We start from the raw sequence: 113,530 nt of genomic DNA, 5'->3' as shown, positions 1-113,530 counted from the left end.
ACGCGTACTCGATGCCCACGATGCGCACACCGGCACCGAACGCCGCCGCGACGAGATCCTGCAGGAACAGCCCGGCGCGGCGGGTGGGCGTATGGTGGCCGACGAACACGATCTGGTGGCGTTCGAAGAGCCGGCTCACGTAGCTGTGCGGGTCGGTGCCGTGCGTGCGCAGCCATGCGGCGAGCTCGTCGATGAGCGCGCGTTGGATCGGCGGCAGTTCACGCCGATTGCGGTACAGGGCAATCCGCTCGAGCAGTGCGCGATCGCTTCCACGCTTGTCCACCTGCTCCGACAGTACCGTGTCCGGCTGTGGCATTGCGCCTCTATGACACCGCGCACAAGACCGTCATGGACCTGGAACTCGGCGAGCATGTCGGCATGTACGTCTGCGGCATCACCCCCTATGACGCCACCCACCTCGGCCACGCTGCGACCTACCTCGCCTACGATCTGATCATTCGCCGTCTCGAGGACGCCGGGCACACCGTGACGCTCGTGCGCAACTACACCGACGTGGACGACAGCATCCTGCCCAAGGCGGCCGAACTCGGTGAGCATTACCTGTCTTTGGCCGAGAAGGAGATCGCGCGCTTCGAGGCAGACATGGCGGCCCTGGGGGCGCGGCCGCCGGCACACGAGCCGCGGGCGACCCGCTCCATCGATGCCATGGTCACGATGATCGCCACCCTGCTCGACGCCGGCCATGCGTACATCTGCGCTGACCGGGTCTTGTTCGACGTGTCGACCTTTCCCGAGTTCGGGAAGTTGTCCGGCTACGGCGCCGACCGCATGGTCGAGCTGGCCGCCGAGCGCGGCGGAACTCCCGATGATCGCAGCCAGCGCAATCCGCTCGACTTCGTGTTGTGGCAGGCCAGCGCGCCCGGCGAACCCTCATGGCCGTCCCCGTTCGGCCCCGGTCGTCCTGGCTGGCATATCGAATGCTCTGCAATGAGCCATGCAGCGCTGGGCGAGACCATCGACATTCACGGCGGCGGCAGCGATCTGGTGTTTCCCCATCACGAATGCGAGATCGCCCAGAGCGAGACGATTCACCGAGCGCCGCTGGCCCGCTACTGGGTCCACGCGGGTCTCGTCTCCTATCGGGGGCACAAGATGTCCAAGTCGCTCGGCAACTTGGTCTTCATCTCGGATCTGCGCGCTCGTATCGATCCCAGAGCGATCCGGCTGGCGCTGATGGCGCATCACTACCGCACCGAATGGGAGTGGTTCGATTCGGAGGGGCTTGCAGCCCAGCGCGACCTGGCCACGCTGGTGGGAGCAGCCGCCGGTGCTTCGCCTGCTGCTGGATCCAACGTCGGCACCGGCGGCTTGCTCGCAGCGATGCGGGCAGTGCTCGACGACGACCTCGACGCGCCGGCGGCCCGCAGCGCACTGCTCGAAGCCGCAGCAGCGGCCGAACGCGGTGCCGCGGGCGCCACCCTGCGAGGCGAGTTGGCGGCCGCAGCGCAACTCTGCGGCATCGACCTGTCCCGGCCTGCAGGACGTGTGAGTTGACGACGCTGGCAGTGGTCAACCAGAAGGGCGGTGTGGGCAAGACCACGGTGGTGCTCGGCCTCGCGGAGGCTGCCTGCGCCGCGGGACGCAGCGTCTTGGTGGTGGACTTGGATCCGCAGGCCAACGCCTCTGCAGGACTCGGCTTGTGGAACGCTTCGCCCAACGTGGACGACGCACTGCGCGAGGCAGCACCGGGCGCGCTGCTCGCCACGGTTCGTGATGCTCGCTGGCCCGACGACGGGCCGTGCCCGCAGCTGGCGCCAGGCAACTACGCGCTGGCAAGCCGGGAGCCGCAGATGGCCGCTGACGTGGTGGGTGCGCAGGATCGGCTGCGCATCGCCCTCGCCGGCGCGAGCCACGATCTCATCCTGATCGACTGCCCCCCATCGCTCGGGCTGCTGTGCGTCAACGCGCTGTTCGCAGCCGACCGGGCCGTCGTGGTGACCGAGCCGGCGGCTTGGTCCGCCGACGGCGTGGACCTCATGCGGTCGGCCATTGCGCGCGTCGCGCAGCGCCAGGGCACGCCCACCGTGGCGGGCATCGTGGTGAATCGGGTCGGGCGCACCCGAGACCACGCGTATTGGTCCGAGCAGCTCGCTGAGCGCTTCGGCGCCGAGCAGCTGCCGCCCATCCCGCAGCGAGCAGCCATCGCCGAAGCCGGCGGGCAGTCGCTGCCGTTGCGGGCGCTGGGCCGACGGCCGGGCGCGCCTGAAGCAGCCAGAGCATTCGACGACCTGTGGGCCGAACTGTCAAGCAGAGTGATCTGAGGCCGCGAGCTGCGTCACGGGGCCGGGCGACCGAATGCGGAACGAGAACCACGAGACCAAGTGCCAACAACGCGCAGCCAGGCACGCGCTTGACGCAGACAGAGAACCGAGGCGGGCGCAGTACGCTCGCTGGTTCGCCTATGGCCAACTACGACGCAAACCGACCGCGGCCGAGCATCGACGAGGCCGCAGCGCTGCCCGGCGACCTGCCGTCGGCTGATATCGCGCCGAATATTCCTGAGCGCGCCGAACACCCTGAACACACGGAAGCCCCTGAACAAGGTGCCGACTCCGAGGCAGACCCGCCGCCTGCGCCCGCCTCGCGCCTGTTGCCGCGGCGGACCGAACCCGTCGACCGCCGCCTGCTCGCCGCCCTCGGCGGAGCTGTCGCCGTCGGCTGGCTGATCGCGGCCGCTGTGGGCTGGTGGCTGTGGCGTCGCTGGCGCGGCTGCCACGGCTGAACACCATCCGCGCCCGCACCGGCCTCATGGGCCACCCTGTGGCAGTGGAACGCGACGATGTCGGCATGGATTCGAGCTTCGAATCGGGCGCGGCATCGGCCAGCTCGAAATTGCCGGAAGCCAGCCCAGCAAGCACTCAAACTCCTTTGCCGCGGAGCCTGAGCCCGTCCAGTGCATCGACATTCCGGCAGTGCGCCCGGCGCTGGAAGTTCCGCTACATCGACAAGCTGCCGGACCCGCCGGGGGAACCGGCACTGCGGGGCACCTTCGTGCATCAGGTGCTGGAAGAGCTGCTGGCGCTGGTGCCCCCGCAGCGCACGCTCGAACGCGCCCGCGCCATCTGCCGTGAGCTGTGGCCTCAGACGGCGGCGAACACCCACTTTGCGGCACTCGCGTTGGACGAGACACGCCAGCGCGCGTTTCGCTGGAATGCCTGGGCCGACGTCGAGGGCTACTTCACGCTCGAGAATCCAGCAGCAGTCGACGTGGTGGGTTGCGAACGGCGTGTCCAAGCGTCGCTGGACGGTGTGCCGTTCCGAGGCGTCGTGGATCTGGTCGACCACACACCGGAGGGCCTGCGCGTCACCGACTACAAGACCGGCCGCGCCCCGCCACGGCGCTTCGTCGACAACCGCCTCTCCCAAGTGTGGCTGTATGCGGCCGCGCTCGACTCATCGGGTGAAGACGTGAGCAGTGTGCGGCTGTTGTACCTGGGGGAGACTGGCGCCGGCCGCGACCGCCGCAGGCCGACCGCAGTCTCCCGTGCAGTCGACGCTGACGCTGTGTGCTCCGCAGTCGAGGAGCATCGCGTCACCTGGGACCGGATCACGCAGGCTCTCACAGACAGCCAGTTCGAGCCGAGTCCAGGGCCGCTGTGCAGCTGGTGCCCCTACCGCGACGACTGCCCTGAAGGCCAAGCTGAGCATCAGCGCAGGACTGCCGTCGCTGCGTGATCTCGCCGCCGAGCACGCCGGAGACGCTGCGGCCATGCTGTAGCCAGGTCCAGCGAACCGGGGAGCAACGACATGAGCAGCCACATGAGCGGGTCCGACTACGAGCAGATCACGGTGGCCGACCACGAAGAGGTTCGCGCGTTGACGCTGAACCGGCCCGAGAAGCTGAATGCGTGGACGCCGCGCATGCACGCAGAGCTGACACACGCGCTGAAGGCCGGCAATGACGATCCGTCGATCGGGGCGTTCGTGGTCACCGGCGCGGGACGCGGATTCTGCGCCGGCGCCGACATCAGCGAGGTCTTCGCAGCTCGCATCGACGCCGCCGACGCATCCGCCGACAGCGTGGGGCGGACAGCAGCGAGCGACGATGCCGCCGCGGACGACTGGGTCAGCCTCTTGCGCCGTTCCAAGCCCATCGTGGCCGCCATCAACGGCGCCTCCATCGGCGTCGGCCTCACACTCGTGCTCTCGATGGACTTCCTGGTCGCCCACAGCGAGGCGAAGCTGTCGTGCCGCTTCGTGAAGATGGGCGTGACGCCGGAGCTGGCGTCGTCGCACCTGCTGGTCCAGCGCTGCGGCTGGGGCGCCGCGTCGGACCTTGCATTGTCGGGCCGGATCGTCACCGGCGCCGAGGCAGGCGCCATCGGCCTCGTCGACGAGGTGACCGACGGCGATGTGCTGGAAGCGGCGCTGGAGCGGGCGCGCAGCTATGCGGAGAACCCGCCCACGATGCTGCAGCTGACCAAGCAGCTCTTGACCGAGAACGGCTCCGACACCGACCTGCGCGCCGTCCAGCGGCGCGAGCTGGAGGCGCTGAACCTTGCCCGCGCCTCCAGCGATCACCGCGAAGCCGTAGCGGCGTTCCTGGAGAAGCGCCCGCCCGTGTTCCGTTAGGCCAGATGCGGCGCCGCCCCGTTGCCTGAGCTGCCCGAAGTCGAAGTTGTCCGCCGTCAGCTGACCGAGCCGCTCGTCGGGCATCGGATCACCGAGGCATGGGCACACCCTTCGCACAAGTTCGCCGCCGCAGCCGATGCGATCGGCAGCGAGATCACGGCGTTGCGGCGACGTGGCAAGTACCTGATAGCCGAGCTGAACTGCGGACGAGACTTGATCGTGCATCTCGGCATGACCGGGCGGCTGTGCTTCGCGCAGGCGGACGAGGTGCCCTGCAACGAAGCGCCGCCTCCTGGCCCGCGGACGTCGCACTCGCAGGTGTCGCGCCCGATGGACGCATCAGCTGCTGAGGTCATGGCAGCGGCCGCGGTCCACGCTGCCGGCCCGTACGTGCGCGCGTGGTGGCGCCTCGACGACCACGAGGTGCTCTGCTTCAGTGACGTGCGTCGGTTCGGGCGCATCGCCGTGTGCGATCGAGGCGACTACCGGGAGCTGCCCACGCTGGCTGCGATGGGTCCTGAGCCGCTGGACTCGCGCTTGGACGCGGACACGTTCTGGCAGGCGAGCAGACGATCTAGCCAGCGCATCAAGACGCAGCTGCTGAACCAGCGACTGGTCGCCGGCATCGGCAACATCTATGCCGATGAGGCGCTGTTCCTGGCGCGCATCAACCCGTCGGCCCGGGCAGTCTCGAAGCCGCGGGCCGCACGCTTGCTCTGTGCGCTGCGCGAGGTGCTCGTCGCCAGTATCGAGCGGGGCGGCAGCACGCTGCGCGACTACTACAGCCTCGAAGGCGCAGGGGCCAATCAGCACTACTTCGTCTGCTACGGCCGCGCCGGCGAACCGTGCGCGCGATGCGGTGCCGAGCTGCGTCGCCGAGTGCTGGACCAGCGTTCCAGCACGTGGTGCCCGCGCTGTCAACGCCGATGAGGGCTGCCAGCGCCGCTGAGGCAGCAGCCGGCTCGTCGGGGCAGGCATACTTGTGCTGGTGCTGACTTGCACTAGTACCGACTAGCACCGCTACCGACCCGGACCGGGTCTGAGCATGCACGCGGAGGTTCGTGTGGAGAACGAACTGTGGCGTTGGGTCTGGGTCGCGGCGGCGATGCTGATGGGTCTCGGGGAGATCTTCACCGCTGGGTTCTTTCTGCTGCCGTTCGGGATCGGTGCGGCGTTGGCCGCGGCTGCGGCGTGGCTGGACCTCCACGGCGCTGTCCAGTGGCTGCTCTTCTTCGGCGGCACCGCTGTTTCCATGCTGGTGCTGCGACGGTTCATGGGGAACCAGGACCGTCCAGACGACCTTCCCGTCGGCGCGAATCGCTACATCGGCATGCATGCGCGGGCCGTTGAGGTCATCGACACCGTGAACAACACCGGCCGAGTGCGGGTGGAGTCCGACGAATGGCGTGCCGTGTGCGACACGGAACGGATTGACGAGGGCTCGCTGGTGCGCGTCGTCGCTCTGGCCGGCACGAAGCTGCGGGTCGAATTCGTCGAGCCGCCCCCCGACGACTACCAGCGTCGTGACGCCACGGCCGCGGACCCGCCGGCGGCAGCGCCGCAAGTTCCCGGCCCCCGTGCCCACGACCAGGATGGCGAGAGCACCGCGAGCAGCAGCGAAACCGGCGCTGGTCGATCAGCAGCCGGCAGCGACCAGACCGGCGAGACCACGCCGCCAAGGAGCCAGTGATGGACAACGTCAGCCCCGGAGTGATTCTCCTGGCAATCATCGCGCTGGCGATCTTCGTGATCGCTGCCAAGGGTCTGCGCATCGTGCGTCCCTACGAACAGGGTCTCGTGGAGTCGCTGGGCAAGTACCGCAACACGGTCGAACCGGGCCTGCGCTTCGTGATCCCGTTCGTACAACGCATTCTGAAGGTGGACATGCGCGAGCAGGTGGTGGACGTGCCGCCGCAGGAGGTCATCACCAAGGACAACGTGGCGGTCACGGTGGACGCCGTCATCTACTACGAGCCCACCGACCCGGTGAAGCTGAAGTACGCCGTCGGGAACTTCATCATTGCGGTGACCAAGCTGGCTCAGACCAACCTGCGCAACGTGATCGGCGACCTCCAGCTCGACGATGCGCTGGTGTCGCGCGAGGTGATCAACTCCAAGCTGCGGCAGATTCTCGACGACGCGACCGACAAGTGGGGCACTCGCGTCGTCCGTGTGGAGATTCAGCGGATCGAGCCGCCGCCCGACGTGACCCAGGCGATGCACCGCCAGATGAAGGCCGAGCGGGACCGGCGCGCTGTGGTGACCGAGGCCGAGGGTGAGAAGCGCGCCGCGATCTTGCAGGCAGAGGGTGTGAAGCAGTCGCAAATCCTGCGAGCCGAGGGCGAGGCCGAAGCCATCAAGCGCGTGGCCGATGCCGACAAGTACCAGAAGCTCACGGTCGCCGAGGGCGAAGGTCAGGCGATCGAGCGGGTGTTTGCGGCGATCCACAACGGCGACCCCACCGACGACCTCATCGCCATCAAGTACCTCGAAGCGCTGCAAGGCGTCGCGAACGGCCAGGCCACCAAGATCTTCCTGCCGCTGGACACCAGCGGCGTGCTGGGCGCCGTGGCAGCCATGGGCGAGATGTTCCGCGACCGCGCCGGGACCGCCTCAGGCGGAGGCGCCCAGCCCGAGGGGTAGCCGCCGGGTCGTCACGCGCCGGACCGGACTGAGCCATGGCGTTGGGGTTGCCGTCGGTGTTGGCCGGCTCGTGGACCGACGACGAAGCCGGCACCGGCGTGACCGTGGTGCTGCCGCCGCCGGGCACGCTGGGCGCCGTTGCCGTGCGGGGCGGTGCGCCGGGCACGCGGGAAGCCGCCGCGCTGAGCTCGACCGGTGCAGGTGTCGAATGCCACGGCGTGGTGCTGTGCGGCAACAGCGTCTTCGGCTTGGCCGCGGCTGACGGCGTGGTGCGGTGGTGCGCACAGGCCGGTCGCGGGCTAGACATCCGCGGCAGCATCGTTCCCGTGGTGGGCGCTGCGGTGGTCTACGACATCGCTTCGCCGCACAGCCGCCGGCCGACCGCCGAGGCCGGCTGGGCGGCGTGCGAAGCTGCGAGCGCTGACGAGCTGCCTACCGGCAGGGTCGGCGTCGGGCGGGGCTGCACGATCGGCAAGGTCGCCGGCCCCGACTTTGCCGTTCCCGGCGGAATGGGCACTGCGGTCGAACGCTCCGGCGATGTCGTCGTCGGCGCCGTGGTAGCGGTGAACGCGCTGGGTGACGTCATCGCTGCGGACGGAACGGTGCTCGCCGGCTGCAGCGCGCCGCGCAGCGCCCAGCGCTATCCCTACGCGGCGATCGACGCGATACCGGGCTTCGGCGGGCGCAGCAACGACGAGCAGCAGCGCCGCGGCAATACGCAGCAGTGCAGCGAGCGAACCAACACGACCATCGGCTGTCTGGTCACCAACGCGACGCTGACCAAGCCAGAGGCGTGCCGTGCGGCCGACTTGTCCCACACCGGCATCGCCCGTGCCGTCGAGCCTCCCCACACGAACTTCGACGGCGACGCACTTTTCCTGCTGGCCACCGGCGAGGTGACGACTCAGCTGGACTTGGTAGCGACGCTCGGGGCGCGGGCTGTGGCGTCGGCCATCCGGTCTGCTGTCGCTGCCTGAGCCGTCCGCGACGCCTCTGCACACTGAGGCGCCTCACTAGGGTCGGCGCATGGACTTCGACTGGCCCGACGCCTCAGACCCGCGCCGAGTTGCCGTGCGCGACTGGCTGGACGAACACGACGGCAAGCCCAGCCAGGAGGCCCTCGCACATGCCGGCTACGTGGCACCTCACTGGCCGAAGCCCTACGGTCTCGACGCCGATCCGATCACGCAGTTGCTCATCGACGAGGAGCTGGCCGCAGCGGGTGTGAAGCGGCTCGCGGGCGGCATCGGCTTGGGCTGGGCGGGTCCCACCATCCTCTACGCCGGAACCGATGCGCAAAAGGAGCGCTACCTGTGGCCGATTCTCACCGGCCAGGAAGTGTGGTGCCAGCTGTTCTCTGAGCCCGACAGCGGCTCAGACCTCGCGAATCTGGCCACCCGGGCCGTGCGCGACGGCGACCGCTACATCGTGAACGGTTCGAAGATCTGGTCCTCCGGCGCACACCGCAGCGCGTTCGGCATCCTCATTGCACGCACCGATCCCGACGTGCCCAAGCATCGTGGCGTCTCCTACTTCATCTGTCCGATGGACTCGCCCGGCCTCGAGCTGCGTCCGATTATCGACATGACCACCGCGTACTCGTTCAACCAGACGTTCTTCACCGACGTGGAGCTGCCGGTTGCCAATCGCATCGGCGAGGAGAACGACGGCTGGCGGCTGGCCAAGATCACGCTCGGCAACGAGCGGGTGTCGCTGTCAGGCGAGGGCGCGTTGTGGGGCAGCGGACCCAGTGCCGTCGATCTGCTCGACGTGGTTCGCGGCGCGGGCGGCGTGGCCGATCCGGTGCTGCGCGACCGTGCTGCGCGGCTGCACATCGAGGGAGAAGTGCTGCGCCTCATCCGGTTGAGGACGCTGAGCGCCAGGCTGCACGGTCGCCAGCCGGGTCCCGAGGCCAGCGTGCGCAAGGCGTTGGCCGACGATCACGGCCAGCACGTGATGAGCTTGGCGAAAGACCTCGCCGGTGCCCATGGCCTGCTGGCAGACTCCGGTCCGCTCGGCACCTCGCCGCAGTTCCCGAAGACGCAAGCCGTGGTGGAGGGCTGGAACGGTTGGCACGGCGGTTACCTGTTCAGCCCGGCGCTCACCATCGGCGGCGGCACCGCAGAAGTGCAGCGAAACATCATCGCCGAACGCGTGCTAGGCCTGCCGCACGACGTCGACGTCATGTCCGGCAAAACCTGGGCCGAATCCCGCACCGCCCCCGCCTGAGCGAGGCGGGCCGAGTCCGCAGAAGGCCGTTCAGCCGATGGGTTGATGCGGGCCGAGGTGTCGTCCCCAGCATGTGACGCTGCCGTTGGTGCGTAATCCGCAGGTGTGATGAGTTCCGGCGGACACGGCAGTGAACGTACCCGCTGGCGGGATTGTCTGGCTGGGGCTACCGAAGCCCATGCAGATGACCCTGCCGCCGTCGCCTCTTACTGCGCACCAATGCCCACTGCCGACGGAAAGGTTGGTGAAGCCGACCCCCCACACTCGCCACGGACGGTTCCGTGTGTAACCCGAGCCCCAGCAGATCATGGAGCCGCTGTTGTCGTACAATGCACAGGTGAAATAAGCACCAGCAGACACGGTGCTGAACTTGCCCGCCGGTGGGGTTGCTTGGCCGTAGCTGTTGCTTCCCCAGCAGGTGATGGTGGCATCGGTGCGCACGCCGCAGGTGTGATGCCAACCCGCGGACACGGTGCGGAACTTGCCCGCCGGTGGGGTTGCTTGGCCGTAGCTGTTGCTTCCCCAGCAGGTGATGGTGGCATCGGTGCGCACGCCGCAGGTGTGATGCCAACCCGCGGACACGGTGCGGAACTTGCCCGCCGGTGGGGTTGCTTGGCCGTAGCTGTTGCTTCCCCAGCAGGTGATGGTGCCGTCGATGCGTACTCCACAAGTGAAATCATTGCCGGCAGACACGGTGCTGAACTGGCCCGAAGGTGCTGCTGCTGTCGGGCTGCCGCTCTTGTCGCGGCCCCAGCAGGTGACCGTGCTGTCGGAGCGCAGCACGCAGGCGTGGTTCCGGCCGGCGGATACTGCGGCGAACTCACTGGACGGCACATCTGACCGACCGTAGCCTTTCTCACCCCAGCAGATGGCTATGCCGTCGGTGCGCACGCCGCAGGTGTGATAGGTCCCCGCCGACACCGCGCTGAATGTGCCTGCGGCTGCACCTTGATCGTTGCCCCAGCAAGTGATGGTGCCGTCGGTGCGCACACCGCATGTGTGGTCATACCCACCGGACAAGGCAGTGAAGTGGCCCGGGGGTGCATCGGCTCGCTTGTCAATGTAGTAGCCCCAGCATACGACAGTTTTGTCGGTGCGCAGCCCACAGGTGTGGTGGTAGCCGGCGGACACTGCAGTGAACTTGCCATCTGGCACATCTTGCGCGGCCGCGAACCTGCGGCCTGGCGCATCTTGAGGTCTCGCGTGATGACGGAAGCGGCGACCGTCGGAGGATTCGCTGCTCAACGTTCCCGAAGGGGCTCTTGCGGAGCCGGAGCCATGGTGCTTGTAACCCCAGCAGGTTATGGTCTTGTCGGTGCGCAAACCACAAGTGTGAACGGCTCCGGCGGACACGGTAATGAACTTGCCAGCCGGGTGCGATAACTCGCGGTGATCGTCGCGGCCCCAGCAGGCGACGGTGCCGTCGGTGCGCACGCCGCACGTGTGATACCAACCGGCGGACACGGTGGTGAACTTGCCAGAGGGCGCTTTTGCTGCGCTCGTGTCGTAGGAGTTGCCGCCCCAGCAAGCCAGAGTTGCATCAATGCGCACGCCACAGGTGTGCCAGTTACCGGTGGACACCGTAACGAACTTGCCGGATGGCGGCGACGCCTCGCCGAATTCGTCGCGTCCCCAGCAGGCGATGGTGCCGTCGGTGCGTACCCCGCAGGTGTGATCCCAAGCGGCGGATACGGTGCGGAAGCTGTTGCTCGGGTTGGTGGTGAACTTGGTCGATGCGTTGGTGGTCGAATAGCTGCCGCAAGCCGATGAGTAGGGATAGATCTCCAGCTCGTACTCCCCGCCTGGGTTCAGATCCGCAACTTCAGCGCTGTTCCCAGGCACGTCGATGTTCCTGAAAGCGACCCTCCGGCCTGCGTCGTCGTAGACGAACACCCAGTAGTTGGAGGTAACGCACTCAGAAGCGTCTTCGCGGGCGACTCCGCGGGTCCACGTGAGCGACACGCCTTCGGCAGCGGGCACGACGCTGTCGAGCGATATGGGAGCATCGACGGAAGGTGGATCGTCGGCCAACGCCACAGGCTGGGTCGTTGTTGTCGTTGTGGGAGCGTTCGGCTCGGTCGTGGTCGTAGTGGTCGTCGTCGTAGGTGTCGTGGTGGTCGTGGAAGGAGGTGGCTCGGTCGTGGTCGTAGGTGTCGTGCTGGTCGTGGGGATGGTCGGCAGAATTGTCGTTGTGGTGGCGGGCGTTGGGGGTGTGGGTGTGAGCTGGCCGTGCTCGTTGTCGCCCCAGCAGATGACTGTGCCGTCGGTACGCAGCCCGCAGGAGTGTGCGTAGCCGACCGAGACGGTACTGAAGCGGCCGGCGGACGCGTCAGAGACGCCGGAGACGTAGTCGCGGTCGCCCCAGCAGACCACGCTGCCGTCGGTGTGCACGCCGCACGAGTGCCAGTAGCCGACCGAGACGGCAGTGAGCTCGCCCGCCGGCGGTGTTGACTCGCTGGACCCGTGCTCGCGGTCGCCCCAGCAGACCACGCTGCCGCTGGTGCGCAAGGCGCAGGTGTGACGGTAGTCGGCGGACACTGCGGTGAACTCGCCCACTGGTGGGGTGGCTTGGCCACGGTCGTTGTCGCCCCAGCAGGCGATGGTGTTGTCGGTGCGCAGCCCGCACGAGTGAGAGCGGGAAACCGACACTGCAGAGTATTCACCCTCCGGGACCGCCAGCCGGTTCTTGCCCTTGTTGCCCCAGCAGGTCACCGTGCCGTCAGTGCGCACCCCGCACGAGTGGACCCGCCCGGTCGACACCGCGCTGAAGGTCCCCAGCGGCGCTTCGGCGCGGCCCCACCGGTCGTCGCCCCAGCAGACGACGACGCCGCTCGTGCGCACCCCGCACGAGTGGGCGTACCCGGCCGAGACCGTGCGGAAGGTGCCCTCCGGGATCGCCAGCCGGTTCTTGCTGTTGTTGCCCCAGCAGGTCACCGTGCCGTCAGTGCGCAGGCCGCACGAGTGGGCCCGTCCGGCCGACACCGCGATGAAAAGGTCGCCAGTTTCCTCGGTCTCTTCCGCGGGCGGCTCGCTAGTCGTGGTGGTGGTGCCGGTCGGCGGCGGCTCGACGGGGCTTCCCTCAGTCGGGCGCTCAGGCGCTTCGCCGTCGAGGCCGGTCTCTTGGCCGGACGCGGCAGCGGGCGCCGTCACCAAGCTGGCCGCCACTGCGAGCGCGACGCTGCCGATCAGCATCCGCCGCCGTCCGCACCGCCTCGCCGTGTTCCTTATGGGTGCGAAGTTCGGGGGGGGGGGGGTAAGCGCATGACGAAAACGCTACCGGCACAGCGTCCGAGGTGACCGCCGGGGCGGCCGTGGACCGTGCGGGGATGAAGACGCATGTGGCGGTGGTGGCTGTCGGGGCGACGGCTGCGGTGCGGCAGGGGGTGGTGGATGCTGCGGGGACGAAGCTGTCCTCAGCTGCGGTTCAATCTGGCGGTCGTCTGAGCCGCCGGATCACGCGTCGATAACCTCACGCGACTGTACATCACGCTTGCTCAGGTGGTCACGTGCCATGTACTTCCAAGCCCCAGGTGGCCCAGCCTCGTTCCGTACAGGAGCGAGCGAACAGTTCAATCTTAGACTGTTCGGGAAACATGGCGTCAATTCGCCGCCGTACTTCGTCTGGTTTTGCGGAGTGCGCCTGCCGTTCCTCTTGCACCAACTGTCTCACGTTGCGCGCTCCGCGCGGCCGTGGAATGCGTCCACGCTTGAAGACTAAGCACAGCTCACATTGGCTCATGGTGTAGAAGCCGGGACTTATGCGCTGCTTGTCCCACACGAACGCAACTGTCGCCCATGCGAAACCCCACGCTTTGCCAAGTTCAATAGCTTGGTCAAGATGCGGGTTGGTCGCCCACATGAACAGCAGGCTGTTATTCGCTGCGATATCGCGCACCTGTAGTCGCTTGAGGTCGCCCAGCCTGACGGTCGGATAGTGACGTACTGCACCCCCGCTGTCTTGCCCGCCTGGACCATTGTGTTGCAGTTGGCCCTTGTAGTCCCAAGGTGGATCGGCATAGAGAATGTCAAACGTTGCGGAAGGCAGCGGCGGGAACAAGCTGGCTTCACGGGGTGCGTACATGCCCATCGCAACATGCTCAGCAGGCGTGTTGAGCACGGGCAGCGCGGTCCTTCATGCTTGGCGCCGGTGCTGCCAGGCGGTGAGGCGCTCGACGGTACGTTCCATGTCGTCGTTGCTGCCTGCGAAGGAGAAGCGGATGTAGCGATGGCCGTCGGTCGGGTCGAAGTCGATGCCGGGCGTGGTGGCGATGCCTAGGTCTGCCAGCCACGCGGCAGCCAGCTCGGCGCTGTCGTCGGTGAGGTGGTCCACATTGGCGTAGATGTAGAACGCGCCGTCGGGAGGGGCGAAGCGGTCGATGCCCGCGGCCGCCAAGCCCTTGAGCAGGATGCGGCGGTTCTCCACATAGCGCGCCACGTTCGCGTCGAGCTCGTCGAGGCTGTCGAAGGCGCCGAGCGCTGCGTGCTGGCTGACCGTTGCAGGCGCGATGGTGGCGTTCTGCGCGAGCCGCTCGACCGGCGCCACCAGCTCGGGCGGCAGCAGCAGCCAGCCCAACCGCCATCCGGTCATCGAGAAGTACTTCGAGAAGCTGTTCACCACCACGGCGCTCGGACTGGACGCAGCAGCGGTGGCAGCCGGCGTTCCGTAGGAGATGCCGTGGTAGATCTCATCGGAAATCAAGCGCACACTGGCGCTGTGGCACCACTGCGCAATGTCGCTCAGCTGCTGTGGCCTCAGCATGGTGCCGGTCGGATTGGCGGGGCTGGCCACGACAAGCCCGTCCAGTTCGCCGGCCGCAGCGAGCATCTCGGCAGTGAGGCGATAGCCGGTGTCGGCAGTCACGGAAATTTCGGTGACCTCGACGTCCAGCGCTTCCAGCGTGTTGCGGTAGCACGGGTAGCCCGGCGCGGTCACCGCGACCCGGTCGCCAGCGTCGAAGCAGGCCAAGAACGCTAGCGTGAAGCCCCCGCTGGCCCCTTGGGTGACCACGATGTTGGCTGACTCGACATGGTGGCCGTACCAGTCGGCGTAGTGCTGTGCCAGCCGACCGCGCAACGGCTCGATGCCTACCGCGGACGTGTAGCCCAGCACATCGTGGTCGATCGCCGCCTTGGCCGCGGCACGCGCGCCCACAGGCGCAGGCGTGGACGGCTGGCCGACCTCCATGTGGACAACTTCGCCGCCCGTCGCCTCCCGCCCAGCGGCAGCTCGCATCATTTCCATGACGAAGAACGGCGAGATACGCGCTCGCGACGAGACCTTCAAGCCGCTCACGGGGCTGCGCCCGGCAATCCGTCGGCGGCTGCGGTTCCGGTGGCACCGCAGACCTCCATGACACCGGAGACTAGGTGTGCTGAACTGGCACGCCGTCGACACGGCGCCGGCGTCACGGTCGACATCAGCGTGTCAGCAGGAGTGACGGCCCGGATGACCCGCACGTCGCACGCAAGGCTTGCAGCTTCGTGGCCCGACATGGCCGCAACGCGCACTCGCCTTGTTCGCCATCGACGCCCCGGGAGCATGAACAACGAAACTGGCGAATGAGGCGGTCTCCGGCGACGTCGACGGGAAAGAACTGGGAGGCGATGTGACATCATCGGGTACAGCCTCGGGCTGATGCAACTTCTGCCCTATGTCTGCAACACCGTCCCGATACCTCTGCCATGCTCTGGTCAGCAGTTCTCGGCGATCGTCGGCCAACTCGATCAGATCGCTGGCCTCGAGTATTCGCCACCCCGTCTCAGCCTCGCAGCATTCCGCGAGTACGCCTGTATCGCAGAGCAGTCTGACAGTTCGGCGCGCTGTTCGTTCGTGAAGACCGGTGCGTCTCAGCAGCACGGGCATAGTCACTTCATGGTGCCTCCGGGACGGTGCCGGCGCACCGCAGCTGACCGGCGATCTGTCCGCATTTTTCACTCAGCGGCCAAGTGATAGCACTAAGTGTCCGCCCTTTCATCTGTGCTGAGCGTCGCCAAGCGGTGCGGATGCGGCATCGACGGCCGTATGTCCTTTCGCTGGCGACGCAGCTTCAGTAGTCGATGCCCTTCTTGGCGCGGATGCCGGCGTCGTAGGCGTGCTTGGTCTTGCGCATCTCGGTGACAGTGTCGGCAAGGTCGATCATCCACGCCGGAGCGTCACGCCCGGTGAGGACGAGCGAGACATGCTCGGGACGACCGCGGAATGCGGCCTCGACCTCGGTGGCGTCGATCCAGCCCCAGTTCAGCGGATAGGTGATCTCGTCGAAGATCACGAGCCGATGCTGGCCCGCGGCGACCAGCTCCTGTCCGTGGCGCCACGCTTCTCGAGCCTCGGCTTCGTCACGTGTGAGGTCCTTGCTGTCCCAGGTGAAGCCCTCGCCCAGCGACCAGAAATCGATGCCCAGCGGCTCGGCCATCATCTGCTCGCCGGTCACCCAGTTGTCGGACTTCAGGAACTGCACGACGGCCACTGGCCACTCGCGGGCACGTGCTCGCATCGCCATGCCGAATGCTGCAGACGACTTGCCCTTGCCGTCGCCGGTGTTCACCACCACGAGGCTGCGAGCACTGCGCAAGCCGTCGGGCCGTGGGTCCTGCGTCGGCGGGGAGTCGGCGGATGCTTGTGTGCTGCCGCTTGTCTGGTCTTCGGTCATTGGGCGCCTCCTTGTGCTGGCGTTGAGGGCATTGGCGTCGGGATCGCGGAGTGGCCGGTGCGGTCAGGTCGTTGGTGCTTGCATCGAATCAGCGTGCTGCGAGAAATCGTGGGGTGCGGCGGCCTTCGGCACGATGATCGGGCCGTCAGGGTCGTCGATGATCCGCACCGCTGCGCCGAAGTGCTTGGCGATGTTGGCGGCGGTGAGCACCTCACGAGGTCTGCCTCGCTGCACGATGGCGCCGCCGGCCAGGATCGCAACCTGGTCTCCGTAGCGAGCGGCGAGTGTCAGGTCGTGCAGCGTGGCGATGACGGTGAGTCCGCGCTCGCGCCGCAGTGCCTCGACGAGATCGAGCGCGCCTTGCTGATGCCCGAGGTCCAGCGCTGTGGTCGGCTCGTCCAGCAAGAGGATGTCGGTTCGCTGCACGAGCGCTCGTGCCAGCACCGTTCGCTGTCGTTCGCCGCCGGACAGCGATTGGACTGCACGGCCGCCGAAGCCTGCGAGGTCCAGACGCGCCAACGCCTCCGCAGCGATGCGGCGGTCCGCCGCTGTCTCGCCCGCGAACACGCTCCGGTGCGGGCTGCGGCCCAGCAGCACGTAATCGGCTACCGGCATGCCACGGGGAATGACCGGGGTCTGCGGGACGTAGGCAACCTTGCGGGCCCGCGCCGAGCGGCGCAGCCGCTCAATTCCGTCGATGCTGACCGAGCCGCTGTAGGGAACGAGACCCAGCACAGCTCGCAGCAGTGTGGTCTTGCCGGCCCCGTTCGGTCCGACGACGTTGACCCACTCGCCGGCGGACACGTCGAGATCTAGGCCGCGCAGGACGTGCGCGCTGTCGAGCCGGACTCCGAGGGCCCGCACGTTCACGGCCTCGCGGTGGCCGTTTTGGCTGCTGGCGGGGTGCGGCGCGCCACGCGACAGAAACGAGGACTGCGCCTCCACGTTCACCAGATCTCCTTGCGGCTGGTTCGCAGCACGAACACGAAGAACGGCGCTCCGAGGAATGCGGTGACCACGCCGATGGGCAGTTCGGCGGGGGCGAGCGCGGTGCGCGCGACCAGGTCGGCCAGCACCATGAAGGCACCGCCGAACAGCACCGACAGCGGCAGCACGACACGGTTGGACGCGCCGAAGACCAGCCGGACGACATGGGGCACGATGATGCCCACGAAGCCGATGAGACCGCTGACCGACACTGCCGCCGCTGCCCCCAGCGACGCCGCCGTCACCACGATCATGCGCACGCGGCGAGGTTCGAGCCCCAGCGCTGCTGCCTCCTCGTCGCCGACGGCGAGCACGTCGAGGGCTCGCCGGTAGCGGAGCACCACCGCCGCGGTCAACGCGAAATACGGCAGCAGCAGCAGCGGCTCGGACCATCCCGAAGTGGCGATGCGGCCGAGAATCCAAGCAAAGATCTTGCGGAACGCGTCGCTGTTGGCCTGCAGGACGTAGGTCTGACACGCGGTCAGGAAGCTGGCGACGGCAATGCCGGCCAGGATCAGCGAAGCGGTGGAGCGGCCGCTGAGATGGCCGGCCGCGTACGACACCGACACCGCCGCCAGCGCACCGGCGAAGGCCGCCATGGGCACGAGATCGAAGGCGCCCGCTCCGTCGCCGAGATTGTTGGTGATGGCGATGGTGGCGCCGAGGCCTGCGCCGGCGGCGATGCCGAGCAGGTACGGATCGGCCAGCGGGTTGCGGAATGCGGCTTGGTAGGTCGCGCCGGTGACCGAGAGCGTCGCGCCGACCAGCAGTCCGAGGACGACGCGCGGCAGCCGGATCTCGGTGACGATCGCCGCGTGGGCTTCACTGAGGCCCGAGTCCACTGCAAGGCCGGGCAACAAGTCGGCCAGCTCCAGCACCACCCGGTGTGCTGAGATGCCGACCGGTCCGATGGCGAGGCCGCAGGCCACGGCCGCGGCGACGGTCGCGCAGGCGGCGGCGAGCGCTCGAGGGCTCAGGCGCGAGGTCGCCAAGGGACCTGCGGCCCAGTCGCCCGCGGAGGCTTCTGCCGCAGTCGTCGGATGACGCTGCGCGACGTCGGGCGGCACGGCGCGAGCCGCCTACGAGTCGGCGCTCATCGTGACGAGGCTCTCAGCAATCGCCTCGACGAAGTCGACCAGCCGTGGTCCCCACCGCGAGACGACGTCGTCGTTCAGCTCGACGATGCGGCCGGACTGCACTGCGGTGAGCTGATCCCATCCGGGGCGCGCAGCCACGGTGTCGGCGTCTTGAGCGCAGCACAGCGTGTCCGCCAAGAAGATGATGTCGGGGTCCGCGTCCAGCAGGAACTCGTCGCTGAGCTGCGGGTAGCCGGATGCGGTGCCGCCGGAGTCGGCCGGGTCTGCCACGTTGGCGAGCCCGAACAGCGAGTACACGTGACCGATGAAGGTGCCGCTGGTGACGGTGTACAGCGTGTCGTCGAGTTCGTGGTAGTAGCTGAGACCGGTCACGTCGGGCGCGGTGGCAACCAGCTCAGCAATGCGGCTGCGCATCTGCGCGGCGAGCCGGTCGGCCTCGCCGATGAGTCCCAGCGCCTCGCCGAACTGCGCGATCTGCGCGTAGACGTCATCGAACGTGGTAGGTGCTTGGTGCACGAGCACTTCGATGCCGAGCGACTCCAGATTGTCGGCAACGCCGCCGCCCGCCTCCATGACGACCAGGTCGGGGTCGAACGACGCAATGGCCTCGACGTTGGGGTTCCATCCGCTGAGGTCAGTGACCGGAGCGTCGTCGGGGTAGTAGGAGTACTCGTCGACGGCCACCACTCGGTCGCCGGCGCCGATGGCGAAGAGGATCTCGGTGCCGGTGGGCGAGAGGGAGACAATCCGCCGATGCGCATGCGCAGTCTCGTCGCTGGTGCCGCAGGCTGACGCCAGCATCAGCACCACGGCGACCGCCCGCACCAGCTTGCGGACCACGGAATCCCGCTTGGCGGCGGCATGGCACATGGCATCGCTCATGAAGTACCCCCTTGTGCTCGAGATCGGCGTCGAGCAGCGAGAGCACCCGCCGCACGAGCCGTTCCTTCCTCGAGGAATCGGTTCGTGTGCATGGCGGCCGAGAGGCGACCGGACTCGTCCCCTGCTGGGGCATCACCGTTGCGGGACAGCGCCGGGATCTCACCGGCTTCGCTCACGACTGCCGAGCGAGAGTGTACGACGTAGACCGATGACCGGGCGCGCTAGGGAGATTTCGGCGTCTTGTCCGGGGTGCTGCCGGTGTCCCGGGCCGGCTTGGACCGCAACAGGCGCCAGTAGCCGGCGGCGTTGGGCACCGTGAGCGCAACCAGAATCAGCAAGTTGACCCGTCCGTCGATGCCCGGCGGGTAGACGGGCTCCACCAGATAGTGGGAGATGAAGCCCGACTCGTAGGGCTCACGACCGGCCCGGCGCAAGAACCACTTCTCCCAGACGGTGAGCGGGCAGTCGGCGCCGGTGATGTTCACCACGCCGGCTGCGCCCATCGCTGCCAGGTGCCACTTCGTCAGCTTGGGCCAGCGCTTGGCGCACAGCCCGCCAACGAGCAGGAACACGATGAACGACAGATGCGACACGGCCGCAAGACGCGCCAAGCCCACAGCGACCATCGCCAAGAAACTAGTGGCGTGGAAGCACGTGAGGTGCGTCGGCGCCTAGCGCGCCCCGCAGAACTCGCCCTTCAAGCGGCGAAAGGGTGAACATATGCTGTTAGGTTTACCTAACATATGTCGATGCGCTTGCGGTCGTCCAGCCGTTTGTGGCGGGCGGTCCGGTTTCCCGCAGCAGCGGCGCTGTTCGTTGCGACGGTCTTCGCCAGCTTGCGTTACGGCGCCTTGCCCCTCGATGCCGCCACGGTGTGGTCTGCTGTGTGGGACTACGACCACACCGACCACGGTCAGGTCGTCGTTCGAGAACTGCGTGTCCATCGCACGGTCATCGGCACGCTGGCCGGTGCCTGCTTGGCAGTGGCCGGAGCGCTGACGCAGGGTGTGACGCGAAATCCGCTGGGTGCCCCAGGGATCCTCGGCATCAACGCCGGTGCCGCCTTGGCCGTCGTGGGCGCCATCTACGTCGTCGGCATCACCACCCCCGGGGGCTACGTCTGGTTCGCCTTCGTTGGAGCGCTGGCGGCAACGCTGCTGGTGTACGCGATCGCGTCGGCGGGAGCGGGAGGAGCAACGCCGGTCAAGCTCGCGCTGGCGGGGGCGATCATCACCGCGCTGGCCGGCTCGTGGACCGCGGCGTTGCTGCTGCTCGATGTGGCAACCCTGGACCAAGCGCGCTTCTGGCTGGCCGGGTCCATTGCAGGTCGCGGCACGGCAGAGGCGACACTGCTGATGCCGGTCATCGGCGTGTCCCTCGTCGCGGCACTGCTGATCGGCCGTCAAGTGAACGCGCTGAGCATGGGTGCCCAGCTCGCAGCGGGCCTCGGCCAGCGGGTCGCCGCCGTTCGTGCTGTAGCGAGCGTCTTGGTAGTAGCGCTGGCCGGCTCGGCCGTCGCACTCGCCGGCCCCGTCGCCTTCGTGGGTCTGGCTGTGCCGCACATCGTCAGATCGGTGGTCGGCCCGGACTATCGGCTGATCATCGGGTACTCGATGCTGCTGGGTCCGTGCTTGCTGCTCGGCGCCGACGTCGTCGGCCGTGTGATCGTGGCCCCGTCGGAGTTGCAGGTCGGCATTGTCAGCGCCGCACTTGGCGCGCCGTTCCTCGTGTACTTGGTTCGCCGAAGTCGTATGGCGGAGCTGTGAGACGTCGCGCGACAGCCGCCGGCTCGCCTGCTCGTGTGGTGATCCTGTGTGTCGCGGCCGGTTCGGCGGTGGTCGTACTCGCTGTGGTCGGCCTGGTGCTGGGCGACTTCCCGGTGCCGGTGCGGTCCGCCATCGCTGCGGCGTTGTGGGATCGCGGCAGCGAGTTCGACTTCGTGATCCACTCGCTGCGCCTGCCGAGACTCGCGGTCGCGGTGCTCGCCGGCATGTGTCTGGCGGCTTCGGGAGCGCTCTTTCAGGCGCTGATTGACAACCCGTTGGTCTCGCCAGACGTCATCGGCATCGACACGGGCGCGGCCGCCGCAGCCGTGACGATCCTCGCCGCCGGGTTCGCCCCGCGCTGGTTGCCGCTCGCAGCGTTTGGCGGAGCGCTGGCAGCGGCCGGTCTGATCTTGGCGCTGGCATGGCGGCGAGGCACCAGCGGCGCGCGGGTCGTGCTGGTGGGCATCGGCATCAACGCGTTGCTCAGCGCTGTCATCACCTTCATGCTCGTGCGTTTCCCGATCGAACGCGTCAGCGCCGCAGCCCGTTGGCAGGCCGGCACGCTGTCGTCCTCGTCGTGGGGCGATGCGCGCACCTTGGCCGTCGGAGCAGCGGTGCTGGTGCCGCTCGCCTATGTGCTGGTGCGCCGTCTGCGAGCCATGCAGCTGGGAGACGACGCGGCCGTGGGTCTCGGCGTGCCGCTGGAACGAAGCCGTGTCGCCGTGGTCGCAACCGGCTGCGGCTTGGCGGCAGTCGTCGTCGCCGTGGTCGGCCCGCTCGGATTTGTCGCACTGTTGGTGCCCCATATCGCGCGTGCGCTTGCGGGCAGTCTCGGCATCGGCGTGATGACGCTGACCGTGCTGCTGGGCGCGGTCATGCTGCTCAGCGCCGACATCGCTGCACAACGGCTGTTTGCGCCCACCGTGCTGCCGGCAGGCGTCATGACGGCCGCATTGGGCGGCCCGTATCTGCTGTGGGTGCTGCGGCGGTTCCATCGTGCAGGCTGAGGGGGCGTCGCAGCTGCGAGCAGAGGGGTTGCGCGTCTGCTACGGCGGTCCTGACGTGCTGAGCGGCCTCACTGCTGTCATTCCCGCAGGTCAGATCACTGCGGTCGTCGGGCCCAACGCATCGGGCAAGACGACGCTGCTGCGGGCACTCGCGCGCCTGTTGCGACCCAACGAAGGTGCGGTGTACTTGAACGGCGCAGATATCGCCCGTCAGCCCACCCGAGCCGTCGCCGTACAGCTCGGCCTGTTGCCGCAGTCGCCGCGGGCACCTGACGGCCTGAGCGTCGAGCAACTGGTGCGCCGGGGCCGCTACCCCCATCAGCGACTGTTCTCGCCGTGGTCTGCCCGCGACAGCGAGGCCGTCAACGAGGCGCTCGAGCTCACCGGCCTCGGCGACGTGAGGCAGCGCGGCGTGGACGAACTTTCGGGAGGCCAGCGCCAGCGCGCTTGGATCGCCATGGCACTCGCACAGGACACACCGCTGCTGCTGCTCGACGAGCCGACCACCTACCTGGACATCGCGCACCAAGTCGAGATGCTCGACCTGCTTGAGCGCTTGCACCGTGACCAAGGCCGGACCATCGTCATGGTGCTGCACGATCTGAACCACGCATGCCGCTACGCGTCGCATCTGCTGGCGTTGGCGAACGGGGAGATACGGGCCGCAGGGCCGCCGTCGCAGGTGGTGACAGCCGCGCTCATCGAGCAGGTGTTCGAGGTGCGGGTCAGCGTCATCGCCTGTCCGGTCAGCGGAGCGCCCTTGTGCATTCCTCATTCGCACGCGTCGCGGCAGCGCTCGCCGGCGGGATGACGGCAGCGGCTCTCGCAACGAGTGGCAGAATTGTCCGTAGCAAGACATGTTTGCAACAATAGTTAGGTTTGCCTAATATATGGCGTATGGCAACGATTGATGACGTGGCAGATGGCAGTGCAATACGGGGCCTCATGCTGACAGGCGTGTTACTCGGCTGCCGAGGGCATCGACCGTCGGCTGGCAGGCTGCGTTGGGTTCGCCTGCGCCGTTGCGCGATCGCTGCGGTTATGGCTGGTGCCGTCGCCGGTTGCGGCGTCAGTGCAACCGCAGCTGACGTCCCCGATGCTGACGCGGTGACAGCGGTTGGCATCGGCGCATCACTCCCTTCCACGGTCGTCGACGAAACCGGGGCCGAGATCGCCGTGGGTTCCGTCGAGCGCATCATCCCGCTCGACGGAGATCTCGCCGAGGTGGTCTTCGCGTTGGGATTCGGCCAACAGGTCGTCGCCACAGACGTGTCCGCGACCTATCCGCCGGCCGCTGACGCGCTTCCCAAGATCGGCTACCAGCGAGACCTGGCTGCGGAGACCATCGCCGCCCATGCGCCCACGCTGTTGCTGGCAACCGACATCGCCGGTCCGCCCGAAGCACTCGACGACCTGCGACGTCTCGGCTACCCGCTCGTCATCGTCCCCAACGAGGCGACGCCCGACGGCGCCGGCCGCAAGATCCGCGCGGTGGCCGCTGCGCTGGGCATCCCCGACAAAGGCGAAACGTTGGCCGCCGAGGTCGACGCTGCCATCGCCGCTGCAGCTCTTCGGGCCGATGCGGACATCGCTCGGCCGCGGGTGCTGGCGCTGTACGTGCGTGGTGCGATCGCGCAACTGGTGCTCGGGCAGGCGTCCAACACGCACTGGCTGATCGAAGCGGCCGGCGGGGTCGATGTCGGTGCCGCCATGGGCGTTCAGGACAGCGCTCCCATCTCCGCCGAGGCGATCTTGGCTGCTGCCCCCGATGTGTTGCTGGTCCCCGCAGCAGGTCTCGCAACGGTGGGCGGGATCGACGGCTTGCTGGACATCGGCGGCCTCGGGCAGACCCCTGCCGGCCTGCACCGCCGCGTGCTCGTCTACGACGACCAGCTGCTGCTGGGCAACGGCCCGCGAACCGCGCAGTTGCTCGCGCAGTTGCGCGACGACCTCGCGACGACATGGTCGCGGTCACCCTGAGCGATGCGAGCGACATGCCGCACGCGAGGTCGCGACCGGGGCCGTCGTGCTGGAGTATTCCTGCACCTCAGCCATTCCGAAGAGGCCAATCCGGAAAAGGAGAAACAAGCATGAGCATCGTGCGCATCAATGCCATCACCGTGCCCGAGGACGCAGGAGACGAACTCCTGACGCGCTTCAAGCGACGTGTCGGCGAGGTCGAGCACATGGAAGGATTCGAAGGCTTCGAACTGCTCCGACCCGCCGAGGGCAACACGTGGTACGTCTACACGCGCTGGGCCAGCGAGGCAGCGTTCCTGGCATGGATCCAATCGCCGGCGTTCGTCCGGGGTCACGCCGAAGCTGCACAACAGCCGATCGCCCACGGCGCTGAGCTGCTGAGCTTCGACGTGGTGCTGTCCGCTCGGCCATCCGGCGGCGGCTGATCTGGGTCGGCCGAGCGCTGCCGGGCCGGCTCACGGTACGCAGCCGTTCGTGCGGGCAGACTTGCTGTGTGGCTACGGCCATGATGACCGACCTGTACGAGCTGACGATGCTCGACGCGGCGTTGCAGTCCGGCGTGGCCTCGCGGCGCGCCTGCTTCGAGGTGTTCGCCCGTCGACTGCCGCCAGGACGCGGCTACGGCGTGGTGGCGGGTCCCGGCCGGCTGGCAGGGCTGCTCGCGGACTACCGATTCGAAGCCGAGGACTTGGCCTATCTCGCTCGGCTCGGACGCTTCAGCGACGGCCTGCTCGACTACCTGGCGTCATTCCGATTCGACGGCGATGCCTGGAGCTACCGCGAGGGCGACTTCTACGTGCCCGGCAGCCCAGTGCTTCGCGTCGACGCCTCGCTGGGCACTGCGCTGCTGGCGGAGACGCTGGTGCTGTCGGTGCTGAACCACGACTGCGCGGTCGCATCTGCAGCGGCCCGGATGCACGATGTCGCGCAGGGACGTCATCTGATCGAGATGGGCGGCCGCCGCACCCACGAGCTTGCAGCCGTCGCCGCAGCGCGGGCCGCCTGGCTGGTGGGCTTCGATGCGACGTCGAACCTGCTCGCCGGTCAGCAGTTCGCCATACCTACCGCCGGCACGGCCGCCCATGCGTTCACGCTGGCCCACCATGACGAGGAGGCAGCGTTCGAAGCGCAGATGAGAGCGCATGGTCTCGAGACCACGCTGCTCATCGACACGTTCGACGTGCGGACCGGGCTGGAACGAGGATTGGCTGCCGCGAAGCGTCTCGGCGGTGTCCCGGGAGCGGTGCGCATCGACTCGGGCGATCTCACCGTGGAGGTGCCTCGGGTGCGTCAGTGGCTAGACGACGCCGGCGCCGAGTCGACTCGCATCGTGGTGTCGGGAGACCTCGATGAGTACCGCATTGCCGATCTGGCACACCTGCCCGTGGACGGCTATGGGGTGGGCACCCAGCTCGTGGTCGGCTCGGGCCACGCGACGGCCGGCATGGTCTACAAGGCGGTTGCCATTGCCCGTCGATCCGGCACGCACGAGCCGGTGGTGCCCGTCCACAAGGAATCGGCGGGCAAGGCCACCCGGGGCGGGGTGGTGCGGCCCTATCGAGTGGTGCGCAACGACGAAGCCGTGTCGGAGACGCTGGTCGAACAGGATCGCCCCGGCCCTACCAACAGCCGGCCGATGCACGTCCCGCTGCTGCGATCCGGCCAGTCCGCATACCCCTACACGCTCGCTCAAGATCGCGTCTTCCACCAGCGCGTGCGCGCAGAGCTGCCGGCCTCGATGCGCAGTCTCGACGGCAGTCCGGCCTTCGAGGCCGAGGTGGCCTCCGAGCCCAGCGAGCCAAGTGTGAACGGGTTTGGCTAGTCGGCTGACCGTGCTGCGCCCGGCTGGGGCACCAAGCGCAGATACGGCAGGGGCGATTCCCAGCCGTCGGGGTACTTCTCGGCCGCAGCCTCGTTCGAGACAGCGGGCACGATGATGACGTCGTCGCCTTGGCGCCAGTTGGCCGGTGTAGCAACCTGTTCGGCGGCGGTGAGCTGGCAGGAGTCCAGCAGGCGCAGGATCTCCGTGAAGTTGCGACCGGTCGTCATCGGATAGGTCAGCGATGCCTTGATCTTGCGGTCCGGCCCGATGATGAACACCGTGCGAGCCGTGGCGTTGTCGGCGGCGGTGCGTCCCTGCGAGGTGTCGCCGGCGTCGGCGGGCAGCATGTCGTAGAGCTTGACGACGTTGAGCTCAGGGTCGCCGATGAGCGGGTAGTTCACTTCGTGGCCCGTGGCCGAGGCGATGTCTGACTTCCAGCTCGTGTGGTCGCGCACTCCGTCGACGCTGATGCCGATGATCTTGCAGTTGCGGGCAGCGAACTCGTCCTTCAGGCCGGCGACCGCGCCCAGCTCGGTGGTGCAGACCGGGGTGAAGTCCTTCGGGTGAGAGAAGAGCAGTGCCCAGCCGTCTCCGATCCAGTCGTGGAAGCTGATCTCGCCTTCGGTGGTGTCGGCAGTGAAGTCGGGCGCTGTGTCATTGAGGCGGAGTGCCATCGTCGTCCTCCATGGGGGTGGGGCAGTGGCCAGAGCCGAGCGGGACTCGGACCGTGCCGGCAAGGGTAGCAGCCTTTGTCGATAAATCCGACTGGATTAGTCAGGAATGCATCATGCGGCGGGACGAGCCCCACCGTCATGTCCGTCGGCGTCAGGTCCCGACGGCGCCATGCACCTGTTGCCGCCAGGCCCTTCGGGTCTCAGCAGCAGTCGCGGACTTCGGTGCCGTCAGCGCGCCGGTAGCCCATAGGGGGCGCCGCGCTGAGTTCCTGGCTGACGGACAGTGACGCTGCGGCACCACGCAAGGGCATCTCGAAGACGCCGGCAGCGGCGCCTAGCTCTAGGGTTCGCTGCACATCCACCACCCTCGGCCCGTTGCGCTGCACCCTTGCGGTCACCGACTCGTGCGCGCCGATGGCACGCTCCCGGTCGCCGTCGAGCGACAGCACGGCCGGCCCTCGAAGCTGCGCGGCTTCGCCCAGCTCGAGGGTGCGACAGCTGAGCACGGGTACCGTCCCGTACAGCCCGGGTGCCAGTGGCGCTCGCATCGGCCGGCCGCCGGGGCCGCACTCCACCAGCACGCCCGCGTCCTCCGCACGCGAGCACGGTCGCAGCAGCCCTGCCAGCGAACTGAGGCCGATGCTGGCCGGATGGGCCTGCGACACCAGCAGTTGTCGCATCCGCATCCCGTCGGCCGGCATGCGATTGCCGACGAAGTCGTCTGCCAGCGTGACCGCGTCTACCAGCGCGATCTCGCTCCAGCAGCCCGGCAGGACTGCGGTGACCAGCTTCGACCGTGGTGCGCACGCAGCTGGGCTCACTGCGCCGCTTGCCACCAGCCCAGCTGCAGCGCCGGCGACGGTCGGCTCGGTCAGGCTGGGAAACACATTGTTGGTGCCGGTCGACATCGGCACGAGCGTGGCCTCGGGCCAGACCTTCGCGATCGTGCGGTTCGTACCGTCGCCGCCCAATGTCACCAGCACGCTGACGTTGCGAGACCGCATGGCCTCGGCTGCACGGATCGTGTCGGCGGGCGAGACAGTGGCGCCCACGTCGACGATCTCCACCTCGGCATCGATGCGCAGGTCTGTCAGCGCACCGGTGGCGATGCTGAACGGTTCGGCCATGGCCACAATCCGCGTAGCGCCTGCGGTGACGGCGCCGATGACCGCACGAGCGATCCGATTGCGCTTGTCCTCAGTGGTGGACACTGCGCCCCGCGCCGCTACCCGGCGAACGTCGCGCCCGGAGACCGGGTTGGCGATGATCCCGACCGTGCCCCCGGCAGCGTTGATGCCGCCGTGCGAACAGCTGCGCGTCTGCACGGATCCGGCCATTGCCCTGCGACGTTAGCTGTGGTGTCGCGTGAAGGCCGCGTGAACGCCCGGTGGCATCTTCAACTGTTGTACTGGTGCAGATGACCGGCGTGAGCAACGGCGAGAGCTGCCGTCAGGCCCGGCAGCACGCGTCCCGGCAGCACGAGCGCCGGCCCGCCGCGTTGACGATCTCGGGGGCTGATTCCTCTGGCTCGGCGGGACTGGCAGCAGACTTGAGCGCCTTCGCAGCGTGCGGCGTCCATGGTGCATTCGCATTGACGCTGGTGTCGGCGCAGAACACTGTCGAGTTCCGGACGGCGAGCCCGGTCGATGCCGACCTGGTGTCAGCGCAGATTCACGCGGTGCTCGACGACCTGCCCATAGGGGCTGCCAAGACGGGCCTGATGCTCTCAGCGGAGACGGTGGCAGCCGTTGCATCGATCGCCGAGCGCAGGCTTGCTCAGCTGGTCGTGGATCCTGTGCTGGTCGACGGCGCCGGCCGCCCCATGCTCGCCGCATCGGCCGAGCGCGCGATCGTGACCCGGCTGCTGCCGTGCGCTCGAGTGGTGACGCCGAACCACCTCGAAGCAGGTCGACTGCTGGGCCGAGAGCTGCCTGAGCAAGCTGACGCGTGGATCGAGGCAGCCCACGAGATCGCCGCTGCGGGACCGGAGGCTGTCATCGTCACTGGCGGCCGGCTTCGGACTGGAGAGACGATGACCGACGTCGCCGTCGTCAACGGCAGTGTTCGGCTGATGTCGGCGGCGCGCATCCGGACTCGCAATGTGCGCGGTTCGGGCGATGTGCTCTCGGCCGCGATCTGCGCCGAACTGGCCAAGGGCACCGCACTCGAAGCTGCAATCGACCGCGCCCACCATCTCACCGCCCGTGCCGTCGCCGCAGGCGCCAAGCGGCGTCTCGGTGCTGGACCCGGACCGGTGGGCATTGCCGGCATGGTGAGCCCATGAGGGTGGGCGCATGAGCTCGGGCCGAGCAGCGGGAACGAGTTGCGATGAGTTGCCTACACTGCGGGCACTGTCGGGGGCATCGTGGCAGACCCGGGCATGCGTGACAGACGCGGGCACCGTCGGCACGAGCACGCAGACATCAGGAGGAAACCGGTGACACGGGAACGCTGGCAGGCAGAGTTCGACTCCACCCCAGTACGCGATGCCGACTTCGAGACGATGAGCGGTCTCGAGCTGGCGCCGCTCTATGCGCCTGACGACAGCGAACCCGCCGCTGATGTCGGCTGGCCCGGCCAGTATCCCTACACGCGCGGCGTCCACGCCAGCGGCTACCGCGGCCGCCTGTGGACCATGCGCATGTTTGCGGGCTTCGGCACCCCAGAGGACACCAACAAGCGATTCCATGAGATTCTCGCTGCAGGCGGCGGCGGACTCTCTACGGCATTCGACATGCCGACACTCATGGGTCTCGACTCCGATGACGTCATGTCGCTGGGCGAAGTAGGTCGTTGCGGCGTAGCGGTCGATTCGATCGAGGACATGGCGGAGCTGTACGACGGCATCGACCTCGAGGCGACCACCACCTCGATGACGATCAACGCGCCGGCCGCCACGATCTGGGCGATGTTCGTGGCCAACGCCGAGGAGCAGGGCGCGCAGCGCCGAAATCTGGGCGGCACGCTGCAGAACGACATTCTCAAGGAGTACCAGGCTCAGAAGGAATGGGTGTACCCCCCGAGGCCGTCGATGCGGCTTGTCGCCGACACCATCGAGTTCGCCACCTCGGAGATGCCTCGCTGGAACTCGGTGTCGATCAGCGGCTACCACATTCGCGAGGCCGGTTCCACGGCAGCTCAGGAGCTCGCATTCACGCTGGCCAACGGATTCGCCTATGTGGAGGCTGCCGCACAGCGGGGACTGCCGGCCGACGAGTTCGCTCCGCGTCTGAGTTTCTTCTTCAACGCCCACATCGACTTCTTCGAAGAGATCGCCAAGTACCGAGCCGCACGTCGCATCTGGGCCCGGTGGATGCGCGACCGCTACGGCGCCCAGAATGAGCGTTCCATGATGCTGCGCTTCCACACGCAGACAGCGGGCGTCTCGCTCACCGCGCAGCAGCCGGAGATCAACATCGCTCGCACCGCCATCGAGGCGCTGGCCGGGGTGCTCGGCGGCACCCAGAGCCTGCACACGAACTCGATGGACGAAGCGCTGGCGCTGCCGACCGACAAGGCAGCCAGAATCGCCCTGAGAACCCAGCAGATCATCGCTCACGAGACCGGTGCCGCCAACGTCATCGATCCGCTCGGGGGCAGCTGGTTCGTCGAGGAACTGACCGACAGGCTCGAGGCCGAGGCGGAGGAGATGTTCGCGCACATCGACGCAGCCGGCGCCGGTTCGATGCTCGAGGGCGCCTTCCGGCTGATCGACGACGGCTGGTACCAGTCGGGGATCGCCGACGCCGCCTACGAGTTCGAGAAGAAAGTGAACGCGGGCCGCCGGGTGGTGGTGGCCGCCAGCGAGTTCACCGAGGGCAGCGAAGACGACGACATCGATTTGCTGAAGATCACCAACGACGACGAGCAGCGTCAGATCAAGCGGCTGGCGCAGCTGCGGGCTGACCGCAGTCAGTCCGCCGTGGAGGAGGCGCTGACGTCGCTTCGCCGAGCAGCGGAGACTGACGCCAACCTCATGCCGCATCTGATCGACACCGTGCGCACCCGTGCCACCGTGGGCGAGGTGACCAACGCCCTCGCCGACGTCTTCGGTCGACATCAGGAGCGACCGTTCATCTGAGCGAATGCCTGCTGAGCGAGTGTCTGCGCCGGCACCGCGTGGACGCCGCGCACAGCATCACGCGTGACCGCCGCTGGCGGGGCTAATCTCCCGTCAGCCCCACTGGAGGTCGCCTCATTGACTGGACCGTCCACGTCGGTGCTCGCTGCGCTGGCTGTGTCGATGGCGGCCGTCTTCGCCGGCTGCGGCAACGGTTCGGATCAGTCGCAGGTCGAGCGGGAGGTGCAGGCCTACCTGCAAAGCGTGGTGGCACCCGCCGAAATCGTCGACATCGACTGTCCGGCGGATGCACCCATCAGGCCGGGTTCGACGTTCCTGTGCGACGGACTCGTCGAGGGTGCCTTCTACGAGGCGCAGGTGACGATCATCGACGAGCAGGGCCGCCGGCTTATCCGGCCCCGCCAAGCCGTCATGCGAGTCAACGCGACCGAGACAGCACTCGGCGCCGAAGCTGCGACTGCGCTGGGGTTCAGCGTCCAGGCGGACTGCGGTGACAGTCAGTACCTGGTGGTGTCGGTCAGCAGCACCTTCTTGTGTACGCTTGAGCGATCCGACACCCAGGCAACCCAGGACATCGAGGTCGAAGTTCAGAACGCTGACGGCGTCATCACGTGGCGGCTGAAGGGATGAGCGCTCCGCGATGAGCCGTGTGCGCGAGTTCGCAGTGCGTGCAGGGCCGAGTTGTGCTGGGGCTGGCTGTGCTGGGTCGAGCATGGGCAGCGGACACGGCTCGGCATGACGCGGCAGCGGTACGACGCGGCAGGGAATCTGCGCCCGCTGCGGCAGCGCAGCCCTGGACTGTGGTGGACGGCGGTGCTCGTGGTGGCGGCGATGCTGCTGACGGGCTTCACCGCTCTCACTTCGGTGCTCTAGCCGGCCGCAGAGCCGTCCTCGGTAGGCTGGCGACATGGCGCTGAGCGACCAGATGGCACCTGCCGACGCGGTACGCCAGTCGATGATGGAGACCCGCAAGGAGACCTTCTCCGTCACGTCGTCGGCCTTGGACAAGATCCTCGAACTGCGCGCGAACGAGGTGGACGGCGAGCAGCTGGCGCTCCGCATCGAGGTGACCGGCGCGCAAGGCGTGGACTACACCTACGACCTCGCCTTCGAGATGCTGGCCGAAGCCGACGCGTCCGATGTGCCGTTCGCGGTCGGCAGCGGACTGACGGTACTGATTCCCGACCGCGATGTCCCCAAGCTCGACAACGCCTCGCTGGACCTGCCGTCCGACCCGAACCAGCCCGGTCTGGTGCTGCGCAACCCGAACCGGCCCGATCTCGGACCTAACGCCCAGCTCGACCTCGACGGCACGGTTGAGGACAACGTCCGCGAAGTGCTCACCAAGCGCATCAATCCGTCGATCGCCGCGCACGGCGGCTTCGCCGAGCTGGTTTCCGTCGAGGGCGACACCGTTGTGGTCAAGCTGGGCGGAGGCTGTCAGGGCTGTGGCATGGCGAATGCCACCGTCACCGCCGGTATCGAGCGAACGCTGCGCGAGCTGATTCCTGAGGTCGAGCGGGTCGTCGATCTCACCGACCACGCCTCGGGCGAGAATCCGTACTTCGCCTAGCCGACGGAACTGCACCGCACATGGCAGATGTCGAGCTGGCGTTCCGCTGGATGCCGATCAGCGACCTTGCCGAGACGGATCGCGACCTCGACCGAGCGAAGCTGCTGTCGATGTCGGAGCTGTGGCGCGACGTCAAGGGGGACTTGCCGGCCGAACACATCCACGACTTCAACGAGCGGCTGAAGCGCGAGTGGGCCATCGAGACCGGACTCATCGAACGTCTCTACACGTTCGATGCCGGCATCACCCGGCTGCTGATCGAGCAGGGAATCGACGCATCGCTGATCCCTCACGATGCCGCCAACAAGCATCCGCAGATCGTGGCCGGTATCATAGCTGATCAAGCCGAAGCGGTCGACTTCCTGTTCGACTTCGTGGGCCAGCAGCGGCGCCTGACGACGGCGTTCATCAAGGAAGTCCACGCCTTGATGACGCGCAAACAGACGACAGCTTCGGGAATCGACCAGTTCGGCCGGCCCGTCGAGGTACCGCTCGCCCACGGCGAATACAAGCGCCAGCCGAACAATCCGACGCAGTCCGACGGCCGAACCTTCGAGTACTGTCCGCCGGAGCAGGTCAGCTCCGAGATGGACCGACTGGTCGAGATGCACTGCGCACAGGCGGACGACGGTGTCGCGGCGGAGCTGCAGGCGGCTTGGCTGCACCATCGATTCACCCAGATCCACCCCTTCCAGGACGGCAACGGCCGTGTCGCCCGTGCACTCGCGTCGCTCGTGCTGATCCGCGAAGGCTGGTTTCCGCTCGTCGTCGCCAGCTCAAGCCGAGCCAAGTACCTCGACAACCTGAAGCAGGCGGACGCAGGTGATCTTCGACCGTTGACTTCGCAGTTCGCGGCCATCCAGAGCAGGTGGTTCCAGCAAGCGCTCGCCATCGGCGCGCAGGTGCAACAAGCCGCCGAGCGACGAGATCAGCTGCTCGCAAAGATCAGTGACGAATTTCGCGGGCGACGAGTGCGCGCACAGGTCGACATGGAACAGGTCAAGGTCACCTCAGCGACATTGGCCTCACGAGCGCGCACTAAGTTCGATGAGTACTGCGACGATCTCGAAGACGCAATCGGTGCCGACGACGAGACTCGACGTGTCTTCGTGGACTACGGCGAGGACTCGCACGAGGAGCGACGCTCGTGGCATCGCTACCAGATCGTCGAGACAGCCAAGCATCCCAGCCTCGACTACTGGGCGAATCTGCGTGAGCTGCACTGTTGGGTGCGGCTCGGGCTGGTCACCGAGAGCGGCCGTTCGGAGATCCTTCTGTCGTTGCACGGCGTGAATCGCGAATTCCGAGGGCTGGTCGGCGCCTCGATGTGCCTGTATCGCAGACAGCGAGGCGATGACATCGAACACCAGATCATCGAGCTGATGCCGACATGCGAGGAGCTCTTCGAGTTCAACCACAAAGAGGCGTCACCGTCGATCGAACGGCGATTCGACCGTTGGCTCGAAGACTCGCTGCTTCGTGGCCTCGATCAGTGGCGCCGAGGCGAGTAGCAAGGGTTGCAGCAATGGGCATGATCCTCACCGGTGAGGGCTTGATCGACGCTCCGCAGCGGGCGCTCATCGTGGTGGCTCATCCCGACGACATCGACTTCGGCATGGCAGGAACCGTTGCTGCCCTGACATCGGCCGGATGTGAGGTGGCCTACTGTCTGGCGACCAGCGGAGAAGCCGGAGGCGACGACCTGTCCCACTCGCCCGGCGAGCTGGCAGCAATGAGGGAGTCCGAGCAGACCGCTGCAGCAGCGCAGGTGGGCGTTGGCGAGCTGCACTGGCTCGGTCACCGCGACGGCATGGTCGTGGCGGACCTGAGCCTGCGGCGGGACATCGCCCGCGTGATCCGCATCGAGCGACCCGACGTCGTGCTGTGCCAGACATCGATTCCCGACTGGGATCGCATCTACATCTCCCATCCCGATCATCTGGCCACGGCGACGGCTGCTTTGGCGGCGGTGTACCCGGATTCCCGCAATCCGCGCGCGTTCCCGGAGCTCCTGGACGAAGGCCATCAGCCGCACAGCGTCAGTGAGATCTGGCTGATCGGCACGACGCCGAACCGCTACATCGACATCACCGACACGTTCGAGCGCAAGATCGCAGCCCTGCGGGAACACCGCAGCCAGATCGCTCAGTTCGACGATATGAGTCAACGCGTCCGGCAGTGGTGCGCCGAGCTTGCCCAAGCGGGCGGACTGGGGCAAGGCCGCTTAGCAGAGGCCTACCGCGTCGTACCCGCTGGCTAGCTGGTCAGAGTCGAGGAACAGGCGCTTCATCGGTCAGGAGGTCGAATCCCGGACTTACGAAAGAGAATTCCAGCCGGCGAGTGGTCGCATCAGCAAGCAATACGGCCATTACGTCAGGCTCGGCGCCGACACGACCAACGGCTACAGTAGTTCAAGCAAACGACAATTCCGGCTGGTCGTTGGTGCAAAGTAGCGTGGCTTCAAGTCCGCCTACAGGTTGCGTGTATCCTGCTGCGATGTTGAGCAGTGCTCGAAGATCGAGACGCTGCAGTAGCCGCTTCGTGATCGGTCGTTTAGCGTCGGAAAACACTAGAGAAGCCAGCAATTGCTCACATGAAGGTGTTGTGAGCAAGCTATGAATGAGGCGAGCCTGCTGCTCTGACCCGCACGCCAGAAGATAGCAAGCATCGTCCAAGATGACCGGCCGCTGGCCATGAGGACCAATCAATCGGAACCGGGGCACTTTGTGAAGTCCCGACACCGCAATCTTCCAGTCGGTGAAGCTATAGTCGCCTACACCGAACATGGAGAATTCGGGTCGTTTTCTGTAGATGCTGCTGCGTCGAGCTGCGAAGGTGTCGGTATGGCGTTGCAGATAACGCCACAACCGCGGCGCGCTGACCTTCAGCCGCCGAGTGTCATCGATTGGTCGGCGCTGTGTAATGATGACGAAGCGTTGCGGGTCACGACCGCGCGCAAGATCGGTGCATTTCATCATCGGATACACGAATTCTGGTTCGATCTCTACAGTCTCGCCGAAGCCGTTCGTGTGCGAGTTGTCACCATGAGCGGAGAGTTCCATCACTCTCGCAGCATCGTGCTTGACGCCTTGGCGCCATTCAATCTGACACCGGCCGTCTGCCTCAACGACAGGCCGATACTTGTGGACATTTGCAATCAGACCCTTATCGTTGAGGCCTATGACAGAGTCAGGCTCTGTGGCTTCGAGAGATGCATAGACTGGGACCCGGTAAGTGGGCTGCCGGCTTCTATCGATATTCACCATCAGTAGACAAGCATCTACCGAAGCACCGAACACCAATTTGGCATCAAATTTGCGAATAACCGCCTTTGCGACCGGCCAGTCGTGTGAGAATGCAAACTCCAGCACTCTGCGAGCAACAGAGGTCTTGACGAGCATGGCCAGCGTTGGATCCTCAGCGGCGGTTTCGCTGAGGCATTTCAAAACGACATACTCAGCGATATCAAAGTTTGACGCACCACTGATCGCATCAATGCCGGAGAGTCCTTTAAGATTTGATTTTGCCGGTACATTATTGCTTGAAGTGCGTCCGAGTTCAGAGTTTGTCACCCAAGGCGGGTTCCCGAGTATGAGCAGTGGCCCTTGCCGTTGCCACTCGATACGAGACAATAGCAGAGAAAAAGCATTGCACTGCTCAATCTTCACATCACGTTCGGCTCCATATCGCGCTTGAGCGGTCGCAACGTGTCTGTCCTGCAACTCTAGTCCGATGATCTGTGCGTCGAGCGGCAGTGCTGCCTTGATGAACGCACCTTCGCCGCAGGTCGGTTCAAGCACACGACTTGCCTGGATTCCCTCTCGGACGAGGCAGCTGACAACAGCTTGGGCGAATCTTTCAGGTGTTTGCCAGTCTCCGAGTTCACGGTTCATCACCGACGCTCCTCCGCACCGTTTACTGTACCATGCTCTGCGGTATCGATAGCTCGCGCGTACTGTAGTCTCGATTGCAGTGCATTAGATATCGTCAGAACACCGATTTCGGGTGCCTGCTTGAGGACTCTGTTTGCTAGATTGCGCCTGCCGATGTCATCGAGCGGTAGATTTCTCTCTTGAAAGAACGCATCGAGATCTTCCTCGTTGCCGCCTTGGTCGATGATCGATCTGATGCCGGCTGTCGTCTGGTAGTCAGATGTGTATTGCTCGCTCACGAAGATGACGTGGCGGATGACGAGATTGGCCACTCGTCGGCTTATGTCGTCGGACTTCTCGTACACGAAGACCAAGAGACTGTGTCCGAGTCCGTAGATCTTTTGCGCGGCATCCCGAAACGGTGATGATGATTGCGGCTGACGAGATGAGGTGACCTTGAGGTCCACTCTCAGCCTCGGAAAGTCGATGCCCCTCGCGGTGTTTCCGATTTCGACCTCGTAGTTCTCCTGGAGCAATGCTCGGAACCGATGTTCGACGTAGCTACCGACAGCCTTGCCGTCGGTCACACCGAAGAGATCGGCTATCGGATTCGCAGTCAGTTCCGCGGCGAATGCGGCAGCCCGTCTCTTCAGATGCCCAATGGTCAAGCGGGGTTTCGACATCAGCCCTGACCTTAGAACCTGCGAGTGACATGGCATCGGATCTCACGGCCGCGGTCGGTCGTGCCAGCCGGCATCGGGCAACGACGATGTTCGACGCTTAGGCTCTGGGGCGGACGACCGCGCATCGCGCTATGCCAAGCCGAACTGCCGAACATGCATGCGAGGCATGTGGCCGCTACCGAAGCGCAGGCAACGACGGGAGAACCGACGATGGGACGAGGCATCATTGCGTACGGGGCATACGTGCCCTACTGGAGGCTGGACCGATCCAAGATCGCTGCGGCCATGGGTGCCGGCGGCGGGCGCGGGCATCGGGCTGTGGCCGGCTTCGACGAGGACACGACGACGATGGGCGTCGAGGCGGCGCGCAACGCGCTGCGCGGCAGCGCCGTGGTGCCCGACGCCGTGCTGTTCTCCACTGCCAATCCTGCCTACATGGACAAGACCAACGCCACCGCGATCCACGCCGCGTTGGACTTGCCCCAGTCGTCGTGGGCCGTCGATGTCGGCGGTGCGCCGCGCTCGTCTGAGGCCGTGTGGGCGCTCGCTTCGGCAAGCCGCGGCACCAATCTGGCGATCGCTTCGGATCTGCGCACCGGTCGCCCGACGAGCAGCGACGAAGCAGGCGGCGGCGACGGTGCAGCCGCCTTCGTGTTCGCCGGCGACGAGGAGGCCGCAGGCTCGCCGGTGCTGTGCCGGTGGCTCGGCGGGGCAGCGGCAACCGCCGAGTTCACCGATCGCTACCGTCAGCCGGGCGACGCCTTCTCGCGCATTTGGGAGGAGCGCTTCGGCGAGCAGGTCTACCTGCCGCTGGCGAACGACGCCGTCGAACGGGCACTGACCGACGCCGGCGTCGGACTCGACGACATCGACAAGATCGCCATCGTGGGCCTGCACGCGCGGGCAGTGCGCGGCTTGTCGCGGTTCGCCGGCGACAAGCTGGTGCCGGACTTGACCGGCGAGATCGGCAACACGGGCACAGCGCACGCCGGAGTGGTGCTGGCATCGATGCTGGACGAGGCGGGGCCAGGCGAGACGATCCTGCTCGTCCATCTCGCCGACGGTGCGACGGCCGACGTGCTGCGCACCACCGATGCCATCTCCGATCACACGCCGTTCGCGCCGGTGCGCTCGCAGATCGATCGTGGCAACGACGCGTTGGACTACAACAAGTTCTTGACGTGGCGCGGATTTCTCGACCGCGAACCGCCGCGGCGTCCGGACCCGGACCGTCCCGGAGCGCCGCCGGCGTTTCGTGCCGAAGACTGGAAGTACGCGTTCGTCGGCTCGCGTGACCGCGCGTCGGGCGCAATCCACCTGCCGCCGATGCGGGTCTCGATGGAAGGCGGCGCCGTGGACGACATGGAGCGCATCCGCATGGCGGACGTGCTGGCCACGATCGCCACGTTCACGGTGGACCGCCTGGCGTTCTCGCTGTCGCCGCCGGTGGTGGCGGTGGTCATCGACTACGACGGCGGTGGCCGCTTCCAGGCAGAGATGACCGACGTCGATCCGGGTCAGGTGAAGATCGGCGACCGCGTCGAGATGACGTTCCGACGGCTGTACAGCGCGGAAGGCATCCACAACTACTTCTGGAAGGCACGCCCTGCTGCCGGCTGATGCTGCGGCACAACAGCGCACGCGTGGTTGTGTCGCGTCCTCAGCCGCCACGGCCGGCGAGTCCTGCCCGGCGGGTTCTGCGCAGCATTGCGACAGGCGAGTGTGCTAGGCACTAGTGTGGTCGCAGCGCAAGTACCGCAGCGCCAGGCAGTCCGTGCGTGCGCTGCCAGTCCGTGCGTGCGCTGCGCGGGCGGCCGGACAGCTCGCCGCTCGATTCTTCCGGTAGGACATCACCAAACAGGCACACCACCCAATACCAAGGCAGGCAGACATGAGTTCACACGGAATCCGCGACAAGGTCGCGATCGTCGGCATGGGTTGCACCCAGTTCGGCGAGCACTGGGATCGCAGCGTCGATGACATGCTCACCGACGCTGCCCACGAGGCGTACGCATCCGCCGGTGTCGTTCAAGACGACATCGACGCCTTCTGGCTCGGCACCATGGGTTCGGGGGTCTCGGGCCTGACCCTGTCCAAGCCGCTGCAGCTCGACTACAAGCCCGTCACACGGCTCGAGAACATGTGCGCCACCGGTTCTGAAGCCTTCCGCAACGCGGCGTACGCGGTCGCCTCTGGTGCGTACGACATGGTGATGGCTATCGGCGTCGAGAAGCTGAAGGACTCCGGCTACTCCGGTCTGACGGGCGCTCGGCCGCCCAGCGACGGCACCGACTCGGCGCTGACTGCGCCGGCCATGTTCAGCCTGCTGGCGCCGGCATATGCCCACAAGTACGGCTTGGACGCCGAGACCATGAAGGAAGTCCTCACCCGTATCGCTTGGAAGAACCACCGCAACGGAGCGCTCAACCCGCGGGCGCAGTTCCGTAAGGAGGTCGCCAAGGAGACCATCGCAGGTTCGCCGTTGATCGCGGGCCCGCTGGGCATCTTCGACTGCTCGGGCGTCAGCGACGGATCGGCTGCGGCGATCCTGGTGCGGGCATCCGACGCTCACAAGTACTGCGACAATCCGCTGTACATCAAGGCGCTCAGCTTCGCCTCCGGTCCCGCGACCGGTGCGCTGGACAGCACCTACGACTACACCACGTTCCGTGAGGTGGAGGCGTCGGCTGCGGAGGCCTACAAGCAGGCCGGCATCACCGACCCCCGCTCGCAGATTGCGATGGCTGAGGTACACGACTGCTTCACGCCCACCGAGCTGGTGCTGATGGAGGACTTGGGCTTTGCCGAGCGTGGCTTGGGCTGGAAGGAGGCCATGGCCGGCACGTTCGACCTCGACGGCGACCTTCCGGTCAACCCCGACGGCGGTCTCAAGAGCTTCGGCCACCCGATCGGCGCTTCCGGTCTGCGGATGCTCTTCGAGTGCTGGCTGCAGCTACGGGGCCAAGCGCCGCCTGAGCGGCAGATCCCGTCGGTGACCGAGCAGGGCAAGACGCTGGGCTTGACGCACAATCTGGGCGGACAACCCGGGGCCGCGGTGAGCTTTGTCTCCGTTGTCGGCTCAGAACTGGGCTAGCACGAAGCTGGGCTAACGCAGGGCTCGGCTGGCACCGAGCTGGGCTAGCACCGCCGACGGTTCCGCGACCGGCCGCCTCAGGCGGCGATCCGGGCGAGAGTCTTGCGCACCGATGCTGCGATCCCTGCGGCATCGAGTCCGACCTCGGCGCGCAGTTCGTCGGCGGACCCGTGAGGCAAGTACGCATCGGGAGTCCCAAGCTGTGCAACGCGCGGCACGGTCGATGCGTCCAGCTGCTGCAAGGCATCGCTGACCAGGCTGCCGAAACCGCCCACCCGAACGGCGTCCTCCGCGGTCACCACCAGCGGATGCGCGGCTGCGTCCAGCAGCATGGCGCGATCGAGCGGCTTGATCACGCGCGGATCCCACAGCGAGACTTCGATGCCCTCCGCGCTCAGCAGTTCGGCTGCATCAGTGGCTGCGCCGAACGTCTGGCCTGCGGCCAGGATGCAGGCATCTGGGCCCGCACGGTGCTGGAGCGCATGCAAGCGCATGCCGGGGGAAACCGGGGCATCGGGTGACGCAGCCAATGCCGAAACGGGGCCCTTGCCCCGCGGCCAGCGGATCGCCACAGGCCCATCGGTGATCTCCAAAGCGTGCGCAAACGCGAGCGGCAATTCGTCGGGACTCGACGGAGCGAACACGGTCATGCCCGGAATGCGAGTGAAGATCGCGATGTCGTAGAGGCCATGATGGGAAGCGCCGTCGGGGCCGGTGATCCCGGCGCGATCCACGCACAACACGACCGGCAACCGGTGCAGACCGATGTCGTAGAGCGCCTGATCGAAGGCCCGCGCCAAGAACGTCGAGTACACCGCAACGATCGGCCGCAGACCGGCGCGGGCCATGCCCGCAGCAGACGTGAGCGCGTGCTGCTCAGCGATGCCGACGTCGTAGAAACGGTCCGGGAACGCTCGCTGGAACGGCAGCAGTCCGGTAGATCCCGGCATCGCTGCGGTAATCGCCACGATGTCACGGTCGCGTCGTGCTGCTGCCACCAGCGCTTCGGTGAATGCTGCGGTGTAGTCGCGCATGGCCGGCACGCCGTGACGGTCCGACGCCGCAGGCCCCGGCGCAGTTCGAGACGCCGCAGCCGACGCCGCGGCAGAGCTGCCGGTGGCGGGATCGAACAGTCCGATGTCGTGCAGGTGCTTCTCGTTGTCGTGTTCCGCAGGGGCGTAGCCGCGCCCCTTCTGGGTGACGACATGGACGACGATGGGGCCGTCCACGTAGGCGCCGGCGTCGCGGAAGGCCGATTCCATGGCGGCGATGTCATGTCCGTCAACCGGACCGACGTAGCGCACGCCGAGGGTCTCAAAGAACGCCGGCGGTTCCCACATCTCGCGCATCGCGGCGGCCGCGCTGTCCAGGCTGCGGCGCACACCACCGCCCAGCGGCACTCGGTCGAGCATGTGGTCGACGACTCGACGGCCCTGCACGTAGTGGGGAGACTGTCGCAGCCGCGACATCACTGTCGAGAGCCGGCTGATGGTCGGGGCGTAGGAGCGGCCGTTGTCGTTGAGCACGATCAGCGCTCGCTGGGCGTAGTGGCCGAGGTTGTTGAGTGCCTCAAAGGCCATCCCGCCGGTCATGGCGCCGTCGCCGATGACGGCGATGACGCGCCGATGCTCGTGGCCGGTGAGCCGGAATCCGGCGGCGAGGCCCGATGCCCAGCTCAGCGAGGTGGATGCGTGACTGTTCTCGACGACATCGTGAGGCGACTCGGACATGCTGGGGTATCCCGACAGGCCGTGCCGCTGGCGAAGTCGCTCGAAGCCGTCGCGTCGGCCGGTGATGAGCTTGTGAACGTACGCCTGATGGCCGGTATCCCAGATGATGACGTCGCGGGGCGACTCAAAGACCCGGTGCAAGGCCACGCTGAGTTCGACCGCGCCGAGGTTCGAGCCGAGATGTCCGCCGGTTTGTGAGACGGCCTGCACCACGAAATGGCGGATCTCGGCGCAAAGCTCGGCGAGTTGCGAGTTGTCCAGCGCTCGCAGGTCAGCTGGGCTGGTGAGCTTGGCGAGGTGCATTCGCGGCGCGAGGTTACTGAGCGCCGCTGCTCAGCGTCCGGCGGGTGCTCGTGCGAGTCCCGCGATGCGATGCCTGCGACCGCCGAGTGCGAGTGCCGGGGCACCGGACAGGCTGACCAGCAGCGTCAGAGCGTAGAGCAGCAGGCCGAGAAGCACCGCTTGACCTTCATTGACTCCGTGCGCGTCCAGGAACAGCACGAATGCGCCTTCGCGCACTCCGAGCCCACCGATGGTGAACGGCATATTCTGCGCGATCAGCACCATGGGCGTGAACGCCAGCCATGCAATCAAGCCGGGGTTGACGCCGATGGCTGCGCCCGCGAGCGCGGTCGCCGCCACCAGCAGGCCCTGATAGGCAAATCCGATGCCCAGGATGCGCCGAGCGGCGCGTCGGTGGCGTCGCATCACGCTCAGCCCGGTATGCACGGCGCCCAGCCAGTCCCGGACGTGGGTGCCGCCGGACAGCCGGCCCAGACCGCGGGGATGCTCGGCAAACCAGACAATGAACGCCAGGACAACCAGCGTGCCGAGCGCCAGCCCGCCGGCGACTCTTCCCCCGCTGTGGCGCAGCAGGCCCGGCTGAGCGGTCAGCGCTGCGAGCGTGAGCACAGGCAGCACGATCCAGCCGGTGAGTCGCTCGATGATGACGGTAGCGAACGCGTTGGCCCGGCTGCCGCAGATGCGCCCGAGACGGTTGACGCGCAGAACGTCGCCGCCGATGGTGGTGGGCAAGAAGTTCCCGACGTACTGCGCGGCCAAGTAGATCGAGAGCATCGTCCGCCCTGACGCCTCGACGTCGAGCGTGTGCGCGACGTGACGCCACCGCACCGAGGCCATGACGAAGGCACATGCCATGGCGCCTGCTGCTGCGACTAGCCATGCAGCAGCAGCACTCTTGGAGCCCACCTCCAGCGATGAGAGTTCTTCGCGGCTGACCGTGATCAGCCAAGCAAGCAGGCCGGCGCTGACGGCGAGGCTCAGCGCATTGCGTGCGAGATGCGAAGCCGTGTGACGCCTTACGACGGCCGCGCACGCGCGTGACGCTGCAACGAGGCTCTGCGGGCGGGACACTCAGGCAGCGCTTCCGCGTCGCCTGAGCCTTGGGGTGTTGCGAGCAGTCCCGTGGCGTGCGTCAATCCTTGATGCAATCCCTAAGCGGTTCACGTGGCTTCGCACAATAGTGTGACAACAGCGCGCCCATGCACGGTCGTGCCGCGGCCCATGCCGTGACCGCCCGCGCCTTGATCGCCCATGTCCTGACCGGACAGACGCTCGACACCCTTGGCAGCCCATGACACGCAGCGACATACCACGCAGTACCGACTCTCACGCAATGCTGACAAGCTCAGCGTTGACACGACCAGCGCCGAAACGCCCAACCCCGACGAGCCCGGCGCCATGAGCGCGACCTCCGCGCCGCTTCTCGACCTCGACCTCGTCGACACGATGCTCAGGGCGGCACTGGACGCCGGCGGCCAATGGGCAGAGCTGTTCGCCGAGGACCGAGAGTCAGCGGGCATCGTGCTCGACGAGGGCCGAGTGGAAGAGATGAACTCCGGCCGAGACCGTGGCGTCGGCGTTCGGGTCACTGCGGGCGACACCACGGGCTACGCACACACGTCGGACCTGAGTGCCCGAGGACTCACGGACGCCGCTCGCACGGCTGCGGCAGTGGCGTCCACGCAGGCGCTGGGCGGAATCGTCGCCATGAGCCCGCTCCCGAAGGTCGATCTGGCTGCGACCCGAGCGGCTGTGCTGCCCTCGAGCGTCGGTGCCGAACGCAAGGTCGCGTTGTTGCGCGCCGCCGACGAAGCCGCCCGGTCGACCCACGAATCGGTCACGCAGGTGACTGCCCGCTACGGCGAGAGCCGTCGGCGGATCCTGGTTGCCAACACCGACGGCGTGTATGCCGGCGACGACCAGGTGCGGACGCTGTTCTCGGTGGGTTGCGTAGCGAGCGGCGACGGCGGTATGCAGACCGGACGCGAGACGGTCGGTTACACGGTCGGGTGGGAACTGTTCGACGACTGCGACCCCGCCGAACTCGCGCAACGAGCCGCTCGCCGCGCGGTCACCAAGCTCTCGGCCCGTCCGGCGCCGAGCGGCGAAGTTCCTGTGGTCATCGCACGCGGCGGGGGAGGAGTGCTGTTCCACGAGGCGTGCGGCCACGGCCTGGAGGCCGATCTGGTGCGCAAGGGAGCGTCGGTGTTCGCTGGTCGGGTTGGCGCTCAAGTCGCCGCCCACGGCGTGACACTGGTCGATGACGGCACGATGGCGCCCGAGTGGGGCGCATTGGCCATCGACGACGAGGGTCATCCCACCCAGCGCAACGAGCTGATCAGCGACGGCGTCCTGACCGACTACATGTGGGATTGGCTGCGCAGCCGCGACGACGGCCGAGCCCCCTCGGGCAACGGCCGACGCCAGAGCTACATGCATCTGCCGATGGTCCGGATGACCAACACGTTCGTCACCAACGGCTCGGTCGACCCGTCCGACATCGTCGCTGACACGCCGTGGGGCGTCTATGTGGCGCACCTCGGGGGCGGCCAGGTCAACACGGCGACCGGTGACTTCGTGTTCGGCATGACCGAGGCGTACCTCATCGAGGACGGTGTGATCACGGCCCCGCTGAGGGAGGGCAATCTGATCGGCAACGGACCCCAAGTGCTGCTCGACATCGATGCCCTCGGCAACGACTTTGCGATGGGAAGCCCCGGCACCTGCGGCAAGGACGGCCAGGGCGTGCCTGTGGGCGACGGTCAGCCCACGCTGCGCGTGCGCGCGCTCACGGTGGGGGGCACCGCCGGCTAGGCGGTTCGATCACGCGTGAGCGAACGACTGCGGAACGGCCGAGACGACGCCGACGAGCTGGCACGGATCGCTCAGGAGGTGTGCGGACGCGCCCGCCGAAGCGAGCAGGTCGAGGTCTGCGTGTCGACGGGGCGTTCGACCACGGTGCGCGCGTACAACGGCGAGATCGAGTCGCTTCGCTCGGGACACAGCGCAGCGATCGGCGTGCGGATCATCGTCGACGGCCGTCAGGGTTTCGCATCGGCCGGCTCGCTGGACGTCGACGTGGTGGCTGAGACGCTGAGCGCCGCCCGCAGCAATGCAACCTTCGGCGAGCCTGATCCCCATCAAGGGCTTGCCGAGCCCGACGGCGTGGTGCCGCCGAGTCTGGATCTGTGCGATGCCGCCGTGGCGCGGGTGTCCGATGCCGACAAGATCGCCGCGGCGATCGACCTCGAACGGCGCTGCCTGTCTGCAGATACGCGTATCTCCGGCGTGCGAGTTGCTGCATGGAGCGACGGATGGTCGCAATCGGTGCTGGCGTCGAGCGCCGGCATCTGCGTGCAATCCGAGCACGCGAGCTGCTCCATCGGCGCGCAGCCCCTCGCCACCGACGGGCACGAGACGCAGATCGGCTACGCCGGCGATGCTGCGTGGCGGCCCGACGAGCTGGACTTCGACCGAGTCGTCACCGAATCGACGGAGCAGGCACTCGGGCAGCTGGGGGCGACCAAGCCGCACAGCAAGCGCTTGACGGTGGTACTGGCGCCGTCCGTCGCAGCGGCGTTCATTGCCGTGGTCGCCGGAGCGTTGGCTGCGGACAGCGTGCTGAAGGGACGCTCGCCGTTCGCGGACCGCGTCGGCGAGCGCATCGCCGACGAGCGGCTCCACCTCTTCGACGATCCCACGGACCCGACGACGCTGGCAGCAGCGAACTTCGACGGCGAGGGGCTTGCTGCCCGCCGCAACGAGTTGATCTCCGCGGGCGTGCTAGACGGCTTCTTGCACAATGCGTACACGGCGCGCCGATCCGCCACGGTGTCCACGGGTTCGGCGGTACGCGGCACGCGGTCGGTGCCCGGCGTGGGTACCCATGCGCCCGCGGTTGCCGTCGGCGACCTCGCCGACGAAGCGCTGTACGGGTCTCTCGGGGAAGGCGTGCTGGTGCGTGGCGTCAGCGGGTTGCACAGCGGCGTGAATCCCACGAGCGGCGATTTCTCCGTCGGCGCTTGGGGGCACCGGATATCGGGCGGCGAGCTGGCTGAGCCGTTCCGCGAAGCGACCATTGCATCGACGCTGCAGCGGATGCTGCTGGGGATCAGCGGCATCGGCGCGACCGCCGAGCGACTGACCGGCGGTACCTCGATGCCGCCGATCGTCATTGCGGATGTCGCGCTCTCCGGGGTGTGAGCGATGCCGCGTCCTGCTGCGCCGGCAGCCCTCGAACGTCATCCCCATCTCGCGCAGGACTGCCCGGCGGGCTGGGTGCGTGTCGACTTCCACACGCACACGATGTGGTCGGGCGACTCGACGACGACGCCGGACGAGTTCGCGACGTGCCTCGCCGAAAGCGGCATCGACGTGGTGTGCATCACCGACCACAACGCCGTGCGCGGCGCCCAGCGCTTGCAGGACGAGCTGGATGCGCGCGTCGTCGTCGGCGAGGAGATGAAGACCCACGCAGGCGAGATCATCGGGCTGTTCCTGACCGAACGTGTGCCGCAGGGCTTGGCGCCGGCAGCGGCGGCACGGGCCGTGAAGTCCCAAGGCGGGCTGGTCTACATCCCGCACCCGTTCGATCCGCTCCGCAACAATCTGCGCCGCGACGTGCTCGACGAGCTGGTCGGCGAAGGTCTGGTCGACGGCATCGAGGTGCTCAATGCAAAGACGAGCCTGTCCAGCCTCAACTCACAAGCGGCCCGCTACGCGTGCGAACACGGCCTGGCGCCCGGTGCGGGCAGCGACGCACATGTCGCCGAGGCGCTTGGGGGCGCGTACTTGGAGATGCCCGACTTCGGTAACGACGATCCTGCCGGTTTTCTGTGGTCGATGCGCCAGGGCAGAGCGGTCGGTCATCACTACGACCCGCCCCGTCGCTGGAAGCCGCGCATCGTTCCTTCGGTGGGGAACGACGACTAGGCGCCGGTGCGATGCCGGAAGGTGCTACGCCGGATTGGGCCGTCGCGATCCTGCTCGGCCTGCTGCAGGGACTGACGGAGTTCTTTCCCGTCTCGTCGAGCGCACACTTGGAGCTGGTGCCGTGGCTGGCCGGATGGGACCTGTTCGGCGATGACGGCGAGCTGGAGAACGCCTTCGACATAGCTCTGCATGTGGGCACCCTCGCGGGGGCCGCGTCCTACCTGCGGGCAGACATCGCCTGCTACGGCGCGGCGCTCTGGCGCGCCGTGCGCGGCCGCGTCCAGCGCGAAGCGTCGATTGCCGTCAGCTTGGGGGTGTCGGCAGTTCCCGCAGCCGTCGTGGGTGTCGCTGCGCAGGGACATTTGCTCGGCCTCGCGGAGCAGCCACTGCTGATAGCGGGCCTGCTGGCGGGCTTCGGCTGGCTGCTGTGGAGGACCGATGCAGCAGCGCACGAGCGTGGCGCGCAGCGATCGCAGGACTCCTACCGGCTGCGCGACGCTCTCGCCATGGGCCTCGCGCAGGCAGCGGCGCTGCTGCCGGGCGTCAGTCGTTCAGGCGTGACGATCACGGCCGCGCGGCGGCTTGGCTTCGACAGAGCCGCATCGGCGCGGCTGGCATTCCTCATGAGCTTGCCGCTCATCGCCGGAGCGGGCGTATACCGCTTTGCGACGCTCGCGGATGCTGCTCCGACGAGAACGCATCTGCAGATGTTCGTGGTCGGCGGCATCTGTGCAGCGGTGTCTTCGTGGGCAGGAGTTGCCGCCATGGTCCGACTGCTGGCTCGGGTCGGCGCCCGCCGGGGTTCGTCGCCGTTCGCGCCGTTCGCCGGCTACCGCGTCGCGCTCGCAGCAGTAGTTGCCGCAGCGGCGATCAGCGGTCTGCGCTGAGCACGATCGGCACGACCACTCCTGTGGCGCTGGCCCGCGCCACAGCGTCGAGGTGGGTGGGTTCGATCTCGACGAACCATCCCTCGCGGGATGCCTCGAGCACGTGGGCGGGTACGCGCTCCGCGCTCTGGTGGCCTGCGGAGGGTTCGAACGGATCGATGTCCGCGAACAGCATGAGCTCCACCGGAGTGCCCGGCTTCACGTCAGGCGCATGCTGCACGACGCTGATGCCGATGCCCCTGCGCCCCGGTGACACTCCGGATGCGGGGTTGAAGTCCAGCTCGCTGAGCATGGCGCCCGCCGGGACTGCCCTGGTGAGTTCGCCGAGGCCGACAGTGCTGGTCAGCGCACCGGCTGGCACGAGATGAGCGGGAACGTCGATGAGATCGACATGTTCTTGTGCCGAGCTGCCGATTGCCAAGGGCCGCTGCGCCGCCAGCACTCGCACGGACGTGCCCCATGCCTCCGCAGCCGAGCGAGCATTGCCGGTTGCACCGGCGACGAGCACCAGCGCCACGAACGCGACCGCGCCGACTGCGGTCCAGTGCACCGCGTTGGGTCGGCGTCGCCAGAGGTCACTGAGCTGTGACATGAACGGCTGTGAGATGAACGCCATGAGAGCCTCCTCGCGAAGCCATCGCAGCGGCGCGCGCCGCTGCGGGCTGGTTTCGATGCTGGAGGCGTCAGCCTGACGCCGAGGCGGCTTCCACGGTCGAACTCGACGCGCTGGCCGATGAGACGCTGTCGGAGGAAGTCGATGTGCTGCTCGGTGAGTCGCTGACCGAATCGCTTGACGACTCGCCCGCAGTCTTGGATGTGGACGAGCCCGATGACGACTTCGAGGACGCTCGGCTGTCGTTGCGGTAGAAGCCGCTGCCCTTGAAGCTGATGCCGACGTTGGAGAAGATCTTGCGGACCTCGCCGCCGCAAGTCGCTGCGGTCTTGTCGTTGGCTAGAGCCTCGTGAACCGCGTCGCCACGGCGAGGCAGCGAGACTGCGGGCAGCGGGCACACCGTGATGGGATCGTCGGAGAAGCTCTGGTAGCGCTCGAAGGACTGTCCGCAATCCGTGCAGCGGTACTGATACGTCGGCATGGTGCGGCGGTCCTTTCTGTCGAAGAGCATTCGTCGATCGACATGCTGTCAACTCGTGGCGTGGTTTCAGCCCGCGGACTTGGGCAGGTGGCTCTGGTCCAGGTTGTGTCGTGCTGAGCTCAGTTGCGCAACTGGCCAAGTGCCCAGCTACCAAGTGCCCAGCTACCGCGTGCCCAACTACCAAGCTTGGCTATGAGCAGTCGTGCAGTGTAGCCGGCAGCCGGCGAGGGCAACAGCGAATTCTCGGCTGTGCGGATCTGCTTCTGCGGATTCTGGGCCTCTTGGTGTCTCCTTAGACCCTGGGCCTGTGTGCTTCGATGGGTGGCCCGCGTCGGTAGGTTCTGGCCATGGGCCGCGCCTGCGACCTCGCTGAGCGCTACGGCATCGACGAAGCGTCGGCCGGCACCCTCGCAGCCTTCGGCTTCGACGGCAGTGTCTTCGACCGCTTGCGGCAACGTCTGGCTGAGACACAGCGGCCAAGCGGTGTATCCCGCACAGGTGCCGACGCCGACGCGGTCGCCGGCGACGCAGCCGCCACGAACGGCACTGCAGCCAACTGGCTGAGCGGCGGTATCGAGCCGCCACGGCCCGACGACTTGGTGCGGCTGCCTCTGGCGGGTTCGCGCGAACGCGAGCAGCTCGCCCACCTCGGCCGCGAGGCGATCGCCGGCGGGCAAGTAGGAGTGCTGCTGCTGGCAGGCGGGATGGCGACCAGATTCGGGGGCGGCGTGAAGGCGCTGGCCGAGGTGCTGCCCGGACTCACGTTCGTCGATGCCAAGTTGGCCGGTCTTCAGTGTCTGGCGAACGAGCTGGAGTGCCAGCTGCGGCTCTGGCTGATGACCAGCTTTCGATCTGACGGTGGTTTGCGGGAGTGGGCTGCTGCGGTGCCCGCCGACGAGCACGTCAAGGTCGGCTTCGTTCCTCAGGGGGTGTCGATGCGCTTGACTCCGAGCGGCGAGCTGTTCCGAGATCGAACCGGCAATGTGTCGCTGTATGCCCCAGGCCACGGAGATGCTCCGTGGGCGATGCAGCGCAGCGGCGAGCTGAGCCGATTCGCGGACGACGGGGGGCGTTGTCTGTTCGTCACCAACGTGGACAATGCCGCGGCGACGTTGGACCCCGCGGTGATCGGCGCACATCTCGCTGCGAAGCAACCGCTGACCTGCGAAGTGGTCAAGGGCGCTGCCGCGGGAGGCTCGCCGTGGCGTGTGGACGGGCGGCTGCAGATCGTGGAGTCGTTTCGCCTGCCGCCCGGCGCGGATCCGCTGGCGCCGGGCACCGTGAACACGAATTCGCTGGTCGCCGACGTCGAGGTGTTCTCCGCCGGCTGGCCGCTCACGTGGTTTGAAGTGCGCAAGCAGGTGGATGGGCTCGCTGTGGTGCAGTTCGAGCGGCTCATCGGGGAGCTGTCGGCATTCGTGGACACGACGATGCTGCTAGTGGAACGCGACGGGTCCGACGGCCGCTTTCAGCCCGTCAAGGACCCAGCCGAACTCGAGGTGCGCCGCCCCGAGATTGCCCGGATTCTCTCCGCCCGCATTGCCTCGGTCCGAACCCTCTGCGCAGGGGGCACCGCATCCGGCGCCTGAGGCCGCGGTCCCACGCGTGTGCTGCGCTGACCCAGCGTGCAGCCGTTTGCATGCGCGCCACTTGCAGTACACAGCCACGAGCGGCGCGCCCGGTTACATTGCACCGGGTGCTGCCGCTGGAGACCGCACGCCGCTACGTGCTCGATCGCTGCGGCGCGCGCACCCCGGTGCGGGTGCCGATAGCGGATGCGCTGGGCTTGGTGACCGCCGACGACATCGTCTCGCGCGAGGCCATCCCGCCGTTCGCCAACACGGCGATGGACGGATTCGCCGTCCGCTCACAAGACACCGTGAATGCCCCATGCGATCTGCGGGTCGTGGAGACGATTGCGGCGGGACATGAGCCGCAGGTGACCGTCGGGCCAGGCCAGGCCAGCCGCATCATGACGGGCGCGACGATCCCGGCCGGTGCCGATGCGGTGGTCATGGTGGAGCGCACGAGCATCGTGGCGACCCAGCCGATGGCCGATACGTGCGCTGCCGAGCACGACGCCAATCTCGGTGCCGAGCATGACGGTTGCAGCGAGACGGTCCGTGTGGAGGTGAGCGTTCCGCCCGGCAACCACGTGCGACCGGTCGGTGACGACCTGCACGCAGGGGCTCACGTGTTCGCCGCTGGAACCGAGCTCACCGCCGGACGTCTCGGCGTGCTGTGCAGCCTCGGAATGGTCGAGGTCGAGGTGTACCCGCGGCCGCGTGTGGGCGTGCTGTCCACCGGCGACGAACTCGTCGACGATGGCAGCCCGCTGCGCCCGGGTCAGATCCGCGACTCGAACCGTCGCACGTTGCTGGCGCTGGCGCAACGCGCCGATGTCATCCCGATCGATCTCGGGCTCTGCCCCGACAACGTCGATCAGATCGAAGCTGCTGTCATGTCAGGCGTCAGCACGTGCGATGCCATCGTCACCTCGGGCGGCGTCAGCATGGGCGACTTCGATTACGTGAAGGCGGTGCTGGATCGCATCGGCGACATGCGTTGGATGCAGGTGGCGATCAAGCCGGCCAAGCCGCTGGCCTTCGGCACGGTGGGCGAGGTGCCGATATTCGGCCTGCCGGGCAATCCCGTCTCGTCGATGGTGTCCTTTGAGCTGTTCGCCCGTCCGGGCCTGCGCTCGATGATGGGTCATCCAGATCCCGTCCGGCCGACGGTCACTGCCACAGCCGCAGAGGATCTGATGCGCCATGCCGACGGCAAGACGCACTTCATGCGTGTACTGGCGACGCCCGCCGCCGCTGGCGGCGTCGAAGTGCGCTCGGCAGGCGGGCAAGGCTCGCACATGCTGTGGGCTATGGCCAAGGCCAATGCGCTGGCGGTGGTGCCGGACGGCGAGGGCGTTCCCGCCGGCGCCCCAGTGGACGTGTTGTTGCTGGACTGAGCAGTACCGGCCAACAAGTGCACCTCACGCCGGTCGGTACGCTGCGGCCAGTGATGAGCGCAGCAGCAGCCGTTGCACCGGCTCGGGCCGAAGACCTCGTCGACCCGTTCGGCCGTGTCGTGGGCGACTTGCGCATTTCGGTCACCGATCGTTGCAACTTTCGCTGCCAGTACTGCATGCCCGCCGAGGGCATGAGCTGGCTGCCGCGATCGGAGGTTCTGAGCTTCGAGGAGATCGAGCGCTTTGCTCGGGTGTGCGTGGAGCGTTTCGGATTCGAGAGCATCCGCCTGACCGGGGGCGAGCCAATGGTGCGCGCACACCTGCCGCGTTTGGTGGAACGACTCGCCCGCCTCGGCGTCGATGTGGCGTTGACCACCAACGGCGCCACGTTGCGCCTGCACGCCGCTGCGCTGGCGTCTGCCGGCTTGTCGCGCATCAACATCAGCCTCGACTCGCTTCACCGCGACCGCTTCTTGAAGCTGACTCGCCGCGACGAGCTGGACCGGGTGCTTGACGGCATCGATGCGTCCATCGAGGCAGGACTCGCGCCGGTGAAGCTCAACACCGTCATGATGCGCGGCATCAACGACGACGAAGTCGTGGATTTCGCTCGCTTCGGGCGCGAGCGCGGCGTAGAAGTCCGCTTCATCGAGTTCATGCCGCTCGAGGCCGGCGACGTGTGGAACGAACAGGTCGTGGTCTCGGCCGACGAGATCATCGCGGCAGTCTCGGCTGAGTTTCCGATCGAGCCCGTCGTGCGTGCCAGCGAACCGGCCGAGCGCTACCGATACCTCGACGGAGGCGGCCACATCGGTGTCATTGCGAGCGTCACCAAGCCGTTCTGCGGCAACTGCGACCGGGTACGGCTCACCGCTGAGGGCCAGTTCCGCACGTGCTTGTTCGCACTGGACGAGTTCGACATGCGGGCGATCCTGCGCAGTGGCGCCACAGGTGCCGATCTCGACGACCGGTTGGCGGTGGCTGTGCGCGATGCGGTCGGCACCAAATGGGCTGGTCACTCGATCGGCCAAGTCCACTTCATCAAGCCGAAGCGGACGATGAGCCAGATCGGTGGCTAGCGCAAGATGACACAGCGACCATGACAGCGGCCGTAACAGGATGACTGAGTCTCCCTTCACCCACCTGGATCCGCTCGGACGGGCACGGATGGTCGACGTGACCCCGAAGGAAGTATCCCATCGGCGCGCAATTGCCCGCTGCCGTGTGCACATGGCAGCCGAGACTGCGTCGCTGGTTGCCCGCGGCGCAATCGCCAAGGGGGACGTGATCGCGGTGGCACGCGTCGCCGGTATTCAGGCAGCGAAACGCACCTCTGATCTCATCCCGCTCTGCCATCCGCTGCTCGTCGGCGCAGTACAGGTGAACTTCGAGATTGCCGACACGTGGATCGAGATCGAGGCCCAAGTCGAGACCGTAGACCGGACCGGCGTCGAAATGGAGGCGCTGACAGCATGCTCGGTTGCCGCGCTCACGATCTACGACATGTGCAAGTCGGCCGACCGGTCCATGGTCATCGGCGACCTGACCCTGTGGGAGAAGACCGGCGGCCGCTCGGGCATGTATCGCCGCAACGATGCGTGATCGGTGGCTCGCGGCGGATCACCCTTGGCGGGTGCGCCGCGGTGCCGTGCGGTAGTGTGCAGTGCGTTCCGTACTTCGACGATGCGCTGCGCGCGTCTTGGCTTCGCACGCCGTGCAGGACACCGTTATGAGCCACCCCTGCGTGGAGTGTCCCGTCAGCAAGGCAGGTGATGCGTGACGCAACTGGTCTTGGTGCTGCTGGCCGTCGCTTGGATCGTCGTGTTGGCACCCGATGTCAGGCGCTTGTTGCAGCCTCGCGGGCGAGGAATCCGACGAGGACGCAGGAGTTCGTCTGTTGAGCAGTTCCGCCGACAACTCGATTCTCTCGGTCGATCGGTGCCCGCCGCGGCGCAGCTGTCTCGTGGCCACGCACATCAGCGCCGTGCCGATCGGCATCGACGTTGGACGAGCCCATCGTCGATGCCGACCACGCCGAAGCAGGCCGCGACCCGCCGTCGGGATGTCGGCACCTTGTTGGTGCTGTGTACGCTCGTCGCGCTCGCAGGCACACTGGCTACCGGTTCGCTCTTGACGCTCACCGCGTTCGCGCTGCTGTTTGCGGGCTCGAGTGCGTACGTCATGCTGGCACTGCGCCGACGCCGCGCAGCGCCCACTGCCGTGGTGCATTACCTGCCGTTGCGAGACCCTGCCACTGCCTCGACGATCACCATGGTTCGTCGGACGGTGAACGAGTAGCGCCGGGAACGAGTAGCGCCTGCTGCGCAGTACATCCAACAGCACGCGCGCACAGGCGCGGGCATCGAGTCAGCACGGGAACAGAGGCACGGCCGTAGCGCAGCGCGGGCGTTTGCAGAGCGGGTATATTCGGTCCCCGACATTCAGTGCCCGCCCGTGCCCGTCCGCTGTGTGGCCTCGTGGTGCAGTCGGGGGTGTAGCTCAGCTGGTAGAGCGCTTCGGTCGCATCGAAGAGGCCAGGGGTTCGACTCCCCTCACCTCCACGCCCTCCACGTGCCGGTGATCCCCAGCCACCTGCTCACTACAAGCACAGCAGTGCGAGCCAGTGGCTGAGCAGCTGCTTGGGGCGGTTATGGGTCGGGGGGTGGCGGGGCTCGATGCTTGGGTGTTGGTGGATGCGGTCGGGGTCGGTTGGGGTTGGGTGTGGTGAGTGTGTAGTGGTTGTGGTGTTTGGTGATGTGCCAGTGGTGTTGGTGGATGCGGTCGTGGCAGGACCAGCACACGAGGACGAGGTTGTCGAGTCGGGTGGCGCCGCCGTGTGACCAGGGGGTGATGTGGTGGGCTTCGCAGTCGGCGGGGGGTGCGTTGCAGCCGATGCAGGCGCCGTCGCGTGCGATGAGCGCGCGGCGTTGGGCTGCGGTGGGGGTGCGGCTGGGGGTGGTTTGGTGGACGGGTGTGAGCGGGTCGCTGAACAGCACGAGTGAGAGGTCGTTGTTGCAGGCGAGGCGTTGCAGTGCGGTGGGCGTGATGGGGCCGGTGCCGGGGATTTCGGCGGTGCCGCCGGGTTCGCCGAGCAGTGCTGCGAGGTCTGCCCGCACGATGATCTGCGCAGTGCCGTGCGGGCTGCGGGCCGGCTGTGTTGCCGCAGCAGCGCCGCCGGGTGCTTGGGTGCGGCTGCCGGGTTGAGTGCCGGTGAGGAGGTTGGCGAGGGCGTCGGCCATGCGCTGATCAGGGGTGCGCAAAGCGGTGCCGGCCGCTGCGTCGCCGGCTGTGGCGCCGTGGTCGGCCGAGGTGCGGCGTTGGCCGTGCTGCTGCTGCTGCTGGTGTTGGCGGCGGTCGTGTCGGCGGAGTGCTTCGGCGTGGTGCCGCAGGGTGCGCTCGACGCGGGCGCCGGTCTCGGGGTCGAACGCGCCGCGCATCTGCACTGACCCGTCGTCGCCGTTCCAGAACCGCACGCTGCGGCTGCGCCGAAGCCGAGCGTGCCGTTCGGCTGCGGCTTGGGCGGTGAGCTGCCGCGCGGTCCAGCGCTGCGCCGCCTGGGCGAACTCGTCGTCGGGCAAAGTCCTGGCCAACTGCATCAGATCGGCGGAGCCCTGCACCGCCGCAGGCCCCGCGGAGCGCGCTGCCTGGGTGAGCCTGGACGCGTTCGCGAAGCTGATCTCGCCCGCCGACACCGCTCGGCGCGCGGCGGGCAGCTGGGCGAGCTGCGCGTCGGTGCGCACCTTGCGGACAGCCTCTGAGCGTGACAGCCCGCCGAGCCGGCTCAACAAGCCGACCCCGCCGTCGCCGTGACGCTCACGAGACGCCACCACAGACGCTGCTTTGGTCTCGAGCAGCTCCACACGGCTGCGCAGCGACTTCGCCGCCGACAACGCTCTGCGCAGCTCCCCAGTGGACGCGTCCTCCACCGCGTCGAGCGCCGATCCGACCTCATCGAGCGCTTGCTCCACATGCGACAACACACAAACACTCTAGCACGAAACCCAAACAATACAACGTCAATTTGGTAAGGCGCTTGATGGACAGACTGTGAACGGCGATACGAGATCAGCGATTCTCGCATTCACGTGACGATGTCCGTGGAGCGGTCCTGCTTTGGGCCACCGAATCCAAAGATCAGTGCCGTTCCACATTCTTCTGACGGCGGATGTTGTCACAGACAACTTGAGGAAACAGCGTGCTCCACATCTCACCGGTCATCTGGTTCTCTCGGTGTTTCTTGCAACAGCAGATAGGTACTTGAAGTTCATCAAGGTCGCACTGCATCTTTTGGGCATTCTCCACCAGTTTCTGCCGCATCTTGGCCTTTTCGGACTCCTCTATCGATCTGTTCTCGAACCGATATCGACAACATTTCTCATATCGGAGAAGCGCTTGCAAATCGTCGCTAAGCCCAACACCGGCCTGAGATTCACATGAGCTTACGCGATCTTTGATCGAGATCCAATGAAGCTCGCCTCCCTCGGTCAAGCCCAATGACTGCTTCTTTACGCGACTGAGCGAGGAGGGGTGACAGATTACATATGGTGACGCAAATTGGTCCGGGGTTCCCGCTAACTGCCACTTCAGTGTCTCGACACTATCTGCGCTTGCGCGCACTACATTGACATCACCAGCGGCGACTTCGGGTGTGCCGCAGACGACAATCCGCGGCGTCAACGGCATCATGAATAGAGCAGTTCCTGCGCCGTGGCCTCCCCAATCCTGTGCATGAAATACGGGAAAAGCGCCCAATACAATTGGCTCACTCGGAGGAAAGACATTGATTTGAATTCCACACTTGTAGAAATCCCTGACTTCATTTTCGCGCGCTATAATATGTGCCGTTGATTCGACATCATCGAGTATGCCGTTTTCTGAAACGATCCATTGCCGTGCAGCGACGCTCAGAGAACGACTGTAATGCAGTGCGACCAGTCGCTTCAGGGTATTGTGGTGTTCGGGGACAGATATGAACTTCTCCATCGCCTTACGACACTGCCGACGCGACCCCACCAATTCGGATAGTCCCGCTATCACCTTGCTCATGTCGAACTCTTCGCGAGACCAATCATTCTCCATGTCTGCCGTGGACAGATGCCGAATGTGGTGTAATCCCTTACCCCTTTTCGACATGCTCACTTTGACGCCGTCACGATGGTACATGCACACGACGCCGACTTCGTCGTTCTGCGCCCACTGCTTGATCAAGAATTTGCTGATGTAGTGTTGTGCCGGATCGGGGGCCATCGAGACCTAATGTAGCGCACAATTGGTGGATTTGCATGAGTCCGTTTGCGCGTGGTGAGATGGCGGCGAGATGTTCCCGGCATCTGCGCGGATGGGCACTGTGACGGTGGCGCGTTGTTCGGCCTTGAGGGCGCTGCGATGTTGCTGGCTCAAGCGGGGCGGAGCAGTTCCGGGGCGAGGGAGCAGTCCGCACGCTGCCATTCGGCGGCTGGTTCGATGCCGTTCGGACCGACGACCTGGCTGAACAACCCGAACGGCACGATCTCTTCGTCGTGTTCCCACGGCTCATGCGCCACGGCAGCTGTGGCGGCTTCGAACATCTGCGGCGGCAGCGCTCGGCCGTGACCGATCACGCACCACACGTCCGCACCCGTGACGTACCCGACCGCAGCAGCGGCATGAGAGCCACTCGCGGCAATCGCCGCAGCGGGACCAGCGGCCGCTGCTTCCACCAAGATCACCTCGGCACTCGAGCACGCGGCTGCCAAGCCGGTGAGCGGCACCTCTGACACATCGCAGCCTTCGCCGGCCAGCCGTCGGGCCAAGCCCGCGCCCTCGCCGTAGGCGTCGATGATGCGCACGCAGACGTCGGGTCGTCGTGCGAGTCCCTCGGCGGCGAGGTCAGGCCAGCCCATCACGCACACCGCAGCACCCTCGGGCAGCGCATCGGCAGCGTGGTCAGCGGTGGCATCGGCGCGCAGCTCGGACACGAACTCGCGTGCAGCGCGATACGGCTGCGAGGACGTGCAGACACGAGCCGCCATGGCCCACAGCGCCCCGGCAATCGGATGCCTGCTCAGGATGCGGCGGCAGGCAACGACCAGCGACTGGGGATCCGACGACAGCGCGCCGAGCGCTGAGGCGGTCTCGCGCACCAGCACTTCTTGGGACAGGTCGCCCGCACGAGCCACGTAGCGCAAGTGCTCGATCGGATGCACACGCCGACGGTAGCCCGCACGCCTCGGGTGGGATGCGCCGTTACGCGTGCTGCGCTTGGAGCCGCCGTGCGATGACCTTGAGGCACAGCGTCTCGTCCGCTCCTTCGAAGATGGACAGCACCCGCGCGTCCACGAAGAGCCGGCTCACCGTGTACTCCTCGGCATAACCGAAGCCGCCGTGCAGCTGCTGTGCTTCGCGGGTCACCCACTCGGCGGCCTTGCAGACGTAGGCCTTGATCATGGAGGCCTCCAGCGCGCCGTTACCTCGCGCCATCATGCGCGCCACTTCGTAGCTGTACTGGCGGGCGGCAGCGATGATCGCGGCCATGCGTCCCAGCTTCGCCTGCGTGAGCTGGTACTCGGCGATGGGCTGGCCGAACACCCTGCGCTCCTGCGCATAGGAACGGGCCTCGTCGTAGGCCGCCTGCATCACACCCACAGCGCGAGCAGCCGTCTGCAGCCTTCCGTTCTCGAACCCTGCCATCTGCAGATAGAAGCCCTGCCCGATGCCGTCGCTGCCGCCGATGAGGTTCTCCGCCGGCACGAACCAGTTGTCGAAGGCGATCTCGAAGCTGTGCATGCCGCGGTAGCCCAGCGTGGGAATGGCCCGTCCCTCGATCGTGCCGCTGCGTTCGCCGCTGAACTGGAATGAGTGGCCCGCAGCCCGGGGCTTGGGCACGATGAACAGGCTGAGCCCTCGGTGGGCCTTGCGTCGATCGGGATCCGTGCGCGCCAGCAGCATCAGGACGTCGGCGCGGCCGGCGAAGGTACACCACGTCTTGGTGCCCGAGATCAGCCAACCGCCTTCGGTCGGGTTGGCAGTCACCGCCAAGTTGGCCACGTCGCTGCCGTAGTCGGGTTCAGTGACCGCCACGGCCACCATCGTCTCGCCGGTGGCGATCCGCGGGAACCAGTGCCGCTTCTGCTCCTCGGTACCGCCTCGCTCCAGCGCCCGCGTCAAGATCTCGGGTCGAGTGATGAGCGAGCCGCCGGCCCCCAACGACGCCCGGGACAGCTCCTCGGTGGCGATGACCATGCCGAGATAGTCGCTCTCGGTACCGGAGGCGAATCCGCCGTACTCCTCGGGGACCGACAATCCGAAGCAGCCCAATTCGGCCAGTCCGGAGATGATCTCCTCGTCGATGTCCGCATCCGCGCGGTGGATGTGCTCGGCGGCGGACGCGATCTTGTCCTGGCCGAACCGTCGGAAGGTCTGCCCGACGAGCTCGAAGTCCTCGTCGAGGTGGCTGGGCGCCTCCACTCCGGCGAGTGCGGCGACGAACGCCGGGTCGCGATAGGCCGCCACGAAGTCCCGGACGCCGTCCAGTACGCCTGCTTCGAGACCCCACTGCGATTCACGTGCGAACAGGCGAGCCTGGAACTCGCCGAGGACGTCTGCGATGAACCCGCAGGCCAAGCCCGCCTCGGCCTCGCCGCGCGACCCCCAGTCGAGCAGCGGCTCGCAGATCTTCATTGCCGATGCGGTGTGCGCCAGGTCGTACAGGAAGCACTGATGCTCGTCGCCGAGGCCCACTGCGTGTGCGCCGGCTCGGGCAGCCGCTGCGGCGCCGACTGCCAGCGCCTGTGCCGCGGCTTCCATGTCGGGTGCAGGCAGTGTGCCCGTCGTTGGCGTCGTGCTCACGGGGGCTCAGGCTATGGGCACCACGGCTGGCTGTGGGCTTCGTTTGTGGGTGCCCCGACCGTGCGCCATGCCGAGGCGTCAGCGACGATCCGGCTGGCAGGCGCCAGATGGGCGGACGCCCGATGCCCTGCGCCCAAGCTCTACGATGACGCGGCCCGCCCTCTGGGTCCGCCCCGCGCCAGGCCGACCAGCCTGCTCGCTGGGCCCGCCCACCGCTATCACCGCACGGAGCATGACGTGACCGTTCATGACCGCCCCTTCGGCCGCTACTTCGAGGACTTCGAGGTCGGCGACGTGTACCGGCACTGGCCCGGAAAGACCGTCACCGAGGCCGACGATCATCTGTTCTGCATGATCACGATGAACCATCATCCGCTGCACACCAACGAGTGGTTCGCGCAGCACGAGACGGTTCACGGACGCAACGTGGTGGTCGGCAATCTGGTGTATTCGCTGGTGCTGGGCATGAGCGTGCCCGACGTCAGCGGCGCAGCCATCGCCAACTTGGAAGTGGAGTCGCTGACGCATTCGCGCCCGACGTTCCACGGGGACACGATTTACGCGGTCACCGAGGTGCTCGACAAGCGGGAGTCCGGCTCGCGGCCCGACCGAGGGGTGGTGACGGTCAAGACACGCGCGTTCAACCAGCGCTCCGAAGAGGTCTGCTGCTTTCGACGCAAGGTCCTGATCTGGAAGCGCGAGGCCGCACCCGAGCGTCGCTTCCCGTACAGCGACGATGCGGCTGTCGGTCGCAGCTGAACGACAGCGACGGCGCCGCCGATGCGCAGCGCTGATGCAGTGGTGGGAAGCGCAGCGGAGAGATCTGCCGTGGCGGCGCACCCGCGACCCGTGGCTCGTGCTGATGTCCGAGTTCATGCTCCAGCAGACGCAAGCGGATCGAGTCGTGCCGTATTTCGAGCAATTCGCCGCGCACTGGCCGACGGTTGAGCTGCTTGCACGCGCCGAGCTGGCGGAGGTATTGAGCGCTTGGCAGGGACTGGGCTATCCCCGGCGAGCACGCAACCTGTGGCATACGGCGACCTTGGTCACGCAGCGCCACGGCGGCCAGGTGCCAGCCGATCTGGAGGCACTCCTGGCGTTGCCCGGTGTGGGTCCCTACACAGCGCGGGCAGTGCAGGCGTTCGCCTGGGGCCTCGACGCCGGAGTCGTCGATACCAATGTGGGCCGCATCTTGGCGCGCTGGTTCGGCAGCCGCCTCGCGTTGGCGCAGGCACAGCGAGCAGCGGACGTACACGTGCCGCCCGGCGAGAGCTGGTCGTGGAATCAGGCGATGCTGGACCTCGGCGCCAAGGTCTGCACCAAGCGGAACCCGAGGTGCGGGCTGTGCCCCGTGCAGCGCTGGTGCAGTTGGGCCGGCTCAGATGCACCGGACCCGGCCCTACGCAGCGCCGGCGTCAGTGCGAGGCAGGCGCCGTTCGAAGGCAGCGACCGCCAAGCCCGGGGCCGGCTGCTGGCTGCATTGGCAGACCGGGACCTTGACGGCGCTGACGCAGCCATCGCCATGAACTTGGCCCACGATGCGCAACGGGCTGAGCGGATCGTTGCCGCGCTGGTCGCCGAGGGCTTGGCGAGCACCGTCGAACGCCGGCTTCGGCTCGGCTCGCGTGCACCAGACAGCTTCCCATAGCTGAACGCGCAGACGGCGGGCAGCGGACCATCCGGCGAGGTCGCGCAGCAATCTTGGTGTGCCGTGGGCTTGCGTCAGCAGCGATGGTCAGTTCGCCGGTCGGCCCGGGGCTCAGGCAGCTACGAGCTGTTCGATCAGTTCGTCGAAGGCCTTGTCGGCGATGGCGACCATTTCGTCGTCGGTGCGATCCTGGATGGGGTGCTCCACCCAGACAGCTGCGGGGTCGAAGCCGAGCGCCTTGCCCTGCGCCTCGGCACCGTCGACGAACTGCACGGTGGCGACGAACACGGAGGGGATGCCACGGCGCTCCAGATCGGCGATGTCGTGCACACTGCACGACGTGCAACTGCCTCAATCGGCCAGCGCTTCGATCACCACATCGCACTTGGTGGCGATCTCGTGGCGCAGGTCGACCGGTGCCGGCTTGGTGAACGTGGGCTTGGCGTAGCGCTCGACACGCATGCCCCGCTCGGACAGTCGCTCCTCCAACCGGTTCAAAAAGAGGTCGCCACGGGGCTTGCTGATGTCGAGCAGGCCCACCGTGAGGCCGTCCAGCGAGTCCGGGCGGGCGACCCTCGCTCGGTGTGCTGGCGCGGCCTCATTCGTCGGATCCAAGACGACGGTGCTCATGGCATCCCCCCTGTGGTTTGCCGCTCACGGATGTGCCGTGCTCGATGTGGGCTGCTGCGACTGTAGCCGTCCGCCGACGACTGCGCCGCCAGGACGGCCCGCTGATGCGGCAGGGCACCGCTCCCGCCGAGGCGCGCGCGGCGGGAGCCGGCTAGCGCCACGGGTTGATCTCGACGCATACCGGCTGAGCGCCCACCTCGCCGTTGACCCAGCCGCCGATGACGGCGGAGAACAGGCCTGCCCCGCCGCCGCAGTACACGAGGTGCAGGCCGCCTTCGCGGAATTTGGGCAGGTTCGACCCGGCCAAGAACTCGGGCACCCCTTCGGCGATGCCGCCGGCACCTCGTACCAACTCGGCGCCGGGACGGGTCGTCAGTTCGTTGATGCGTTCGGCGATCTGATTGCGTGTCCAGCCGCTGTCGATGAACACACGAGCGTGATCTGGCGCAATCGCCAGGAGTGCATCGAATCCGAGCACCAGCTTCGGATGATGCAGCGCGATCAGCGCTGCCGCCAAGGTGCGTGCCAGCGACTCGGGGTCGCGAGCGAGCTGGTCCACCACCGAGCGGGGCGCCTCGCCCGGGAATGCGGTCACCGTGTTGGTGCCAGCCGGATAGCCGAAGTCGGTACACAACGGCGCCCAGCAGCCGCGCGCAGCTGTGTTCCCAGCGCTGCCGTCAGCCTGCGTGTCATGCTCATCTTCGATCTCAGCGAAGCAGAAGCCCACCTTTCCGGGCTGGCCTAGCGCGGCTCGATCCACCTCGCCCGGTCGACCGCCGCCCACGTTGCGGACGATCAGCTGCACCGCTCGGCCGATCGTGCTGTTGGCACGATTGCCTTGGCCGAAGACGTTCATGCCGCTGTTCATGCCGATGTCACGGGCTATCGGCCCGTTCACCACGAGCACCGGCCCCACCGGCATGGTCGTGGCCAGCAGCCCGTGCATGTTGAAGGTGTCGTTGCATACGGCCGTCAGCGCTGCGAGCACAACCGGGAAGTACTCGGGCCGGCAGCCGGCCATGACGGCGTTGACGGCCGCTTTCTCCACCGTGCAGTCCGTCAAGTCCGGAGCGACATTGGCGACCACCTCGCTCGGCGCCCGCGAGGTTCCCGCCAGCATCGCCGCGACCCGCGCGGCGGTCGGCGGCACCAGCGGCAGGCCGTCGGACCAGCCTCGGTCGAACATCGCCTCGTGGACGTCCTCTTGGCTGCCGAACTCCACCCGACGAGCGGTCATCGTCGACCCGCCGAAGCGCGCCGCCAACACCTCCGCGTGCGCCGGGTCCACCGAGAGCGAGCCGCAGCCCGGACGATGCTCAGGCAGCTGTACGCCCAAAGCCTCGAGACCGGTGAACGACTCCCACTCGGCGCGGGACCAGCCCACGATGCGTCCGCGTTCCTGCCCGCCGACGAAGCGCATCAGCGTCGGCACGGTCTCGATGTCGTGGTGCCAGGAGAAGCTGAGGTCGTCGTCGCGGACTCTGGCGGAGACCGCCTCGGGGAACAGCGGATCGTCCTGGGTGAACACGGTGAGCGAGTCCCGAGCCTCGATGTCCGCCAGCACTGGCGCGACGAGTTCGCAGGTGGGGCAGTCCCGCTTCACGACTGCCACCAGGCCGTCGCGTGGCGTTGGCTTGGCTTCCGTGCTGTCCGTCGAGGTACTGAGTGCCGCGGTGCTGGACGTGTTGCGCGCGTTGCCTGCGTCGCCCGGTGTCATGGCCGGAGGCTACCGCAGGGCCCCGAGGGGATGCCCGAGTTCGCCATGCCGAAGCTCGGCGTGCCTGGGTCGTCGTGTGTGGATTCGCCTTGCCTAAGGTTGGCGTCGTGAGCGACGCGAGCGACCAGGCCGACGACCAGGCCGACATCGGCCAAGACATCGAAGCCAGACACTTCCGAAATGTGCTCGGACACTTCGCGACCGGCGTGACTGCCGTGACCGCCATGAACGAGAGCCGGCCGGTTGGCATGGCCATCGGCTCGTTCACCTCGGTGTCGCTGGATCCGCCGCTGGTGGCGTTCCTGCCCACCAAGGACTCCTCGTCGTGGGGCGACATCCGCGCAGCCGGCTGCTTTTGCGTGAACGTCCTGGCGCAGGATCAGATGGCCACCTGCGGCGTGATGGCTAGCCGCGCCGCCGACAAATTCGCAGACATCGCCTGGCGTCCCGGTTCGACCGGCGCGCCGATTATCGACGGCTCCGTCGCCTACATCGAGTGCACCATCGAGAACGTCTACGACGGCGGCGATCACGACATCGTCGTCGGCCGGGTGGTCGAGATGGACGTCCTCGCTGCCAAGGCTCCCATGCTGTTCTGGAAGGGTGGCTACGGCACGTTCGCGTGACCGCGCAGCAGCGTGGCCCTGTTTGTCCTGCTTGCCGGGTATGCCGGGCCACCCGTTGATCGGGTGTCAGCCTGATCGGGAAGCCCGGTGATCGGTGCCGTCGCTCGCGTGGGGCTCGGAGTGCTGCTGCTGGCATCGGGGGCGCTGAAGCTGCGTGACCGGTCGTGGCCGGCGGCGGCCGCAGCCATGGGTGCCCCCCGGTGGTCGGTGCCGTTCGTCGCCCCCGTCGAAATCGTGCTGGGGGCGGGATTGGCTGCCGGGGTCGGCGATCCGTGGCCTGCGTGGCTGGCACTCGGGCTGCTGGCGGTCTTCAGCGCGGCATTGGCGGCGGTCCTGCGTCGTCCGCCGGCGCAGCGGCCTGCCTGCGCATGCTTCGGCCGCTGGTCGGCACAGCCGGTGGGTCCAGGCGCCCTAGTGCGCAACGGCGTGCTGGTGCTTGTTGCCGTCATGGCCCTGTTCTGAGCAGCCCTGTTCTGTGTGGTTTGTTCTGACTGGTCTGTCGCTTGGGCTGCTGCGGCCCTTGGCTAGGTCACCTGCAAGACGTCGCAGATGAACGCCAAGATGAACGCTTCTTCGCGCCACGCGTCGTAGCGGCCAGAAGGGCCGCCGTGGCCGGCCTCCATCTCGGTGCGCAACAGGATCGGCTGCGACGACGTCGTGGTGGCTCGCAGCTTGGCGACCCACTTGGCGGGCTCCCAGTACTGCACTCGCGGATCGGTCAGGCCCGCGGTGACCAGCAGCGCCGGATGGTCCGCCGGCAGCACGTTCTCGTACGGCGCGTAGGACCTGATGGTCTCGAACACCTGCGGGTCTGCTGGGTCGCCCCATTCGTCGTACTCGGTGACCGTCAGCGGAATCGCCGGGTCCAGCATCGTGTTCAGCACGTCCACGAACGGCACTTCGGCCACGACTGCGCAGAACAGCTCTGGGTGGCGGTTCACCATTGCTCCCATGAGCAGGCCGCCGGCGCTGCCGCCGCGGGCACAAGTTCGATCCGAGTCGGCCCAGCCCTGCTCGATCAGATGCGCTGCGCAGGCGGCGAAGTCATCGAACGTGTGGTGCTTGTTGGCCAGCTTGCCGCTCTCGTACCACGACCGTCCCAGCTCGCCGCCGCCGCGGACGTGGGCGATAGCGAACAGCACGCCACGGTCCAGCAGCGACAGTCGTGCCGTCGAGAACGATGCAGGCATCGCCATCTCGTAGGCCCCGTAGCCGTACAGCACACAGGCGGCCGGCCAGCTCACCGCACTCGGCTTCCACACCAGGCTCATTGGCACCGCCGTGCCGTCGGGGGCATTCGCGGCGATGCGCTCGGTGCGGTAGGCGCTCAGATCGACATCGCCGAGCACGGGCAGCTGATCGAGCAGTTCTTGGCGTCCGGCGTCGAGGTCCAGCTCGAAGACCGACGGCGGCGTCACCATCGACGTGTAGCCGAAGCGGTAACGCCGCGTGTCGAACTCGGCATTGCCTCCGCCGCCCGCCTCGTACACCGCTTCAGGCAGCTCGATCTCGAACGACGGCCCGAGCTCGCCGGGCCGGGCACCGCGCGTGTCGTGAACTCGCATCGTCCTCAACCCGTTCTGCCGTTCGTGAACCACCACGAAATCCGCGAAGCAGTCCACGTCCTCGAGCCGGATGTTCCCTCGGGCGCCGATCAGCTCACGCCATGCGCTGCTGGGAGCTGCATCGCTGACTGATGCATCACCTTCGGGTGCGTCAGCGGCAAGCGGGATCGGCGTTTCGAGCAGCCGGAACTCCGGTGCTGCATCGTTCGTGACCACGAGCAGCCGGCCGTCTTGGTGGTCGACGCCGTACTCGATGCCGTCGCGACGCGGCTGCACCACCAGCGGCTCGGCCTCCGGACAGTCGGCATCCACCAGACGCTGCTCGGAGGTGGTCTTGGACTGCGAGCCGATGACGATGAACCGCTCGCTGCGAGTGCGATCGACTCCCACCCAGAACCGCTCGTCGTCCTCCCGGTACACCTCGACGTCGTCGGCTGGGCTGATGCCTACGACATGGCGGACGACGCGGTCGGGGCGCTGCGCCTCGTCTGTGCGTACGACGAACAGCGTGGAGTTGTCGTTCGCCCACACCAAGCCGTAGCCGAGGTCGGTGAGGCCGCATCCTGGCGCAGGCACATCGGGGCCGTCCAGCATCGCGCCGCTGGCAATATCGACCACGTTCAGCGAGTAGGTCTCGTCGCCCTCGGTGTCGACGGTGAAGGCGAGCACGCGATGGTCGGGGCTGACCGTGAGGTCTCCCACAGCGAAGTACTCGTGGCCCTCGGCCAGTTTGTTCTCGTCGAGCAGGACAGTCTCGTCCTCGTCGGTGCCGCCGCGTGGGCGCCGCACATGGATGACGTACTGCAGACCCTCTACCGTGCGTGCTCGGTACTCCCAGTCGTCCTTGGGCGTCGGCAGCGACTGGTGGGTCTCGGCGGTGCGAGCCTTGATTTCGCGGAAGATCGTCTCCCGCAGCTCGGCCAAGTGAGCGATGGCGGCCTCGGTATAGGCGTTTTCTGCCTCGAGGTAGCGCCGCACGCCGGGGTCGTCCCGATTGCGCAGCCAGTGCCACGGGTCGGCGGTCTCGGTGCCGTGGATGCGCCGCAGGTGAGGCCGTCGGGGCGCCGAGGGAGGCTGGATCACAGGCGGCGCACGGTATCTGCGGCGAGCCGCGAGTAGCGTCGCTGACGTGCCCGTGTACGCGCTCGGCCCACATCTGCCGGACATTCATCCCGACGCGTTCGTGATGCCCGAGGCCGTCATCATCGGGCGGGTGAGGATCGGCCCCGAGGCGTCGATCTGGTCTGGTGCCGTGCTGCGTGGCGACGACAACGACATCGTCGTGGGCGCAGGGACGTCGGTGCAGGACAATGCTGTGCTGCACGTGACCGAGCAATGGTCCACGACTGTCGGAGAGCGCTGCACCATCGGGCACTTGGCGCACATCGAAGGCGGCGTCGTACACGACGAGGCACTGGTCGGCACCGGTGCCATCGTGCTCCACGACGCGGAGATCGGCGAGCGGGCCTTGGTCGGTGCCGGCGCGGTCGTGCCTGGAGGCATGAAGGTGCCGCCCGGCACCATTGCGGTCGGCACGCCCGCCAAGATCCGCGACAACGTCGACACTGCGCCGCTCATCCTGCCGGGCGTGCAGAACTACTTGGACCGTCGGGTCCGCTACATGGGTGAGCTGCGCCGCATCGACTGAGCTGTCTCGACTGGGCCGCCTTGACTGGGCCACATTGGCCAAGCGGTGTCGGCCGTGCCCGGCGGCGGTCAGCCGCGTGCAGCCACAAGGACTGAGGTATCGTCGCCACCCATGAGCATGGGAAACATCGACATCGGCCGCATCGGTATCTGGACGGGGGTGCTCGACTCGCTGCCGTCGGCGCAGGGCGTGGAGTTCGTCGCCGAAGCCGAGGAGCTGGGCTACGGCGCATTCTGGGTCCCAGAGGCCGTCGGGCGGGATCCGTTCGTGGCGGCCACCCGCCTGCTGGCGGGCACCAGCACCATCAAGCTGGCTACCGGGATCGCCAACATCTACGCACGCGACCCCATGACCATGGCGAACACGCTGCGCACCATCGACGAGGCGTTTCCGGGACGCTTCCTGCTGGGCTTGGGCGTCAGCCATCACCACCTAGTGGAGTACATCCGCAAGCACGACTACTCCCGGCCGCTGAGCTACATGCGCGACTACCTCGAGCGCATGGGCAAGGCCCGCTTCATGGCGCACGGCCCTCAGGAGCTGCCCGAGATGGTGCTGGCCGCGCTCGGGCCCAAGATGCTTGAGCTGTCTGCCACCGCCACCGCCGGAGCGCACCCCTACTTCGTGCCGCCCGAGCACACGGCGTTCGCCCGCGAGACCATGGGTCCCCAAGCGGCGTTGTACCCGGAGCAGATGGCGATTCTGGACACCGACGCCGACACCGCTCGCACGCTCGCCCGCAAGAACATGGCGATCTACTTGGGCCTGCCGAACTACGCCAACAACCTCTTGCGGCTGGGCTTCACGCAGGCGGACATCGACGGCGGCCCCGACGGTGGCCCGTCCGACCAGCTGGTGGATGCCATCGTGGCTTGGGGCACCGAAGAGGATGTGACGGCGCGGGTGAACGCTCACTTCGACGCCGGAGCGGACCACGTCTGCGTGCAGGTGCTAGCCGATGACCCGCAGACCGCGTTCGACGGCTGGCGCCGGCTCGCCCCCGCCCTGATCGACTGAGCGTCTCGGCTGAGTATCTCAACTGGGCGTCGGCTCGCGGCCGGCTCACTGGGCACCGCTGCTGCGCGCCGGTTCTCCGTGCGATCGCTCCCGGCTTGGCGCGCTCGGACTTCGCTCCGGGCGGCAGTAGGCTGAGCGTATGACCGACACCTCCACGACCGACACCGCAGGACCTGCCGTCGGAATCGACCTCGGCAAGTACAAGCTGGGCTGGAGCGACGAGGAAGACTACGTGTTCAAGCCGCGCAAGGGCTTGGACGAGGCGATCATCCGTGAGATGTCTGGTCTCAAGAACGAGCCCCAGTGGATGCTGGACTTCCGGCTGCGCGCCTACAAGATCTTCCAGCGCAAGCCCATGCCCGCCTGGGGCGGAGACATGTCGGAGATCTACTTCGACGACATCTACTACTACATCAAGCCCACCGAGGGTCAGGTCGACGCTTGGGAGGAGCTGCCCGACTCGGTCAAGGACACCTACGAGAAGCTGGGCATTCCAGAAGCGGAGCGCAAGTACCTTGCCGGGGTCACCGCCCAGTACGAGTCCGAGGTGGTGTATCACCGCAACCGGGAGGACCTCGAGGCCCAAGGCGTGCTGTTCAGCGACATGGACTCGGCGGTCAAGGAGCACCCCGAGATCGTCCAGCGCTACTTCGGCACGATCATCCCGCCGGGCGACAACAAGTTCGCGGCGCTGAACTCGGCGGTCTGGTCGGGCGGCTCGTTCATCTACGTGCCTCCCGGCGTCGAGGTGGAGATGCCGCTGCAGGCCTACTTCCGCATCAACGCGGAGAACATGGGCCAGTTCGAGCGGACGCTGATCATCGCGGACGAGGGCGCCACGGTGCACTACATCGAGGGCTGCTCGGCGCCGGTGTACACCACCGACTCGTTGCACTCGGCGGTCGTTGAGCTAGTGGCGCTGCCCGGCGGGCGCATCACCTACACGACCATTCAGAACTGGTCCAACAACGTGTTCAATCTGGTCACCAAGCGCGCCGCCGCCTACGACGAGGCCCACGTGGAGTGGATCGACGGCAACATCGGCAGCCGCCTCACTATGAAGTACCCGGCCGTGTACCTCATGGGCCCGAAGGCCTCGGGTGAAGTGCTCTCGGTGGCCTACGCGGGCGAGGGCCAGCACCAAGACGCCGGGGCCAAGATGGTCCATGCCGCTCCCGAGACCACGTCCAAGATCGTGTCGAAGTCGATCAGCAAGGACGGCGGCCGCACGACCTACCGCGGCTTGGTACGGGTCGAAGAGGGCATGAGCGGCTGCCGCAGCCATGTCCAGTGCGATGCGCTGCTGCTCGACCCTCACAGCCGCTCCGACACCTACCCGTACCAGGAGATCGGATCGCGCGACGCCGAGATCGGCCATGAGGCCACGGTGTCGAAGGTGGCCGACGAGCAACTCTTCTACCTCATGAGCCGCGGGCTGTCGTCTGAGCAGGCCATGGGCATGGTGGTCAACGGATTCATCGAGCCTGTGACACGGACGCTGCCGATGGAGTACGCCGTCGAATGGAGCCGGCTGATCGAGTTGCAGATGGAGGGCTCGATCGGCTGATGCGCAGCCCCAAGGACGTCTTCGTTCCGTTGGCGGTCGGGGCGCCTGCCCCGCTGCGCGAGATTCCCTTCCGTCCCTCGCGCATGATCCACTTCTTCGATCCGTCGAATGAGCGCATGCGCGCCAAGGTGCCCGACATCGCTCCGACGGTGGACGTGCTGCTCGGCAATCTGGAAGATGCCGTGGCCGCCGACCGCAAGGACGCCGCACGGGCAGGACTCATCGAGGTCGGCAAGGCCTGGGACCAAGGGCACACGCAGCTGTGGACAAGGGTGAACAGTCTCGATTCGCCGTGGTTCCTCGATGACATCTGGGCGCTGAGTCACGAGATCGGCGACAAGCTGGACGTGATCATGGTGCCCAAGGTGGAAGGCCCCGAGGACATTCACTACGTGGACCGGCTGCTGGCACAGCTGGAGGCCAGGGTTGGGCTGGAGCGTCCGCTGCTGGTGCATGCGATTCTGGAGACGGCCCGCGGTGTCGCCAATGTCGAGGCGATCTGCTTGGCCAGTCCTCGCATGCAGGGGCTCTCGCTCGGGCCGGCGGACCTCGCTGCGGATCGTCGCATGAAGACGACGCGGGTCGGCGGCGGACACCCGGGCTACTTGGTGCGGACCGATCCGACGCCGATGTCCGCCGCTGCGGGCGACAGCGCACGCACTGCGTTCCAGCAGGACTTGTGGCACTACACGCTGGCCCGGATGGTGGATGCCTGCGGCACCGCCGGGATCCTTCCCTACTACGGCCCGTTCGGCGACATTGGCGACCCGCTCGGCTGCGAAGACCAGTTCCGCAACGCCTATCTGCTCGGCTGCGTGGGTGCTTGGAGCCTGCACCCCAGCCAGATCGACATCGCCAAGCAGGTGTTCAGCCCTGATCCCGACGAGGTGGCTTGGGCACAGCGGGTCGTCGCCGAGATGGGCGACGGCACGGGGGCGGTCATGATCGACGGCAAGATGCAAGACGACGCCACGTTCAAGCAGTGTGGCGTCATCTTGCAGCTGGCCCGGGATCTCGCCGCAACCGATTCCGAGCTGGCGGCCGCATACGGGCTTGGAGACACGTGAATCCTCCGCAGCGCATGGCGCCGCCTCGGCAGGCGTGGGGTCTTCAGTGAGCGGTGCCGTGGCCGGCAGCCGCCCGCTCCGCTCGGTGCTCTACATGCCGGCGGCGAATGTCCGGGCGCTGGAGAAGGCCAAGGGCATCGACGCGGACGCACTCATCTTCGATCTCGAGGATGCCGTAGCGCCCGATGCCAAGGAGGCCGCTCGCGAGCGTGCGTGCGCAGCAGCCGTCTCAGGGGAGTACGGCTACCGCGAGCTGACGATTCGCTGCAATGGACTGGACACGCCGTGGGGACACGAGGACATCACCGCAGCCGGTGCTGCGGGGCCGGCGGCTGTGGTCGTGCCGAAGGTGTCCGGTGTCTCCGATCTGGCTGCGGTCGCCGATGTGCTCGACGCCGGCGGTGCTGCGGAGTTGGTGCGCATCTGGGCCATGATCGAGACTCCCGCCGGCATCGCCAACGTTCGCGAGATAGCGGGCTTCGAGCGGACCGCGGCATTGGTGATGGGCACCAACGACTTGGCGAGCGAGCTGAGGGCCACAATCACCCCCGACCGCGCTGCGCTCGTGCCGCACTTGGCAGCGTGCCTCGTTGCCGCTCGCGAGGCGGGCGTGGTTGCGCTCGACGGGGTGTACAACGACATCAGCGACGCTGACGGATTCGCCGCGGTGTGCGTGCAGGGCGCGAACTTCGGCTTCGACGGCAAGACCTTGATTCACCCCAGCCAAGTCGGCCCGTGCAACGACGCATTCTCGCCCAGCTTGGACGAGCTGGGCTTTCATCGCAGCGTCATCGAGGCCTTCGAAGCGGCTGCGGCAGCCGGCCGCGGGGTGGCCACGGTCGACGGCAAGATGGTCGAGCATCTTCACTTGGCCGAGGCTCGGCGGGCGCTGGCATTCGCCGCAGCGATTGCGCAGCGCTGAAGGAGGCAACAGCGGTGCCGATGCGGACGAACTGCCGCCACTATGAGAGCCGGACGTACCCGAACGGCGACACGGTGCGCAAGTGCAACCTGGACTTGGCGCCCGAAGCGCCGTGGCGCTGTCCGGAGGACTGTCCTTCCTATTCGCCTCGTCGACTCGACGCCGGCTGGCAGCACGGGTCGCTGGGCGTCCAGAACTTCGCGAAAGAGCCGGCCAGCATCGGCGAGGACGATTCCATAGCGGCCCTGCTGGACGCAGCCGAGGACGTCGTGAATGCAGCAGGGCCGCGCATCCTCGAAGAGGTCGCCGCCGAGCGGTCCCGACACAAGGGCCTGCGCGCAAAGGCTCGCTCTCGCAAAGCGGCCAAGAAGAAGAGGCGCGCTCGGCGGCGCCAAGACCGCGACGACCGCAAAGACGGCGAGGTCTGAGCAAGGCCCTCACAGCCGCGCCGGTAGCCTCCGCAGCGTGTTCAGCCCGGACTTGGTCAGTGCGCTCGGCGGATCCGACACGTTCGCCAAGCGGCGCCGCCGAGCAGCGGAACGGGCGGTCGCGACGGGCATGCCGTCGTTCACCGACGAGGTGTGGCGCTACACGCCCATCGACGATCTCGACGCCGATCTGTACCGCTTCGGGGCGCCTGGCGGCGCCGCGGGCCCGGCCGGGCTGATGAACTGCGTGGACAGCGATGCCGCCGCAGTGGTACACATCTCCAACGGGGTCGTGGTCGACGTCGCGGTGCGGGCAGCCGGTGTCCGCATCAGCACCCTCGACGACGGTGCGGACGAGCAGATCGGCATGGTGGCACCGGAAGGGCCCGATGTGTTCGGCGACTGGAATCTGGCGCTGACGGCCGCGCCTATTGCGCTGTGCATCGACCCGAAGGCCGTAATCGCCGCGCCCATTGTCGTGCATGTACACACCGATGCCGAAGGGCTGGCATGGTTCCCCCGGCTCGTGGTGACTGCTGGACACACGAGCCAGGCCACCGTCGTCGAGCACCACAGCAGCGGTGCGACTCCAGCGCTGATCTGCCCGCTCACCGAGCTGAGCGTCGCCGACGGAGCACACCTCGCGCACGTGACGGTGCAAGAACTCGGCCCGGCTGCGTGGCAGATCGCGAACCTGTGCTCGGAGGTGGGCCGCGACGCCAACTTGCGGATCGGGCATGTCGCGATGGGCGGTGCGTACGCCAGGGCCCGCATCGGCACGGACATGGCCGGCCGAGGCGGCCACAGCGAAATCGACGCCGTGTACTTCGGACGGGGCACCTCCACGCTCGACTTCCGCACGTTCCAGACACACATCGCACCCCACACCACGTCGGACCTGCTGTTCAAGGGGGCAGTCGACGACCATGCCCGAGCCGTCTACACGGGCTTGATCCGCATCGAGTCGGATGCCTCGCATGTCGTGGCCGAGCAGACGAATCGGAATCTGAAGCTGTCCCCGCATGCCTGGGCCGAATCGGTGCCGAATCTGGAGATCGAGAACAACGACGTGCAGTGCAGCCACGCCTCCTCGATCGGTCCGGTCGATGCTGACCAGCGCTTCTATCTGGAGAGCCGCGGCGTGCCGACCGATGTGGCCGAGGCGCTGGTAGTGCGCGGCTTCTTCGACGAGGTGCTCGATGCGCTGCCGTCGGAGCAGATCTCGGCGTCGGTGCGCCGGCGCATCGACGAGCTGGTGTCGGACTCGGACTTCGCCGTGTCGACGCAGTGACCGCCTCGGGTGAACCCGGTGTGGTCGTGCTGTGCCGGCGCGACGAGGTGCCTGACGGCGAGGCCCGCCGCTTCGACGTCGAGGGTCACCGCATCGCACTCGCACGCATCGGTGACGACTTCTACGCCATCGGCGACCGGTGCAGTCACGGCAACTACTCGCTCTCGCAGGGCTGGGTCTGGCCTGACGAATGCGCGCTCGAATGTCCTCAGCACTCGTCGAGCTTCGACCTGCGAACAGGCAAGCCGAACTGCTTTCCGGCCACGGTGCCTGTCCCGGTCTATGAAGTCCGTGCTCAAGGCGAGGTCGTGGCGGTAGTGCTGTGACACGCTGCTCAGAAACGCACACGCTGCGCATCGACGGGCTCTGCGCCTCAGCAGGCGGCAAGGAAATTCTCCGAGGCGTGGACCTCGAAGTGTCCTCCGGGCGGGTGCATGTGGTGATGGGGCCGAACGGATCAGGCAAGAGCACCTTGGCCCATGTCGTGACCGGAAGGCCCGGCTACCAGGTCACTGCCGGTTCGGTCACCCTCGACGGCGCAGACATGCTGCGCTTGGTGCCTTGGGAGCGGGCCCAGGCCGGTCTGTTCCTCGGCATGCAGCATCCCACCGAAGTGCCTGGCGTCTCGACTGCCCGAGCATTGGCTGAGGCGCTTGCGTTGCGCGCCGGCAGCGACGGCCCAGACGAAGCACTGCTGGCGCGCACGAGCAAGCTGCTCGAGGCCGAAGCCGCCGCGGTCGGGCTGAAGGCCGACTTGGTGGCGCGTCCGCTGAACGTGGACATGTCCGGCGGCGAGAAGAAGCGGAACGAGACGGTGCAGCTAGCGGTGCTGCAGCCCCATATCGCCATCCTCGACGAGATCGACAGCGGGCTCGACATCGACGCCTTGCGCTCTTGCGCCAATCGCATCGAGGCACTCACCGAGACGGGTCTGGGCGTGCTGGCCATCACGCACTTCACCCGAGTGCTGGAGTATCTGCGGCCCGACGAGGTGCATGTGATCGTGGACGGTCGCATCGTGGACTCCGGCGGTCCCGAACTGGCCGAAGCGCTGGAGGAGCGCGGCTACGCGCCGTACCTCCCCGACGAGCGGGCCGCTGGCGTAGCGGTGTCCATCGGCGGACTCGGCCGGCCGCAGGCGTCATCGGCCGGTCCAGCATCAGCGGGCCCTGGCCGCACCGGCGGTCCGCTCGCTGACCCGTGGGCAGACCCGCTGGACCAACTGGGCTGAGTGCCGCACGAAGGAGGTTGATGCGATGACACGAGAGCTGTTGAGCGAGGACGAACTCGCAGCACTGACGAGCGAGTTGGAGTCGTGGCAGGTGTCGGGCAGCGAGCTGCGCCGCACCTTCCGCTTCGCCAGCTTCGTGGAAGCGTTTTCCTTCATGACCGCGGCGGCGTTGGCAGCCGAGAAGATGGACCACCATCCCAACTGGTCGAACGTCTACAGCACGGTCGAAGTAGCGCTGAGCACGCACGACCGCGGCGGCGTCACCGAACTGGACGCTGCACTTGCCCGCGCAATGGACGCGTGGGCAGGGCACTCGTCGGCGGGCAACGCCGGCTGACGTTCGGTCGATGGCTTGGCTGCGCCTGAGGCGGCGCCACCGAGACAAGGATCGTTCCGAGCGGGCCGCGGCCTTGCCCATGGTGGAAGGCACGATCGAACCGAAGCCTGGCGCGCGCCGTCTGCTGCATCAGCTCTTCGAGGCTTGGGTGCGTCTGCGGCCGGCACGTGTCACGCTGGGCGTGCGCGGCTTGGCGGTCGACGGCAAGGGCCGGGTCTGCTTGGTTCGTCACACGTATCGGGACGGCTGGTTCCTGCCCGGCGGCGGCGTCAAGCCCCGCGAGACGCTGTCGGAGGCGGCTGCTCGGGAGCTGAGAGAAGAAACCGGCATCGTGGTCGCAGAGGCGCCTCGCAGCGTGCTCGGGGTCTATTCGTCGCGCTATGGGCGCCGCAGCGATCACATCGTCGTATTCGTGGTCACCGACTGGCGCATCGAGGAGTCGGTCTCTTCGGAGATCGCCGAAGTGGCCTTCTATCCGCCTGACGAGCTGCCGCCGGGTACCACGCCGGGCACCTCACGTCGCATCTCTGAGTGGATGACCGGCGTCCCGCCCGGCCATCGCTGGTAGCTGCCGCGCTAGGGCGATTCGGCAAGCCCGGATTCAGCCAGCCCGGATGCAGCAAGCTCGTCGAGGCCGCTGACGAGTGCGTTCCAGCCCAGCGTTGCGCACTTGATGCGCACCGGGAACTTGACGACGCCCCGCAGCGCCTCGAGGTCGCCGAGTCGTGGCTGCTCCCCGGCGGGATCGCCGTTCGCGTGCTCGCCGGCGCCGCCAAGAGATTCGCTGCCGTCGCCGCCGATGGACTCCTCGTGAATGGACATCATCGCCTTGAACGCCCGCGTGAGGTCGCGGATCTCTGCGGTCGACTTGCCGATCACCGCGGCGGACATCATCGAGGCTGACGCCTGGCTGATGGAGCAGCCCTGACCGCTGACGCGCAGATCCGAGACCGTGTCGCCGTCCGTCTCGAAGGTCAGCACGATCTCGTCGCCGCACAGCGGGTTGAATCCTTCGCTGCGGCGCGCGGGGGGACACTCCAGCTCCCCACGGTGACGCGGGTTCCGGTAGTGGTCGAGGATGATCTCCCGATACAGGTCCTCAAGCCCAGCCATGGGATCTCGTCTCGCCTCGTCTCGCCCTGATCTGGCAGTCTCAGCGGCCGAACAGCGCGCCGACTTCGTCCAGCGCCTCCGCCAGGGAATCTACGTCGGAGGTGTCGTTGTACACGTACATCGAAGCCCGGGTGGTGGCACCGACGCCGAGGCAGCGCATCAGCGGTTTCGCGCAGTGGTGACCTGCGCGCACGCACACGCCGCTCTGGTCCAGCACCTGCGAGATGTCGTGGGGATGCACGTCACGGTAGGCGAACGACAGCACACCGCCGCGCTGGGCCGGCTCGGAAGGCCCGTGTACGGTGATGTCGTCGCCGTGGCGATCGGCCAACGTACGCAGCGCGTAGCCGGTCAGGCTGACTTCATGGGCGCGCACCGCATCCATGCCCAGTCCACTCAGGTACTGCACGGCCGCGCCGAGGCCCACGATCTCGGCAATCGGTGGCGTGCCTGCCTCGAACTTGTGCGGCACCGTGTTGGGGCGAAAGCCGTCCTTGGTGACGTCCAGGATCATCTCGCCTCCGCCGAGGAACGGCGGCATCGTCTCGAGCAGCTCCGAACGGGCCCACAGCACGCCCACGCCGGTAGGCCCGCACATCTTGTGGCCCGTGAACGCCATGAAGTCGACGCCCAGCTCGGTGACATCGGTGGGCAGGTGCGGAACGTACTGGCTGGCATCCGCGCAGATCAGCGCACCTGCGTCGTGCGCGGCTTCGGCGAGGTGGGCGATCGGGTTGAGCGTCCCGAGCACATTGCTCATCGCCGTCACCGACAGCAGCTTCGCCCCGTCGAGCAAGCGGTCGATGTGTGACAGGTCCAAGCAGCCGTCACCGGTGATCGGGATCCAGCGGATCTCGAAGCCTCGTTCGGCAGCCAGGATGTGCCACGGCACGATGTTGGCGTGGTGCTCCATCTCGGTGAGCACGATGGCGTCGGTGGGCCCGAGGTTGGCGCCGCCCCAAGACCGGGCTACCAGGTTCATGGCCTCGGTAGCGTTCTTCGTGAAGACGATTTCGCTGCTGTGGGGCGCTGCAATGAAACGGGCTACGTCGGCTCGGGCACGCTCCATCAGCTCGGTGGCGGCGGTCGCGATCTCATAGGCGCCGCGGTGAACGTTTGCGTTGACGCTGCGGTAGTAGTCGTCCATGGCGTCGAGCACGGCGGTGGGCTTCTGCGAAGTCGCTGCAGAGTCCAAGTAGACGATCGGACGTCCGTGGACGCTGCGCTCCAACAGCGGGAACTGCGCCTTTACCGCTGCGTCGATGCAGCGGCTGCCGCTGCTGTTGCCCGCCGCTGGGCTCACGCGGCGGCCTTCGATTCGAATGGCTCGTAGCCGTCGCGCTCGAGTTCTGCAGCCAGCTCGGGGCCGCCTGATGCGACGATCTGGCCGTCGATCAGCACATGGACGCGATCTGGCTCGATCTCGTCCAGCAATCGCTCGTAGTGGGTGATGAGCACGACGCCCATCCGAGGCCGCTCAGCGCGGACCTGCTGCAGGCCGGTCGCCACCACCCGCAGCGCATCGATGTCGAGGCCCGAGTCGGTCTCGTCGAGTACGGCTACATCGGGTTCGAGCAACGCCAGCTGCAAGATCTCGTTCCGCTTGCGCTCACCGCCGCTGAAGCCTTCGTTGAGGTAGCGGTCCATGAACGACTCGTCCATGCCCAGACGCGACATCCACTCGCCCATGGCGACGTAGATCTCGATGGCGGACACGTCCTCGCCGCGCCGGGCCGACACGGCTTGACGCAGGAAGTTGCGCACCGAAACGCCCGGAATGTGCTGCGGATACTGGAAGGCCAAGAACAGGCCGGCCTTGGAGCGGGCGTCCGGGTCCCAGCCGGAGATGTCGTCGCCGCGGTAGCGGATCTCGCCGCGTGTCACCTCGTACTCGGGCGATCCCAGGATCGTGGTGGCCAGCGTGGACTTGCCGGACCCATTGGGACCCATGACGGCGTGGCATTCGCCCTCGTGGACCAGCAGGTTCACGCCTCGAAGGATCTGGGGACCCTCGACTGCCCGGACACCCAAGCTGTCGATCTCGAAGAGGGGTACACCGGATGCGGCGTCCGGCGCAGCATCGCCCGCTGCCATCGCAGGCAGTGTACGGCGGCTGCCGGTTCCCGAGGTTTCAGCTCCAGAGGCTGTCGACCACGTCGAGCCACAGCTGGGTGGTCAGCGCGAGCGATTCCAGATCGATGCGCTCGTCGTTGCCGTGAAACCGGGCGCCGTAGTCGCTGCTGTCCAGATCTGGGCTGAACAGCCCTGCGCCGTACGCGACGGCGCCCAAGTCGCGGTACACGCGAGAATCGGTGAACCCGATGATGAGCTGCGGCGTCAGTCGGGCGGTCGGAAAGCGCCGCCCGACCGCAATCTGCAGTGCGTCCCACAACGGTGTGTCGACTCGGCTGACCGATGCCGGATCGTTCATGATGATCTCGACGTCCACCTCGTCGGCTAGGTCGCCCAGCGCTTCGTCGAGATGTGCCTGCACGTCGTTCGCAGCTTCGCCGGGCAGTGTCCGCACGTCCACCTCGACGTCGACGTGGTCGGGAATCACGTTCGTCTTCATCGAGGTGGGTGCCCCGATCACGTTCGGCGAGAACGAGGTATGCGTACACGAGTAAAGGTGTGCGGCCGTCGACGCGCTGGGATGAGCGTCCAGCCAGTCCTCGATGCGGCTCTCGTCGAGCAGGATGGCCCGGGTGTCTTCGTCGACGCCGAGCGTGTCTACCTGCTCGCGCCACAGCTCGTGGAACCTCGGCGGCGGGCGGTAGTTCGCGATGCGGTGTACCACAGCAGCTGCGGTCACCAGCGCATTGTTCTGGCGGAAGGGCCGTGAGCCGTGGCCGGGCACGCCCCGCACTCTCAGTCGCCGCCAGGCCACGCCCTTTTCTCCCACGTTCATGCCGATGAACGGAGCGTCGCGCGGCCCCGAATGCAGTCCGCCGTTCTCGGTCAGCACGTAGTCGGCGCTGATGGCGTCGCGGTGATGCTCGGCCATCCAGCGAGCGCCGAAGGCAGACCCGGCTTCCTCGTCGGCACAGGCGAAGTAGACGAGGTCGCCCTTGGGCCGATAGCCGGTTGCCGCCAGATGCCGGAAGGCCACGGCCATGGAGGAGGTGAGATTCAGCATGTCCACCGCGCCGCGGCCCCAGATTTCGCCGTCGATCAGCTCGCCGCTGAACGGTTCGCGACTCCAGCCGTCGGGGTTCACCGGCACCACGTCGGTGTGGCCCATGAGGCACAGCGTGGGTGCTGCAGGGTCGTAGCCCTCGATGCGAGCGACGAGCGACCGTCTGCCCGGCGCCGCGTCGAACACTTCGAGGTCCAGCCCGACGCCGTCCAAGTAGGCCGTAATGGCATCGGCATTGCGGACCTCGCCGCCGGACTCGGGCGTGCCGTCGTTGACGCACTCGTTGCGGATCAGCGTGGTCAAGAGTTCCACGGTCTGGCCGGTGCGACGATGTTCGTCGCTGAACCCGGAGGCGAATGACTGACTCATAGCCTGCAACCTAGGCGGCGCTTGTGGTCGAATGATCCCGTGAACACGAGTACACGATGAGCGCCGGCACGCCATGAACTCGGGAACGCACGACGACCTCGGCATCTGCGGGATGACGGCCACGCAGATGGCCGCCATGCTGGCGAACGGAGCGATTTCGGCGCGCGAGCTGCTCGCTGCGCACCTCGCGCGCATCGAGCAGGTCAACCCCGCCCTGAACGCCATCGTCACGCTCACGCCCGAGCTTGCCGCAGCGCGCGCTACGGCGGCTGACGAGGCGCATGCCCGAGGCGAGTCGCTGGGTCTGCTGCACGGGCTGCCGGTTGCGCACAAGGACTTGGCGATGACCGCAGGTGTTCGCACCACCATGGGCTCGCCGCTGTTTGCCGATTTCGTGCCCGACGCCGACGCTTTGGTGGTCGAGCGCCAGCGGGCAGCCGGCGCGGTCATGGTCGGCAAGACCAATACGCCGGAGTTCGGCGCCGGTTCGCACACGTTCAACCCGGTGTTCGGCATCACGCGCAATCCCTATGACCGTTCCAAGACCTGCGGCGGGTCCAGCGGGGGAGCGGCGACGGCGCTGGCGGCACGGATGCTGCCGCTGTGCGACGGGTCCGATCTGGGCGGTTCGTTGCGCAATCCGGCAGCGTTCTGCAACGTCGTGGGGTTCCGGCCTTCGCCGGGACGGGTGCCGTCGACGACATCGCCAGATGCTTGGTTCCCGTTGGCGGTCGACGGTCCGATGGCCCGGACCGTGGCAGATGCGGCGTTCTACTTGCAGGCATTGGCTGGTCCCCACGACCGTTCGCCGGTGTCGATCCAGGAATCGCCGACGGCCTTCGCCGATGCGTTGGAGCGGGATGTGCAGGGCGTCCGAGTGGCGTGGTCGCCGGATGCAGGCGGGCTGCCCGTCGACCCCGCCGTGCGAGCAGCGACCGCGCACGTGCCCGATGCGCTGACGGACTTGGGCTGCGAGGTGGTCGAGGCGTGGCCGGACCTCACCGACGCTCCGCAGATCTTCCATGCGCGCCGGGCATGGGCGTTCGCCGTAGGTTTCGGGCCGCTGCTCGAGGCCCACCGAGATGCGGCCCACCGAGGCGAGATGAAAGAGTCGGTGGTCTGGAACATCCGCCGAGGACTCGCGATGTCGATGGCCGACTATGGCGACGCCTGTCGCCGCCACACGCAGTTGTTCGCTCGGGTACACGAATTCATGTCGTCTGACGGCGACGGATTCGAGTTCTTGGCCTGTCCCACCACCCAAGTGCCGCCGTTCGATGTCGACCTCGAGTACCCCACGCAGATCGAGGGCGTCGAGTTCGAGACCTACATCGACTGGATGCGCTCGTGCAGCGACATCACGGTCACTACGCACCCGGCCATCTCGGTGCCCGCCGGCTTTACCGCCGACGGCCTGCCTGTGGGCTTGCAGCTGGTTGGTCGCCACCGTGCCGACCGCTCAGTGCTGGAGCTGGCCCACGCTTGGGAGACCGCGACGCGTCACGTCGACGTGCTGCCGCCGCTGTCGTAGCCCGACGTGGCGCCACGAGGGGCCTGCCCTGCGGGGTCGAGCAGTGCTGCGTGACTGCTCAGCACTCAGACGTTGAGCAGCCCGCCAATCGGTACCCTGCCGCGAGTGTCCGAGCCGAGCCGACCTGCGGCGCCGCCGGCTGTCGAGGCCGACGGGCTGGTGCGCGACTTCGGCGCCAAACGCGCGGTCGACGGTGTCGATCTGCTGGTCCGCAGAGGCGAGATCTTCGGATTCCTCGGACCGAACGGGGCCGGGAAGAGCACAACGGTGCGCATGCTGTGCACACTGCTGAGTCCTACCGCGGGCAAGGCGCGAGTTGCCGGCTACGACATCGCAGAACATCCGGGCGAAGTGCGCATTCGCATCGGCGTCGCTATGCAGGAGTCGGCGCTCGACGAGAAGCAATCCGGCCGAGAGATCTTGGATCTGCAGGCGCGACTGTACGGACTGCGGCCGGCGGATCGGGCAGCTTCCATCGACAACGCCATCGATCTCGCAGACATCGGCGACGCCATCGATGCTCGCATCTCCACCTACAGCGGCGGCATGAAGCGCCGGCTGGACCTCGCGGCTTCGCTGATACACGCGCCCGAGGTCATCTTCTTGGACGAACCCACCACCGGGCTGGACCCTGCCAGCAGGGCGCAGGTCTGGGAGGAGGTGCGCCGGCTGAACGACGAACTGGGCGTGACCGTGTTCCTCACGACGCAGTACTTGGAGGAAGCCGATGCGCTGGCCGATCGGGTGGCGATACTCGCCGACGGCCGCATCGTGCAGCAAGGAACGCCTGCGGAGCTGAAGCGGGCTGTCGGCGCCGATGTCATCGTGGTGGATCTGGCGCCGCGGGATATTGCACGCGCAGCCGAGGTCGCACAAGAGGTGGACGGCGCCGACGGCGTGACAGCCGGCCGACGCGGCATCACCATCTCCGCTGCAAACGGCGCAGGACTGGTAGGTGCTGTGGCCGTGGCATTGGCCGGTGCCGATGTGCATCCGACGGCGCTCACCGTGCGCACCCCATCGCTGGACGACGTGTTCCTGCAGGCAACCGGCTATCGCATGTCCGCTGCCCAAGAGGCTGCGGCTGACGGTGCTGATGCAGCGAGCGGCCCAGCAGGGTTGGGCACAGCATCGAACGCCGCCGTCGACGCGCAGCTGCGGCAGCAGACCTCGGCGGGAGGCGTCCGATGACCGACCGCGCGATTGACATCGCACCGGACCGAGCCTCGACTGCCGGCGGCGGCCTCACGCGCCGCGTCAGCTTCCTGACCGACATCGCGACGATCTCGCGGCGCGCGATCCGCAGCGTGATGCGCGAACCCGAGTTCGTCATTCCGGCGCTGATCATCCCGGTGTTCTTCTTCGTCGTCAACACGGGCGCCCTCGAGTCGTTCGTCGAAGGCCAGGCGCCGGCGGGCAGCAACGTCAGCCTCGACTACCGCGGCTTCCAGCTGCCGGTTGCGATCATCTTCGCGGTGACTGGCATTTCCCGGGCGAGCGTTCTGGTCATCGACATTCAGTCCGGCTATCTGGACCGCATGCTGGTGACCCCCATTCGACGCACCACACTGCTGTTCGGACTCATGGTGGCCGATGTCGTCATGGCGCTGGGCTTGGCGCTCTTCGTGGTGGCCATGGGCCTGGTCTTCGGTGTGTGGTTCGAGACGGGGGTATTGGGGCTCTTGGTGTTCCTGCTGCTGTCCATTGCCTGGAGCTTGGCCTACAGCGGCATCCCGTACACCGTGGCGTTGCGCACCGGGAACCCTGCAGCTGTGAACTCGTCGTTCCTGATCTTCTTCCCGTTCGCATTTCTGACGCCGTCGTTCCTGCCGCGAGAGCTGATGTCGGGCTGGCTCCGCGCAGTGGCGGGGTGGAATCCGGTGACCTACCTGTTGGAAGCGATGCGCACGATTCTCTTCGATGGCTGGAATGCTGCGATGATCCTCAAGGGCGCCGGGGCAATTGCGGGCCTCGCTGTCGTGACGTTCTTCATGGCGTTCAGATCCCTGAACCGCCGAGTGGCGACCGGCTAGGCCGATACAGCCCGCAGCTGCGACGAGTGCTGCGGCGCGGGCTACCAGCCTCGGTCGATCCACTCCTGCAGGTGCGGCGACTCGGTGCCGATGGTGGTGTCGAGACCGTGGCCGGGCAGCACCATGGTGTCGGCCGGGAACGCCGAGAACATCCGATCCTCGATGCTGCGGATGATCTGGTCGAAATTGCCGCCGAAGCTGGTGTTGCCCGGCCCGCCAGGGAACAGCGTGTCGCCGGTGAACAGCAGCGGCGTTCCTTCCACGTGGAAGCTCATGGAGCCCTCGGTGTGGCCCGGATTGTGAATGGTGCGGACTCGCAGACGCCCCAGCTCGATCACCGAGTCGTCCTCGAGGATGAAGTCGTAGCTCGGCAGCATCGACGCATCCTGTGCGGTGATGCCCACCTTGATGCCCGCTTCGCGCACTGCCGGCACTGCTTGGATGTGGTCCCAATGACCGTGGGTCTCCACCACCTTGGTCACGCCGAGGCGCCGGCACACCTCGAGCAGGCGCTCATGCTCGTTGGCTGCGTCGATGAGCATGGCCTCGCCAGTCGCTGTGCAGCGAATGGTGAAGACGTTGTTGTCGAAGTCGTCTGGGAAGCCGCCGGGCAGGTCGCCTTCAAGCGGGCGCACCACATGCTTGTGTACTTCGATGCCGGTGGCGGACCAGTGCAGAGCCATGGATGCATCTTATGGCACGGTGCCAAGGTGCCAATCGGCCACGGGGCCGGCGGACGTGTCACGATGCTGCCGTATTGCCGCGTTCAGGCGGCGTCCACCCGCACGGCAATGCGGTGCCATCCCTCGGCGCCATCGGGTCGGACATCGACGGGACCCTCGGGCTGGACGGTTCCGGCGCTGTCTGTGGCGCGCACTTGCAGCACATGCGTGCCCGCAGTGGGGGTCCACCGCCGGTGCCATTGCACCCATGTCTCGCCGCTGATCGCTTCGCCCAGTTCGCAGCGCTGCCACGGGCCGCCATCGACGCGCATCTCCACGGTGCCGATGCCTCGTGTCGGCGCCCAAGCGATGCCCGCGATCGACGTCTCCGAGCCGGCCACCGGGCGGGTGCCGCGGCCGGGCACGTCGATGCGGCTCTGGATCTTCATGGGTCCGCGTTTGGACCACCCTCGAGGCACCCAGAAGCCGTCGAATCCGTCCCACGTGGTGAGGCGGATCTCCTCGACCCACTTCACGGCCGACACGTAGCCGTACAGCCCAGCCACCAGCAGCCGCGCGGGGAAGCCATGCTGGGTCGGCAGCGGCTCTCCGTTCATGCCGACCGCGAGCATCGCGTTGCGGCCGTCGCGCACCACTTCGGTCGGGAACCCGGCGGTCCAGTCGTCGACCGAGCGTCCGACGATTTGGTCGGCACCTTGGCGTATGCCCGCGCGGTCGAGCAAGTCGGCCAGCGGGACACCGGTCCACACGGCGTTGCCGACGAGACTGCCGCCGACCGGGTTCGACACGCACGACAGGGTGATCACGCGCTCTTGCAGGTCCATCGCCAGGATCTCGTCGAAGGTCAGCTCGTACGGACGATCGACCATGCCGGTGAACCGGAGCCGCCAGGTTGCGGGGTCTACTTGCGGCACGGTCAGCGCGGTGTCGATGCGGTAGAAGTCTCTGTTGGACGTCAGGTAGGTCGATATGCCTTCGACCTCGTCCAGCGTCTCCAACGATGCGAGTTCGGCGGCAAGCCTGCGCTGTGCCGCCGTCGTGGCAGTCGGCGCGGTCGAACTCGGGGTGCCGGCGGCCGAGGTGCTGGTGGGAGGAATGCCGGGAGGAATCGAGGCCGGGCTTGAGGGTGGCGTCGAGGGATTCAGGCTGATGCCCGCTCGAGCGGTCTCGGCCGCCGAGGGACCTCGCAGGACCCGTCCCAGTGCGACGAGGCCCACGGCCGCCACTGCTGCGCTGCCGACGCTGCGCAGGAATGCCCGACGGCTGGGGTCCGGGCTCGTTCCGGGGGTCGGTCCAAGCTGCGGGCTGAAGCCCGGATCAGCGCCGTTGTCGGGAGCAGCGATGTCGGCAGGCTCATGGGCTGGGGGACCTACGCCCGCGGGACCCTTGCGTGCGAGCGACGAGCCGCTGCGCCCCAAGTCGCCTCGGGTCACGGCAACGCGCGACAGCAGTGTCAGCGTGAGGTAGCCGAGCAACGCAGCAGCCACGGCGACGAGCCATGAGCGCACGAACGGGCTCAGGGGATGGCGAGCAGCACTCCAGCCGCCAATGACAGCCAACCCGGCGAAGCCGGCGACCTGCAACCAACGGCGTCGGGGTGCCATCGCGGAAGCGCCCAGCAGACCGCCGATGATCAAGGTCAGCCCGACGATGCCGGCTGCCACTGCGGTCTTGTCGTTCTCTCCGAACAGCTCGATGCTGAGCCGCACTGCCCAGTCCGGCGAGTAGTCCACCAAGGTTTCGCCGACTGCCACCACCAGCGAAGGAATCGTCTCCGCCAGCGCGTCTACCAGCTCGCCGAACGCCAGCGCCATACCTGCACCACAGACGCCGGCCACAAACCCGGAGGCTGCTGAACCGGTGCTGGCCGACTCGGCGCCTGCCGACCACGGGTCTGGCGACCCACCGCATTCACGTCCAACGCCTGCTCGGGGCCTGCGGACCCACCGGCTGATGCCTCGGCCGTTCGGCGTCGTGGGGGCGCTGGACATCGCTACTCGTGGCGACGCTACCACAGCTGTCGCTTGGCACTGCGACAGATTTCGTTGCGATCGCTGAGCCGTCGCGACACGGGCGTGATAGAACTTCGCCTGACCGTTGCGCTGGTGCTGGGTTGCACTGGCGGCACCAGCCCGGAGGCGCGTCCGTGAACTTCGCATTCACCGAGGAGCAAGAAGAGCTCCGCAACTTCGTCCGTTCATTTCTCGAGGAGAAGTCCCCCGAAGCCACGGTGCGAGAGCTGATGGAGACCGATGAGGGCTACGACCCTGCCGTGTGGACGCAGATGGCCGAACAGCTCGGCTTGCAGGCGCTGATCATTCCCGAGGAGTACGGCGGTCAGGGCGCCGGCTACGTCGAGCTCGGCATTGTGCTCGAGGAGATGGGCCGCAGCCTGCTGTGCTCGCCCTACTTCTCCACGGTGGTGCTGGCCGGCAACGCCATCTTGCACTCAGGCAACGAGAAGGCCAAAGAAGAGCTGCTCGCAGGCATCGCTTCCGGCGAGATCATCGCCACCTTGGCCTTGGCCGAGGTCAGCGGACGCTGGGACGCCGATGGCATCGAAGCTGAGGCCACCGACACCGGCGACTCGGCGACGATCTCCGGCGAGAAGATGTTCGTGACCGACGGCGGCACTGCCAACCTGTTCGTGGTGGCGACGCGCTGCGACGGCGGCATTCACCTGTTCACCGTCGAGGGTGACGCGGCCGGGCTGAGCCGCGAGAACCTCGCCACCATGGATCAGACTCGCAAACAGGCGCGCATCACGTTCGACGCCACGCCTGCGAAGCACCTGTGCGACACCGACAACTTCGCCTACCTCGACAAGGTGCTCGATCTAGCTGCGGTGGCGCTCGCCAACGAGCAGGTCGGTGGCGCACAGTTCGTGCTGGACATGGCCGTGCAGTACGCGAAGGACCGTGTGCAGTTCGGCCGGCCGATCGGCTCGTTCCAAGCCATCAAGCACAAGTGCGCGGACATGCTGCTCGAGGTCGAGTCGGCTAAGTCGGCGGCGTACTACGGGGCTTGGTGCGCATCGGAGATGAACGACGAGCTGCCGTCGGTGGCCTCGCTGGCCAAGGCGTACTGCTCGGAGGCGTACTTCCATTGCGCTGCGGAGAACATCCAGATCCACGGCGGCATCGGCTTCACTTGGGAACACCCAGCGCACCTGTACTTCAAGCGCGCGAAGAGCTCCGAGCTGATCTTCGGTGATCCCGCATACCACCGGGAGCTGCTGGCGCAGCGCATCGGGCTGTAGGCGCTGTCAGCGGCCGGCGCATCGGTTGCGGACGCACCGGCGGGGCCGCGCGGCGTTGCAGCGCGTGGGTCGCTGCGCTCAGGTGTACGGTTTGCCGGGCGCAGAGGCTGGCGCAACGTTCTCGTTTCACGACCGACTTCTGGGTCGATGCTCGTGTTGATGCTCTTGGTTGATGCCTGAGCGCGGTGGGCGGCCGAGGAGTCAACCGTGATCGTGGCGGTGGTGGTCATCTCGCTGGTGATCGGTTTCGTCGTTGCCGCCGGCGTGGTGGGCTCACAGGCGCAGCGGCTGGGCCGCCAACGCCGCGAGCCTGTGTGGCGGCTGGCAGAAGCGGCGCAGTTCGTCTCGGATCTGTTGCCGTTCGATGTTGCCGCAGGGCTGGGACCGAGCGAACTGGAGACGCTCCTGCGAGCGCATCTCAACCAGCTGCAGTTCGCGTCGGACACGATGCACGACCTCGCCGCGTCGCAAACGGCTGCATCGGCTGACACCGCGCGTTTGATGGCAGTGCCCGAGGGTGCCGCGTCCGATACCGCCGCGGCAGCAAGCGCTGCGTCAGCGAGTCCCGTATCTGAGGGTGCCGCGGAGGCCGTCGATAGTGCGCCTGCGAGCGTGGCGACGACAGGCATCAGCGTCACCGAGGATCGCTCCTCTATCGCAGAGCTGTATCGCGGCCTGCGTCGAGACGGAATTGAGGTATCGCTCGAGCAGGTCCACGCCGTAGCGGCCGCACACCTCGAGTACCTGCGTCGCATCGGCGCACTCGCGGCCGCGGAACCTGATGGAGGCCGCGCTTGCGACGAGGATGGCTGAGCCCGCGGCGAGCGGAGCGCGCCCCGGACGGCAGAATGTGCGCATGGACCTCCGGCGAATCGACGCCCCCAGGGAACTTGCAGGCCGCCGCTTCGTAGGCGACAAGCGCAGCCAGGTCGTCTACGACCTGGAGACAGCATCGGATGACGCGGCCGTTGTCGAACGCCTTGTCCGGGCCGTCGCAGACATCGTGGCAACGCAGTCGTACGCCACGTTCGGCCCCGACGAGCTGCGAGAGGCGCGCAACCGCGGCTATCGCCTGTCGCGGCTGTGCGGTTCGTCGCAGCCTCGTTGAGCCCGATTGAGCGCGGTGCCGTCTGCTTGGAGCGTGCGGTGAGCACGACAGTCTCCGAGATCACCATCGAAGGCGCTCCCCGGCTTGCCGCGCTGATGATCCGGCCGGCCCGCTCGACAGGGAGCGGACCCGCTGTAGTGCTGTGTCACGGGTTCCCTTCCAAGCAGCGACCTGACACGCCGAATCGCACGTACCAGCTGTTTGCTGAGCGCATCGCCGACGCGCAGGGCTGGACCGTGCTCGCAGTCAGCATGCGAGGTTGCGGCGAATCCGAAGGAGATTTCTCGCTGCTCGGCTGGATCGACGATGTCCGACGTTCTGTGGAGCAGGTTCTCCAAGACGGCTGCCGCGGTGTGTGGCTCGTGGGTTCCACCACGGGAGGCTCGGTGGCCATGCTTGCCGCCGCAAGCGATGCGCGCGTTCGGGGGGTGGCGGCAATGGCGCCCAGGGCTGACTTCGACGACTGGGCGAGTGATCCAAGGGCATTTCTGCAGCACTGCCGAGATGTGGGCGTGATCCGGTCTGAGACCTTCCCGCGCTCGGCGAGCGCATGGAACCGCGAGCTGAAGCAGAACAAGGCGATCGATGCCGTGACGCAGCTCGCCGACCGGCCGCTGCTGATCCTGCACGGCATCGCGGACCGCCAGGTCCCCTACGAAGAGGCACGACACTTGGCGTCTCGACATCCCAGCGCTGAGCTGCGCCTCATAGACGGCGCCGATCATCGGATTCGCCACGACCCCCGCGCAATCGCCATCCTGCTCGGCTGGCTAGAACACCAAGCCGCCGCCCAGTACGCCTAGCCGCTCCGCACCCGGCGGCTTCGTCGTGTTCATCTGAGGCGCTGCGCATCGCACCGCTGGTCGGCACGCTGGCAGCGGGTGTCGGTCGTGTCCGGCTTCGTCGACGATGCGCCGATGTGAAGCGGTGCCGGCTCAGCGATGTGTTGGCTCAGGCAGCGGCAACAGCAGCACTCGGCCGTCCTTGCTCTTGGCCACGGGCCTTGGTTCCATGGTCTGATGCCGCCATTGGCGGATGTCAGGGGTGTTGCCTTTGTTCCTGTTGCAGCGCGCATGAGCGACTTGAAGATTGTTCATTCTGTGCAGTTCGCTGGTGTAGTACGCCCCTTGTTGCGCCATGCCTTCAGAGGTGAGCTCGAACACGGCGAACCGTTTCGGCACGATGTGCTCGATGTGCGCTCCTTTGAGCTTCATCAAGCCACCGCAGATGCCGCAATGACCTTTGTCGCGATCGTGCAGATACGGCAGAACTCTCCGGCGGTGTTCAGGATCCCAGCGGTCGTTCGCATCGGGTTCGTCGAGTTCGAGACGCCAGCGCCAGATGCGATCTGCTGTACCGCGCGCCTTGTTCAACAGCCCCGATTGCCCTGACAGCGGCTCGGGCGGCGCGCTGCTGAACGGGCACACCTCCGGCACCGTCACCGTTGAGCGGCACTTCGGAAACGTCGAGCATCCCCAGAACTCGTTACCCGCGTGCTTGCCCTTCTTGGCCACTCGACGCACCATGGCTGAGCCGCACTTCGCACAGCGAATGTCCTCGTCTGGCAAAGCGCTAGCGGGATCGGCGTACTCGGGCATGTGCTCCCTCCGCAACTGCCAGCAACGGCGAGTGCAGACTGTAGTTCGCGTCTGCGAGCCGGCACCGGCGTTCGAGACTTGCCGACGAAAACGTCAGGGGCGGCGGGCGAGCATCATGTTGGCTACGGCTCGCAGCACGGTGGTGCCGTGCTGGTTGACGAGTTCGTGGGCCATCTTGACGATGCCCCGGTCGGGCTTGGACCGGCTCGGGCGAACCTCCAGCACCTCGACCGTCAGCGTCAGGCAGTCACCGGGACGCACCGGCGCCAGCCACCGCAGCTCGTCGAGGCCGGGCGAACCCATGCTGGAAGGCCCCAGCAGATGCTCGCCCAGCAGCCGCATCATGATGGCGCCGGTGTGCCAGCCCGAGGCGATCAGGCCGCCGTAGACGCTGTGGCGAGCAGCTGCCGGATCGATGTGGAACGGCTGCGGGTCGAACCTGCGCCCGAATTCGACGATCTCTGCTTCGTCGACGGTCGCTGAACCGAACGTGAAGCGCTCGCCGGCCTCGTAATCGTCGAACCATCGCTGCGGGCACGGGATCGGGCGCGAGCCGTCGCTGGACATCAAGCCAGTGTGCCGAGCGCTGACGGTGGCTGAGACACCGATTGCGAGACGCCGCTCAATGCACCGAAGGCGACCATGGATCGGCGCTGTCGGTCGCCAGTCCGTAGCGCTTGATGGCCTCGGTCACCAACGACGCGTCGATCTCGCCCAGCTCGGCGAGGCGCCACAGCACCGCGACGGTGATGTGCTCGGCCGTAGTCTCGAAGTGCTCCCGCAGGCGGCTGCGGGTGTCGCTGTGCCCGAAGCCGTCGGTGCCCAGCGAGGTGTAGTCGCGGCCGATCCAGCGCGACACCTGGTCCGGCACGGCACGCATGAAGTCGGTGACGGCGACGACTGGGCCGATGCCGTTCGCCAGCTGACGGGTGACGAAGGGCAAGCGCTGCGGATCTTCAGGATGCAGGGTGTTCCAGCGCTCGCACGACAGCGCCTCCTCCCGCAACGCCTTGTACGAGGTAGCACTCCACAGATCGACGCCGACGTCGTGCTCGGCCGCGAGCAGCTCCGCCGCAGCCCGCGCAGCTCCCTGTGCCGAGCCGGAGAACAGGATGGTGCCGCCATGGGCGCGGCCCGTGGGAGGCACGGCATAGCGGTACAGCCCGGCCAGCAAGTCGCCGACCGCGAGGTCGTCCGGTGCCGGCGGCTGAATGTAGTTCTCGTTGTAGATCGTCAGGTAGTAGAAGACGTCCTCGCCGTCGCCGTACATGCGGCGAATCCCGTCCTGCACCACGGCCGCAAGCTCGTAGGCGAACGCCGGGTCGTAGGCCTGGCAAGGCGGCACCACCGAGGCCAGCAGCGGCGAGTGACCGTCCTGGTGCTGCAGGCCTTCGCCCATCAGCGTCGTCCGACCAGCAGTCGCGCCCATCAGAAAGCCGCGCCCTCGCATGTCTGCCAGCGCCCAGATCATGTCGCCCACCCGCTGGAAGCCGAACATCGAATAGAACGTGTAGAAGGGCACCATCGCCACGCCGCGAGTTGCGTAGGAGGTCGCCGCGGCGGTGAAGCTGGCCAGCGCCCCCGCCTCGGTGATGCCTTCTTCGAGGATCTGGCCGTCGATGTGCTCGGTGTAGGACAGCAGCAGGTCGTGATCCACCGGTTCATAGAGCTGCCCTTGGCTGGCGTAGATGCCCAGTTCCCGGAACAGCGAGTCCATGCCGAACGTGCGGGCTTCGTCGGGGATGATCGGCACGACCCGTTCGCCGAAACCGGGTTCGCGGGTCATCGCCCGCAGCATGCGGGTGAAGGCCATGGTGGTCGACACCGCCATCTCGCCGGAGCCGGCCGCGAACTCCGAGAACGGGGCCGAACTCGGCATCGGCAGCGCCTTGCGGCACCAGTTGCGCATCCGCTTGGGCAGCGGTCCGTTGAGTGCCTTGCGGCGAGCCATCAGGTACTCGTGCTCGGCGCTGCCAGGAACGAACCGGCAATACGGCGGATCGTCGGGATCGAAATCGGCGTCGATCTCAGCGTGCAGCCGCAGCCGTTCACGGATGGTCAGGAGCTGTTCGCGGCTCAGCTTCTTGATCTGATGCGTGGCGTTGCGGGCTTCCAGGTCGGGCCCCAGCGTCCAGCCCTTGACCGTCTTGGTCAAGATGACCGTGGGACTGCCTTCGTGCTCCATCGCTGCTCGGTACGCCGCGTAGAGCTTCTTGTAGTCGTGGCCGCCACGGGGGAGCGTCTGCAGCTCCTCGTCGGAGAGATGTGCGACCATCTTGCGCAATCGCGGATCGGGTCCGAAGAACTTCTCGCGGATGTATGCGCCGCTCTCCACCGAGTAGCGCTGGTACTCGCCGTCGATGGTGTCGTTCATCTTGTTGAGCAGCACGCCGTCGCGGTCGCGAGCCAGCAGCTCGTCCCAGCGGCCGCCCCAGATCACCTTGATCACGTTCCAGCCCGAGCCTCGGAAGTTGGCTTCGAGTTCCTGGATGATCTTCCCGTTGCCGCGCACCGGCCCGTCGAGGCGCTGCAGGTTGCAGTTGACCACGAAGATCAGGTTGTCGAGCCGTTCCCGCGCCGCCAGATGGAGCGCGCCGAGAGTCTCGGGCTCGTCGGTCTCGCCGTCGCCCACGAAGCACCACACCTTGGAGGCTGCGGTGTTGTCGATGCGGCGATGGTGCAGGTAGCGGTTGAAGCGAGCTTGGTAGATCGCCATGATCGGCCCGAGTCCCATCGAGACGGTCGGGAACTCCCAGAACTCGGGCATGAGGCGCGGGTGCGGGTACGACGACAACCCCGTCCGGCCGATCTCGCGACGGAAGTGCTCGAGGTCAGTGTCGTCGAGGCGGCCTTCGAGGTAGGCCCGGGCATAGATGCCGGGCGCAGCATGGCCTTGGATGTAGATGTGGTCGCCGGGTTCGCCGTCGTCCTTGCCGTGCCAGAAGTGGTTGAAGCCCACGTCGTAGAGAGCTGCCGAGCTGGCGAAGGTGGACAGATGGCCGCCGATGCCGTCCGCCCAGGAGTTGGCGTGGGTCACCATGGCCACGGCGTTCCAGCGGATGAAGGCCCGCAGACGCTTCTCGATCTCCTCGTCGCCGGGGAACCACGGCTCGGCCTCCGGCGCGATGGTGTTGATGTACGGGGTGGAGACGGTGGCGGGAAAGTCGACCTGCAGCTCGCGCGCCTTGGACATGAGCCGACGGATCAGGAAGCGTGCGCGGTTCTTGCCTCGCTCCTCGACGACTGCCGCGAACGACTGCAGCCAGTCGTCGGTTTCCTCGGGGTCGATGTCGGGGATCTGCTCGCGCAGCCCGTCGAAGAGCATGGGTTCTAGTCTCGCATCTCGATGAGCCAGAGGCAGCCAGCACCCGCAGACCGCACGAACGGGGACCCGAGATGAGTCAGCAGCCGAACGGTTCGGCGCTGGAGGTCTTCACCGACGGCTCCTGCTTGGGCAATCCCGGGCCGGGCGGCTGGGCCTACGTCGTCGACGGCGGGCCGTGGGCCAGCGGGTACGAGCCGTCCGCCACCAATCAGCGCATGGAGGTCGCGGCGGCGGCGCAGGCCGTGGCGGACTTGGACGGGCCGCTGCGTGTGGTCAGCGACTCCACCTACGTGGTGAAGTGCTTCACCGACGAGTGGTGGAAGGGCTGGCATCGGCGCAACTGGCTGAACTCGGCACGCAAGCCGGTGGCCAACCGTGACTTGTGGGAACCGTTCATCGATGCGGTGCTGAGCAGGGGCGACGTCACTTTTGCCTGGGTGAAGGGCCACGCAGGGCAGCGCCTGAACTCTGCCGCCGATCTGCTGGCCGTGGCTGCCGCTGGTGCTCGCGAGGGACGCAGCGGCAGGCGGTTCAGCGACGACGTGCTGGATCAGCTTGTCGACCCCCGAACGCGCGAGTGCGCAGGCGCTGCAGGTGCCGCAGCCGAACGCGCAGCGAGGGACAGCCGGCCGGAATCGGCGGGCGGGCGGTCGCGGGGGCGCACGTCGGGCAGCCCGAACCGCGCGAACCGTGAAATCACCGGACATGTGCTGGCGATCCTGGGCCACCGCCCGCCGGAACTCGGCGGCTACGACGAGAACTCCACGTCTCGCCGCGTGCTTCGCCGGCTCAGCGATGTGCTGGCAGCCAAGCGTCAGATGCACCCGGACCTGCTTGTGGCGACCGGTCTGGGCCTCGGGGCGGAGACGCTCGGTGCCGAGGCCGCGCTCGCGGCCGGCGTGCCGTATGTCGCGGTGCTCGCCTTCGAGGGCGTCGAGCGTCGGTGGCGAGGACCTGCACGCCGGCGCTTTGCCGAACTGCGAGGCCGAGCAATGCGTGAATTCGTGCTGAGCGCGGCTGCCCCCATCGACGGGGAGGCGTTCGGCAAGGCGATGCGGCGGCGCGACACGTGGTTCTTGCGCAACTGCGACGAGGCGATCCTGGTTCGCAGAGCCGACGACCGCTCCTTGGCGGACTTGCATCGGCGCTTGGAGGAGGCGCTGGACGACGTGATGGTGGTAGAGCCCGACTAGTTCGGCTGGTCTTCGGTGGAGTCTCCGGCGACGAGCGTCTCCAGGCGTTCGAGCGTCTGCTCCATCGCCGGATGGTTCTTGCGAGGTGCGCCGATGAGTTCGATAGTCCACGGCAAGAGCGCCGTTGACCAGTCGAACGTCTCCCGTACCAGCGTGCCGCCGTCTGGCTGCGACTCGAGCTCGAATCTCCAGCGATGGCCGTAGAAGTGCGCCCAGGCGATGAGGCGGTTCTCCTCGAATTCCAGCACCCGATTCTTGATGGTGTAACGGATGCCGAGCTTCATGTTCATCGAGAAGGTGCTGCCGAGCGAGAGCGGAGCATCGCCGGAGACGAGGCGCGAGACGGTGCCGGAGCCGTCGATCTCGCAGTGGCGGCTCGGATCGGTCAGCACGGCGAAGATGCGTTCTGCCGGCGCGGCGATGAGCCGCTCCGCACTCACGCTTCGCTGCCTGCTGCGCTCGCCCATCTGCGTCACTGCCTGACTGTCGGCTGTTGGCCCAGTACCTGCTCAGGCCGGCGACAGCGCGTCGGCGACGATGTTGTCGGGAATAGTGCCACTGCCGCGTTCGATGGTGCCGTCGGCGCGCACCAGGATCCACCGCGGCTGCGATGTCACCCCGAACTGCACCCACAGGTCGCCGCCGAGGTTCGCGGCCTGAGGGATGTCGCTCAGGCGGTGCTTGGCAACGAAGCCTCGGTAAGCGTGCTGGGTGTCACCGCCGGGCACGCCGACGATGTGCAGTTCGTCGCCGTGGACGGACTTCAGCTCTGCGACCGCAGGCGCCTCTCGATTGCACGACGATCACCATGGTGCCCAGAACCACAGAAGAATGTCGTTGCCCGCGGTGGTGGCCAGGTCGAACGGCTGCCCGTCGAGCTGCGCCCCTGCCAGCAGCAAGATCTCGGGCCGGGTCTCGGTGGCAGCAGGCACCTGGGCAGTCGTTGCGGTCGCTGCCGCAGGCTCGGTGGACGCTGCGTCTTCGGTGCCGTCGCCCGGCAGCGCAGTGCTGCCGCCGTCGGGGAGCGCAGCAGTCGAGCCGGATGCAGTGGTGCCGTCGTCACGTGTGGAGGCGGGTGCAGTGGTGGCGATCGCCTGATCTGGCGAAGTCGCCGCAGCGGTCACCTGCGTCGAACCACCGGGATCGCTCTGGCACCCAGCGGTCGCAGCCAGCATTCCTGCAGCAGCAAACACCACCGCACCCCAGAAAGCCGCTCGGCGCACCGAACTCGTCACCCCGACGACGCTACCGCCAGTACGGACTGGCACCCAGCCACCGCGCCCGCCCCTGCTGCCGCACCCGCCCATGCCCGTCTGCCGACACCGCCGACCGTGCCTACTTGCCGACACTGCCGAGCGCCGAGCATTGTCCGCGCCCCGCCACTCGCTGCTCCCGGCCGCTGCCGCGGGTTACCGTCGATTCCGTGAGCACGCGAACACTCATCGCCCTAGCGCTCGCCACCGGCCTGCTCATCCTCGTTGCGTTCGCAGTCCAAGTCCTCATCGCGCTCTAGCTCTAGCTCGGCGCGTCACCTATGGATGTTGTTGGCCCGTGATGCCGGTTGCACGGTGCTGGCTGGAACACTGGGAACCAATGGGCGCCGCCGGAGGGTTCGTGCGGGCGACTGCGCTTGGCGGCGTACCCTCGTTACGCGATGGCAGGCGACGCACGAACTGGCGGGGCGAGCGGTACTGAGCGGTTCGACCTGGTGGTGATCGGGGGTGGCCCCGCGGGGTACGGCGCGGCGCTGTACGCCGGGGCTGCGGGCATGAGCGTGGCCTTGGTGGAGCGTGACCGGCTAGGAGGCACGTGTTTGCACCGCGGCTGCATTCCGGCCAAGGAGCTGCTGGAGACCGCAGCCGTGTGGCGCACCGTCTGCGAAGCAGCTGATTTCGGCGTCAACGTCGAGCCGCCGGTGCTGGACTTCGGTGTTTCGCAAGCCCGCAAGCAGCGCATCGTGGACAGTCTCGAAACGGGTGTGCAGGGCCTTCTGCGGCGGCGCAAGGTCACCGTCTTCGAGGGCACGGGCCGGCTGTGCGCCGACCGGTCGGTCGTCGTCGATTCGGGCAACTCAGCCGAAGCGACGCTGCACGGCGATCATGTCCTGCTCGCAGCCGGTTCGGTGCCGAGGACGCTGCAGGGATTCGAGCGCGACGGCACGCTGGTCATGACGTCCGACGAGGTTCTGGCCCTCGAACAGGTGCCCAGCCGCGTGGCCGTGATCGGCGGGGGCGCCATCGGCTGCGAGTTCGCCTCGATGCTGGCCGACCTCGGCGCTGAGGTCACCGTGCTCGAGTACGCGCCGCAGATCATTCCGGGCGTCGATGCCGACATCGCCAAGGCACTCGCTCGTGCCTTCGCCAAGCGAGGAATCACGGTGCGCACGGGCTGCGAGGTGACCGGACACACCCCCAAAGGCAGTGACGCTGTAACTGGCGACGCCACCGGCACGACGGTGTACTACAGCGTGGCGTCCCGACCCGGCAGGGCTAACCCAAGCAGTGCTGGTGCCGCTGAGCCCGCGTCCGTTGATCCCGAGTCAGTCGAGGTCGATGCGGTGGTGGTATCGGTCGGCCGCCGTCCGTTCGCGGATCACCTCGGCCTTGACGACACCGGGGTCCAGCTGGACGAGCGTGGCTTCGTCGTGGTCGACGAGATGTGCCGCACCTCCATGGCCGGCGTTTACGCCATCGGCGACCTTACCGATACTCCCCAGCTTGCTCATGTGGGATTCGCGGAGGCCATAGTCGCAACCCAGGACATGCTCGGCGAGTCGCCTGCGCCGGTCGACTACGCGAACGTGCCGTGGGCGATCTACTGCCACCCAGAGGTGGCCTTCGCGGGGCTCAGCGAGGCGGCGGCCCGCGAGGCCGGCTTCGACGTGGTGGTCTCCAAGCACCGCTTCAGCGGCAACTCGCGCGCCATGATCGTCAACGACACTGAAGGTCTTGTCAAGATCGTGGCCGAGCGGCAGCCCGACGGCGCCGCTGGGCGCATCCTGGGTGTTCACATGATGGGGCCATGGGTCACCGAGCAGTTGGGTCAGGGCTATCTCGCGGTCAACTGGGAAGCCACCGTCGCGGAAGTGGCGGCGCTCGTGCAGCCGCACCCCACGCTGTCGGAGCTGTTCGGCGAGACGATGCTGTCGCTCACGGGGCGCAGCCTCCACGGATGAACTGTCCGAGATGACGCAGACGCCGGTCTCGAATACAAGCCGCAACGCTGCATGAAGACTGCTGAAAGACGGTTGCTGCATGAAGGCTTGTGATGGCTGAGGTCGTGCTGCCCCAGCTCGGTGAGACCGTGACCGAAGGGACGATCATCCGCTGGTTCAAGCACCCCGGCGAGTCCGTCACGCTGGGCGAGACGCTCTATGAGGTGTCCACCGACAAAGTGGACAGCGAGGTGCCGTCGCCTATGGAGGGCGTCGTCGCCGAGATTCGGGTGCCCGAAGGCGAAACCGTGGATGTGGGCACGGTGCTGGCCATCGTCGATCTGACAGACGCGGCCGCTTCGGCCCCGCCCGCCCCAGCCCCTGCGTCCGTCGCAGTTGGGGCCCAGCAAGAAGCGCCAATCGATGCCGGCAGCGCCGTGACGGCGCAGCCTGCGACTCGGACGGGTGAGAGCGGGTTGGCTGACCATGCGTCCATCCGACCCGCAACCGGCAGCGGCGGCTACCTGCTCTCGCCGGTCGTGCGGCGCCTGGTTCGTGAGCACGGCTTGGACCCCGCTGCGCTGGCGGGCACTGGGGTCGGCGGTCGTATCACCCGATCCGACGTGCTCAACGCCATCGACGAGCGCCAGCGCGCCGCCGCCATGCCTGCGGCGACACCGGCTCGGCCGTCAGTCGGTGAGGACCCGCCGCCGGATCGGCCGCTTCGCTCGGTGCCAGCGCCGCTGGCTGCTGCCGGTACGGCCGACTGGACCGACGGAGACTCGTGCTTTGAGGCCTTCAACAACATTCGGCGACGCACCGGCGAGCACATGGCGCACTCGGCGGTCACCTCGCCGCACGCGCTGACCGTTGTGGAAGTCGACTACGAGCAGGTGGAACAGGTGCGCAGGGCCCATCGAGAACAGTGGCGGGCCGCGGAGGGCTTCAGCCTCACCTACCTGCCGTTCATCGTGGTCGCAGTCGCAGATGCGCTGGCGCATTGGCCGCGGATCAACGCTTCGGTAGAAGAGGGCGGCCTGCGCATCTGGCGCCGGCCGAACATCGGCGTCGCCGTGGACCTCGACTACGAGGGGCTGATCGTGCCAGTGCTCCACGATGCCGACGCACTCAGCCTGCGAGGCGTCGCCCGCAAGATGAACGAGTTGGCCGGCCGCGCTCGGGAGCGGCGCCTGACGCCCGACCACATTGCCGGCGGCACCTTCACCATCTCCAACAACGGCTCCTTCGGCACCTACACGACTGCGGCCATCATCAATCAGCCCCAAGTCGCCGTGCTGTCCACTGACGGCGTCGCCCGGCGGCCGGTGGTGGTCACGGACCGATTCGGCAATGAGGCCATCGTCGTGCATTCGGTGGGCCACCTGGCCATGGGTTGGGACCACCGGGCATTCGACGGCAGCTACGCAGCGGGCTTCTTGGGGCACATCCGCCAGATGCTCGAACAGCACGACTGGGGAGCGGAGCTGTAGGGCCGATGTTGCAGGTGCGCTGGCTGGGACGCGTCGGCTACCGCGAGGCGCTCGACCTGCAGCGGCGCCTGTGGACTCACCACACGGGCGACTACCTGCTGCTGCTCGAGCATGATCACGTCTTCACCGCGGGACCCAACGCAGACGAGGCCAACTTGCTCGTCGCCCCCGGCGCGTTCGGTGCCGACTGCGTACGCATCGACCGCGGAGGCGACTTCACCTACCACGGTCCGGGTCAGCTCGTCGGCTATCCGATTCTGACGCTGGAGGGCCGTCGCGGCGGCGGTCTCGCCGAGACAGCTGCCTACGTCTTCGATGTGGAGCAGGTGCTCATCGAGGCGTTGGCAGACGTCGGGCTGCCAGGCTGCGGCCGGCTTCGGGAGTACCCGGGAGTGTGGCTCGACCTCGACGGCACGCCGCGCAAGGTGGCGGCCATCGGCGTGCGGCTGCGGCGCGGCCGCACCATGCACGGTTTCGCGCTCAACGTGGACACCGACCTCGCGTGGTTCGATCGGATCGTTCCGTGCGGCATTCGCGACTACCGCCCCACGTCGCTGCGAGCCGAAGGGTGTACAGCATCGATGCGCGACGTGGCCGACGCCGTCGTCCGGCGTGCGGCGCAGCGCTGGGGCTACGGCGACTGCAGACGAGCAGACGTGGCCTGGCGCCGGCATCCGTCGAATCGCACCGCCGACAGCGGCAATCTCAACCCTGAGCTTGAAGCAGAACTCGAAGCACTGGGCTGGGGCAGCGGTCCGGGTCGGGTGGCGATCGCACCGCCGCGCAGTCGCAGCCGTCTGGCGCAGGCAGGAGTAGGCGGCGGACTCCAGCTCGACTCCCGCAAGCCGGCGTGGCTGCGCACTCGGGTGGATGTCAACGAGGGGTATCTCCGTCTGCGCAAGATCATGCGCCGACATGACTTGGCGACGGTGTGCGAGGAGGCCGGCTGTCCGAACATCTTCGAGTGCTGGGGTGCAGGGACGGCGACGTTCATGCTCAACGGCGAGCGCTGCACGCGTGCGTGCGGCTTCTGCTTGGTGGACACGCGTCGGCCTGCGCCGCTCGACCCCGACGAACCGCGCCGAGTCGCTGCGGCGGTGGCACAGATGGAACTGGGCCATGTGGTAGTCACAGCTGTTGCTCGCGACGACCTGGCCGACGGCGGGTCCGGCGCATTCGCCGAGACCATCGCCGCAATCCGAGACCGGTCGCCCCACACCACCGTGGAAGTGCTGGTGCCCGACTTCGGCGGCGACGCCGAGTCGCTGAGCACGGTGATCCACGCAGGTCCCGACATCGTGAATCACAACATCGAGACGGTGGCTCGTCTGCAACGCGCCGTGCGGCCCTCAGCCGGCTACGCCCGCAGCCTCGCATTGCTGGCACGCAGCGTCACCACCGGCTGCGTCACCAAGTCGGGCGTCGTCGTCGGCATGGGCGAGGATGACGCCGAGGTCGACCTCACACTTGCCGACTTGGCGGCCGTGGGCGTGAGCATCGTCACCATCGGCCAGTACTTGCGGCCAACGGGTCATCACATTCCGGTTGCCCGCTGGGTGCCCCCCGAAACTTTCGAGCGCTGGCGAGCGCTGGGCATCACGCTTGGCCTCGGCTATGTCCAGGCGAGCCCGCTGACGCGATCCAGCTACCACGCATCCGAGTCAGCAGCAGCAGCGGAACTCGACGCCCGAACTCCCCACGTCCCGGCGTAGCGCCGCCAGACATCCAGCAGCGGGCATTGAGTGCAGCCAGCAGTGAGTGACGGCGCGCCGGTGGAGGTGGCCACGGTGATGTGCCAGTGGGCCACCGGGGGACTGGCGTACCTGTGGGTGACGACCCGCCGAGTCGAGGTCGGCCTCGGCTACGGCTGGCTGTTGCGTTCGCTGTACGCCGTGATTGCAGTCATTGGGGCGGTCGCTGGCTTCGTCTTCCAGCCGGACGCCGTACGTGATGTGGCTTGCATGGCAATGGCGCTGTGCGCCGGTGCAGCTCTGGTGCGCTCCGCGCTGCCCACGCGACGTGGGACAACCGAAGGCTTCGACCCGCGTTGGGACCTCGCAGCGCCGCTGGCGGGACTGGTGGGGGTGGTTGCGGCGGCGCTCGACGCGAGCGGCGGTGTCGCGCCCGCGCTGCATCTGGCCCGGATGATCGTCGGTGCTGCATTTCTCGGCGTGGTCAGCGACGCAATGCTGCTGGGTCACTGGTACCTGGTGCAGCCGGGGCTGCGGCGTGCGCCGCTGCGGCAGCTGGTACGCCATCTCGGCGGCATCTGGCCGATCGAGGTGGGGCTGCTGTTGCTTCCCACCGGCATGATCGCCGTGCTGAGCGGAAGCATCGACGACGGCTACGGCGGCCTGCTGGGCTGGTTCTGGGTTGCCTGCGCCGTTACGACAGCGGCGCTTGCTGCGGTGGCGATGGCGGCGCTGCGCGAGCGCCAGTACGCGGCGGTCATGGCCGCCACCGGGCTGCTCTACCTCGCGATCCTGACGGGGTTCGGCACCGACCTCGTCGCTCGCCTCACCTTGGCGAGCTGAAGGACGCAGGCGGGCCGAACCCATTGCTCCCGGTGTCCCACGGGCCCTCCGTCGGGGGTTCGTTCAGGTGCCGGTCCATTGGGGCGGACGCTTCTCGGCGAAGGCCCTTCCGCCCTCTGCGGCGTCATCGCTGGCGCCCACGATCCGTCGGATCGACTCGCCCATGCGCAGCGCCTCGGTCCAGCCCATGCGCTGGCTGCGCCACGCCACCTCCTTGACGGCACGGACTGCAAGCGGCGCGCCTTGGCACAGCCGCTCAGCCAGCGCGCAGGCTTCGTACATCAGCGTGTCATGGGGCACGACCTTCCATGCCAAGCCCAGGTCGCGGGCCCGTTCGGCATCGAAGTTCTCGCCGGTCAGCAGGATTTCCATCGCATTCGCCCAGCCGATCTTGTGCGGCATGCGCATCGCGCCCACGACGGTCGGCACGCCGATCCGCACTTCAGGCATGCCGAACACAGCACGGTCCGACGCGATCAGAAAGTCCGCCACCAGCGCTCCGGTGAGCCCGTAGCCGATGCAGGCGCCGTTGACCGCTGCGATGATCGGCTTGTACAGCTCGAGGCCGCTCTCGAGGCTGTTGACGGTCGGTATCTCGAAGTACGACCCCGACCAGGTGCCCGCTGAACCCCGCGTCGGGTCGCGCAGGTCCGCCCCGGCGCAGAACGCACGGCCGGCGCCGGTCATGATCGCCACCCAGGCGTCGGGATCGTTGTAGAACTTCGTCCACGCAGCGTTCAGGCACTGCCGCATGTCGCCGTTGATGGCGTTCATCGCTGAGGGTCGGTTGTAGGTGATGGTGGCGATGCGGCCGTCGAGTTGGTAGGTCGCGGCCGCGTCGGGGTCCGACACGTCGGGCACTGGACCCTGGTAGGAGGGATCGGTCATGGCTGCCGTTCTAGCCCACGCGCATTGGGGCGCATCGCTAAGGTCGCTGCTGGTTGCACTGCGATGACGCTCGGAAGGTGTCTGCGTCGCGTCAGCAGTGCGCCGTCCCGACATCACCACGAGCGGGGCACCACGAACAGGGCACCACCCAGAAGGCATCAAGCAAGGGGCAGCTCACGATGCGCACCGGCCAGCAGTACAGGGAATCGCTCGACGACGGACGTATGACGTACTTCGAGGGCGCCCAGATCGACGACTTGGCAACGCACCCGATCCTCGGACAGACCGTGGACGCTACAGCCGCGGGCTACGAACGCTTCTACGACCCCGCGCCGGATGCCACCTCGCCCCTGATGACCGTCCCGCGCAGTGCCGACGACCTGCGAGCCATGATCCCCCTGCTGCATTCGGCGGGGATGATGGCCCACGTCACCTACACCTCCATCCAGACGCTGAAGACCGCAGCCGGCCGCATGGTCGACTCGAAACCGGACTACATCGAGCGGATGGATGCCTTCATCGAGGAGGCGCAACGAGACGATGTGCGGATCACCCAGTGCATCACCGACGCCAAGGGCGACCGCAGCCGGCCGCCGGCTCGCCAGGACGACCTGGACTCCTATGTCCGCGTCGTGGATCGTCAGCGAGACGGCGTGGTGCTGCGGGGGGCGAAGCTCCACATCACCGGCGCCTCCTTCGGCCACGAACTGCTCACCATCCCGACCAAGGCGATGAAGCCCGGCGAAGAGGACTGGTCGATCGGCTGCTCAGTGCCCGTCAATGCGCCGGGCGTCAAGATCATCAACACGACCTACGCACCGCGACACACCGACGTCCGTGCGTTCCCGGTCTCCGGCGAGCACCACTACCCCGAGGGCTTCGTGATCTTCGACGACGTGTTCGTGCCCCACGAGCGGGTGTTCCTCGACGGCGAGACGCACTACGCAGCCGTCTTCGCCCACGCCTTGGGGCTCTGGGAGCGCCTCGGCGGCCTGTCGGCATTCGTCGAGGAGGCAGACCAGCTGGTGGGGCTGGCCCAGCTCGTGGCCGAAGCGAACGGCACCGCAGGGATCGGTCACGTCAAGGAGAAGATCTCCGAGATGATCATCCACGCCACCCTCATCCGAGCAGCGCTGGAAGCCGCCATCGCTCACTGCTCGATCGGCCCTGAAGGTGCGGCATTCCCCAATGAGCTGTACACGAACGCCGGCAAATTCCATGCCGCTGCCAACTACAGCGCCATCGTGCGGCACCTGCACGACATCGCCGGAGGCGCCGTGCTGACCTCGCCGGTGCCCGCCGACTTCGAGCACCCCGACGTGGGGCCGCTGGCGCGCAAGTACATGTCCACCGGCCACGATGTGGACGGCGAGTACCGCGCCCGACTGATGCACACCATCCGGGACCTCACCGCCGATGCCTACGGCGGCTGGAAGTTCGTCACCAACCTGCAAGCAGGAGGCGGCCTCTACGCCCAGCGCATCGTCACTCGCAAGCACTACGACCTTGACGCCGCCAAGACCAAGGCGTTGGCCGTGGCCGGGCTCGCGCCTGCCGGCCACTGAGGCCCCGTGCCGCATAGTCTGAGCGAGTGAGCGATGCTGCCGATGCTGATGCACGGCCAGTGATCGCTTCCACCCAGGCGCTGACGCAGCGGTTCGGATCGACGTTGGCGCTCGACGCGCTGGACGTGCAGATCCTCCCCGGCGTCACGGGACTCGTGGGCGCGAACGGCGCCGGCAAGACCACGCTGCTCAACGCGCTGCTCGGCCTGCGGACACCGACGTCGGGGTCGGCAACCGTGTTGGGACTCGATCCTCGCAGCCAAGGTGCAATGTTGCGGACCCACGTGGGCTTCGCTCCCGAGCGCGACGTGCTGCCCGACGAGATGCGGGCGGTCGACTTCGTGCGCCACTTGGCGCAGGTGCGCGGCATTCCCCGCAGCGCAGCGCGCACTCGGGCGTCGGACAGCCTGTGGCTCGTGGGGCTCGGCGAAGAACGCACCCGCACGCTTGGCACCATGTCCACCGGTCAGCGTCAGCGGGTCAAGCTGGCGCAGTCCATCGCAGCGGACCCGCAGCTGGTGCTGCTCGACGAGCCGACCGCGGGACTCGATCCCACCCAGCGCAGCGAGATGCTCTCGCTGGTGGCCGAGATCAGCTCAGAGCATTCGGTCAGCGTGATCTTGTCCTCGCACTTGCTTGAGGAAGTCGAACGGGTCTGCGACCACATCGTTGCGCTGCAAGCGGGACGCCTCGTGGCGAACGGGCCCATGGCGGAGCTGGTGGGCGACGACGAGGGCATCACGCTGGAGCTGGTCGATGTCGCCGAACCGGCCGGATCGGTGGACGAGGTGGAGCGCTTGTTGCGTCGCGTCGGCGTCGAGGTCGAGCGCACGGGCACCACGTTGCGGCTCGGAGGGTCCGAACGCGGCGCGATCAGCGATCACGCACGCGATGCTGTTGCGCAAGCGGGTGCGCGCATTCGACGGCTGGAAGCCCGACGTCGCACGCTGGCCGACCTGTTCGAACCGACGGCGCCGTGAGCCGGCTCAGCGAGCCCGCGCCATGGGCTGACGGGTCTGTGACTGCATCGTCGGCGACCGTACTCGACGACAGCGCGGCCTTCGACGACGGGGCGGCGCGCATTCTGGATCAGAGCTATCGGCCCTACGAGGGCACTCGCCACCGGCTCGCGGGCGCGATGCGCGCGGTGGTCGGCTCGTCGTTCCGGTTCACGCTGGGCTTCGGGCGCTCGGCGCGTCACAAGGTCCTGCCGTGGCTGGCGGTGGTGATCGGCGTGGTGCCCGCGATCGTGTTCGTCGGCATCGCCACCGTGCTCGACGTCGACTTGATCTCCGACCAGATCCTGCCCGACTACCACGAGTACTACGGATTCATTCGGGTGGCCCTGTTCTTCTACTGCGGCATCGTCGTGCCGGAGATCCTCGTGGCCGACCGGCGCAACGGGATGCTGCCGCTGTACCTGTCGACGCCGTTGCGCCTGTGGAGCTACCTGGCCTCCAAGGCGGCTGCGGTGGCCGCGACGCTGGCCGTGCTCACCGTCGGGCCGCTGCTGTTCTTGCTCGTGGCCTACACCGTCGAGGGTTCGGGGCCGGGCGGCGTCGGCGACTGGCTCATCGTGTTGCTTCGCATTCTGGTCGCCGGTGCCGCAATAGCGGCAACCGTCACGGCAGCCAGCTTGGCCATATCCAGCCTGACCGACCGACGGGCCTTCGCCGTCATCGGCGTGATCCTGCTCCTGCTGGGCAGCAATCTGATCACCAGCGCGCTCGTCGAGGTCGCCGATCTGGATCCGCGCCTGTACGCCTTCAATCTCGGCGAGATCGGCGCCGCGCTGAAGGACCGGATCTTCGGCGTCGAGCCTCCGTTGCCGACCCAATCCAGTGAAGGCTCGCCCGGCTGGCGCATGAACGAGTTGTCGACCATGTTCGTGGTCGCGGCCAATGTCGCTTGGGTGCTCGTCGGCGGCGCGGTGGTGTGGTGGCGCTACCGCCGGACCGTGGAGAGCTGATGAACACTCGGCCATTGCCGGCCCCGGCGCCGCGGCCCGATGCGGCGGCCGCAGGAGGGCCTGCAGGCAGCCCGCCTGCCGACAGTCCGAGGCCCGAGGTCAACGGTGCTTTCCCTTCCGGCATGGTCGAGGTGCGCGGCGTGTCCAAGTTCTTCGGCGATGTGGTGGCCGTCTCGGATGTGTCCTTCTCTGTCCGCGCCGGCGTCACAGCGCTGCTGGGGCCCAACGGCGCCGGCAAGTCCACGCTGTTCCGCATGATGTGCGGGCTCACAGCGCCGTCGCGGGGAAACGTGCGGGTGCTGGGCGCCGACGCACGTGCCGACCGCGAGGTGCGGGGCCGGATCGGGCTGGCGCCTCAGCAGGACGCGCTGTTCGACAGATTCGACGCGCTCGGCTTCGTGCAGCTCGCCGCGGCTCTGGCCGGTGTCGCCGATGCTCCCGCAGCCGCCCGGCATGCGTTGGGACTGGTGGAGCTGGACCCCGACGACCATCGACCGGTGGCCGGTTTCTCCAAAGGCATGCGCCAGCGCGCCAAGCTGGCTGCAGCGCTCGTACACGATCCCGACGTGCTGATCCTGGACGAGCCGCTCAACGGCCTCGATCCGGTGCAGCGTCGCCGCATGATCGCACTGCTGGAGGAACTCGGCGCGCAGGGCCGCTGCGTGCTCGTGTCCTCCCATGTGTTGGAGGAGGTAGCGAGGCTCGGCTCTCGGATTCTGGTGATCGCGCAAGGCCGACTCGTGGCAGGCGGCGACTACCGCGAGCTTCGGGAGCTGATGGACGATCGCCCCCATCGCATCAGCATCGAGGCTGACAAGCCTCGCCATCTCGCAGCGATGCTGGTGCGGCTGGGCATCGCCGTGGGTGTGCGCGTCGACGGCGACGTCGTGGTGGCCGACACGCTCGACGTGGATCGGCTGGGACGCGATATCGCGCCGGTGGCCAAGGCCATGAGCGTCCGCCTGCGCCAGATCGTCCCGCTCGACGACGACCTCGAATCGGTGTTTCGCTATCTGGTGGAACGTCGATGAGCGCGCCGCACGAAGCCTCGGTCTTCGCGGTTGCCGGCACCGCGTCGGCGGGCCGGCCCGTCGGTGCTGTGCGAGCCACGGTGCTGTGCTACCGAGTCCTGCTACGCCAGATCGTCTCCGCGGGTCGACTCTGGGCACTCGGAGCGTTGGGCGCTGCCATGATCCTGGTGGGCTGGGTCGTCGGCAATGCGGCCGAAGACGGCACCGATGGGCTCGTAGATCCGCTGCTCACGGGCGCCAGCTACGCCGACGGCTTCGGCCTGATCTTGATCGTGCCCATCGTCTCACTGGTCTTCGCCGCCGCTGCGCTGGGCGACGCGCGCGACGACGGCACGCTCGTCTACCTGTGGCTGCGTCCCATTGGCCGCGCTCCGCTGGCGTTGGGCGCAGCGTGTGCTGCGGTCACCGTGGCGCTGCCGCTGTGCGTCGCGCCGACGGTGGCGGGCGGCTGGCTAGCGACCGATTTCGTTGCAGGCTCCGGCGCCGTGGCGCTGGGCGCGTTGGCTGCGGCCGCACTGGGCGCGGTTGCCTATTCGTGCGTGTTCGTGCTGTTGGGGCTGCTGTTCCGCAAAGCGGTCCTGTGGGGGATTGCCTACGTGCTGCTGTGGGAAGGCTTGGCGGTGGGCCTCGGCGACTTCGCCGAGCGTCTCTCGCTGCGCGGCTACGCTCGTGCCGTGCTCGCGCGGATCGCTGACGTGGATCTGGGCTTCACCACCTACGGCTTGGTCGCCGCCATCTTCGTGCTTGCCTCGGTCAGCGCGCTGAGTCTCGTGCTCGCCACGGTGAGACTGGGTCGTCTCGACGTGGACTAACCGGCTCGGACGTGGCCGCGGCGGTGCTGCGGCCCGTCAGTCCCGGGCATGGAGCGCGCTGGACGCAGACACAATGAACGGGTGCGGCTCGTCATCCAGATTCCTTGCCTCAACGAGGAGGAACATCTCGGCGAGACCCTCAGCGCGCTGCCGCGTCACGTGGACGGTTTCACCGAGGTGCTGTGGCTGGTCGTCGACGACGGCTCCACCGACGACACCGCGAACGTGGCCCGGCGTCACGGCGCCGATGCCGTCGTCAGCCTGACGCAGAACAAGGGACTGGCCGTCGCCTTTGCCAGCGGTCTCGATGCGGCGCTGCGCATGGGTGCCGACGTCGTGGTGAACACCGACGGCGACAACCAGTACGACGCCGGAAGCATCGGCCGGCTCACTGAGCCGATCGTGGCCGGCCGCGCCGATCTGGTGATCGGCTCGCGCGACATCCGCAACCATCGGGAGTTCTCGCCGTTGAAGAAGCGGCTGCAGCGGCTCGGCTCGTGGACGGTTCGCCAGGCCTCGGGCACCGACGTGGCCGATGTCACCTCCGGTTTTCGTGCCTACAGTCGCGAGGCTGCGCTGGCCGCGAACGTCGTGTCGCGCTTCACCTACACGCTGGAGACGGTGATCCAAGCGGGCAAGTCCGATCTCGCGGTGGCCGACGTGCCAGTGCCCGTCAATCCCACCAGTCGACCGTCGCGCCTGTTCACCTCAAAGCGCCAGTACGTGCGAAGGGCTGCCGGCACGATCGCTCGCGTCTACGCCATGCACGAGCCGTTGCGGGTCTTTGCGGTGCCGGCGGCAATCTTCGCTGCGGTCGGCGTGACCCTGTTCGCTCGATTCGGTTGGTTTCTGGTGACCTCGGGCGGCTCGGGCCATGTGCAGTCGCTCATCATCGGCGCAGTTGCGCTGCTCGTGGCAATGCAGCTGGCCATGCTCGGCATCCTTGCCGATTTGCTGCGCGCCAACCGCGTGGTGGCAGAGCGCACGCTGCGCCGAGTGCGGTCCATCGAGCTGGACATCTTCGACATGCGCAACGACCGCAAGCTGACCCGGCGGCCACAGCCCGACGATGTTCAAGAACCGGACGACAGGCGCGACGAGACACCCGATGATGGAGACGATTGACGGGATGATCGGGGCATGTCGCGCCGGGCAGGCAGAGCCGGCCGGTGCCGCTGAGGACGCGCAGCCGAGATTCAGGAGATCACGACCACCACGTCGCCCGCTCCGACCGTGTCGCCGGGCTGGACCTTGATGTCCGAGACAGCGCCGGAGCGGTCAGCGCTGATGCTGTTCTCCATCTTCATGGCCTCGAGCACCACCACACCCTCGCCGGCGGTGACGGTCTGACCGATCTCGACCAGAATCTTGACGATGGTGCCCTGCATTGGCGCCGTCACCTGCCCGCTGCCGGAACCGGCTGAAGCACCTCCGCTGGAGCGGCGCGGCCGAGACACCGCGTTGGCGGCACCGGCCGTCGTGGCTGTGGTGAGCGCGGGCGCCGCGTCGGGCACCCACGCGCTCACCGAGAACCGTTTGCCGTCGACTTCCACCACTGCGTCCCGTCGCACCAGCGCCGCCTCGCCATCGCGAACGCCAAGCGACGCATCTTCGGATCCGTCAGCACTAGTGCCGGCAGCGGCCACATTGCTCAGATCCAGTCGTTCCTCCACCCATTTGGTGCTGTGCGTGCCGGCGCGGAATTCCGGCGAGGCCATGATCTGCACATGTGCCGGCGCTGTGGTCGCGATGCCGCCGATGCTCAGCTCGTTGAGGGCTCTCTCCATTCGGGCGATGGCCGTCGGACGGTCTGAGCCCCAGACGACGAGCTTGCCGACGAGGTTGTCGTAGTACTGGCTGACCGTGTCGCCCGGCTCGTAGCCGCCGTCCCAGCGAACGCCGAAGCCGTCGGGCACGCGCAACGAGGTCAGTCGACCAGGCGACGGCAAGAAGCGGCCGTCGGCCGGATCCTCGGCATTGATCCGAGCCTCGATGGCGTGGCCGACCGATGCCACATCCGACTGCGTGAACGACAGCGTTTCCCCTGCAGCCACCCTGATCTGCTCTCGCACCAAGTCGATGCCGGTGACCATCTCGGTGACTGGGTGTTCAACCTGCAGTCGGGTGTTCATCTCCAAGTAGAAGAACTCGCCGTCCTGGTAGAGAAACTCCACGGTGCCGGCGTTGGCGTAGTTGCAGCCGCGCGCCACCGCCAAGGCGGCGTCGCCCATGGCGGTTCGTGTGGCATCGTCGAGCATGGGCGCCGGACTCTCCTCCACCAGCTTTTGGTGCCGGCGCTGAGCAGAGCAGTCGCGCTCTCCGAGCCACACGGCGTTGCCGTGGTGGTCGGCAATGATCTGCATCTCGATGTGGCGCGGCCAAGTGAGGTACCGCTCCATGTAGCACTCGCTCCGCCCGAAGAAGGCCTCGGCCTCGCGCTGTGCCGATGCCAGCGCAGCTTCGATCTCGTCGGGCCCGTGGACCACCTTCATGCCGCGTCCGCCACCGCCGTAGGCCGCCTTGACGGCAATGGGATAGCCGTGCTCGGCGCCGAACTCGGCGACTTCGGTGGTCGAGGCGATGATCTCGGTGGTGCCGGGCACGCCGGCCACGCCTGACCGTTCAGCGGCCAACCGCGCCGAGATCTTGTCGCCCATCACTTCGATGGCCTCGGGCGGCGGCCCCACGAAGGTCACGCCTCGGGCCGTCACGGCGCGAGCGAAGTCGGCGTTCTCGGAGTAGAAGCCGTAGCCGGGATGAACCGCATCGGCTCCGCAGCGCGCGATGACGTCGATGAGCGCGTCGGTGTGGAGATAACTCTCGGCCGCGGTCTGACCTCCAAGCGCGAATGCCTCGTCCGCCAGGCGCACATGCATGGCGTTGCGGTCCAAGTCGCTGTAGACCGCCACCGAGGCGATGCCCAGCTCGCGGCAGGCCCGAATGATGCGCACGGCGATCTCGCCGCGGTTGGCGATGAGGAGCTTGCCGAACACGAATCAGGCGCCGCTTGGACGCAGCGCTCGCCAAGACTGTGTTTGCGAAGACAGGGTTTGCGAAGACAGGGCTCGCCGATACCGCGTTGGCCAATACATGGTCCGGCGACGCTATTGCGCGTTGGTCCTGTTCGCTACCGGGACTGCCGCGCTACCGTCGCCGTGTGCCGACCGAGCACGAACCGTGGAGTTCGGACTCGCCTCGCTTCGCCTCCGTGGCCGGCACCCGCTTTACCGACGTCGAGTGGCACGGCGAGGTCTCCTCCACGAATGCGGAGCTGCTCGACCGGGCGCGTCTGGGGGCATCCGAAGGGGCCGTGCTGATCGCCGACGTGCAGACCGCCGGCCGGGGCCGACGCGGCCGCCGGTGGACAGCGCCGTCGGGCACCGCGCTGATGATGTCGGTGCTGCTGCGGCCGCCACCGGACCGGTTGCCGCCTGCCCGGGCAGCTTTGGTGACCCTTGCGCTGGCCTTGGCGGCCGTGGACGCCTGCGAGCAGTCGAGCGGGCTTCGGCCCAGACTGAAGTGGCCCAACGATCTGGTGGTGGTCGCCGACGCTGCCCGAGCGGGCGCGCCAAGCCGCGGAGCAACGCGGCCCGACCTCAAGCTTGCAGGCATCTTGGCCGAGTCCGTCGCTGCGAACGGTCTGCTGTCGGCGCTGGTGGTGGGTATGGGCCTCAACACCGGCTGGGCTCGGGTACCGGCCGAGTTGGAGGGTGCCGCAACGAGCTTGAACTTGGCATCGGGCGCACCAGTGGACCGGACGACCTTGGCGCGCCACGTGCTCGAGGGCCTCGAAACTCGTTACCGGCGCCTGTGCTCTGCCGGTGATGCTGCGGGACCCGAAGCGGTGCTCGACGAGGCGCGCCAGAACTCGGCCACGCTGGGCCGGCGGGTGCGGGTGACCCTCGGGGCACCGGCGGGCGGGCCTCGGGCCGAGATGGGCAGTGACACCGAGGTGCTCAGCCTCGAAGGAGTGGCCAGCGACCTCGACGGCCACGGCAGGCTGCTGGTGCACGACGACGACGGCGTCATCCATGCCGTGGCGGTGGGCGACGTGATGCATCTGCGCCCAGCCGCGCGCGAACGGTGACGCCTCGGTCGATGCCGTAGCTTCGTCCCGCTGCCGAACGCGCCGACGAAGCGAGGACGCCGTGCCGCTGACCCTTTCGACCGAACACCTTGAGGTAGTGCTTGAGGCAGTGAACGACGCTGCCGCTGCGGCGCCGGCTGCCGCGGCCGACCGGCCGGTACGCAGCGATGCCCTGGATGCCCTCGGCGTTGCGCCCAGTTACCTGGCAGCCTGCGGCTTCGACGGCGCCGTGGGCGCGACATCGCTGCTGCCGAGCCCAGGCGGTGCAGTCGACGGCGCTGTGCCTATTGCCGTCGGGCTGGGCAGCGAACGTCTCACTGCTGCCGACGTTCGCAAGGCCGCAGCGAGCCTCTGGCGGTCTGCGTCGAAGGTCGATTCGCTGGTGTCCACCTTGCCGACGGCGGCGGCCGCAGACCTCGGGGCCGACGGAGCGCTCAGCGCGGTGGTCGAAGGCATGCTGTTGGCCTCGTACCGATTCGACGAGTACAAGGGTGAGCCTGCGGAGGCTGACCCGCTCAAGCGCATCGTGCTGGCGGTGCCTGAGGGAACGGACACCGCAGCAGCGCTTGACCGTGCCGCGGCGGTTGCGGGCGGCATCGCGCTGGCCCGCGATCTGGTCAACCAGCCCGCTGGCGCCCTCACCGCCGCCGGTCTCGCCGCGGCTGCCGTCGAAGCCGTGGACGCGGCGCGAGCGAGCAGCAATCCCAAGGCGGGTTCAGCATCGGCCGAGGTCTGGGACCGCGACCGCCTCGTCACCGAACGGTGCGGAGGGTTGCTGGGCGTCAACGCCGGCTCGACCGAACCTCCAGCTCTCGTCCGCCTGCGCTGGCAGCCGACAGCTGAGCCGCGGGCCGCGATTCAACTCGTCGGCAAGGGCATCACCTTCGACACGGGAGGACTCAACCTCAAGTCGTTCGAGGGCATGGAGTGGATGAAGATCGACATGGGCGGTGCCGCGGCCGTGATCGGCGCCATGAGTGCCGTCATTCGCCTGGCGCCCGACGTGGCAGTCACCGGCATCTGCTGTTGCACCGACAACCAGCCGGGACCAACGGCCACCAAGCCCGGCGACGTGCTGCACATCCGCAACGGCACGACGGTGGAAGTGCTGAACACCGACGCCGAAGGCAGGCTCGTCTTGGCCGACGGACTGTCGCTCGCTGTCGAGGAGGCGCCCGACTTGGTGATCGACCTCGCCACGCTGACCGGTGCCTGCATGGTTGCACTGGGGGAAAAGTACGCAGGGCTGATGGGCAACGACGAAGCTGCGATCGAGCGGGCGCAAGCTGCCGGACGCGCGGCGGGGGAGCTGCTGTGGCACTTGCCGCTGCCGCCCGAGTACCGCGAGCAGCTGGACTCGCCGATTGCCGACCTTCGCAACATCGGCAAGAACCGTTACGGGGGAGCGCTCCATGCAGGGCTCTTCTTGTCCGAGTTCGTCGGCGACACGCCGTGGCTGCACCTCGACATCGCCGGACCGGTCCGCACCGACGCCGACGCAGGCGAGGCTTCCAAGGGTGCGACAGGGTTCGGCGTACGAACCCTGGTCGAGCTGATCTGCGGCTGGTGAGCTCACCGCAACCGAGC

The 113,530-nt window shown here is 67.3% G+C and carries 106 protein-coding genes, 1 tRNA gene, 1 pseudogene and 1 riboswitch (1 of these 109 running past the window's edge); of the genes and pseudogenes, 70 read left to right on the top strand and 38 right to left on the bottom strand.

From position 1 onward, the window contains the following. A protein-coding gene (locus ACOGI4_RS00770; protein WP_419842053.1) for a hypothetical protein crosses the window boundary here: on the bottom strand, positions 1–316 show its 5' portion. It extends 896 nt beyond the left edge of the window; only the first 316 of its 1,212 coding nucleotides appear in the window; it begins with the start codon at positions 314–316; its stop codon lies beyond the left edge, outside the window. On the opposite strand from ACOGI4_RS00770, the gene cysS reads away from it, so the two are divergent. The 10 genes from cysS (at position 310) to ACOGI4_RS00720 (ending at position 9,465) form a co-directional block, all read left to right on the top strand. Then, entirely contained in the window at positions 310–1,515 is a 1,206-nt protein-coding gene (cysS, locus tag ACOGI4_RS00765) for a cysteine--tRNA ligase (RefSeq protein ID WP_419842052.1), read from the top strand. The two genes, ACOGI4_RS00770 and cysS, sit on opposite strands and share 7 nt — an antisense overlap. Next, positions 1,512–2,282, top strand: a complete 771-nt coding sequence (locus ACOGI4_RS00760; protein ID WP_419842051.1) for a ParA family protein — start codon at positions 1,512–1,514, stop codon at positions 2,280–2,282. The genes cysS and ACOGI4_RS00760 overlap by 4 nt, the downstream gene beginning before the upstream one ends. Positions 2,283–2,422: 140 nt before the next feature. Then, entirely contained in the window at positions 2,423–2,743 is a 321-nt protein-coding gene (locus ACOGI4_RS00755) for a hypothetical protein (RefSeq protein WP_419842050.1), read from the top strand. Next, on the top strand, positions 2,707–3,696 hold the full coding sequence (locus tag ACOGI4_RS00750) for a RecB family exonuclease (protein ID WP_419842049.1): 990 nt from the start codon (positions 2,707–2,709) through the stop codon (positions 3,694–3,696). The genes ACOGI4_RS00755 and ACOGI4_RS00750 overlap by 37 nt, the downstream gene beginning before the upstream one ends. 72 nt (positions 3,697–3,768) lie before the next feature. Next, positions 3,769–4,593, top strand: coding sequence for an enoyl-CoA hydratase/isomerase family protein (locus ACOGI4_RS00745; protein ID WP_419842048.1), 825 nt, complete (start codon positions 3,769–3,771; stop codon positions 4,591–4,593). 21 nt (positions 4,594–4,614) lie between these two features. Then, entirely contained in the window at positions 4,615–5,523 is a 909-nt protein-coding gene (gene mutM, locus ACOGI4_RS00740) for a bifunctional DNA-formamidopyrimidine glycosylase/DNA-(apurinic or apyrimidinic site) lyase (RefSeq protein ID WP_419842047.1), read from the top strand. Positions 5,524–5,656: 133 nt separating this feature from the next. Then, positions 5,657–6,283, top strand: a complete 627-nt coding sequence (locus tag ACOGI4_RS00735) for an NfeD family protein (protein ID WP_419842046.1) — start codon at positions 5,657–5,659, stop codon at positions 6,281–6,283. Beyond that, positions 6,283–7,236: an SPFH domain-containing protein gene (locus tag ACOGI4_RS00730; protein ID WP_419842045.1), complete on the top strand. Its 954-nt coding sequence runs from the start codon at positions 6,283–6,285 to the stop codon at positions 7,234–7,236. Before ACOGI4_RS00735 ends, ACOGI4_RS00730 begins: the two co-directional genes overlap by 1 nt. Positions 7,237–7,271: 35 nt before the next feature. After that, on the top strand, positions 7,272–8,213 hold the full coding sequence (locus tag ACOGI4_RS00725) for a P1 family peptidase (RefSeq protein WP_419842044.1): 942 nt from the start codon (positions 7,272–7,274) through the stop codon (positions 8,211–8,213). Between the two features lie 49 nt (positions 8,214–8,262). Continuing rightward, a complete protein-coding gene (locus ACOGI4_RS00720; protein ID WP_419842043.1) occupies positions 8,263–9,465 on the top strand; it encodes an acyl-CoA dehydrogenase family protein in 1,203 nt (400 codons plus the stop codon). A 30-nt stretch (positions 9,466–9,495) separates the two neighbouring features. Here the strand turns inward: ACOGI4_RS00720 and ACOGI4_RS00715 are convergent, their stop codons facing one another. The 8 genes from ACOGI4_RS00715 to ACOGI4_RS00680 form a co-directional block, all read right to left on the bottom strand. Continuing rightward, positions 9,496–12,657: a hypothetical protein gene (locus ACOGI4_RS00715; protein ID WP_419842042.1), complete on the bottom strand. Its 3,162-nt coding sequence runs from the start codon at positions 12,655–12,657 to the stop codon at positions 9,496–9,498. 310 nt (positions 12,658–12,967) lie between these two features. Beyond that, complete coding sequence (locus tag ACOGI4_RS00710; RefSeq protein WP_419842041.1) at positions 12,968–13,552, bottom strand: MT-A70 family methyltransferase; 585 nt, start codon at positions 13,550–13,552, stop codon at positions 12,968–12,970. 45 nt (positions 13,553–13,597) lie between these two features. Further along, positions 13,598–14,758: a pyridoxal phosphate-dependent aminotransferase gene (locus tag ACOGI4_RS00705; protein WP_419842040.1), complete on the bottom strand. Its 1,161-nt coding sequence runs from the start codon at positions 14,756–14,758 to the stop codon at positions 13,598–13,600. Between the two features lie 754 nt (positions 14,759–15,512). After that, the gene (gene cobO / locus ACOGI4_RS00700) at positions 15,513–16,115 is read right to left on the bottom strand and encodes a cob(I)yrinic acid a,c-diamide adenosyltransferase (protein WP_419842039.1); all 603 of its coding nucleotides are present in this window, start codon (positions 16,113–16,115) and stop codon (positions 15,513–15,515) included. A gap of 63 nt (positions 16,116–16,178) precedes the next feature. Continuing rightward, positions 16,179–16,985, bottom strand: a complete 807-nt coding sequence (locus ACOGI4_RS00695; protein ID WP_419843056.1) for an ABC transporter ATP-binding protein — start codon at positions 16,983–16,985, stop codon at positions 16,179–16,181. Between the two features lie 77 nt (positions 16,986–17,062). After that, positions 17,063–18,094, bottom strand: coding sequence for a FecCD family ABC transporter permease (locus ACOGI4_RS00690; protein WP_419843055.1), 1,032 nt, complete (start codon positions 18,092–18,094; stop codon positions 17,063–17,065). A gap of 87 nt (positions 18,095–18,181) precedes the next feature. After that, positions 18,182–19,081, bottom strand: coding sequence for an ABC transporter substrate-binding protein (locus tag ACOGI4_RS00685; RefSeq protein WP_419842038.1), 900 nt, complete (start codon positions 19,079–19,081; stop codon positions 18,182–18,184). A 51-nt stretch (positions 19,082–19,132) separates the two neighbouring features. Then, a riboswitch (adenosylcobalamin (AdoCbl) riboswitch) is annotated at positions 19,133–19,278 on the bottom strand. Positions 19,279–19,302: 24 nt separating this feature from the next. Then, positions 19,303–19,707 (bottom strand): DUF2784 domain-containing protein, encoded by a 405-nt coding sequence (locus ACOGI4_RS00680; RefSeq protein WP_419842037.1) that lies wholly within the window; start codon positions 19,705–19,707, stop codon positions 19,303–19,305. Between the two features lie 123 nt (positions 19,708–19,830). Here ACOGI4_RS00680 and ACOGI4_RS00675 point away from each other — a divergent pair, with 123 nt between their 5' ends. The 6 genes from ACOGI4_RS00675 to pncB all read left to right on the top strand — a co-directional run bounded on the left by ACOGI4_RS00675 (position 19,831) and on the right by pncB (position 25,656). Next, positions 19,831–20,847, top strand: coding sequence for a FecCD family ABC transporter permease (locus tag ACOGI4_RS00675; protein WP_419842036.1), 1,017 nt, complete (start codon positions 19,831–19,833; stop codon positions 20,845–20,847). 35 nt (positions 20,848–20,882) lie between these two features. After that, the gene (locus tag ACOGI4_RS00670) at positions 20,883–21,854 is read left to right on the top strand and encodes a FecCD family ABC transporter permease (protein WP_419842035.1); all 972 of its coding nucleotides are present in this window, start codon (positions 20,883–20,885) and stop codon (positions 21,852–21,854) included. Further along, positions 21,844–22,665 (top strand): ABC transporter ATP-binding protein, encoded by an 822-nt coding sequence (locus tag ACOGI4_RS00665; RefSeq protein WP_419842034.1) that lies wholly within the window; start codon positions 21,844–21,846, stop codon positions 22,663–22,665. The genes ACOGI4_RS00670 and ACOGI4_RS00665 overlap by 11 nt, the downstream gene beginning before the upstream one ends. A 296-nt stretch (positions 22,666–22,961) precedes the next feature. Beyond that, the gene (locus ACOGI4_RS00660) at positions 22,962–23,834 is read left to right on the top strand and encodes a heme/hemin ABC transporter substrate-binding protein (protein WP_419842033.1); all 873 of its coding nucleotides are present in this window, start codon (positions 22,962–22,964) and stop codon (positions 23,832–23,834) included. Positions 23,835–23,944: 110 nt separating this feature from the next. Beyond that, entirely contained in the window at positions 23,945–24,259 is a 315-nt protein-coding gene (locus ACOGI4_RS00655; RefSeq protein ID WP_419842032.1) for an antibiotic biosynthesis monooxygenase family protein, read from the top strand. Positions 24,260–24,339: 80 nt separating this feature from the next. After that, on the top strand, positions 24,340–25,656 hold the full coding sequence (gene pncB / locus ACOGI4_RS00650) for a nicotinate phosphoribosyltransferase (RefSeq protein ID WP_419843054.1): 1,317 nt from the start codon (positions 24,340–24,342) through the stop codon (positions 25,654–25,656). Here the strand turns inward: pncB and ACOGI4_RS00645 are convergent. After that, positions 25,653–26,330, bottom strand: coding sequence for a peroxiredoxin (locus ACOGI4_RS00645; RefSeq protein ID WP_419842031.1), 678 nt, complete (start codon positions 26,328–26,330; stop codon positions 25,653–25,655). The genes pncB and ACOGI4_RS00645 overlap by 4 nt on opposite strands. Before the next feature lie 200 nt (positions 26,331–26,530). Continuing rightward, entirely contained in the window at positions 26,531–27,667 is a 1,137-nt protein-coding gene (locus tag ACOGI4_RS00640; protein ID WP_419842030.1) for an NAD(+)/NADH kinase, read from the bottom strand. A gap of 80 nt (positions 27,668–27,747) precedes the next feature. On the opposite strand from ACOGI4_RS00640, the gene thiD reads away from it, so the two are divergent. The 7 genes from thiD to ACOGI4_RS00605 all read left to right on the top strand — a co-directional run bounded on the left by thiD (position 27,748) and on the right by ACOGI4_RS00605 (position 34,244). Continuing rightward, positions 27,748–28,614: a bifunctional hydroxymethylpyrimidine kinase/phosphomethylpyrimidine kinase gene (thiD, locus tag ACOGI4_RS00635; protein WP_419842029.1), complete on the top strand. Its 867-nt coding sequence runs from the start codon at positions 27,748–27,750 to the stop codon at positions 28,612–28,614. A gap of 96 nt (positions 28,615–28,710) precedes the next feature. Beyond that, on the top strand, positions 28,711–30,411 hold the full coding sequence (locus tag ACOGI4_RS00630) for an acyl-CoA mutase large subunit family protein (RefSeq protein ID WP_419842028.1): 1,701 nt from the start codon (positions 28,711–28,713) through the stop codon (positions 30,409–30,411). A 117-nt stretch (positions 30,412–30,528) separates the two neighbouring features. After that, on the top strand, positions 30,529–31,041 hold the full coding sequence (locus ACOGI4_RS00625; RefSeq protein WP_419842027.1) for a DUF4333 domain-containing protein: 513 nt from the start codon (positions 30,529–30,531) through the stop codon (positions 31,039–31,041). Positions 31,042–31,146: 105 nt separating this feature from the next. Next, positions 31,147–31,284, top strand: a complete 138-nt coding sequence (locus ACOGI4_RS00620) for a hypothetical protein (protein WP_419842026.1) — start codon at positions 31,147–31,149, stop codon at positions 31,282–31,284. 34 nt (positions 31,285–31,318) lie between these two features. Next, positions 31,319–31,984, top strand: a complete 666-nt coding sequence (locus ACOGI4_RS00615; RefSeq protein WP_419842025.1) for a NifU family protein — start codon at positions 31,319–31,321, stop codon at positions 31,982–31,984. Positions 31,985–32,004: 20 nt separating this feature from the next. After that, positions 32,005–33,495 carry a Fic family protein gene (locus tag ACOGI4_RS00610; protein WP_419842024.1) on the top strand — a complete coding sequence of 497 codons (1,491 nt, stop codon included), beginning with the start codon at positions 32,005–32,007 and terminating at the stop codon, positions 33,493–33,495. A gap of 14 nt (positions 33,496–33,509) precedes the next feature. Further along, positions 33,510–34,244 carry a PIG-L deacetylase family protein gene (locus ACOGI4_RS00605; protein ID WP_419842023.1) on the top strand — a complete coding sequence of 245 codons (735 nt, stop codon included), beginning with the start codon at positions 33,510–33,512 and terminating at the stop codon, positions 34,242–34,244. A gap of 151 nt (positions 34,245–34,395) precedes the next feature. On the opposite strand, the gene ACOGI4_RS00600 is transcribed toward ACOGI4_RS00605, so the two are convergent. Beyond that, a complete protein-coding gene (locus ACOGI4_RS00600; RefSeq protein ID WP_419842022.1) occupies positions 34,396–35,877 on the bottom strand; it encodes a class I SAM-dependent methyltransferase in 1,482 nt (493 codons plus the stop codon). Beyond that, positions 35,877–36,539 (bottom strand): restriction endonuclease, encoded by a 663-nt coding sequence (locus ACOGI4_RS00595; protein WP_419842021.1) that lies wholly within the window; start codon positions 36,537–36,539, stop codon positions 35,877–35,879. Before ACOGI4_RS00595 ends, ACOGI4_RS00600 begins: the two co-directional genes overlap by 1 nt. Before the next feature lie 210 nt (positions 36,540–36,749). On the opposite strand from ACOGI4_RS00595, the gene ACOGI4_RS00590 reads away from it, so the two are divergent. Beyond that, positions 36,750–38,159: an OB-fold domain-containing protein gene (locus ACOGI4_RS00590; RefSeq protein WP_419842020.1), complete on the top strand. Its 1,410-nt coding sequence runs from the start codon at positions 36,750–36,752 to the stop codon at positions 38,157–38,159. A 271-nt stretch (positions 38,160–38,430) separates the two neighbouring features. Continuing rightward, positions 38,431–39,633 carry an acetyl-CoA acetyltransferase gene (locus ACOGI4_RS00585; protein WP_419842019.1) on the top strand — a complete coding sequence of 401 codons (1,203 nt, stop codon included), beginning with the start codon at positions 38,431–38,433 and terminating at the stop codon, positions 39,631–39,633. Positions 39,634–39,710: 77 nt separating this feature from the next. Here ACOGI4_RS00585 and dxs read toward each other — a convergent pair whose 3' ends face one another. Together dxs and ACOGI4_RS00575 are read right to left on the bottom strand one after the other, a co-directional pair. Continuing rightward, positions 39,711–41,666: a 1-deoxy-D-xylulose-5-phosphate synthase gene (gene dxs / locus ACOGI4_RS00580; RefSeq protein WP_419842018.1), complete on the bottom strand. Its 1,956-nt coding sequence runs from the start codon at positions 41,664–41,666 to the stop codon at positions 39,711–39,713. A 30-nt stretch (positions 41,667–41,696) separates the two neighbouring features. Next, a complete protein-coding gene (locus tag ACOGI4_RS00575) occupies positions 41,697–42,737 on the bottom strand; it encodes a lysylphosphatidylglycerol synthase transmembrane domain-containing protein (RefSeq protein WP_419842017.1) in 1,041 nt (346 codons plus the stop codon). Between the two features lie 327 nt (positions 42,738–43,064). On the opposite strand from ACOGI4_RS00575, the gene ACOGI4_RS00570 reads away from it, so the two are divergent. Genes ACOGI4_RS00570 through ACOGI4_RS00555 form a run of 4 tightly spaced genes read left to right on the top strand, consistent with a single transcriptional unit; the run spans position 43,065 to position 47,485 of the window. Continuing rightward, on the top strand, positions 43,065–44,480 hold the full coding sequence (locus tag ACOGI4_RS00570; RefSeq protein ID WP_419842016.1) for a TldD/PmbA family protein: 1,416 nt from the start codon (positions 43,065–43,067) through the stop codon (positions 44,478–44,480). 15 nt (positions 44,481–44,495) lie between these two features. Next, on the top strand, positions 44,496–45,869 hold the full coding sequence (locus ACOGI4_RS00565) for a TldD/PmbA family protein (protein ID WP_419842015.1): 1,374 nt from the start codon (positions 44,496–44,498) through the stop codon (positions 45,867–45,869). Positions 45,870–45,872: 3 nt separating this feature from the next. After that, on the top strand, positions 45,873–46,598 hold the full coding sequence (locus tag ACOGI4_RS00560; RefSeq protein WP_419842014.1) for a PHP-associated domain-containing protein: 726 nt from the start codon (positions 45,873–45,875) through the stop codon (positions 46,596–46,598). Between the two features lie 11 nt (positions 46,599–46,609). Next, positions 46,610–47,485 carry an undecaprenyl-diphosphate phosphatase gene (locus ACOGI4_RS00555; protein WP_419842013.1) on the top strand — a complete coding sequence of 292 codons (876 nt, stop codon included), beginning with the start codon at positions 46,610–46,612 and terminating at the stop codon, positions 47,483–47,485. On the opposite strand, the gene ACOGI4_RS00550 is transcribed toward ACOGI4_RS00555, so the two are convergent. Both ACOGI4_RS00550 and ACOGI4_RS00545 read right to left on the bottom strand, forming a co-directional pair. After that, positions 47,469–48,101 (bottom strand): hypothetical protein, encoded by a 633-nt coding sequence (locus tag ACOGI4_RS00550; RefSeq protein WP_419842012.1) that lies wholly within the window; start codon positions 48,099–48,101, stop codon positions 47,469–47,471. The two genes, ACOGI4_RS00555 and ACOGI4_RS00550, sit on opposite strands and share 17 nt — an antisense overlap. 67 nt (positions 48,102–48,168) lie before the next feature. Next, positions 48,169–48,579 carry an FmdB family zinc ribbon protein gene (locus tag ACOGI4_RS00545; protein ID WP_419842011.1) on the bottom strand — a complete coding sequence of 137 codons (411 nt, stop codon included), beginning with the start codon at positions 48,577–48,579 and terminating at the stop codon, positions 48,169–48,171. A 347-nt stretch (positions 48,580–48,926) separates the two neighbouring features. Between ACOGI4_RS00545 and ACOGI4_RS00540 the strand changes: the two genes are divergently transcribed. From ACOGI4_RS00540 to ACOGI4_RS00515, 6 genes are all read left to right on the top strand, one after another. Further along, positions 48,927–50,168, top strand: a complete 1,242-nt coding sequence (locus ACOGI4_RS00540; protein WP_419842010.1) for a UTP--glucose-1-phosphate uridylyltransferase — start codon at positions 48,927–48,929, stop codon at positions 50,166–50,168. A 107-nt stretch (positions 50,169–50,275) separates the two neighbouring features. Beyond that, entirely contained in the window at positions 50,276–51,544 is a 1,269-nt protein-coding gene (gene glp / locus ACOGI4_RS00535; RefSeq protein WP_419842009.1) for a gephyrin-like molybdotransferase Glp, read from the top strand. A 53-nt stretch (positions 51,545–51,597) separates the two neighbouring features. Further along, positions 51,598–52,623, top strand: a complete 1,026-nt coding sequence (moaA, locus tag ACOGI4_RS00530) for a GTP 3',8-cyclase MoaA (RefSeq protein WP_419842008.1) — start codon at positions 51,598–51,600, stop codon at positions 52,621–52,623. A 40-nt stretch (positions 52,624–52,663) separates the two neighbouring features. Further along, positions 52,664–53,146: a cyclic pyranopterin monophosphate synthase MoaC gene (gene moaC, locus ACOGI4_RS00525; protein ID WP_419842007.1), complete on the top strand. Its 483-nt coding sequence runs from the start codon at positions 52,664–52,666 to the stop codon at positions 53,144–53,146. 420 nt (positions 53,147–53,566) lie between these two features. Then, a complete protein-coding gene (locus tag ACOGI4_RS00520; RefSeq protein ID WP_419842006.1) occupies positions 53,567–53,842 on the top strand; it encodes a hypothetical protein in 276 nt (91 codons plus the stop codon). Between the two features lie 190 nt (positions 53,843–54,032). Next, positions 54,033–54,105, top strand: a tRNA-Ala gene (locus ACOGI4_RS00515). An 87-nt stretch (positions 54,106–54,192) separates the two neighbouring features. Here ACOGI4_RS00515 and ACOGI4_RS00510 read toward each other — a convergent pair. From ACOGI4_RS00510 to ACOGI4_RS00495, 4 genes are all read right to left on the bottom strand, one after another. After that, a complete protein-coding gene (locus ACOGI4_RS00510; RefSeq protein ID WP_419842005.1) occupies positions 54,193–55,524 on the bottom strand; it encodes an HNH endonuclease in 1,332 nt (443 codons plus the stop codon). A 154-nt stretch (positions 55,525–55,678) separates the two neighbouring features. Further along, positions 55,679–56,791: a hypothetical protein gene (locus tag ACOGI4_RS00505; protein WP_419842004.1), complete on the bottom strand. Its 1,113-nt coding sequence runs from the start codon at positions 56,789–56,791 to the stop codon at positions 55,679–55,681. 149 nt (positions 56,792–56,940) lie between these two features. Next, the gene (locus tag ACOGI4_RS00500; protein ID WP_419842003.1) at positions 56,941–57,729 is read right to left on the bottom strand and encodes a hypothetical protein; all 789 of its coding nucleotides are present in this window, start codon (positions 57,727–57,729) and stop codon (positions 56,941–56,943) included. A gap of 40 nt (positions 57,730–57,769) precedes the next feature. Beyond that, complete coding sequence (locus ACOGI4_RS00495; protein ID WP_419843053.1) at positions 57,770–59,329, bottom strand: acyl-CoA dehydrogenase family protein; 1,560 nt, start codon at positions 59,327–59,329, stop codon at positions 57,770–57,772. A gap of 279 nt (positions 59,330–59,608) precedes the next feature. Between ACOGI4_RS00495 and ACOGI4_RS00490 the strand changes: the two genes are divergently transcribed. Together ACOGI4_RS00490 and ACOGI4_RS00485 are read left to right on the top strand one after the other, a co-directional pair. Continuing rightward, positions 59,609–60,130 (top strand): MaoC family dehydratase, encoded by a 522-nt coding sequence (locus ACOGI4_RS00490; RefSeq protein ID WP_419842002.1) that lies wholly within the window; start codon positions 59,609–59,611, stop codon positions 60,128–60,130. Next, the gene (locus tag ACOGI4_RS00485) at positions 60,108–61,019 is read left to right on the top strand and encodes an A/G-specific adenine glycosylase (RefSeq protein WP_419842001.1); all 912 of its coding nucleotides are present in this window, start codon (positions 60,108–60,110) and stop codon (positions 61,017–61,019) included. The genes ACOGI4_RS00490 and ACOGI4_RS00485 overlap by 23 nt, the downstream gene beginning before the upstream one ends. 111 nt (positions 61,020–61,130) lie before the next feature. Here ACOGI4_RS00485 and ACOGI4_RS00480 read toward each other — a convergent pair whose 3' ends face one another. Further along, on the bottom strand, positions 61,131–61,649 hold the full coding sequence (locus tag ACOGI4_RS00480; RefSeq protein WP_419842000.1) for a UGSC family (seleno)protein: 519 nt from the start codon (positions 61,647–61,649) through the stop codon (positions 61,131–61,133). A gap of 151 nt (positions 61,650–61,800) precedes the next feature. Then, on the bottom strand, positions 61,801–63,366 hold the full coding sequence (locus tag ACOGI4_RS00475) for a thioredoxin family protein (protein ID WP_419841999.1): 1,566 nt from the start codon (positions 63,364–63,366) through the stop codon (positions 61,801–61,803). A gap of 107 nt (positions 63,367–63,473) precedes the next feature. On the opposite strand from ACOGI4_RS00475, the gene ACOGI4_RS00470 reads away from it, so the two are divergent. Both ACOGI4_RS00470 and ACOGI4_RS00465 read left to right on the top strand, forming a co-directional pair. Further along, positions 63,474–63,992: a flavin reductase family protein gene (locus ACOGI4_RS00470; RefSeq protein ID WP_419841998.1), complete on the top strand. Its 519-nt coding sequence runs from the start codon at positions 63,474–63,476 to the stop codon at positions 63,990–63,992. An 87-nt stretch (positions 63,993–64,079) separates the two neighbouring features. Then, a complete protein-coding gene (locus tag ACOGI4_RS00465) occupies positions 64,080–64,454 on the top strand; it encodes a MauE/DoxX family redox-associated membrane protein (RefSeq protein WP_419841997.1) in 375 nt (124 codons plus the stop codon). A 62-nt stretch (positions 64,455–64,516) separates the two neighbouring features. Here the strand turns inward: ACOGI4_RS00465 and ACOGI4_RS00460 are convergent, their stop codons facing one another. Then, a complete protein-coding gene (locus ACOGI4_RS00460) occupies positions 64,517–66,640 on the bottom strand; it encodes a S9 family peptidase (protein WP_419841996.1) in 2,124 nt (707 codons plus the stop codon). 46 nt (positions 66,641–66,686) lie between these two features. Between ACOGI4_RS00460 and ACOGI4_RS00455 the strand changes: the two genes are divergently transcribed. From ACOGI4_RS00455 to ACOGI4_RS00405, 11 genes are all read left to right on the top strand, one after another. Continuing rightward, positions 66,687–67,205, top strand: a complete 519-nt coding sequence (locus ACOGI4_RS00455) for a gamma carbonic anhydrase family protein (protein WP_419841995.1) — start codon at positions 66,687–66,689, stop codon at positions 67,203–67,205. 111 nt (positions 67,206–67,316) lie between these two features. Next, complete coding sequence (locus ACOGI4_RS00450) at positions 67,317–68,222, top strand: LLM class F420-dependent oxidoreductase (RefSeq protein WP_419841994.1); 906 nt, start codon at positions 67,317–67,319, stop codon at positions 68,220–68,222. 139 nt (positions 68,223–68,361) lie between these two features. Then, positions 68,362–69,789 (top strand): Fe-S cluster assembly protein SufB, encoded by a 1,428-nt coding sequence (gene sufB, locus ACOGI4_RS00445; protein ID WP_419841993.1) that lies wholly within the window; start codon positions 68,362–68,364, stop codon positions 69,787–69,789. After that, positions 69,789–70,856, top strand: coding sequence for an HpcH/HpaI aldolase/citrate lyase family protein (locus ACOGI4_RS00440; protein WP_419841992.1), 1,068 nt, complete (start codon positions 69,789–69,791; stop codon positions 70,854–70,856). Before sufB ends, ACOGI4_RS00440 begins: the two co-directional genes overlap by 1 nt. 58 nt (positions 70,857–70,914) lie before the next feature. Further along, positions 70,915–71,778 (top strand): HpcH/HpaI aldolase/citrate lyase family protein, encoded by an 864-nt coding sequence (locus ACOGI4_RS00435; RefSeq protein ID WP_419841991.1) that lies wholly within the window; start codon positions 70,915–70,917, stop codon positions 71,776–71,778. 14 nt (positions 71,779–71,792) lie between these two features. Beyond that, positions 71,793–72,206, top strand: coding sequence for a hypothetical protein (locus tag ACOGI4_RS00430; RefSeq protein ID WP_419841990.1), 414 nt, complete (start codon positions 71,793–71,795; stop codon positions 72,204–72,206). A 37-nt stretch (positions 72,207–72,243) separates the two neighbouring features. After that, positions 72,244–73,497, top strand: a complete 1,254-nt coding sequence (gene sufD / locus ACOGI4_RS00425) for a Fe-S cluster assembly protein SufD (RefSeq protein WP_419841989.1) — start codon at positions 72,244–72,246, stop codon at positions 73,495–73,497. Continuing rightward, complete coding sequence (locus ACOGI4_RS00420) at positions 73,494–73,823, top strand: non-heme iron oxygenase ferredoxin subunit (RefSeq protein WP_419841988.1); 330 nt, start codon at positions 73,494–73,496, stop codon at positions 73,821–73,823. Before sufD ends, ACOGI4_RS00420 begins: the two co-directional genes overlap by 4 nt. Beyond that, positions 73,820–74,728, top strand: coding sequence for a Fe-S cluster assembly ATPase SufC (gene sufC / locus ACOGI4_RS00415; protein WP_419841987.1), 909 nt, complete (start codon positions 73,820–73,822; stop codon positions 74,726–74,728). Before ACOGI4_RS00420 ends, sufC (ACOGI4_RS00415) begins: the two co-directional genes overlap by 4 nt. Positions 74,729–74,753: 25 nt before the next feature. Further along, positions 74,754–75,065, top strand: a complete 312-nt coding sequence (locus ACOGI4_RS00410) for a 4a-hydroxytetrahydrobiopterin dehydratase (protein WP_419841986.1) — start codon at positions 74,754–74,756, stop codon at positions 75,063–75,065. A gap of 10 nt (positions 75,066–75,075) precedes the next feature. After that, a complete protein-coding gene (locus ACOGI4_RS00405; RefSeq protein WP_419841985.1) occupies positions 75,076–75,633 on the top strand; it encodes an NUDIX domain-containing protein in 558 nt (185 codons plus the stop codon). A gap of 8 nt (positions 75,634–75,641) precedes the next feature. On the opposite strand, the gene sufU is transcribed toward ACOGI4_RS00405, so the two are convergent. The 4 genes from sufU to ACOGI4_RS00385 form a co-directional block, all read right to left on the bottom strand. Further along, a complete protein-coding gene (gene sufU, locus ACOGI4_RS00400; protein WP_419841984.1) occupies positions 75,642–76,178 on the bottom strand; it encodes a Fe-S cluster assembly sulfur transfer protein SufU in 537 nt (178 codons plus the stop codon). Between the two features lie 40 nt (positions 76,179–76,218). Beyond that, positions 76,219–77,481: a SufS family cysteine desulfurase gene (locus ACOGI4_RS00395; protein ID WP_419841983.1), complete on the bottom strand. Its 1,263-nt coding sequence runs from the start codon at positions 77,479–77,481 to the stop codon at positions 76,219–76,221. After that, a complete protein-coding gene (sufC, locus tag ACOGI4_RS00390; protein ID WP_419843052.1) occupies positions 77,478–78,218 on the bottom strand; it encodes a Fe-S cluster assembly ATPase SufC in 741 nt (246 codons plus the stop codon). Before sufC (ACOGI4_RS00390) ends, ACOGI4_RS00395 begins: the two co-directional genes overlap by 4 nt. A 91-nt stretch (positions 78,219–78,309) precedes the next feature. Then, positions 78,310–79,683 (bottom strand): M20/M25/M40 family metallo-hydrolase, encoded by a 1,374-nt coding sequence (locus ACOGI4_RS00385; RefSeq protein WP_419841982.1) that lies wholly within the window; start codon positions 79,681–79,683, stop codon positions 78,310–78,312. 73 nt (positions 79,684–79,756) lie between these two features. Here ACOGI4_RS00385 and ACOGI4_RS00380 point away from each other — a divergent pair, with 73 nt between their 5' ends. The 3 genes from ACOGI4_RS00380 to ACOGI4_RS00370 all read left to right on the top strand — a co-directional run bounded on the left by ACOGI4_RS00380 (position 79,757) and on the right by ACOGI4_RS00370 (position 83,247). Then, positions 79,757–81,214, top strand: a complete 1,458-nt coding sequence (locus ACOGI4_RS00380; protein ID WP_419841981.1) for an amidase — start codon at positions 79,757–79,759, stop codon at positions 81,212–81,214. Between the two features lie 105 nt (positions 81,215–81,319). Beyond that, positions 81,320–82,405, top strand: a complete 1,086-nt coding sequence (locus tag ACOGI4_RS00375) for an ATP-binding cassette domain-containing protein (RefSeq protein ID WP_419841980.1) — start codon at positions 81,320–81,322, stop codon at positions 82,403–82,405. Then, positions 82,402–83,247, top strand: a complete 846-nt coding sequence (locus tag ACOGI4_RS00370) for an ABC transporter permease (protein ID WP_419841979.1) — start codon at positions 82,402–82,404, stop codon at positions 83,245–83,247. The genes ACOGI4_RS00375 and ACOGI4_RS00370 overlap by 4 nt, the downstream gene beginning before the upstream one ends. Positions 83,248–83,288: 41 nt before the next feature. On the opposite strand, the gene ACOGI4_RS00365 is transcribed toward ACOGI4_RS00370, so the two are convergent. After that, on the bottom strand, positions 83,289–83,930 hold the full coding sequence (locus tag ACOGI4_RS00365; protein WP_419841978.1) for an MBL fold metallo-hydrolase: 642 nt from the start codon (positions 83,928–83,930) through the stop codon (positions 83,289–83,291). 83 nt (positions 83,931–84,013) lie between these two features. Then, the gene (locus tag ACOGI4_RS00360; protein WP_419841977.1) at positions 84,014–85,744 is read right to left on the bottom strand and encodes a molybdopterin-dependent oxidoreductase; all 1,731 of its coding nucleotides are present in this window, start codon (positions 85,742–85,744) and stop codon (positions 84,014–84,016) included. Between the two features lie 332 nt (positions 85,745–86,076). On the opposite strand from ACOGI4_RS00360, the gene ACOGI4_RS00355 reads away from it, so the two are divergent. From ACOGI4_RS00355 to ACOGI4_RS00340, 4 genes are all read left to right on the top strand, one after another. Next, complete coding sequence (locus ACOGI4_RS00355; protein ID WP_419841976.1) at positions 86,077–87,189, top strand: acyl-CoA dehydrogenase family protein; 1,113 nt, start codon at positions 86,077–86,079, stop codon at positions 87,187–87,189. A gap of 207 nt (positions 87,190–87,396) precedes the next feature. Continuing rightward, a complete protein-coding gene (locus ACOGI4_RS00350) occupies positions 87,397–88,002 on the top strand; it encodes a hypothetical protein (RefSeq protein WP_419841975.1) in 606 nt (201 codons plus the stop codon). 43 nt (positions 88,003–88,045) lie between these two features. Then, positions 88,046–88,297: a hypothetical protein gene (locus ACOGI4_RS00345; protein ID WP_419841974.1), complete on the top strand. Its 252-nt coding sequence runs from the start codon at positions 88,046–88,048 to the stop codon at positions 88,295–88,297. Positions 88,298–88,335: 38 nt separating this feature from the next. Continuing rightward, positions 88,336–89,100: an alpha/beta hydrolase gene (locus ACOGI4_RS00340; RefSeq protein WP_419841973.1), complete on the top strand. Its 765-nt coding sequence runs from the start codon at positions 88,336–88,338 to the stop codon at positions 89,098–89,100. Between the two features lie 636 nt (positions 89,101–89,736). Here ACOGI4_RS00340 and ACOGI4_RS00335 read toward each other — a convergent pair. The 3 genes and pseudogenes from ACOGI4_RS00335 to aceE form a co-directional block, all read right to left on the bottom strand. Continuing rightward, positions 89,737–89,844, bottom strand: a pseudogene (locus ACOGI4_RS00335) (topoisomerase DNA-binding C4 zinc finger domain-containing protein); the annotation flags it as partial. Between the two features lie 144 nt (positions 89,845–89,988). After that, complete coding sequence (locus ACOGI4_RS00330) at positions 89,989–90,462, bottom strand: MaoC family dehydratase (protein WP_419841972.1); 474 nt, start codon at positions 90,460–90,462, stop codon at positions 89,989–89,991. Between the two features lie 55 nt (positions 90,463–90,517). Beyond that, on the bottom strand, positions 90,518–93,220 hold the full coding sequence (gene aceE, locus ACOGI4_RS00325; RefSeq protein WP_419841971.1) for a pyruvate dehydrogenase (acetyl-transferring), homodimeric type: 2,703 nt from the start codon (positions 93,218–93,220) through the stop codon (positions 90,518–90,520). Positions 93,221–93,291: 71 nt separating this feature from the next. Between aceE and ACOGI4_RS00320 the strand changes: the two genes are divergently transcribed. After that, positions 93,292–94,413, top strand: coding sequence for a ribonuclease H family protein (locus tag ACOGI4_RS00320; protein ID WP_419841970.1), 1,122 nt, complete (start codon positions 93,292–93,294; stop codon positions 94,411–94,413). Here the strand turns inward: ACOGI4_RS00320 and ACOGI4_RS00315 are convergent. From ACOGI4_RS00315 to ACOGI4_RS00305, 3 genes are all read right to left on the bottom strand, one after another. Continuing rightward, entirely contained in the window at positions 94,410–94,853 is a 444-nt protein-coding gene (locus tag ACOGI4_RS00315) for an SRPBCC family protein (protein WP_419841969.1), read from the bottom strand. The two genes, ACOGI4_RS00320 and ACOGI4_RS00315, sit on opposite strands and share 4 nt — an antisense overlap. 69 nt (positions 94,854–94,922) lie before the next feature. After that, positions 94,923–95,141, bottom strand: a complete 219-nt coding sequence (locus ACOGI4_RS00310) for a hypothetical protein (protein WP_419841968.1) — start codon at positions 95,139–95,141, stop codon at positions 94,923–94,925. A gap of 75 nt (positions 95,142–95,216) precedes the next feature. After that, a complete protein-coding gene (locus ACOGI4_RS00305) occupies positions 95,217–95,648 on the bottom strand; it encodes a hypothetical protein (RefSeq protein WP_419841967.1) in 432 nt (143 codons plus the stop codon). A gap of 419 nt (positions 95,649–96,067) precedes the next feature. Here ACOGI4_RS00305 and ACOGI4_RS00300 point away from each other — a divergent pair, with 419 nt between their 5' ends. From ACOGI4_RS00300 to ACOGI4_RS00285, 4 genes are all read left to right on the top strand, one after another. Beyond that, a complete protein-coding gene (locus ACOGI4_RS00300) occupies positions 96,068–97,588 on the top strand; it encodes a dihydrolipoyl dehydrogenase (protein ID WP_419841966.1) in 1,521 nt (506 codons plus the stop codon). Positions 97,589–97,680: 92 nt separating this feature from the next. After that, a complete protein-coding gene (locus tag ACOGI4_RS00295) occupies positions 97,681–99,057 on the top strand; it encodes a dihydrolipoamide acetyltransferase family protein (RefSeq protein ID WP_419841965.1) in 1,377 nt (458 codons plus the stop codon). Between the two features lie 5 nt (positions 99,058–99,062). Further along, the gene (gene lipA, locus ACOGI4_RS00290; protein WP_419841964.1) at positions 99,063–100,769 is read left to right on the top strand and encodes a lipoyl synthase; all 1,707 of its coding nucleotides are present in this window, start codon (positions 99,063–99,065) and stop codon (positions 100,767–100,769) included. A gap of 42 nt (positions 100,770–100,811) precedes the next feature. Continuing rightward, on the top strand, positions 100,812–101,591 hold the full coding sequence (locus ACOGI4_RS00285; RefSeq protein ID WP_419841963.1) for a hypothetical protein: 780 nt from the start codon (positions 100,812–100,814) through the stop codon (positions 101,589–101,591). A 63-nt stretch (positions 101,592–101,654) separates the two neighbouring features. Here the strand turns inward: ACOGI4_RS00285 and ACOGI4_RS00280 are convergent, their stop codons facing one another. Then, on the bottom strand, positions 101,655–102,479 hold the full coding sequence (locus tag ACOGI4_RS00280) for an enoyl-CoA hydratase/isomerase family protein (protein WP_419841962.1): 825 nt from the start codon (positions 102,477–102,479) through the stop codon (positions 101,655–101,657). A gap of 179 nt (positions 102,480–102,658) precedes the next feature. Between ACOGI4_RS00280 and ACOGI4_RS00275 the strand changes: the two genes are divergently transcribed. The 6 genes from ACOGI4_RS00275 (at position 102,659) to ACOGI4_RS00250 (ending at position 108,981) form a co-directional block, all read left to right on the top strand. After that, on the top strand, positions 102,659–104,044 hold the full coding sequence (locus ACOGI4_RS00275) for a 4-hydroxyphenylacetate 3-hydroxylase N-terminal domain-containing protein (RefSeq protein ID WP_419841961.1): 1,386 nt from the start codon (positions 102,659–102,661) through the stop codon (positions 104,042–104,044). A gap of 26 nt (positions 104,045–104,070) precedes the next feature. Further along, on the top strand, positions 104,071–105,024 hold the full coding sequence (locus tag ACOGI4_RS00270; protein WP_419841960.1) for an ABC transporter ATP-binding protein: 954 nt from the start codon (positions 104,071–104,073) through the stop codon (positions 105,022–105,024). Between the two features lie 38 nt (positions 105,025–105,062). Further along, positions 105,063–106,013 (top strand): hypothetical protein, encoded by a 951-nt coding sequence (locus tag ACOGI4_RS00265; RefSeq protein ID WP_419841959.1) that lies wholly within the window; start codon positions 105,063–105,065, stop codon positions 106,011–106,013. Continuing rightward, positions 106,013–107,044, top strand: a complete 1,032-nt coding sequence (locus tag ACOGI4_RS00260; protein ID WP_419841958.1) for an ABC transporter ATP-binding protein — start codon at positions 106,013–106,015, stop codon at positions 107,042–107,044. The genes ACOGI4_RS00265 and ACOGI4_RS00260 overlap by 1 nt, the downstream gene beginning before the upstream one ends. Beyond that, entirely contained in the window at positions 107,041–107,856 is an 816-nt protein-coding gene (locus ACOGI4_RS00255) for an ABC transporter permease (protein ID WP_419841957.1), read from the top strand. Before ACOGI4_RS00260 ends, ACOGI4_RS00255 begins: the two co-directional genes overlap by 4 nt. A gap of 81 nt (positions 107,857–107,937) precedes the next feature. Next, complete coding sequence (locus ACOGI4_RS00250; protein WP_419841956.1) at positions 107,938–108,981, top strand: glycosyltransferase family 2 protein; 1,044 nt, start codon at positions 107,938–107,940, stop codon at positions 108,979–108,981. Between the two features lie 71 nt (positions 108,982–109,052). Here the strand turns inward: ACOGI4_RS00250 and ACOGI4_RS00245 are convergent, their stop codons facing one another. After that, a complete protein-coding gene (locus tag ACOGI4_RS00245) occupies positions 109,053–110,849 on the bottom strand; it encodes an acetyl/propionyl/methylcrotonyl-CoA carboxylase subunit alpha (RefSeq protein WP_419841955.1) in 1,797 nt (598 codons plus the stop codon). A gap of 164 nt (positions 110,850–111,013) precedes the next feature. Between ACOGI4_RS00245 and ACOGI4_RS00240 the strand changes: the two genes are divergently transcribed. Together ACOGI4_RS00240 and ACOGI4_RS00235 are read left to right on the top strand one after the other, a co-directional pair. Beyond that, positions 111,014–111,943: a biotin--[acetyl-CoA-carboxylase] ligase gene (locus ACOGI4_RS00240; RefSeq protein ID WP_419841954.1), complete on the top strand. Its 930-nt coding sequence runs from the start codon at positions 111,014–111,016 to the stop codon at positions 111,941–111,943. A 61-nt stretch (positions 111,944–112,004) separates the two neighbouring features. Next, the gene (locus tag ACOGI4_RS00235) at positions 112,005–113,513 is read left to right on the top strand and encodes a leucyl aminopeptidase (protein WP_419841953.1); all 1,509 of its coding nucleotides are present in this window, start codon (positions 112,005–112,007) and stop codon (positions 113,511–113,513) included. Positions 113,514–113,530 lie beyond the last annotated feature (17 nt).

It is taken from the genome of Candidatus Poriferisodalis sp. (genome assembly GCF_965205175.1).
Lineage (GTDB): Bacteria > Actinomycetota > Acidimicrobiia > Acidimicrobiales > Poriferisodalaceae > Poriferisodalis.
The sequence above is the reverse complement of the archived record's forward strand: the minus strand, read 5'-3'. Positions and strand labels throughout refer to the sequence as shown.

What these genes read in the sequence shown, in the direction of transcription:
- moaA (WP_419842008.1), top strand. Translation starts at nt 51,598, where the DNA reads ATGAGCGCAGCAGCAGCCGTTGCACCGGCTCGGGCCGAAGACCTCGTC.
- ACOGI4_RS00610 (WP_419842024.1), top strand. Translation starts at nt 32,005, where the DNA reads ATGGCAGATGTCGAGCTGGCGTTCCGCTGGATGCCGATCAGCGACCTT.
- sufU (WP_419841984.1), bottom strand. Translation starts at nt 76,178, where the DNA reads ATGGCTGGGCTTGAGGACCTGTATCGGGAGATCATCCTCGACCACTAC.
- ACOGI4_RS00600 (WP_419842022.1), bottom strand. Translation starts at nt 35,877, where the DNA reads ATGAACCGTGAACTCGGAGACTGGCAAACACCTGAAAGATTCGCCCAA.
- ACOGI4_RS00300 (WP_419841966.1), top strand. Translation starts at nt 96,068, where the DNA reads ATGGCAGGCGACGCACGAACTGGCGGGGCGAGCGGTACTGAGCGGTTC.
- ACOGI4_RS00475 (WP_419841999.1), bottom strand. Translation starts at nt 63,366, where the DNA reads ATGACACCGGGCGACGCAGGCAACGCGCGCAACACGTCCAGCACCGCG.
- ACOGI4_RS00560 (WP_419842014.1), top strand. Translation starts at nt 45,873, where the DNA reads ATGCCGCGTCCTGCTGCGCCGGCAGCCCTCGAACGTCATCCCCATCTC.
- moaC (WP_419842007.1), top strand. Translation starts at nt 52,664, where the DNA reads ATGACTGAGTCTCCCTTCACCCACCTGGATCCGCTCGGACGGGCACGG.
- ACOGI4_RS00615 (WP_419842025.1), top strand. Translation starts at nt 31,319, where the DNA reads ATGGCGCTGAGCGACCAGATGGCACCTGCCGACGCGGTACGCCAGTCG.
- ACOGI4_RS00380 (WP_419841981.1), top strand. Translation starts at nt 79,757, where the DNA reads ATGAACTCGGGAACGCACGACGACCTCGGCATCTGCGGGATGACGGCC.
- ACOGI4_RS00725 (WP_419842044.1), top strand. Translation starts at nt 7,272, where the DNA reads ATGGCGTTGGGGTTGCCGTCGGTGTTGGCCGGCTCGTGGACCGACGAC.
- ACOGI4_RS00630 (WP_419842028.1), top strand. Translation starts at nt 28,711, where the DNA reads ATGCGTGACAGACGCGGGCACCGTCGGCACGAGCACGCAGACATCAGG.
- ACOGI4_RS00730 (WP_419842045.1), top strand. Translation starts at nt 6,283, where the DNA reads ATGGACAACGTCAGCCCCGGAGTGATTCTCCTGGCAATCATCGCGCTG.
- cobO (WP_419842039.1), bottom strand. Translation starts at nt 16,115, where the DNA reads ATGACCGAAGACCAGACAAGCGGCAGCACACAAGCATCCGCCGACTCC.
- ACOGI4_RS00590 (WP_419842020.1), top strand. Translation starts at nt 36,750, where the DNA reads ATGGGACGAGGCATCATTGCGTACGGGGCATACGTGCCCTACTGGAGG.
- ACOGI4_RS00485 (WP_419842001.1), top strand. Translation starts at nt 60,108, where the DNA reads ATGCGGCTGTCGGTCGCAGCTGAACGACAGCGACGGCGCCGCCGATGC.
- ACOGI4_RS00715 (WP_419842042.1), bottom strand. Translation starts at nt 12,657, where the DNA reads ATGCTGATCGGCAGCGTCGCGCTCGCAGTGGCGGCCAGCTTGGTGACG.
- sufB (WP_419841993.1), top strand. Translation starts at nt 68,362, where the DNA reads ATGACCGACACCTCCACGACCGACACCGCAGGACCTGCCGTCGGAATC.
- ACOGI4_RS00385 (WP_419841982.1), bottom strand. Translation starts at nt 79,683, where the DNA reads ATGAGTCAGTCATTCGCCTCCGGGTTCAGCGACGAACATCGTCGCACC.
- ACOGI4_RS00720 (WP_419842043.1), top strand. Translation starts at nt 8,263, where the DNA reads ATGGACTTCGACTGGCCCGACGCCTCAGACCCGCGCCGAGTTGCCGTG.
- ACOGI4_RS00365 (WP_419841978.1), bottom strand. Translation starts at nt 83,930, where the DNA reads ATGGCTCTGCACTGGTCCGCCACCGGCATCGAAGTACACAAGCATGTG.
- ACOGI4_RS00710 (WP_419842041.1), bottom strand. Translation starts at nt 13,552, where the DNA reads ATGGGCATGTACGCACCCCGTGAAGCCAGCTTGTTCCCGCCGCTGCCT.
- ACOGI4_RS00520 (WP_419842006.1), top strand. Translation starts at nt 53,567, where the DNA reads ATGCCGACCACGCCGAAGCAGGCCGCGACCCGCCGTCGGGATGTCGGC.
- ACOGI4_RS00405 (WP_419841985.1), top strand. Translation starts at nt 75,076, where the DNA reads ATGGCTTGGCTGCGCCTGAGGCGGCGCCACCGAGACAAGGATCGTTCC.
- pncB (WP_419843054.1), top strand. Translation starts at nt 24,340, where the DNA reads ATGATGACCGACCTGTACGAGCTGACGATGCTCGACGCGGCGTTGCAG.
- ACOGI4_RS00545 (WP_419842011.1), bottom strand. Translation starts at nt 48,579, where the DNA reads ATGCCGACGTATCAGTACCGCTGCACGGATTGCGGACAGTCCTTCGAG.
- ACOGI4_RS00655 (WP_419842032.1), top strand. Translation starts at nt 23,945, where the DNA reads ATGAGCATCGTGCGCATCAATGCCATCACCGTGCCCGAGGACGCAGGA.
- ACOGI4_RS00595 (WP_419842021.1), bottom strand. Translation starts at nt 36,539, where the DNA reads ATGTCGAAACCCCGCTTGACCATTGGGCATCTGAAGAGACGGGCTGCC.
- ACOGI4_RS00440 (WP_419841992.1), top strand. Translation starts at nt 69,789, where the DNA reads ATGCGCAGCCCCAAGGACGTCTTCGTTCCGTTGGCGGTCGGGGCGCCT.
- ACOGI4_RS00585 (WP_419842019.1), top strand. Translation starts at nt 38,431, where the DNA reads ATGAGTTCACACGGAATCCGCGACAAGGTCGCGATCGTCGGCATGGGT.
- ACOGI4_RS00255 (WP_419841957.1), top strand. Translation starts at nt 107,041, where the DNA reads ATGAGCGCGCCGCACGAAGCCTCGGTCTTCGCGGTTGCCGGCACCGCG.
- ACOGI4_RS00640 (WP_419842030.1), bottom strand. Translation starts at nt 27,667, where the DNA reads ATGGCCGGATCCGTGCAGACGCGCAGCTGTTCGCACGGCGGCATCAAC.
- ACOGI4_RS00360 (WP_419841977.1), bottom strand. Translation starts at nt 85,744, where the DNA reads ATGGCGCTGGCGTTCGGCGAGCTGGTAGACGCGCTGGCGGAGACGATT.
- ACOGI4_RS00680 (WP_419842037.1), bottom strand. Translation starts at nt 19,707, where the DNA reads ATGGTCGCTGTGGGCTTGGCGCGTCTTGCGGCCGTGTCGCATCTGTCG.
- ACOGI4_RS00540 (WP_419842010.1), top strand. Translation starts at nt 48,927, where the DNA reads ATGGGCCGCGCCTGCGACCTCGCTGAGCGCTACGGCATCGACGAAGCG.
- ACOGI4_RS00645 (WP_419842031.1), bottom strand. Translation starts at nt 26,330, where the DNA reads ATGGCACTCCGCCTCAATGACACAGCGCCCGACTTCACTGCCGACACC.
- ACOGI4_RS00260 (WP_419841958.1), top strand. Translation starts at nt 106,013, where the DNA reads ATGAACACTCGGCCATTGCCGGCCCCGGCGCCGCGGCCCGATGCGGCG.
- thiD (WP_419842029.1), top strand. Translation starts at nt 27,748, where the DNA reads ATGACCGGCGTGAGCAACGGCGAGAGCTGCCGTCAGGCCCGGCAGCAC.
- ACOGI4_RS00320 (WP_419841970.1), top strand. Translation starts at nt 93,292, where the DNA reads ATGAGTCAGCAGCCGAACGGTTCGGCGCTGGAGGTCTTCACCGACGGC.
- ACOGI4_RS00570 (WP_419842016.1), top strand. Translation starts at nt 43,065, where the DNA reads ATGAGCGCGACCTCCGCGCCGCTTCTCGACCTCGACCTCGTCGACACG.
- lipA (WP_419841964.1), top strand. Translation starts at nt 99,063, where the DNA reads ATGTTGCAGGTGCGCTGGCTGGGACGCGTCGGCTACCGCGAGGCGCTC.
- ACOGI4_RS00555 (WP_419842013.1), top strand. Translation starts at nt 46,610, where the DNA reads ATGCCGGAAGGTGCTACGCCGGATTGGGCCGTCGCGATCCTGCTCGGC.
- ACOGI4_RS00410 (WP_419841986.1), top strand. Translation starts at nt 74,754, where the DNA reads ATGACACGAGAGCTGTTGAGCGAGGACGAACTCGCAGCACTGACGAGC.
- ACOGI4_RS00345 (WP_419841974.1), top strand. Translation starts at nt 88,046, where the DNA reads ATGGACCTCCGGCGAATCGACGCCCCCAGGGAACTTGCAGGCCGCCGC.
- ACOGI4_RS00370 (WP_419841979.1), top strand. Translation starts at nt 82,402, where the DNA reads ATGACCGACCGCGCGATTGACATCGCACCGGACCGAGCCTCGACTGCC.
- ACOGI4_RS00505 (WP_419842004.1), bottom strand. Translation starts at nt 56,791, where the DNA reads ATGGCCCCCGATCCGGCACAACACTACATCAGCAAATTCTTGATCAAG.
- ACOGI4_RS00330 (WP_419841972.1), bottom strand. Translation starts at nt 90,462, where the DNA reads ATGTCCAGCGACGGCTCGCGCCCGATCCCGTGCCCGCAGCGATGGTTC.
- ACOGI4_RS00275 (WP_419841961.1), top strand. Translation starts at nt 102,659, where the DNA reads ATGCGCACCGGCCAGCAGTACAGGGAATCGCTCGACGACGGACGTATG.
- ACOGI4_RS00550 (WP_419842012.1), bottom strand. Translation starts at nt 48,101, where the DNA reads ATGGCGTTCATCTCACAGCCGTTCATGTCACAGCTCAGTGACCTCTGG.
- ACOGI4_RS00605 (WP_419842023.1), top strand. Translation starts at nt 33,510, where the DNA reads ATGGGCATGATCCTCACCGGTGAGGGCTTGATCGACGCTCCGCAGCGG.
- ACOGI4_RS00495 (WP_419843053.1), bottom strand. Translation starts at nt 59,329, where the DNA reads ATGGAAGCCGCGGCACAGGCGCTGGCAGTCGGCGCCGCAGCGGCTGCC.
- ACOGI4_RS00450 (WP_419841994.1), top strand. Translation starts at nt 67,317, where the DNA reads ATGAGCATGGGAAACATCGACATCGGCCGCATCGGTATCTGGACGGGG.
- aceE (WP_419841971.1), bottom strand. Translation starts at nt 93,220, where the DNA reads ATGCTCTTCGACGGGCTGCGCGAGCAGATCCCCGACATCGACCCCGAG.
- ACOGI4_RS00620 (WP_419842026.1), top strand. Translation starts at nt 31,147, where the DNA reads ATGACGCGGCAGCGGTACGACGCGGCAGGGAATCTGCGCCCGCTGCGG.
- ACOGI4_RS00745 (WP_419842048.1), top strand. Translation starts at nt 3,769, where the DNA reads ATGAGCAGCCACATGAGCGGGTCCGACTACGAGCAGATCACGGTGGCC.
- ACOGI4_RS00755 (WP_419842050.1), top strand. Translation starts at nt 2,423, where the DNA reads ATGGCCAACTACGACGCAAACCGACCGCGGCCGAGCATCGACGAGGCC.
- dxs (WP_419842018.1), bottom strand. Translation starts at nt 41,666, where the DNA reads ATGCACCTCGCCAAGCTCACCAGCCCAGCTGACCTGCGAGCGCTGGAC.
- ACOGI4_RS00685 (WP_419842038.1), bottom strand. Translation starts at nt 19,081, where the DNA reads ATGAGCGATGCCATGTGCCATGCCGCCGCCAAGCGGGATTCCGTGGTC.
- ACOGI4_RS00295 (WP_419841965.1), top strand. Translation starts at nt 97,681, where the DNA reads ATGGCTGAGGTCGTGCTGCCCCAGCTCGGTGAGACCGTGACCGAAGGG.
- ACOGI4_RS00280 (WP_419841962.1), bottom strand. Translation starts at nt 102,479, where the DNA reads ATGACCGATCCCTCCTACCAGGGTCCAGTGCCCGACGTGTCGGACCCC.
- ACOGI4_RS00675 (WP_419842036.1), top strand. Translation starts at nt 19,831, where the DNA reads ATGCGCTTGCGGTCGTCCAGCCGTTTGTGGCGGGCGGTCCGGTTTCCC.